This is a genomic window from Pseudomonas sp. H3_C08, from assembly GCF_054669455.1.
Genome location: NZ_CP162803.1, coordinates 3492310 through 3587500 on the forward strand (window position 1 = coordinate 3492310; position 95191 = coordinate 3587500).

The 95191-nt window shown below is 59.4% G+C and carries 79 protein-coding genes, 6 tRNA genes, 2 rRNA genes and 2 pseudogenes (1 of these 89 cut by a window edge); 35 read left to right on the forward strand and 54 right to left on the reverse strand.

The window, feature by feature from the left end; translation table 11 throughout:
• Positions 1 to 14 precede the first annotated feature (14 nt).
• Positions 15 to 638: a glutathione S-transferase family protein gene (locus AB4N74_RS15965; protein ID WP_093435475.1), complete on the reverse strand. Its 624-nt coding sequence runs from the start codon at positions 636 to 638 to the stop codon at positions 15 to 17.
• 43 nt (positions 639 to 681) lie between these two features.
• A complete protein-coding gene (locus tag AB4N74_RS15970; protein ID WP_460096611.1) occupies positions 682 to 1341 on the reverse strand; it encodes a transglutaminase-like domain-containing protein in 660 nt (219 codons plus the stop codon).
• 248 nt (positions 1342 to 1589) lie between these two features.
• On the opposite strand from AB4N74_RS15970, the gene AB4N74_RS15975 reads away from it, so the two are divergent.
• Both AB4N74_RS15975 and AB4N74_RS15980 read left to right on the forward strand, forming a co-directional pair.
• Complete coding sequence (locus tag AB4N74_RS15975; RefSeq protein WP_093435481.1) at positions 1590 to 4037, forward strand: acyl-CoA dehydrogenase; 2448 nt, start codon at positions 1590 to 1592, stop codon at positions 4035 to 4037.
• 74 nt (positions 4038 to 4111) lie between these two features.
• Positions 4112 to 4519, forward strand: a complete 408-nt coding sequence (locus tag AB4N74_RS15980) for a PA2817 family protein (RefSeq protein WP_093435483.1) — start codon at positions 4112 to 4114, stop codon at positions 4517 to 4519.
• Positions 4520 to 4627: 108 nt separating this feature from the next.
• Here the strand turns inward: AB4N74_RS15980 and AB4N74_RS15985 are convergent, their stop codons facing one another.
• Complete coding sequence (locus AB4N74_RS15985; protein WP_093435485.1) at positions 4628 to 5626, reverse strand: LysR family transcriptional regulator; 999 nt, start codon at positions 5624 to 5626, stop codon at positions 4628 to 4630.
• A gap of 90 nt (positions 5627 to 5716) precedes the next feature.
• On the opposite strand from AB4N74_RS15985, the gene AB4N74_RS15990 reads away from it, so the two are divergent.
• The 3 genes from AB4N74_RS15990 to AB4N74_RS16000 all read left to right on the forward strand — a co-directional run bounded on the left by AB4N74_RS15990 (position 5717) and on the right by AB4N74_RS16000 (position 7842).
• Entirely contained in the window at positions 5717 to 6343 is a 627-nt protein-coding gene (locus tag AB4N74_RS15990; RefSeq protein ID WP_093435488.1) for an alanyl-tRNA editing protein, read from the forward strand.
• Positions 6344 to 6431: 88 nt separating this feature from the next.
• Positions 6432 to 7202, forward strand: coding sequence for a 2OG-Fe(II) oxygenase (locus AB4N74_RS15995; protein WP_257355895.1), 771 nt, complete (start codon positions 6432 to 6434; stop codon positions 7200 to 7202).
• Between the two features lies 1 nt (position 7203).
• Positions 7204 to 7842, forward strand: a complete 639-nt coding sequence (locus tag AB4N74_RS16000; RefSeq protein ID WP_093435497.1) for a LysE family translocator — start codon at positions 7204 to 7206, stop codon at positions 7840 to 7842.
• Between the two features lie 125 nt (positions 7843 to 7967).
• Here AB4N74_RS16000 and AB4N74_RS16005 read toward each other — a convergent pair.
• From AB4N74_RS16005 to AB4N74_RS16030, 6 genes are all read right to left on the reverse strand, one after another.
• A tRNA-Gly gene (locus AB4N74_RS16005) sits at positions 7968 to 8043 on the reverse strand.
• A gap of 2 nt (positions 8044 to 8045) precedes the next feature.
• Positions 8046 to 8121 (reverse strand) — tRNA-Glu (locus AB4N74_RS16010).
• A 57-nt stretch (positions 8122 to 8178) separates the two neighbouring features.
• Positions 8179 to 8254: transfer RNA gene (locus tag AB4N74_RS16015), tRNA-Gly, on the reverse strand.
• Between the two features lie 3 nt (positions 8255 to 8257).
• A tRNA-Glu gene (locus AB4N74_RS16020) sits at positions 8258 to 8333 on the reverse strand.
• A 104-nt stretch (positions 8334 to 8437) separates the two neighbouring features.
• Positions 8438 to 8513 (reverse strand) — tRNA-Gly (locus AB4N74_RS16025).
• 2 nt (positions 8514 to 8515) lie between these two features.
• Positions 8516 to 8591: transfer RNA gene (locus AB4N74_RS16030), tRNA-Glu, on the reverse strand.
• A 383-nt stretch (positions 8592 to 8974) separates the two neighbouring features.
• Here AB4N74_RS16030 and AB4N74_RS16035 point away from each other — a divergent pair.
• Positions 8975 to 9733 (forward strand): hypothetical protein, encoded by a 759-nt coding sequence (locus AB4N74_RS16035; RefSeq protein ID WP_460096615.1) that lies wholly within the window; start codon positions 8975 to 8977, stop codon positions 9731 to 9733.
• Between the two features lie 1243 nt (positions 9734 to 10976).
• Here the strand turns inward: AB4N74_RS16035 and AB4N74_RS16040 are convergent.
• The 4 genes and pseudogenes from AB4N74_RS16040 to AB4N74_RS16055 all read right to left on the reverse strand — a co-directional run bounded on the left by AB4N74_RS16040 (position 10977) and on the right by AB4N74_RS16055 (position 15415).
• The gene (locus AB4N74_RS16040; RefSeq protein WP_460101155.1) at positions 10977 to 11867 is read right to left on the reverse strand and encodes a methyl-accepting chemotaxis protein; all 891 of its coding nucleotides are present in this window, start codon (positions 11865 to 11867) and stop codon (positions 10977 to 10979) included.
• Positions 11868 to 11894: 27 nt separating this feature from the next.
• A pseudogene (locus AB4N74_RS16045) lies at positions 11895 to 13169 on the reverse strand (methyl-accepting chemotaxis protein); the annotation flags it as partial.
• Positions 13063 to 14463, reverse strand: a complete 1401-nt coding sequence (locus tag AB4N74_RS16050; protein WP_460096616.1) for an aminotransferase-like domain-containing protein — start codon at positions 14461 to 14463, stop codon at positions 13063 to 13065. The gene AB4N74_RS16050 and the pseudogene AB4N74_RS16045, both read right to left, overlap by 107 nt.
• 190 nt (positions 14464 to 14653) lie before the next feature.
• The gene (locus AB4N74_RS16055) at positions 14654 to 15415 is read right to left on the reverse strand and encodes an SDR family oxidoreductase (protein WP_007917441.1); all 762 of its coding nucleotides are present in this window, start codon (positions 15413 to 15415) and stop codon (positions 14654 to 14656) included.
• Between the two features lie 85 nt (positions 15416 to 15500).
• Here AB4N74_RS16055 and AB4N74_RS16060 point away from each other — a divergent pair, with 85 nt between their 5' ends.
• Both AB4N74_RS16060 and AB4N74_RS16065 read left to right on the forward strand, forming a co-directional pair.
• The gene (locus AB4N74_RS16060) at positions 15501 to 15656 is read left to right on the forward strand and encodes a hypothetical protein (RefSeq protein WP_175559627.1); all 156 of its coding nucleotides are present in this window, start codon (positions 15501 to 15503) and stop codon (positions 15654 to 15656) included.
• Positions 15653 to 16657, forward strand: coding sequence for an NADP-dependent oxidoreductase (locus AB4N74_RS16065; protein WP_116256262.1), 1005 nt, complete (start codon positions 15653 to 15655; stop codon positions 16655 to 16657). The genes AB4N74_RS16060 and AB4N74_RS16065 overlap by 4 nt, the downstream gene beginning before the upstream one ends.
• Before the next feature lie 125 nt (positions 16658 to 16782).
• On the opposite strand, the gene pyrF is transcribed toward AB4N74_RS16065, so the two are convergent.
• Complete coding sequence (pyrF, locus tag AB4N74_RS16070) at positions 16783 to 17481, reverse strand: orotidine-5'-phosphate decarboxylase (protein ID WP_175559628.1); 699 nt, start codon at positions 17479 to 17481, stop codon at positions 16783 to 16785.
• 296 nt (positions 17482 to 17777) lie between these two features.
• Between pyrF and AB4N74_RS16075 the strand changes: the two genes are divergently transcribed.
• The 3 genes from AB4N74_RS16075 to xopAW all read left to right on the forward strand — a co-directional run bounded on the left by AB4N74_RS16075 (position 17778) and on the right by xopAW (position 20664).
• Positions 17778 to 18527, forward strand: a complete 750-nt coding sequence (locus AB4N74_RS16075) for a response regulator (protein WP_016983639.1) — start codon at positions 17778 to 17780, stop codon at positions 18525 to 18527.
• The gene (locus AB4N74_RS16080; RefSeq protein WP_320336517.1) at positions 18527 to 19576 is read left to right on the forward strand and encodes a sensor histidine kinase; all 1050 of its coding nucleotides are present in this window, start codon (positions 18527 to 18529) and stop codon (positions 19574 to 19576) included. The genes AB4N74_RS16075 and AB4N74_RS16080 overlap by 1 nt, the downstream gene beginning before the upstream one ends.
• A 233-nt stretch (positions 19577 to 19809) precedes the next feature.
• Positions 19810 to 20664 (forward strand): XopAW family type III secretion system calcium-binding effector, encoded by an 855-nt coding sequence (xopAW, locus tag AB4N74_RS16085; RefSeq protein ID WP_460096618.1) that lies wholly within the window; start codon positions 19810 to 19812, stop codon positions 20662 to 20664.
• A gap of 789 nt (positions 20665 to 21453) precedes the next feature.
• Here xopAW and AB4N74_RS16090 read toward each other — a convergent pair.
• From AB4N74_RS16090 to AB4N74_RS16130, 9 genes are all read right to left on the reverse strand, one after another.
• Positions 21454 to 22506 carry an AI-2E family transporter gene (locus AB4N74_RS16090; RefSeq protein WP_116256259.1) on the reverse strand — a complete coding sequence of 351 codons (1053 nt, stop codon included), beginning with the start codon at positions 22504 to 22506 and terminating at the stop codon, positions 21454 to 21456.
• A gap of 69 nt (positions 22507 to 22575) precedes the next feature.
• Positions 22576 to 23382, reverse strand: coding sequence for a DUF4892 domain-containing protein (locus tag AB4N74_RS16095; RefSeq protein WP_093442271.1), 807 nt, complete (start codon positions 23380 to 23382; stop codon positions 22576 to 22578).
• Between the two features lie 115 nt (positions 23383 to 23497).
• Positions 23498 to 24352 carry an alpha/beta hydrolase gene (locus AB4N74_RS16100; protein ID WP_093442267.1) on the reverse strand — a complete coding sequence of 285 codons (855 nt, stop codon included), beginning with the start codon at positions 24350 to 24352 and terminating at the stop codon, positions 23498 to 23500.
• A complete protein-coding gene (locus tag AB4N74_RS16105; protein ID WP_186624782.1) occupies positions 24349 to 25155 on the reverse strand; it encodes an alpha/beta fold hydrolase in 807 nt (268 codons plus the stop codon). The genes AB4N74_RS16100 and AB4N74_RS16105 overlap by 4 nt, the downstream gene beginning before the upstream one ends.
• Positions 25156 to 25447: 292 nt before the next feature.
• The gene (locus AB4N74_RS16110) at positions 25448 to 25891 is read right to left on the reverse strand and encodes a hotdog fold thioesterase (protein WP_093442258.1); all 444 of its coding nucleotides are present in this window, start codon (positions 25889 to 25891) and stop codon (positions 25448 to 25450) included.
• Positions 25892 to 25922: 31 nt separating this feature from the next.
• Positions 25923 to 27578: an AMP-binding protein gene (locus tag AB4N74_RS16115; protein ID WP_257355906.1), complete on the reverse strand. Its 1656-nt coding sequence runs from the start codon at positions 27576 to 27578 to the stop codon at positions 25923 to 25925.
• Between the two features lie 204 nt (positions 27579 to 27782).
• A complete protein-coding gene (sixA, locus tag AB4N74_RS16120) occupies positions 27783 to 28235 on the reverse strand; it encodes a phosphohistidine phosphatase SixA (RefSeq protein ID WP_093442248.1) in 453 nt (150 codons plus the stop codon).
• Positions 28232 to 28579 (reverse strand): DUF4389 domain-containing protein, encoded by a 348-nt coding sequence (locus tag AB4N74_RS16125; protein ID WP_093442243.1) that lies wholly within the window; start codon positions 28577 to 28579, stop codon positions 28232 to 28234. Before AB4N74_RS16125 ends, sixA begins: the two co-directional genes overlap by 4 nt.
• Before the next feature lie 18 nt (positions 28580 to 28597).
• A complete protein-coding gene (locus AB4N74_RS16130) occupies positions 28598 to 29623 on the reverse strand; it encodes an NAD(P)H-dependent glycerol-3-phosphate dehydrogenase (protein ID WP_460096621.1) in 1026 nt (341 codons plus the stop codon).
• Positions 29624 to 29819: 196 nt separating this feature from the next.
• Here AB4N74_RS16130 and AB4N74_RS16135 point away from each other — a divergent pair, with 196 nt between their 5' ends.
• The 6 genes from AB4N74_RS16135 (at position 29820) to AB4N74_RS16160 (ending at position 37352) form a co-directional block, all read left to right on the forward strand.
• Positions 29820 to 31943, forward strand: a complete 2124-nt coding sequence (locus AB4N74_RS16135) for a TonB-dependent receptor plug domain-containing protein (RefSeq protein ID WP_460096622.1) — start codon at positions 29820 to 29822, stop codon at positions 31941 to 31943.
• 1 nt (position 31944) lies between these two features.
• Positions 31945 to 32877 (forward strand): ABC transporter substrate-binding protein, encoded by a 933-nt coding sequence (locus AB4N74_RS16140; protein WP_320336513.1) that lies wholly within the window; start codon positions 31945 to 31947, stop codon positions 32875 to 32877.
• Positions 32874 to 34778, forward strand: coding sequence for an ATP-binding protein (locus AB4N74_RS16145; protein WP_460096625.1), 1905 nt, complete (start codon positions 32874 to 32876; stop codon positions 34776 to 34778). Before AB4N74_RS16140 ends, AB4N74_RS16145 begins: the two co-directional genes overlap by 4 nt.
• A 247-nt stretch (positions 34779 to 35025) precedes the next feature.
• On the forward strand, positions 35026 to 35541 hold the full coding sequence (fabA, locus tag AB4N74_RS16150) for a 3-hydroxyacyl-[acyl-carrier-protein] dehydratase FabA (RefSeq protein WP_003227150.1): 516 nt from the start codon (positions 35026 to 35028) through the stop codon (positions 35539 to 35541).
• 11 nt (positions 35542 to 35552) lie between these two features.
• A complete protein-coding gene (fabB, locus tag AB4N74_RS16155; RefSeq protein ID WP_007968959.1) occupies positions 35553 to 36773 on the forward strand; it encodes a beta-ketoacyl-ACP synthase I in 1221 nt (406 codons plus the stop codon).
• A 390-nt stretch (positions 36774 to 37163) separates the two neighbouring features.
• On the forward strand, positions 37164 to 37352 hold the full coding sequence (locus AB4N74_RS16160) for a hypothetical protein (protein ID WP_077574113.1): 189 nt from the start codon (positions 37164 to 37166) through the stop codon (positions 37350 to 37352).
• A gap of 70 nt (positions 37353 to 37422) precedes the next feature.
• On the opposite strand, the gene AB4N74_RS16165 is transcribed toward AB4N74_RS16160, so the two are convergent.
• From AB4N74_RS16165 to AB4N74_RS16195, 7 genes are all read right to left on the reverse strand, one after another.
• Entirely contained in the window at positions 37423 to 37965 is a 543-nt protein-coding gene (locus AB4N74_RS16165; RefSeq protein WP_064391592.1) for a DUF2058 domain-containing protein, read from the reverse strand.
• Positions 37966 to 37990: 25 nt separating this feature from the next.
• Positions 37991 to 38824, reverse strand: coding sequence for a nucleoside triphosphate pyrophosphohydrolase (gene mazG, locus AB4N74_RS16170; protein WP_116256332.1), 834 nt, complete (start codon positions 38822 to 38824; stop codon positions 37991 to 37993).
• Between the two features lie 132 nt (positions 38825 to 38956).
• The gene (relA, locus tag AB4N74_RS16175; protein WP_077574114.1) at positions 38957 to 41200 is read right to left on the reverse strand and encodes a GTP diphosphokinase; all 2244 of its coding nucleotides are present in this window, start codon (positions 41198 to 41200) and stop codon (positions 38957 to 38959) included.
• Positions 41201 to 41301: 101 nt separating this feature from the next.
• The gene (gene rlmD, locus AB4N74_RS16180) at positions 41302 to 42678 is read right to left on the reverse strand and encodes a 23S rRNA (uracil(1939)-C(5))-methyltransferase RlmD (protein ID WP_093442221.1); all 1377 of its coding nucleotides are present in this window, start codon (positions 42676 to 42678) and stop codon (positions 41302 to 41304) included.
• Positions 42678 to 43580 (reverse strand): cysteine synthase CysM, encoded by a 903-nt coding sequence (gene cysM, locus AB4N74_RS16185; RefSeq protein WP_175559687.1) that lies wholly within the window; start codon positions 43578 to 43580, stop codon positions 42678 to 42680. The genes rlmD and cysM overlap by 1 nt, the downstream gene beginning before the upstream one ends.
• A 236-nt stretch (positions 43581 to 43816) precedes the next feature.
• A complete protein-coding gene (locus AB4N74_RS16190; RefSeq protein ID WP_099756929.1) occupies positions 43817 to 45241 on the reverse strand; it encodes a sensor histidine kinase in 1425 nt (474 codons plus the stop codon).
• A complete protein-coding gene (locus AB4N74_RS16195; protein ID WP_460096630.1) occupies positions 45228 to 45950 on the reverse strand; it encodes a response regulator transcription factor in 723 nt (240 codons plus the stop codon). Before AB4N74_RS16195 ends, AB4N74_RS16190 begins: the two co-directional genes overlap by 14 nt.
• A 219-nt stretch (positions 45951 to 46169) precedes the next feature.
• Here AB4N74_RS16195 and AB4N74_RS16200 point away from each other — a divergent pair, with 219 nt between their 5' ends.
• Together AB4N74_RS16200 and AB4N74_RS16205 are read left to right on the forward strand one after the other, a co-directional pair.
• Positions 46170 to 48923: a response regulator gene (locus tag AB4N74_RS16200; RefSeq protein ID WP_093442290.1), complete on the forward strand. Its 2754-nt coding sequence runs from the start codon at positions 46170 to 46172 to the stop codon at positions 48921 to 48923.
• Positions 48924 to 49005: 82 nt separating this feature from the next.
• Positions 49006 to 49995, forward strand: a complete 990-nt coding sequence (locus AB4N74_RS16205; protein WP_257355917.1) for a 2-hydroxyacid dehydrogenase — start codon at positions 49006 to 49008, stop codon at positions 49993 to 49995.
• 12 nt (positions 49996 to 50007) lie between these two features.
• On the opposite strand, the gene AB4N74_RS16210 is transcribed toward AB4N74_RS16205, so the two are convergent.
• A complete protein-coding gene (locus AB4N74_RS16210; protein ID WP_460091939.1) occupies positions 50008 to 50466 on the reverse strand; it encodes a hypothetical protein in 459 nt (152 codons plus the stop codon).
• A gap of 133 nt (positions 50467 to 50599) precedes the next feature.
• On the opposite strand from AB4N74_RS16210, the gene AB4N74_RS16215 reads away from it, so the two are divergent.
• Both AB4N74_RS16215 and AB4N74_RS16220 read left to right on the forward strand, forming a co-directional pair.
• A complete protein-coding gene (locus AB4N74_RS16215; RefSeq protein ID WP_093442198.1) occupies positions 50600 to 51034 on the forward strand; it encodes a hypothetical protein in 435 nt (144 codons plus the stop codon).
• Positions 51034 to 51438, forward strand: coding sequence for an META domain-containing protein (locus AB4N74_RS16220; protein WP_093442194.1), 405 nt, complete (start codon positions 51034 to 51036; stop codon positions 51436 to 51438). Before AB4N74_RS16215 ends, AB4N74_RS16220 begins: the two co-directional genes overlap by 1 nt.
• A 260-nt stretch (positions 51439 to 51698) precedes the next feature.
• On the opposite strand, the gene AB4N74_RS16225 is transcribed toward AB4N74_RS16220, so the two are convergent.
• The gene (locus AB4N74_RS16225; RefSeq protein ID WP_007917494.1) at positions 51699 to 52166 is read right to left on the reverse strand and encodes a TlpA disulfide reductase family protein; all 468 of its coding nucleotides are present in this window, start codon (positions 52164 to 52166) and stop codon (positions 51699 to 51701) included.
• A gap of 113 nt (positions 52167 to 52279) precedes the next feature.
• Between AB4N74_RS16225 and arsC the strand changes: the two genes are divergently transcribed.
• Genes arsC through AB4N74_RS16240 form a run of 3 tightly spaced genes read left to right on the forward strand, consistent with a single transcriptional unit; the run spans position 52280 to position 53653 of the window.
• On the forward strand, positions 52280 to 52633 hold the full coding sequence (gene arsC, locus AB4N74_RS16230) for an arsenate reductase (glutaredoxin) (protein ID WP_093442189.1): 354 nt from the start codon (positions 52280 to 52282) through the stop codon (positions 52631 to 52633).
• Positions 52630 to 53226, forward strand: coding sequence for an NAD(P)H:quinone oxidoreductase (gene wrbA, locus AB4N74_RS16235; protein WP_093442184.1), 597 nt, complete (start codon positions 52630 to 52632; stop codon positions 53224 to 53226). The genes arsC and wrbA overlap by 4 nt, the downstream gene beginning before the upstream one ends.
• Before the next feature lies 1 nt (position 53227).
• Positions 53228 to 53653, forward strand: coding sequence for a DUF2069 domain-containing protein (locus AB4N74_RS16240; protein WP_093442178.1), 426 nt, complete (start codon positions 53228 to 53230; stop codon positions 53651 to 53653).
• A gap of 98 nt (positions 53654 to 53751) precedes the next feature.
• Here AB4N74_RS16240 and AB4N74_RS16245 read toward each other — a convergent pair whose 3' ends face one another.
• Positions 53752 to 54426: a DNA-3-methyladenine glycosylase I gene (locus tag AB4N74_RS16245; RefSeq protein ID WP_460096635.1), complete on the reverse strand. Its 675-nt coding sequence runs from the start codon at positions 54424 to 54426 to the stop codon at positions 53752 to 53754.
• Between the two features lie 150 nt (positions 54427 to 54576).
• On the reverse strand, positions 54577 to 55401 hold the full coding sequence (gene ttcA, locus AB4N74_RS16250) for a tRNA 2-thiocytidine(32) synthetase TtcA (RefSeq protein ID WP_093442168.1): 825 nt from the start codon (positions 55399 to 55401) through the stop codon (positions 54577 to 54579).
• 288 nt (positions 55402 to 55689) lie between these two features.
• Between ttcA and AB4N74_RS16255 the strand changes: the two genes are divergently transcribed.
• Positions 55690 to 56292 (forward strand): Yip1 family protein, encoded by a 603-nt coding sequence (locus AB4N74_RS16255; RefSeq protein ID WP_007917515.1) that lies wholly within the window; start codon positions 55690 to 55692, stop codon positions 56290 to 56292.
• A 127-nt stretch (positions 56293 to 56419) separates the two neighbouring features.
• A pseudogene (locus AB4N74_RS16260) lies at positions 56420 to 56913 on the forward strand (SprT family zinc-dependent metalloprotease).
• 109 nt (positions 56914 to 57022) lie between these two features.
• Here AB4N74_RS16260 and AB4N74_RS16265 read toward each other — a convergent pair.
• Complete coding sequence (locus AB4N74_RS16265; RefSeq protein ID WP_460096638.1) at positions 57023 to 58204, reverse strand: CaiB/BaiF CoA transferase family protein; 1182 nt, start codon at positions 58202 to 58204, stop codon at positions 57023 to 57025.
• A gap of 145 nt (positions 58205 to 58349) precedes the next feature.
• The gene (locus tag AB4N74_RS16270) at positions 58350 to 59684 is read right to left on the reverse strand and encodes a dicarboxylate/amino acid:cation symporter (protein ID WP_016987435.1); all 1335 of its coding nucleotides are present in this window, start codon (positions 59682 to 59684) and stop codon (positions 58350 to 58352) included.
• 352 nt (positions 59685 to 60036) lie between these two features.
• On the opposite strand from AB4N74_RS16270, the gene AB4N74_RS16275 reads away from it, so the two are divergent.
• Complete coding sequence (locus AB4N74_RS16275; RefSeq protein ID WP_320336506.1) at positions 60037 to 61035, forward strand: AraC family transcriptional regulator; 999 nt, start codon at positions 60037 to 60039, stop codon at positions 61033 to 61035.
• Between the two features lie 361 nt (positions 61036 to 61396).
• On the opposite strand, the gene AB4N74_RS16280 is transcribed toward AB4N74_RS16275, so the two are convergent.
• From AB4N74_RS16280 to AB4N74_RS16290, 3 genes are all read right to left on the reverse strand, one after another.
• Positions 61397 to 62743, reverse strand: a complete 1347-nt coding sequence (locus tag AB4N74_RS16280) for an ATP-binding protein (protein ID WP_095051103.1) — start codon at positions 62741 to 62743, stop codon at positions 61397 to 61399.
• Positions 62740 to 63417, reverse strand: coding sequence for a response regulator transcription factor (locus tag AB4N74_RS16285; RefSeq protein WP_093442145.1), 678 nt, complete (start codon positions 63415 to 63417; stop codon positions 62740 to 62742). Before AB4N74_RS16285 ends, AB4N74_RS16280 begins: the two co-directional genes overlap by 4 nt.
• Positions 63418 to 63567: 150 nt before the next feature.
• Positions 63568 to 64170, reverse strand: a complete 603-nt coding sequence (locus AB4N74_RS16290) for a hypothetical protein (RefSeq protein ID WP_460096642.1) — start codon at positions 64168 to 64170, stop codon at positions 63568 to 63570.
• Positions 64171 to 64313: 143 nt separating this feature from the next.
• Between AB4N74_RS16290 and AB4N74_RS16295 the strand changes: the two genes are divergently transcribed.
• Both AB4N74_RS16295 and AB4N74_RS16300 read left to right on the forward strand, forming a co-directional pair.
• On the forward strand, positions 64314 to 65105 hold the full coding sequence (locus AB4N74_RS16295) for a dienelactone hydrolase family protein (RefSeq protein WP_093442135.1): 792 nt from the start codon (positions 64314 to 64316) through the stop codon (positions 65103 to 65105).
• A 149-nt stretch (positions 65106 to 65254) separates the two neighbouring features.
• Positions 65255 to 65980, forward strand: a complete 726-nt coding sequence (locus AB4N74_RS16300) for a 4'-phosphopantetheinyl transferase family protein (protein WP_202894565.1) — start codon at positions 65255 to 65257, stop codon at positions 65978 to 65980.
• Between the two features lie 116 nt (positions 65981 to 66096).
• Here AB4N74_RS16300 and AB4N74_RS16305 read toward each other — a convergent pair whose 3' ends face one another.
• The gene (locus AB4N74_RS16305; protein ID WP_093442125.1) at positions 66097 to 67707 is read right to left on the reverse strand and encodes an ATP-binding protein; all 1611 of its coding nucleotides are present in this window, start codon (positions 67705 to 67707) and stop codon (positions 66097 to 66099) included.
• Positions 67704 to 68426 carry a response regulator gene (locus tag AB4N74_RS16310; protein ID WP_320336504.1) on the reverse strand — a complete coding sequence of 241 codons (723 nt, stop codon included), beginning with the start codon at positions 68424 to 68426 and terminating at the stop codon, positions 67704 to 67706. Before AB4N74_RS16310 ends, AB4N74_RS16305 begins: the two co-directional genes overlap by 4 nt.
• A gap of 856 nt (positions 68427 to 69282) precedes the next feature.
• Between AB4N74_RS16310 and AB4N74_RS16315 the strand changes: the two genes are divergently transcribed.
• Positions 69283 to 72177, forward strand: a complete 2895-nt coding sequence (locus tag AB4N74_RS16315; protein ID WP_093442118.1) for a ribonucleoside-diphosphate reductase subunit alpha — start codon at positions 69283 to 69285, stop codon at positions 72175 to 72177.
• A 169-nt stretch (positions 72178 to 72346) separates the two neighbouring features.
• On the opposite strand, the gene AB4N74_RS16320 is transcribed toward AB4N74_RS16315, so the two are convergent.
• From AB4N74_RS16320 to AB4N74_RS16350, 7 genes are all read right to left on the reverse strand, one after another.
• On the reverse strand, positions 72347 to 77491 hold the full coding sequence (locus AB4N74_RS16320; protein WP_460096644.1) for a beta strand repeat-containing protein: 5145 nt from the start codon (positions 77489 to 77491) through the stop codon (positions 72347 to 72349).
• A 604-nt stretch (positions 77492 to 78095) separates the two neighbouring features.
• Positions 78096 to 79427 carry a flagellar hook protein FlgE gene (flgE, locus tag AB4N74_RS16325; protein ID WP_093442114.1) on the reverse strand — a complete coding sequence of 444 codons (1332 nt, stop codon included), beginning with the start codon at positions 79425 to 79427 and terminating at the stop codon, positions 78096 to 78098.
• A 30-nt stretch (positions 79428 to 79457) separates the two neighbouring features.
• Entirely contained in the window at positions 79458 to 80183 is a 726-nt protein-coding gene (gene flgD / locus AB4N74_RS16330) for a flagellar hook assembly protein FlgD (RefSeq protein ID WP_093442110.1), read from the reverse strand.
• A gap of 15 nt (positions 80184 to 80198) precedes the next feature.
• The gene (gene flgC / locus AB4N74_RS16335) at positions 80199 to 80642 is read right to left on the reverse strand and encodes a flagellar basal body rod protein FlgC (RefSeq protein WP_003227217.1); all 444 of its coding nucleotides are present in this window, start codon (positions 80640 to 80642) and stop codon (positions 80199 to 80201) included.
• Positions 80643 to 80645: 3 nt separating this feature from the next.
• Positions 80646 to 81053 carry a flagellar basal body rod protein FlgB gene (gene flgB / locus AB4N74_RS16340; RefSeq protein ID WP_007917581.1) on the reverse strand — a complete coding sequence of 136 codons (408 nt, stop codon included), beginning with the start codon at positions 81051 to 81053 and terminating at the stop codon, positions 80646 to 80648.
• 372 nt (positions 81054 to 81425) lie between these two features.
• Positions 81426 to 82253: a protein-glutamate O-methyltransferase CheR gene (cheR, locus tag AB4N74_RS16345; RefSeq protein WP_016983976.1), complete on the reverse strand. Its 828-nt coding sequence runs from the start codon at positions 82251 to 82253 to the stop codon at positions 81426 to 81428.
• A 46-nt stretch (positions 82254 to 82299) separates the two neighbouring features.
• Positions 82300 to 83232 carry a chemotaxis protein CheV gene (locus AB4N74_RS16350; RefSeq protein ID WP_007917585.1) on the reverse strand — a complete coding sequence of 311 codons (933 nt, stop codon included), beginning with the start codon at positions 83230 to 83232 and terminating at the stop codon, positions 82300 to 82302.
• An 82-nt stretch (positions 83233 to 83314) separates the two neighbouring features.
• Between AB4N74_RS16350 and flgA the strand changes: the two genes are divergently transcribed.
• The 4 genes from flgA (at position 83315) to AB4N74_RS16370 (ending at position 85902) form a co-directional block, all read left to right on the forward strand.
• Positions 83315 to 84076 (forward strand): flagellar basal body P-ring formation chaperone FlgA, encoded by a 762-nt coding sequence (gene flgA, locus AB4N74_RS16355; protein ID WP_026000512.1) that lies wholly within the window; start codon positions 83315 to 83317, stop codon positions 84074 to 84076.
• 148 nt (positions 84077 to 84224) lie between these two features.
• Entirely contained in the window at positions 84225 to 84551 is a 327-nt protein-coding gene (gene flgM / locus AB4N74_RS16360; protein WP_077574151.1) for a flagellar biosynthesis anti-sigma factor FlgM, read from the forward strand.
• A 48-nt stretch (positions 84552 to 84599) separates the two neighbouring features.
• Positions 84600 to 85067: a flagella synthesis protein FlgN gene (locus tag AB4N74_RS16365; RefSeq protein WP_257355928.1), complete on the forward strand. Its 468-nt coding sequence runs from the start codon at positions 84600 to 84602 to the stop codon at positions 85065 to 85067.
• An 88-nt stretch (positions 85068 to 85155) separates the two neighbouring features.
• A complete protein-coding gene (locus AB4N74_RS16370; protein ID WP_093442101.1) occupies positions 85156 to 85902 on the forward strand; it encodes a flagellar brake protein in 747 nt (248 codons plus the stop codon).
• A gap of 73 nt (positions 85903 to 85975) precedes the next feature.
• Here AB4N74_RS16370 and AB4N74_RS16375 read toward each other — a convergent pair whose 3' ends face one another.
• The 4 genes from AB4N74_RS16375 to AB4N74_RS16390 all read right to left on the reverse strand — a co-directional run bounded on the left by AB4N74_RS16375 (position 85976) and on the right by AB4N74_RS16390 (position 91160).
• Positions 85976 to 87355 (reverse strand): MFS transporter, encoded by a 1380-nt coding sequence (locus tag AB4N74_RS16375; RefSeq protein WP_460091949.1) that lies wholly within the window; start codon positions 87353 to 87355, stop codon positions 85976 to 85978.
• Positions 87356 to 87424: 69 nt separating this feature from the next.
• On the reverse strand, positions 87425 to 88666 hold the full coding sequence (locus AB4N74_RS16380; protein WP_460101158.1) for a glutamine synthetase family protein: 1242 nt from the start codon (positions 88664 to 88666) through the stop codon (positions 87425 to 87427).
• Between the two features lie 200 nt (positions 88667 to 88866).
• Positions 88867 to 89559, reverse strand: a complete 693-nt coding sequence (locus AB4N74_RS16385) for a sensor histidine kinase (protein WP_093442086.1) — start codon at positions 89557 to 89559, stop codon at positions 88867 to 88869.
• Positions 89556 to 91160 carry a tetratricopeptide repeat-containing response regulator gene (locus AB4N74_RS16390; protein ID WP_093442081.1) on the reverse strand — a complete coding sequence of 535 codons (1605 nt, stop codon included), beginning with the start codon at positions 91158 to 91160 and terminating at the stop codon, positions 89556 to 89558. The genes AB4N74_RS16385 and AB4N74_RS16390 overlap by 4 nt, the downstream gene beginning before the upstream one ends.
• Before the next feature lie 210 nt (positions 91161 to 91370).
• On the opposite strand from AB4N74_RS16390, the gene AB4N74_RS16395 reads away from it, so the two are divergent.
• The gene (locus AB4N74_RS16395; protein WP_460091952.1) at positions 91371 to 92720 is read left to right on the forward strand and encodes a lysozyme inhibitor LprI family protein; all 1350 of its coding nucleotides are present in this window, start codon (positions 91371 to 91373) and stop codon (positions 92718 to 92720) included.
• Positions 92721 to 92940: 220 nt separating this feature from the next.
• Here AB4N74_RS16395 and rrf read toward each other — a convergent pair.
• Positions 92941 to 93056: ribosomal RNA gene (gene rrf / locus AB4N74_RS16400) — 5S ribosomal RNA — on the reverse strand.
• Between the two features lie 152 nt (positions 93057 to 93208).
• A 23S ribosomal RNA gene (locus AB4N74_RS16405) occupies positions 93209 to 95191 on the reverse strand; it runs 911 nt beyond the window's last position.

A 95191-nucleotide genomic window follows, 5' to 3' on the forward strand; every position in this document is an offset into this window, starting at 1 on the left:
GTCGATAGTAAGTATTAAGTCAACGCGGTCATAACCGCTTTCTGGTAAGCCGGACGCTGCTTCAAGCGCTCATACCAGGCTTGCAGATGCGCTTGTGGTGCGCGTTCGATGGGCATCTCGAACCAGGCATAAATGAAACTGCCGAGCGGGATATCGCCCATGCCGATGTCTTGTCCAGAGAGATATGGCTGACTGGCCAAGGCATGATCGGCCATGCTCAGCAACTCATTGCATTCCTTGATCGCGGCGTTGATCGCAGCCCAGTCCTGCTTGTCCGCCGGCGTGCGCAAGACGCCCCAGAACACCGTGCGGAAGGGACCGGCAAAACTTGAAGTGGTCCAGTCCATCCATTTGTCAGCGATGGCTCGCGCTTGCGGATCCGCCGGATACCAGTGACTGTCGGGCGCATGTCTGGCCAGCAGATAGCGGACGATGGCGTTGGATTCCCACAACACAAAACCGTCGTCCTCGATCACTGGCACCCGGCCATTCGGGTTCATCGCCCGGTACTCAGGTGTGTCGACTACGCCGAATGCGCCACCGGCATCGATCGCCTCGTAAGCCAGACCGAGTTCCTCGGCGGCCCACAATGGTTTCCTGACATTCGATGAGTTTTTCCGTCCCCAGATCTTCAGCATGACCGCCTCTTTTCAAATGAGTGGGCAGGCAGCATACGCCGGATCAGGTACGGCTCAAATCACTCTGCATATCGCCCAGCCGTTGCGGCTGCTGATCAGTGAACAGATGCGGATAGCACTTTTGCAAATGTTCGAAGAAGAACGTTTCCGGGACATCGGCGAATTGGCCGTGATCGACCAGATACTCCATGAGCTGCGCGCCGTCGCGATTGAACGGGTGGAAAACGCTGTCATTGATACCGTCGAACTCCAGCGGCGCTACGTTGAACAATTCGCAAAGCTTCTGATTGAACGCCGGTGTGGCTTTGACCCAGCGTCCATTGAGGAACAGTTCGGTGTACCCGTGCATGGCGAACATGTCGCTTTTCAGCAACTCAAGCAGACGTGGCGTCGATAAGTGATTTTTTACGTCGGCCAGACCGATACGCGCCGGGATCCCGCAATGCCGCGCACAACCGGCAAGCAGCGTGGCTTTGGGCACGCAATAACTCTCCCCCGTCGTCAGCGCATAGCTGCCACGCAAGGTCTGCGGATCGCGACTGAAGGTGTAGGAGTTGTAGCGCACCGCCTCACGCACCGCGTAATAAAGATTGATCGCCCGCTCGAGCGGATCGCGGCTGGCACCCCGATGTTGTTCGGCGAACTCCACCACTGCCGGGTGGTCACTATCGATGAAGCGGCCGGGACTCAGATACTCGCGCATGACGACAATCTCCTGGGTGAGCCCCGAGTCTAGCGACAGCGTCAGCACAGAGATAACGACGTTTCGGCCAAACTTGGACGCAAAGACGCGGGATCAGCGAACGATTTCCCACACGTGTTGCCCACCGAACCTACGAAAACCATCCGGGGTTTCCCACGATTTCAATCACCTTGGTCTGACCACCCGGTTTTACAGATGCCGTCTAAGCTCTGGAGGGTCGATTTGCCTTGGTTCACGGAGGACTGAATATGCTGTTGTTGTGGATACTGGTTTTGATCGTTGGTGTGGCGTATCTCGCCCACCGGCGTATTTCACCTCTGCCTGCGTTGGGCATCGTGGCAGTCTACCTGCTGGCGATGGGTATTTTCAGTCATGCGCCGGGCTGGTTGTTGCTGGTGTTCTGGGTGCTGCTGGCGGTGGTCGCTGCCCCGCTGCTGCTGCCCGACCTGCGTCGCAAGCATTTCACTGCGCCGTTGTTCAACTGGTTTCAGAAAACCCTGCCACCCATGTCGCAGACCGAACGCGACGCAATCGACGCCGGCACCGTGTGGTGGGACGGTGAGCTGTTCAGCGGCCGCCCGGACTGGGATAAATTGCTAGCCTACCCCAAGGCGCAATTGAGTGAGGAAGAACAGGCGTTCATTGACGGCCCGACCGAGGAACTCTGCGCGATGGTCACTGACTGGCAGATCGGCCAGTCGATGGACCTGCCACCCGAAGCCTGGGCGCATATCAAGGAACACGGTTTCTTCGCCCTGATCATCCCGAAAGAATTCGGTGGCAAAGGCTTCTCGGCTTACGCCCACTCACAGGTGGCGATGAAACTCGCTACCCGTAGCGGTGACCTCGCCTCCACCGTGATGGTGCCCAACTCCCTCGGCCCGGCCGAACTGCTGCTGCATTACGGCACCGACGAACAACGCAATCACTACCTGCCACGGCTGGCTCGGGGCGATGACATCCCGTGCTTCGCCCTCACCGGTCCGCTCGCCGGGTCCGATGCCGGTGCGATGCCCGACACCGGGATCATCTGTAAAGGCCAATGGGAAGGTCAGGAAGTCATCGGCCTGCGCCTGAACTGGGAAAAACGCTACATCACCCTCGGTCCTGTCGCGACCCTCCTCGGCCTGGCTTTCAAGGCCTACGACCCGGAGCATCTGCTGGGCGACAAGGAAGACCTTGGCATCAGCCTCGCGTTGATTCCGACCGATACCGCTGGGGTGGAAATCGGTCGTCGTCACCTGCCACTCGGCGCGGCGTTCATGAACGGCCCGAACTCGGGCAAAGACGTGTTTATTCCGCTGGACTTCCTCATCGGCGGTCAGGAGATGCTCGGCAAGGGCTGGATGATGCTGATGAACTGCCTGTCGGTCGGCCGTTCGATCTCGTTGCCGGCAGTCGGCACTGGCGCGGCCAAATTCACCAGCCTGGTCACCGGTCAGTACGCGCAGATTCGTGAGCAATTCAATGTACCGCTGTCGGCTTTCGAAGGTATTCAGGAAGCCATGGCGCGCATCGGCGGCAACGCGTGGATGATGGACGCGGCGCGGATGCTCACTGCCAACGCAGTGGATCTGGGCGAGAAACCGTCGGTGCTCTCGGCGATTCTCAAGTATCACCTCACCGAACGCGGCCGCGAGTGCATCAGCCACGCCATGGATGTGCATGGTGGCAAGGCGATCATCATGGGCCCGAACAACTACCTCGGGCGTAGCTGGAACGGCGCGCCGATCTTCATCACCGTGGAAGGTGCAAACATCCTGTCGCGCAACCTGATGATCTTCGGTCAGGGCGCGATTCGTTGCCATCCATTCGTGCTGAAGGAGATGGCCCTCGCCGGTCGTGAGGACAAGGATCAGGCGCTGAAAGAGTTCGATGGTTTGCTGCTCAAACACATCGGTTTCGCCGTAAGCAATGCGGCCAGTACGCTGGTGTTGAACCTCGGTTTCGGCCACTTCGAGCATGCGCCGGGCGACAAGATCAGCCAAGGCTACTTCCGCGCACTCAACCGCCAGGCAGCGGCGTTCGCCATGCTCGCCGACTTCAGCATGATGTTGCTGGGCGGCGAACTGAAACGTCGCGAGCGTCTGTCGGCACGTCTGGGTGATGTGTTGAGCAACCTGTATCTGGCCTCCGCCGCGCTCAAGCGTTATCACGATCTGGATTCGCCAGCGTACATGGAGCCACTGTTCCGTTGGGCGATGGAAGAAAGCCTCGGCCAATCGGAACGGGCGCTGGATGAATTGCTGCGCAACTTCCCGAACAAGGTATTCGGTTGCCTGCTGCGAGCCATCGTGTTCCCGTTCGGTCGTCGTCACAAAGGCCCGTCGGACAAACTCGGTGCCGAAGTGGCAGGCGTGATTGGTCGCGCCAAAGGTGATCCGGCGCTGGAAGAGTTGCTTGCCGGTTGCTATCGCCCGCAGTCGGCAGACGATGCCGTCGGCGCGCTGCAACACGCCAGTGATTTGCTGAATGCCGCGCAGCCATTGCACAAAAAACTGCACACGTCGCTGAAAAGCGGTCAGGTCAAACCGGTCGCAGGTGAGCACGCCATCGATGCGGCGCTGGAGGCCGGGGTGTTGCAACCGGGAGAAGCACAGAGCCTGCGCGATGCCGAAGCCGCACGACGCAAGGTGATCGACGTCGATGACTTCGACAAAGAGGAACTGAAACTGGCAGAGGGCAAAGTCCGCTGATCCTGACAACCATGTCCAAGAGGGCGCGGGAGCTTTATACTCCCGCGCCCGTTTTGCTCTTGAGGACTTATCTCGTGTCCAACGTCGTTGCCGATCATCTTGTTTTGCTCGACCACCTGCGCAGTATCCTGGTCGCCGTAGGTGAGGCCGATCAGGTTCCCGAAGAAAGCCATGCCTTGTTCCTGGAGCGCTTCGACGAACTGCTGGCATCGCTGCCGATCGATCCGATCGAAAGCCAGTACCTGGGCCAGGACATCCTGACTCAAGTGATTAGCCGTTATCCGCAAATCGCCCACCTGATCCCCCGCGATCTGTTGTGGTTCTTCGCCGGCGACTGCCTGCATTACTTGTCCGATGAAGAGATCGACCTGTATCAGGCACTGGAAGAACGTCGCTACGAAGCCGAACAGAACGATGAACCGTTCGACTGGAATCAGGAAAAACAGCTGCTGGCGATGTCCGCTCAGGACAGCAAGCACTGATTTAACAGTGGGTTGAAGATCAAAAGATCGCAGCCTTCGGCAGCTCCTACAGTGGACTCACGCAATCCCCTGTAGAAGCTGCCGAAGGCTGCGATCTTTTGCTTTGCGCTACAACAACCCTTCACTTTCGGGCAATTCATACGCCATCGCCGCATTGCTTTCCCCCACTGATTTGCCGGGCTTGCTCAAGGTCGGCTCTTTCTGCAGGCACTCCACCAAATAGTCGATGAACACCCGCAACTTGGGTGGCAGATAGCGCGTCGGCGAATGCAGCAGCCACAATCCGCCGTGATAGGACGCGAGGAACGTCCAGTCCGGCAACACCTGCACCACCAACTTTTGCTCAAGCGCGTAACGGGCGGTGAAATACGGCAGGCTGCCGATGCCGATGTGCTGCAACACCGCGCCCAGCCGCACACCGGTGTGATTGGCGGCATACCGACCGCGGACGCCTACCGTCACCGCCTTACTGCCCTTCTTGAATTTCCAGCGCGCATCACTCGGGGTTTCCCCCAGATAAATACAACTGTGATTGAGCAGATCATGCGGGTGAGTCGGTACGCCGTGCTCGGCCAGGTACTGCGGCGTGGCACAGAGCAAATGGTCGATGGTCAGTAACTGCCGGCCGACCAGCCCGGCCGGTGGTCGATCCGTAATACGAATGGCCAGATCGACATGGTCGTCGATCAAATCGACCTGGCGATCCTCCAGCAACAACTCGACATCGACCTTGGGATAACGCCGCAGGAACTCGGGCATGTGCGGATGAATCACGAAGCGCCCCACCGCTTTCGGCACGCTGACGCGCACCAGTCCTTCCGCTTCATGGGTGAACTGGCCGCTGATTTCCATCACCGACTTGGCCGCGCTGACCATCTCCTGGCAGCGTTTGAACACCTCTTCGCCACCGTCACTCAAGCGCAGTTTGCGTGTAGTGCGCTGCAGCAGGCGCGTGGCCAAGGCTTTTTCCAGACGCGAAATACTACGACTCACCGCTGACGGCGATGAACCCAACTGCCGAGCCGCTTCAGAGAAGCTACCGGTCTCGACGACCTTGACGAAAATCGCCATTTCACCAAGCAGCGGTAGCGGCAGATTGATGCTCACAGCGCACAAGTCCTTTGATGTTTGAACGGATTATCACGTTATTGCACGATTCATATAATAAAAAAAGAAACTTTAATAAGGGCATGGAATATGACGCTTCGCCTCTTTTTCCATAGTGATGACCTCAAGGCCAATGTGGAAGTCCTCGACTGCACGCCCCAAGAGAACGAATTCGCCGTGGTCTTGCGCGCCACGCTGTTTCATCCGCAAGGCGGCGGACAGCCGTGTGATACCGGTTGGATCGGTGAAAGCCAGGTATTGCGTGTGGTGCAGGAGCCGGACCGGATCATTCATTTTGTCGACCGGCCGGTGGAACTGGGCATGACCTGCATCCGCATCGACGAACAGCGCCGCCACTTCAATACGCGCATGCATTCGGCCGGGCACCTGATCGGGCATTTCGTCCAGGCGCTGGGCTGGATGCCGATCAAAGCCCATCACTGGCCGGATGAAGGCCGAGTGCAATTCAAACCCGGCGACACCGCGCAGGAAGTCGATGCAGAGACCGTTCAACACGGGATCGACCAGTGGATCGAACACGACCTGCCCCGCCTGACCTCGCTACGCGAAGGTGCGCGGGAAATCGGTTTTGGTGAACTGCCCGCCTATGGCTGCGGTGGCACCCACGTACGCAGCCTGAAGGATCTGGGCACAGTCACGATCGCGTCCCTTTCGCAGAAGAAAGGCACGTTATCCGTCCACTACAACGTGGATTGAGCATTTCGGGCGCTGCTTCAGGCAGCGTCCGACGCCGGGGAACCGCATTCGCAGGTTCCGTTGACTATCGATAGATGGACCTAAAAAAATGATGCTAGACGTCGAGCGTCTCGATGAGACGTGCATAAAAAAACTGGCCAACGAAGAAGTCCTCGCCATCCGCGTCAAAGGCTTTTTGCCTGAGTCGCTGGCCATTCAGATTGGCGACAAGATTCTCGCTCCAGGCTTCGAGGGTTACATCAACGCACCGAGCATCGGCCGCATCGGCATGGCATTTTACGAGGCGGAAAACCAACCGCTGCTGATTGAGGACTACTTCGAACGCGCCACCAGCAACATCGCTGAACTGCGCAATCGCTGCGCGCCCTACTCCTCACCGATCGACACCTTGCGCTGCATGCTCGACGAATCCTGGCCGGCCGGCGCACACCTGGAAAACCTCTACGGCCGAAAAATGTATGTCGGCCTTTCGCGCGTGGTGAAACCCGGGGTGTGCTTCCTCGCCCATCACGACATCTTCGCCAAGGACGCTCCGGACAGTTTCCAGGCCCGCAGCCTGGAGGCGCAGTTCGCCTGCAACGTCTATCTGAATATGCCGACCGAGGGCGGTGCGTTGCAGATATGGGACGACGACATCACCCCGGATCAATTCGACGAGATGCGTGGCGACAGTTATGGCATTGAACCAGCGCTGCTCGGTCCACCTGCGCTTGAAGTCCGACCGCAACCCGGTGATTTCATCATGTTCAACTCGCGGCGCATGCACTCGGTAACCCCGGGCGTGGCCGATCCGCGTTTGAGCCTTTCCTTTTTTGTCGGCTATCGCGGCAATGCTTCACCCCTGACCTATTGGAGCTGAGATGTATTCGAATTATCTGGGCGAGTTTCTGGCGCTGGCCACCATTCACTTTCTGGCCGTGGTTGCTCCCGGCCCGGACTTCGCAGTCACCATACGCCAAAGCGTACGGTTCGGCCGATTGGTAGGGATCTGCACGGCGCTGGGTATCGGCGCGGGGATTTCCGTGCACGTGCTCTACACGTTGCTGGGTGTCGGGGCATTGATGCACACCACCCCGTGGCTGCTGACTGTCGCCAAGGTGGTTGGTGGTGCTTACATCCTGTATCTGGGCGTCAGCCTGTTGCGCAGCAAACCCAAATCGGCCGTTGAAGGTGAAAAAATCGCGGACGAGCCCGTGGTCGAACAAACCCTGTTCAAAGCTTTCAGCACCGGTTTTCTGACCAATGCAACCAACCCCAAGGCCACACTGTTTTTCCTGGCCATCTTCACCACGATCATCAGCGCCAGCACACCCTTGCAAATCCAGGCCTTTTACGGGCTGTGGATGTGCTTTGTGAATGCGCTGTGGTTTGTCGTGGTCGCGCTGTTCTTCTCAAGCAATCGGGTTCGCCTGCTGTTCATGCGCATGGGCCATTGGTTTGAACGCACGATGGGCGTGGTGCTTATTCTGTTTGCTGGCCGACTGATGCTGTCCTGGTAAGCAAACGCACAACGCAAAAAGGCCCGCCGAATCGCTTCGGCGGGCCTTTTTCTTTATGGCTGATGACACAGCCACAAATCGCGCATACAAAAACGCCGCTCTGTTGAGCGGCGTTTTTGTGAATATGGAGCGGGAAACGAGACTCGAACTCGCGACCCCGACCTTGGCAAGGTCGTGCTCTACCAACTGAGCTATTCCCGCAATGGCGTCCCCTAGGGGACTCGAACCCCTGTTACCGCCGTGAAAGGGCGGTGTCCTAGGCCACTAGACGAAGGGGACACAGGCTACAACTTTCACTAATAAAAACGCCGCTCACTGAGCGGCGTTTTTAGAATTTGGAGCGGGAAACGAGACTCGAACTCGCGACCCCGACCTTGGCAAGGTCGTGCTCTACCAACTGAGCTATTCCCGCAAATGGCGTCCCCTAGGGGACTCGAACCCCTGTTACCGCCGTGAAAGGGCGGTGTCCTAGGCCACTAGACGAAGGGGACACGCTACCCGGAACACATGGTGTGTGTTTCGGTGTCCAGATCCGTATCCGAAGACTTGGTTCTGGTTTCACTCAGCACCGCCCGAAAGCGCTGCTGTTTAAAATTGGAGCGGGAAACGAGACTCGAACTCGCGACCCCGACCTTGGCAAGGTCGTGCTCTACCAACTGAGCTATTCCCGCAATGGCGTCCCCTAGGGGACTCGAACCCCTGTTACCGCCGTGAAAGGGCGGTGTCCTAGGCCACTAGACGAAGGGGACACACTACAACATTCACTCCCTGCCGCGCTTCGCTGTGTGCTTTACGCTGCAAGTGGCGCGCATTCTATGGATGGATTGAGAGGTCGTCAACCCCCTGATATAAATTTATTTAAATCAATGACTTCGACGACCTTTACGGCGGCAATCGGGCTTTTCCGTCGCCCGACGATTGACGCCTATATTCCGCCACTCGCCAAGACGCTATAGTCCACCCACAGTGATGGCAATCTGCACTCGCAGCGCCAGCATTCATATAAGCAGCGTGCGGCCGATACAGATTGAACCTGCCGATCCAACTCGTCGAGCGGCGCTAGGCGACTAAATGCCCAGCCACTACACTCGCATGCGAACCCTATAAAGAGGTCTTACCGGTGACACCACTCATGATCACCCTGCTTGTCATAGCCGGGATCGCAATTCTGATCGCCATTGGCTACATGAACCATGTGGTGGAAAACAACAAACTGGAGAAGGCCCGCACCAAGGTCGAACTCAACGACCGCCTGCGCCGTTGCGGCGAACTGACCGAAACCTTCCCCGGCCAGTTCATGACCCCGGCGCTCAAGCTGCTGCTGACCCGTCTGGAACTGAACGTCTGCCAGCGCCTGCTGAACCTGGAAAAAACCAGCGCCACCACCAAAGCACGCATCACCGAACTGAGCGCCCTGGTCGCCCAAGGCGAATCGATCCCGATCAACAACCCACCGGCACCGATCCTGACCGAAGCCAAAGCCAAAGACGTGCGCTTCCTGCTCGAAGCCCTCCACGGCCAAATCACCCGCGCCGCCCACGATGGTTTCCTGCCACCGAATGAAGCCAAACACTGGATCCGCGAAGTCCGCCACATTCTGGTGCTGCTGCACATCGAATTCTTCAACAACCTCGGCCAACAGTCCCTGCAACAAAACCAGCCCGGCCAGGCCCGCCTCGCCTTCGAACGCGGCGTGCAATACCTGCGCAAACAGCAGGATCCGCAGATGTACGCAGAACAACTGCAATACCTGGAAAAACTCCTGGCCCGCGCAAACGCCCAGGTCATGGACAAGATTGCACCGGTTGAAGGTGAAGAAAACCAACTGACCGCCGGCCTCAAAGATGTCGAGGCCGATGCGGACTGGAAGAAGAAAGTGATTTACGACTGATTGCAGATGCTGGAAGAGAAGCCACCGAAAGATGGCTTTTTTGTGGGCTCGCGGGAGTGAACCTGATAGAAAACCGGTGAATGTGAGGCCGCTTTCGCGAGCAGGCTCGCTCCTACAAGGGGGCTGAGTACATCTGACAGAGGTTGGTCGGCTATCCGGCCGCCATCGCGAGCAGGCTCACTCCCACATTGGGACTGAGTACATCCGATAGCGGATTGGTCGGCTATCCGGCCGCCTTCGCGAGCAAGCTCGCTCCCACAAGGGGCGCTGAGTACATCTGACAGAGGTTGGTCGGCTATCCGGCCGCCATCGCGAGCAGGCTCACTCCTACATTGGGACTGAGTACATCCGATAGAAAATTGGTCGGCTGTCAGGCCGCCTTCGCGAGCAGGCTCGCTCCCACAGGGGGCTGAGTACATCTGACAGAGGTTGGTCGGCTATCCGGCCGCCATCGCGAGCAGGCTCACTCCCACATTGGGACTGAGTACATCCGATAGCGGATTGGTCGGCTATCCGGCCGCCTTCGCGAGCAAGCTCGCTCCCACAAGGGGCGCTGAGTACATCTGACAGAGGTTGGTCGGCTATCCGCCGCCATCGCGAGCAGGCTCACTCCCACATTGGGACTGAGTACATCCGATAGCGGATTGGTCGGCTATCCGGCCGCCTTCGCGAGCAGGCTCACTCCTACATTGGGACTGAGTACATCCGATAGAAAATTGGTCGGCTATCCGGCCGCCATCGCGAGCAGGCTCACTCCTACATTGGGACTGAGTACATCCGATAGAAAATTGGTCGGCTGTCAGGCCGCCTTCGCGAGCAAGCTCGCTCCCACAGAAAAGCAAAAGCAACGCCCACCTCGCAACCGCATCAGCTTCTCACCACTCAACAGGATGAGCGTTAGCTCGGCTGCCGCTCTTGATCTTGATCCACCAGCGACGTCGGAAGGCTGAGTGGAGGGATTGATCCGGGCGTGGGAGCGCAGCGACCGTTTGGCGCAGCCAAACACAGCGAGAGGAGGTGCAGCGAAGCAAACCGTAGGCGCTGCGCCCGGATCGATCCCGGAGCGAAGGAACCCCGAGCCCCAGCGAGCGGGCCGCACGTAGGAGCAAGCGTTTTTGGTTACTTTTTAGGCGTTTGTAAAAAGTGACCCGCCGTAAGGGCGGAACCCTAATGAGCAACACCCGCAGCAACGGATATCCCCCCAAAACCCCAAGAGCCTGGTCGGCCCAAAGGCCGCCAAGCGTCAAAGCGTCAAAGCCGAAAATGCCCAACCATCCCGCGCAACTCCCCCCCCCAACTGCGCCAGCTCAACACTCGAAGCCGCATTCCCACGCATCGCGATCGACGACTGATCCGCACTCGCACGAATACTCGTCACACTGCGATTGATCTCCTCCGCCACCGAACTCTGCTCCTCCGCCGCCGCCGCAATCTGCTGATTCATCTGCTGAATCAACGACACCGCCGCCGCAATACTCCCCAGCGCACTCTCGGTCTGCAACGCATCACTCACCGCCAGCTTCACCAACTCGCCGCTGCTCTGAATCTGCTGCACCGACGAATGCGCCGCCAAGCGCAAAGCACTGACCAGCCGTTCAATCTCCTCAGTCGATTGCTGCGTGCGCCGAGCCAAAGCACGCACCTCATCAGCCACCACCGCAAAGCCCCTGCCCTGCTCCCCGGCCCGCGCAGCCTCGATCGCCGCATTCAGCGCCAATAGATTGGTCTGTTCGGCAACACTCTTGATCACCCCGAGCACCGTGCCGATATTCTGGATTTCCGCACTAAGGCTTTCGATGCTCGAACTGGCCGACGTCGCCGAGTCAGCCAATTGCTCGATGCGCGCCATGCTCTGGCGCACCACCTGCTGTCCACTCTCGACCTTGTCATCCGCCGTCTGCGCGGCCAGCGCCGCTTCTTCGGCGTTGCGTGCAACGTCGTGAACGGTGGCGGTCATCTGGTTCATCGCCGTGGCAACCTGCTCGGTTTCTTCCTTCTGACTGCTGACCTCAAGGTTGGTCTGCTCAGTGACTGCCGACAACGATTGCGCCGAACTGGCCAGTTGCTCGATCCCCGCCTGCAAACCACTGACGATGGTGCTCAGACCCGCGCCCATCTGTTGCATCGCCAGCATCAACTGACCGATCTCGTCGCGACGGGTCACTGCCACGGTCGCACTCAAGTCGCCGGCGGCAATCTGCTGCGCGACCTGAATCACACTGCGCAATGGCGCGACGATAAGTCGGGTGATCAGCCACGCGGCGAGTAATCCCACCAGCAATGCCAGCGCCGATGAGCCGATGATCAGCAGCGAGTTTTTCTTCAGTTCTGCCTGCATCGCGCCGTCTTCAGCGACATACGCCTGATTCACCCGCTCGACCACTTCGTTGGCACGCTGGTGCAATTGCTCGTAAACGGTTTTTTCCTGCGCGAGCAACCCGGTGTACTCGGCCAGTTTGTCGTTGAAACCGGCGATGTGCCCGGACACTTCATTGAGCACGGTGAGATAGCCCTCGTCCTTGACCGTGGTTTTCAATTCTTCGGCCTGCGCCTGCGCTTGTGCGGCCTGTTCGATATTGCCCTTGCCAGCACTGTCGGCATCGCCCTTGCGGCTTTGATCGAGACGAATCCGCGCTTCGTTCATCGCTTGCAGCATCAACCGCGAAACCTGGCTGACCTGACTGGCCTGCTCGATGAACTGTGCGCCGTCCTTGCCCTCGGTGTCCTTCAAGGTATAAGCACCGTCGTCGGCAAGTCCGGCCTGCAATACGTCAAGATTGTTGGCCACACTGGACACCGACCAACTGGCCATTTCCAGCGCCAGGTCCTTGGCCTGAGTCAACGACACAAACTCGTCGAACGCCTTACGATAAGCGCCCAGCGACTGCTGCACATCATTCATGACCGGCACATTCGCCGCCGACTGCGCTTTGAGCTGATCAGCCAGAGCAACCAGTCCGTCGACGCCCTTACGCAGGGCATCGGCCGTCTTCGGATCGCCCCGCAAGGCATATTCCTGCTCAAGCAGGCGCACCTTGAGCAAGCCGCTGTTGAGCGAAGACATCTGTTTCAGCCCGTCGAAACGCTGACTGATGGTTTGCAGGGACCAAACGCCGATGGCCGCCACCAGCGCGGTCAGAAGCAAAACCAGCACAAACCCGATACCCAGTTTTTTCGCCATACCGAGGTTGGCAAAACGTCCTTGCATGGCCGAAATCATTGCGCGTAGTCCCCTGCCATTGTCAGTAGAGCGAAGAGTCGCAACGGCCATGAAACAGCACAAGTCTCTGGCGTCGGAATAATGGCAAAAAGCTACGCCTACGTCGTTTTCAGAACACTTGAGGTCGATCCGAACCGGTGTAGCGAAAAAACTGCCGGGCGCGCGGATCACAGGCATAGGCGACGTTGATGCGCAGCCAATCACCCGACTCGCCATTGGGACAGAATGCATCAGGCGCTGACAGCAACACGCCGCAACGTTGAGCCTGCCGACGCAGCCGAATCTGATCGGTCATGCGCGAGCGCGCCCAGATGAACAAGCCACCTGCAGGCTTGCCGAAAACCTCCCAGTCGGCGTCCTCCAGCGCCTGCAACGCGGCCGCGCGATCGGCATTCAGGCGTTGACGCTGGCGCTGCACCAGTTTGCGGTAAGCGCCGCTGACCATCAGGCTGGCCAGCACCGCTTCGGTAAACCTTGACGCCCCCAGACCGCTGATCATCTTGACCTGCGCCAGCCGTCTGACCATGTCGCTGTCGGCAAAAACGAAACCGACCCGCAACGAGCTGCTCAGCGTCTTGGAAAAACTGCCCACGTAAATGACTCGCCCCTCATCATCCAGAGCCGCCAAGCGCGTGCCGTTGCCGGTGTGCAAGTCTGCGTAGACATCGTCTTCGATCACGCGCAAATCGTAGGTCTTGCTCAGTTGCAGGATGCGTTGCGCTACGCTCGGCGACAGGCAACTGCCGGTGGGGTTGTGATGATGGCTGTTGATGAATAACGCGCCGGGGCGAAACTGTTGCAGCAACGCTTCCAGTGCGTCGATATCCGGCCCGTTCGGGGTGCGACGCACCTCGAGCATGCGCACGCCGTGCATCCGCAGGAGATCGAACAACGGCGCGTAACCGGGCGTCTCGACCACCACGCAGTCTCCAGCCTTGAACAAGGTGCGCACGATCAGATCAAGCGCATGGCTGGCGCCGCAGGTACTCAGCAACTGCGCACTGCGGGCCTCGATACCGAACAGTTTCAGGCGCTTGGCGATTTGCTCGCGCAACGCTGGAAGCCCCAAGGGCGTGCTGTAGTTGAACAGGCTGGCCATGTCGGTGCGAGCCACCTCGCGCAGGGCATAACTGAGGTCGTCAGGTTCACGCCAGCTATGCGGCAGTCCGCCCGCGCCAAGTTTCAAGCCGCCCGCGGCCTCGCACACGGCATCGCACCAGGCGAACCGGCCCTCGAATGGCGCCAGCTCATCTTCTGCGCCTGTTGCCGAGGGCGAGGCGGCGACAATGAACCCGGTGCCCTGGCATGAACTCAGAACACCCTGCGATACCAGCCGCTCACACGCCTCGACCACACACGACTGGCTGAGCAGATTGCCCCGGGCGATTTGCCGCACGGACGGCAAACGGGTGGCCGGCGGTACGCCACTTTGCAGGATCCACTCGGTCAGTCCGTCAACAATCTGCTGCACGACCGGCACCATTGCCTGTCGATCAATTCTCAATTCCATGAGCAAGCAAACTCCTGTCCGTTTTGCTGGCGGCAGTAAATCACAGCCGCGCCGGACAGGCTGTGCGACAACGCCGCCAAAAGCGACCGTTCTAACCGTTTGATACACATTGTTTAAGAGGCTTCACGGAACTGACCGCTGCCCACAAAAAAGCCCGCAACGAATGCGGGCTGTTGTTCTTGGGCGTGATTCAGAAAGCGGTGACGCCACCATCCACTGCCAGCGAGTGGCCGGTGGTGAATGCCGCACCGTCGCTGCACAGGTACAACACGGCACTGGCGATTTCCTCGACTTTGCCGATGCGCCCGACCGGGTGCATGGCGTTGGCGAACTCACCCTTCTTCGGGTCGGCCTCGTAAGCACGGCGGAACATGTCGGTATCGATCACCGCCGGACACACAGCGTTGACGCGGATTTTCTTCTTCGCGTATTCGATGGCTGCCGATTTGGTCAGACCGATCACCGCGTGCTTCGACGCCGCGTAGATGCTCATCTTCGGCGCCGCGCCCAGTCCCGCCACCGAGGCGGTATTGACGATCGCCCCGCCACCCTGCGCCAGCAGCAGTGGCAGTTGATACTTCATACATAGCCAGACGCCTTTGACGTTGACGCCCATGATTGCGTCGAACTCATCCATCGAGCCTTCGGCCAGTTTGCCTTTTTCAATTTCGATGCCGGCATTGTTGAAGGCGTAGTCGAGACGGCCGTAGGTATTGATGACCTCGTCCATCAGATTCTTCACTTCGCTTTCGACGGTCACGTTGCAGCGCACGAAGGTCGCTTCGCCGCCGGCTGTACGAATCAGCGCCACCGTGCCCTCGCCCCCTGCCGCGTCCAGATCGGCGACCACCACTTTCAGGCCTTCGGCGGCGAACGCCTGGGCGGTCGCACGGCCGATGCCGTTGGCCGCGCCAGTGACTACAGCAACCTGACCGGAAAACGTCATGCTCATTGTTATGTCCTCGAAGGGATAGATGCAGGGGATGTATGGAATGGCAGCATAGCCATTGAGGTCTGCCGAGCGTCAGCACTATCCAATGGCTGTTTATGTACCCATGCGTCGCAGTGATAAAACCGGCCAGGTGATCATCACTGCACTGGATCGGCGTGCATTCGCCGCATCAGCCAACCTTGCGCCAATGCCGGCGAAGGTCTATCAACAAGGCTTCATTCCGTTCGAGTGCCTGCCATGACCAACCAGACCAATCGCCAGTTCCTGCTCGCCAAACGCCCGGTGGGAGCGGCCAACCGCGAGACCTTCACCTATCAGGAAGTACCGGTCGGCGAACCGGCGGCGGGCCAGATTCTGGTCAAGAACGAGTACCTGTCTCTCGATCCGGCGATGCGTGGCTGGATGAATGAAGGCAAGTCCTACATCCCGCCGGTCGGTATCGGTGAAGTCATGCGCGCGCTGGGCGTAGGCAAAGTCATTGCTTCGAACAACCCTGGCTTTGCGGTCGGGGACTACGTCAACGGCGCCATTGGCGTGCAGGATTATTTCCTCGGCGAGCCAAGAGGTTTCTACAAAGTCGATCCGAAACTGGCACCGCTGCCGGTGTACCTGTCAGCGCTGGGCATGACCGGCATGACCGCCTACTTCGCCCTGCTGGATGTCGGCGCACCGAAGGCCGGCGACACCGTGGTGTTGTCCGGTGCAGCGGGCGCAGTGGGCAGCATCGCCGGGCAGATTGCCAAGCTCAAAGGCTGCCGCGTGGTTGGCATTGCCGGCGGCGCCGACAAGTGCAAATTCCTTATTGATGAGTTGGGTTTTGACGGTGCCATCGACTACAAGTCCGAAGATGTCGTGGCCGGGCTTAAACGCGAATGCCCGAAAGGCGTCGATGTGTATTTCGATAACGTTGGCGGCGACATCCTCGATGCGGTGTTGAGCCGTTTGAACATGAAGGCGCGGGTGGTTATCTGCGGCGCGATCAGCCAGTACAACAACAAGGAAGCGGTCAAGGGGCCAGCCAACTACCTGTCGTTGCTGGTCAACCGTGCGCGGATGGAAGGTTTTGTGGTGATGGATTACGCGGCGCAATACGCCAGCGCCGCGCAGGAAATGGCCGGCTGGATGGCCAAGGGGCAGCTCAAGAGCAAGGAAGATATCGTCGAAGGGCTGGAGACCTTCCCGGAAACGCTGATGAAATTGTTCAGCGGTGAGAACTTCGGCAAGTTGGTGTTGAAAATCTAAAACCACCACAAAACAAATGTAGGAGTGAGCCTGCTCGCGATAGCGGTGTGTCAGTCAACATTACCGTTGTTTGACACACCGCTATCGCGAGCAGGCTCACTCCTACAGGGTTTTGCGGTGCCTGATCAGGCGATTTCGGCTACGACCGAAGCCAGCGCCTGCGCCGGATCCGCCGCCTGGCTGATCGGACGGCCAATCACCAGATAATCGGAACCGGCATCCAGCGCCTGACGCGGAGTCAGAATGCGGCGCTGATCGTCCTGCGCGCTGCCCGCCGGACGAATTCCCGGGGTCACCAGTTGCAGCGAAGGGTGCGCAGTTTTCAGTGCCGAGGCTTCCAGCGCCGAGCACACCAGACCGTCCATGCCAGCCTTTTCGGCCAGCGCGGCCAGACGCAGCACTTGCTCTTGTGGCTCGATATCCAGACCGATACCGGCCAGGTCTTCGCGCTCCATGCTGGTCAGCACGGTCACGCCGATTAGCAACGGCTGCGGGCCGCTGCGTTTATCCAGCTCTTCACGGCAAGCGGCCATCATGCGCATACCACCGGAGCAATGCACGTTGACCATCCACACGCCCATCTCGGCAGCCGCTTTCACGGCCATCGCGGTGGTGTTGGGAATGTCGTGGAATTTCAGGTCGAGGAATACTTCAAAACCCTTGTCACGCAGGGTGCCGACAATTTCGGCGGCGCAACTGGTGAACAGTTCCTTGCCCACTTTGACCCGGCACAGCTTCGGGTCCAACTGGTCGGCCAGCTTCAGTGCGGCGTCACGGGTAGGGAAATCCAGGGCGACGATGATAGGAGTCTGGCAGGCGGACATGAATGGGCTCTCAGGCAGGTCGAAATCGGCGCGCATTGTAGCGGAACCGGCGGCAGCGCGGCACCCGATGATCGGTAAATCGTCGCGCTGGCCGTGATCAGCATAGCGCTCGCTGCTATTGTGTCGACTCCGATACACAACCGACACGCCAGCAACAAGCACCCGCGCTAGCCTCGCCAGCCGCAATACGTCCTTACATCAGCACTTCCCGCCTCACGGCCGGACGCCTATGCTGAAACCACAACCTCGCAGCCCATCTTTTGTGGTTGGCGGCCTACTGGCAGATGAACAGCCTCATGCACAACACCCAAATGACCGCGACGGATGAGCCTAAAGACGACAAGCGCTGGAGCATTCGCGCGCTGATCGTCGATGATGACGTGCCGATCCGCGAGCTGATGATTGACTACCTCGCGCGCTTCAATATCCACGCCAGCGGCGTCACCGACGGCGCGGCGATGCGTCAGGCGCTGCTCGCCGAGCATTTCGACGTTGTCGTGCTGGACCTGATGCTGCCCGGCGAAGACGGCTTGTCGCTGTGCCGCTGGCTGCGCGCCGAATCGGACATCCCGATCCTGATGCTCACCGCCCGTTGCGAACCGACCGACCGCATCATCGGCCTGGAACTGGGCGCCGATGACTATATGGCCAAACCGTTCGAGCCACGCGAACTGGTCGCGCGCATTCAAACCATTCTGCGCCGGGTGCGCGACGATCGAACCGAACAGCGGGCGAACATTCGTTTCGACAACTGGCGTCTGAACAGCGTCCTGCGCCAGCTGATCGCCGACGATGGTCTGGTGGTGCCGCTGTCCAACGCCGAATTCCGCCTGCTGTGGGTGTTTATCGAACGTCCGCGTCGGGTACTCAGCCGCGAGCAACTGCTCGATGCTGCCCGTGGCCGCTCGATCGAAGCCTTCGACCGCAGCATCGATTTGCTGGTCTCGCGTCTGCGGCAGAAACTCGGCGACGACCCGAAAGCCCCGCAGTTGATCAAAACCGTGCGCGGTGAGGGTTACCTGTTCGACGCGCGGGACATCGGCTGATGCGGGCGCGCTTCGACACGCTGTTCGGGCGTCTGTTTGGCGTGCTGTTCGTGGCGATTGTCCTGGCGCACCTGCTGGCGTTCGCCTGGTTCCACCACTACGGGCCACCGCCGCCCCCGCCGCCACCGGAGTTCTCTCAAGGCGCCGAAGGGCAACCGATGGCACATGATCCGCGCTACCCGCCACGGCCACCGCGTCCGTGGTTCGGTGGCCCGGTGGTGCCGCTGACCTTTCAATTCATCACGCTGATGATCGCGGCCTGGTACGGCGCCAAACTGCTCAGTCGCCCGATCCAGCGCCTGAGCGACGCCGCCGAACGCCTCAGCGAAGACCTCGACAGCCCGCCACTCGACGAGTCCGGCCCGCGGGAATCGCGACAAGCCGCCTACACCTTCAACCTGATGCAGCAACGCATTCGCGAACAGGTGCAGCAGCGCGCACGGATGCTGGGCGCGGTTTCCCATGATCTGCGCACACCGTTGTCACGCCTGAAACTGCGCCTGGAAAACATCAGCGATGAAAAGCTGCAAGGCCAGATGCGCCAGGACCTCGACGACATGATCGGCATGCTCGACGCCACCCTCACCTACCTGCACGAACAGCGCACCAGCGAAGCCTTGCAATTGATGGATGTGCAGGCGCTGGTCGAATCACTGTGCGAAAACGCGCAGGATCAAGGCGCCGACGTACAGGTCAGCGGCCATTGCGCACCGTTGCCGGTACAGCCGATGGCGCTGCGTTCGTGCCTCAACAACCTCATGGACAATGCCCTGCGTTATGCCGGCCAGGCACGCATCGAATTGCAGGATCAGCGCGAGCAACTGCTGATCCGCGTAATCGATCACGGCCCGGGGATCACCGAGGACAAGCGTGAAGCGGTGTTTGAACCATTTTATCGGCTGGAAGGCTCGCGCAATCGCAACTCAGGCGGCGTCGGGCTGGGTATGACGATTGCCCGCGAAGCGGCCCAGCGTTTGGGTGGGCAGCTCAACCTAGAAGAAACCCCCGGCGGCGGCCTTACCGCCATCATTCGCCTGCCGCGCACCTGAGAAACACACAATCCACCTGTAGGAGTGAGCCTGCTCGCGATAGCGGAGTGTCAGTCACAGTAAATGTCACTGATAAACCGCTATCGCGAGCAGGCTCACTCCTACAAGGTATTTGGTGTTCATTCCATCGTGTGTACCCACCGGTACAAATCCCACATACCCCCGACAACTTGCGCCCCGACGCTGCATAAGCCGGTACACCCACCGGTTTTCCATTCCAGGGAGTGAGTCCGATGATTGGTAGCGTCAGCAACTACACGAGCTATACCAGCACCAGCAGTACCTCCACGCAAAACGCCCGCAGCCAGCAACTGCAAAAAGAACTGTTCGCCAAACTCGACAGCAACGGCGACGGCGCGGTGGATCAGGACGAACTGAAAAGCGCCCTGTCGCAGAAATCCGACGACGGCCTGCTGGTCAACCTGAGTAAACAGTTCGGCGATCTGGACAGCGATGCCAGCGGCAGCCTCAGCGCCGAAGAATTGACCGCCATGGCGCCCCCGCCACCGCCACACGATCAAGCACCGGACACTGACCTCGCCGACGCCCTGATCAGCGCCCTCGACAGCGACGGTGACGGCGCCATCAGCAGCGACGAACTGAGCAGCGGCCTGACCAGCGCCGGCAGCACTGCCGACAGCAACGAAATCTTCTCCGCCCTCGACAAGAACAAGGACGGCACCGTCAGCCAGGACGAACTCACCGCCAGCCTGACCCCGCCACCTCCACCGCCGCCACACATCAACAGCGACGAACTGTTCAGCCAACTTGATGCGGATGGCGACGGCAGCGTGACCGCGACAGAACTCAGCAGCGCACTGCAAGCCAGCGACAGCGCGACTTCAACCACCAGCACTGACACCAGTGCCGCGCTGCTCAAGGTGCTCGATAGCGACAGCAGCGGCGGTGTAAGCAGCGACGAGCTGAAAGCGGCTTTACAGGCAGGGCGAGAACGGCCGGATGAAGAACAGACCGCTTCTACCCAGAGCACCACCGAAGCCCTGAACCGCATGATTGCCAATCTGAGCAAACAGTACTCGCTGGAGAAAACGGCGTCGGTGGGCAAGTATTTGAATGTGGCGACTTGAGTCGAAGACACTATTTGCCGCAGACAATCAAAAGCCCCTCACCCTAGCCCTCTCCCAGAGGGAGAGGGGACTGACCGAGGTGTTTGGGAGAGCTACGCCGACGTGAAATACCGAGTCGAACTCAGATTCTGAAACAGATCAAAAGCCCCTCACCCTAGCCCTCTCCCAGAGGGAGAGGGGACTGACCGAGGTGTTTGGGAGAGCTACGCCGACTTGAAATACCGAGTCGAACTCAGATTCTGGAACAGATCAAAAGCCCCTCACCCTAACCCTCTCCCAGAGGGAGAGGGGACTGATCGAGGTGTTTGGGAGAGGTACGCCGACGTGCGATACCGCGTCGAACTGAGGCTTTGAAAAGCACACATTTCAGCCCCCTCTCCCTCGGGAGAGGGCTGGGGTGAGGGGCAGCAACAACGCAAATCAAAAGCCGAACACCCGCGCTCTTCACCACTCAATAGGCCGAGTGTCAGCTCGCCTGCTCTTGATCTTGATCCACAGGCGACGTCGGAAGGCTGAGTGGAGGGATTGATCCGGGCGTGGGAGCGCAGCGACCGTTTGGCGCAGCCAAACACAGCGAGAGGAGGTGCAGCGAAGCAAACCGTAGGCGCTGCGCCCGGATCGATCCCGCAGCGAAGGAACCCCGAGCCCCAGCGAGCGGGCCGCACGCAGGAGCAAGCCTTTTGGGTTACCTTTTCGGCGTTTGGAAAAGGTGACCCGCCGTAAGGGCGGAACCCTAAGCAGCCGTTACCGCAGCAATGGATATACACCCAAACCCAAAACCCAAAACAGCTACCGCCGATCCTCAACCCGCCCCTGACTCTTGCTCCAATCCGTCAACAAACTATAAGCCACCGCCAACAACGTAGGCCCGATAAACAACCCGATAAACCCAAACGCAATCAACCCGCCAAACACCCCAAGTAACACAATCACCAACGGCAAATTCCCCCCGCGGCTGATCAAATACGGCTTGAGCACGTTATCCACCCCACTGATGACAAACGTCCCCCAGATCCCGAGAAACACCGCCATCCCGTACTCACCCTTCCACGCCAGCCAGGCAGTGGCCGGCACCCACACCAACGGCGGCCCCATCGGAATCAGACTCAACAGGAAGGTGACAATCCCGAGCACCAGCGCCCCCGGCACCCCGGCAATCAAAAACCCGATCAACGCCAGAACCGCCTGCGCCGCCGCCGTGCCGATCACCCCGTTGACCACCCGCTGCACAGTCCCGGCGACCAGCTCGATGTAATAGCCCGCGCGATCCCCGATCAAGCGCTCCAGCAAACTGTGCACAAAAGCCGCCAACCGTGGCCCGTCACGATAGAAAAAGAACACAAAGACAATGCTCAACGTCAGCTCGAGAATCCCGCCACCAATCTGCGCACTGCGCGCCAGCAGCCAGTTACCGACCTGCCCCAGATAAGGTTTGATCGACACCATCAGCGCGGCGCCCTGCTGATCGATGCTGTTCCACAGCCCGACCAGGCGCTCGCCCACAAACGGCAAAGTCCCCAGCCACACCGGCGCTTCCGGCAGACCGTCGACCTGCACATCCTTGATGAACGCCGTGGCATCACGCACATGATCCCCCACGTTGAACCCTAGCCAGACCAGCGGCGCGGCCACCAGCAGCATCCAGCCCAGCGTCAGAATCCCCGCAGCCAGCGACTCACGGCCATTGAGCCAGCGGGTCAACAGACGCATCAGCGGCCAACTGGCGAATGCCAGCACCGCGCCCCAGAACAGGGCCGACCAGAACGGCGCCATCACCCACAGGCTGGCACCAAACAACACCAGCAGCAGGATCTGCACCAGCAGGCGATCGTTATTGAGCATGTAAGGTCTCGAAAAAGTCAGTCAGGCAAAGAGTAGGCGAACACGCAGTTCGTGCTCGCCCGAAACAGCTTAACGCAACAGATCGATGCGCAGGCCAGAGCCTTCAACACTGCCGGTCTCCATGCGTGCCGCCCGCACGCCCTGATTGATCAGGGCCTGTCGCCATGCCTCGGCTTTCGGCCCGGACACCGTCACGCGCAACGTCGTATCGAGATTAAGGCCACGGGAAATCAGGCGTAGCCATGTATCGTCCGGATCATTCACGCGATCAGGAAAATCCAGTTCACCGGTGCTTTTCAACTGACGCAACAGGGTCGCCGAGGTCGGCAGCAGCTCACCCAACGGTGCAGCCGCCTCGAACTGTTCGACATGCAGATAGGCTTTGCGATTGCCGCGCGTGATGCTGTAAAGCGCCACCAGCGTGTTGTCACGCGGTGCGGCCAGTCTCAACAACAGATACGCCTGTTGTTCGTCAGCACCGTACAACTTGGCGTTGCCGAACACCTCGTTGGCCCACAGGCTGCTTTCACCGCAATCACGCGCCTGACACCAGAACAGCAATTCGGCGTCCTGCTTTTGCAGGGCTTCACGAGCGGCAGTAAAGGCTTCGGTGGCGGAGTGTTCGGGGGGCAACTCGTAGGTCACCGAAGTGGTCTGGCCACGGGCGGTGACCTGGCCGTCGAAACGCAGCTGCCCGCTGATCTTGCGGATCGAGCCCAGCGGATAGATCCGCTCAAGCTCCACAGGCGGGCGGTAGTCGACGATCTGTGCATCGGCCAGACGCGGCACGATCTGCAGATCCTGACTGCCCGGCACATCGGCGGCGAACGAAACGGTACTGAAACAGCACAGTGCCAACAGACTGAGTGACCGCATAGTCAGGCTCATCGGATCGGCAATGCTGGATGATTCGAGGTCGCAGCGGTATAGAAATCCATCGTAGTTGTCTCCCATTTCAACCCGCCCAGCCTCGACAGTTGCCCGCAGCAAGTCAAGGAATGGCGAAGAACCGATTGAAACAGTCTGCTACAAGGCCGGCACCCGCCTCGTCGTTCAGGTGCAAATGGTGCCCGCCCGCCAACTGTTCCCGGCTAAAGGGTAGACGCTCCAGCAGCTCCGGATGTTTGGCGAGCATGCCGTCAGCCGCGACCACCAGCTGCGCCGGACAACTGACCCGCAGCGCGAAAGCCATTGCCTGTTCCTGGGTCAGACGCAGCGGCGATGGCAGGGTCAGGCGATTGTCGGTGCGCCAGGTGTAACCGCCGGGCACCGGCATCAGACCGCGCTGGGCCAACAATTCAGCCGCCTCACGGCTGACCGCCACCAGACCTTTCATGCGCGCTTCGATGGCACGGTCGAGGGTGTTGTAAACCGGTTTGCGCTTCTCGCGCAGATCCAGTTGCGCTTGCAGGGCCATGCCCATGCGCTCGGCGGCGTTTTCGCCTTTGTCTGTAGGAGGAATGACGCCGTCGATCAGCGCCAGATGGCTGATGCGTTCCGGCAGCGAACCCGCCAGCACCATGGAAACGATGGCACCCATCGAATGCCCGAGCAGGCCGAAACGCTTCCAGCCCAGTTGTTCGGCGACTTGCAGCACGTCATGGGCGTAATCCCACAGCGCATAGCCGGCGCCGTTCGGCCGATGCCCGGAGTGCCCGTGCCCGGCCATGTCCAACGCAATGATGCGCAAGCCTTTGAGTTTGGGCGCCAATCGGGCAAAGCTGTTGGCATTGTCGAGCCAACCATGCAGTGCAATCACCGGCAGCCCGTCCTCGGGCCCGAATAAATGCGCGGCCAGTTCGATATGCGGCAGGCTCAGGCGCACTTCTTCGAAGGTCGGACTCATGCGCAATCCTTGTTCTGACGGTGCTCCCAACGGGTAAACAGATTCTTCAACAACCGCGCGGTGTCCTGCGGACGCTCAAGCGGGAACATGTGGCCGCCAGGCATGCTCAGCGCCTCGCCCTGGGCCAGACGCGAAACGAAACGGGTGTGATGGCGCATGACCACACGGCTCTTGTGCCCGCGCACCACCGCCAGCGGCACTTGCAATTGACCGGTACGGCCAGGGCTGGTGTGCGGCACACCGCGATAGATACTGATCTCGGTGGCCGGGTCGAAACGCAGGCGCAGTTTGTCGCCAACCTTGTGCAAACCGTGCTGCAGGTAGGCGTCGAAACATTCCGGATCGAAGCCGCGAAACAGCGTCTTGCCAGCAAAATAGCTGCGCGCACTGTCGAGGTCGGCGAACTCTTCGCGCCGGCCCAACGTGCGGCCGGCCGGGGTCAGTCTGTCGATGAAGCCAAAGCGCTTGGCCGCGCGGATTACCCACTGATCAGTGCGGGTCAGCACCGGCGAATCGAGCATCACTACGCCGCGATACAGCTCAGGGCAACGCAGCGCCGCGTGCAAGTGCAGTACGCCGCCGAACGAATGGCCGACGCCCCACACCGGCTGATCCTGCTGCTGCAAATGGTGGATCAACTCGTCGACGAGGTTGTACCAGTTGTCATCCGCCGGAAAACGCGGGTCATGGGCATGCTGCTCCAGATGCGCAACCCGGTACTCGGGCGCCAGCGCCGCGAACAATTTGCCATAGGTGCCCGAAGGGAAACCGTTGGCGTGGGCGAAAAAGATCGGTTGCGACATGCTGGCAAATCCATGAGCGGGAAACGTGGCGTTGATTGTCCGTAAGACCGCGGCTTACAGCAATGACCGTAACTGCCAGGAATGATGACAGTCCGGTCAGCGTGATGGTGTGTCAGAGAGATCGCGTCCCCCTCACCCCAGCCCTCCCGAAACGTCGGACCGCCCCCCAGGGGAACGAGGGGAAAAGGGAGCCGATCTGCATGCTTTTCCGAATCTTGATTCGACTCGGTATCTCAGGTCGATGTACTTCGAATAAACCACTCGGTCAGTCCCCTCTCCCTCTGGGAGAGGGTTAGGGTGAGGGTGGCTGCTCACCCAACGGCACCACCGCCATGGTCAACCGCGACACACAACTGGCCTTGCCTTCATCACTGGTCAAGCGAATGTCCCACACATGCGTGGTGCGACCAATGTGAATCGGCTTAGCCACCGCCGTCACCCGCCCACTGCGCAAGCCGCGCAGATGGTTGGCGTTGATCTCAAGTCCCACGCAGTAAAACTTGCTGGCATCGATGCACAGATAGCTGGCCATCGAACCGACGGTTTCTGCCAGTACCACCGAGGCGCCGCCGTGCAGCAAACCGTAGGGCTGATGGGTGCGATGGTCGATGGCCATGCTTGCAGTCAGCGATTCTTCGTCGAACGCTTCGAAGCGGATGTCCAGCACTTCGCCAATGGTGTTCTTCTGGATTGCGTTCAACTGCTCGATGTTCGGAGTGGTACGCCACAAGCTCATCGCAGACTTCCTTTGTTGTTTTAGTGGTCGCTCAATCCTGCCACAGCACCGCCTCGCTGCGCTCGCTCCATTCTTCGAAACGCGCGCCATAGGTGTCTTCGATGACGTTGCGCTTGATCTTCAGGGTTGGCGTGAGGAAGCCGTTTTCCACCGCCCAACTGTCCTTGACCACCACCAGTCGACGCAGGCGTTCGTGCTTGTCGAGCACGGCGTTGACCTCTTCGAGGAGTTTTTCCAGGCTCGAATGCAGGCTCGCCCGGCCCTCCTCCTGATTGACCGTCGACAAGACGCACAAGCCGAGTGGCGCGCTTAGGCCGTCCCCTACCACACACACCTGTTCAATCCGCGAATGCACGGCCAAGCGATTTTCGATCGGTGCCGGGGCAACATATTTGCCCTTGCTGGTCTTGAAGATCTCCTTGAGTCGGCCAGTCAGGCGCAGGCGCCCTTCAGCATCCTGTTCGCCCTTGTCACCGGTGCGCAGAAAGCCGTCCTCGGTCAACGTTTCGGCGGTCTTCTGCGGTTCCTTGAAATAGCCGAGCATGTTCGCCTGACTGCGCACCTGCACCTCGCCCGACTCATCGATGCGTACTTCGACATCCGGGCACGGCTTGCCGATCCAACCCTGCTTGTATTGCCCCGGCAGGCAGATGTGCGAGTAGCCGCAACTCTCGGTCATGCCGTAGACCTCCAGCACATCCAGGCCAAGTTTCTGATACCAGGCGAGCAAGGTCTGCGGCACCGGCGCGGCACCGGATAACGCCACGCGCAAAGCATCCAGCCCCAGGCCTGCCAGTACCTTGTGACCAACGCGCTTGCCAATGAATGGCAGACCGAGAAGAAAATCCAGACGTTTTGCCGGGATCTTGCTGTACACGCCCATCTGGAATTTGGTCCAGATGCGCGGCACACCGAACATCGCGGTCGGCCGCGCTCGCTGCAGGTCAGTGATGAAGGTCTCAAGGCTCTCGGCGAAGAAAACCGTCTGCCCTGTGTAGATCGACGCCAGTTCTACGAACATGCGCTCGGCGACGTGGCACAGCGGCAAGTACGAGAGCAATCGATCGTTCTCGTTAAGCCCGAACAGTTGCGTGCCGCGCGTCGTGGCGAAACCGAGATTGGCAAAACTGTGCATCACGCCTTTGGGCAGGCCGGTGGTGCCGGAGGTGTAAATGATCGTCGCCAATTGCTCGGCCGCCGGACGGGGATCATCCTGAATCGGCGAACTGCGCTGCAAGTCGGCCCAAGTAAAATCGAAATCCCCGGGCGGGTGCAGTGGCAGACTAATGGTCGGCAGATCCGCCGGCACGCCTTTGGACATGCCCGGCCAGTCGTCGAGCTTGCCGATGAATGCCAGGACGCTTTCCGAGTGATTGAGCACTTGCGCGACAGAGTCGGCGGTGAGGTTGGGATACAGCGGAACGGAGACGTGCCCGGCCATCCAGATCGCCAGGTCGGCGATGATCCAGTGCGCGCAGTTTTTAGAGATCAGGGCGATATGGCTGCCCTGCGGCAACTCCCGCGCACGCAACCAATGTGCGGCGCAGCGGGCCTGATGGCCGACGTCGGCCCAGCTCAGCGTCTCGACCTGGCCGCCGCCAATGGGCTGCACGAGGAAGCGCTGGCGCGGGTGCCGGGCTTCACGTTCGTAGAACACGTCCAGCGGCAAACGGAAGGCGGCAGACATGCGACTCGCTCCTGTTTTTTGGGTCTGGAGCAAGCGTAGTCAACCAAGCAAGTGCTTGGTTGGAAAATTCACACAAATAATTTCATGGTTTACGCAGAAACCAATGTGGGAGCGAGCCTGCTCGCGAATGCAGGCTGTCAGACACATAAATGATGAATGACACGCCGCTTTCGCGAGCAGGCTCGCTCCCACAAGGAACCAGCGTTATGGATGTTTGAGGCTGTTAAGGGTCATCGAGCCGATCAGCAGCTCTGCGCTTTCAAGCTCAGCCAACCCGGCAGTACTGACCTTCTCCGGCGGATACCCGGCGCCATGTTGCAGATAACTCAGCAGATTGCCCACCAGCGGGTTGTGACTGACCAGCAGGACGTTGCTCACCGACACCAGTTGATCGGTGACCTTGTCCGGGTCGGTCTCCGGCGTCAGCCACTCGACCGTGCGAATCTCCGGCTCGAAACCCAGCGCCTCACGAACAATCTGCGCAGTCTGTTGCGCGCGCAGATAAGGACTGGCGTAGATCGCCGTCAGCGGCTGGCCGATCAAATGGGCCGCGCTGTTCAAGACTTCTCTACGGCCGTGATCGGTCAGTTCCCGTTCGGAGTCGGGACACGAGCCGTAAGGCACGGCCTCACCGTGACGCAATACCCAGAGTTTCATAGCTTGGGTTCCTCATCTCGAACCGGATGCGGTGCCGGTGCGACGGCGTGCGGCGCTTCACCTTCCGGAGTACGCGGGGTTGGCCAGTCGGCGAACGGCCACGGTTTCTGGTCGCTGTGGAAACTGCCGAAACGGCCGATCTGCGCCAGAAACTGGCTCAGGCTGTCGCCGAAATTCATCAGGCTGGCGTTCGGGGCGCCATAGATCAAACGATAGATCAGTTGCACCAGCACCACCGCGCCGAGGATGAACTGCGCCACTTGCCAGACCAGCACGTAGACGATCATCCACAACACACGCAGAAGGATGGATTCGTACTTGGCTTCGGTTTTCGGATCGTTCATGACTTGCTCCGTGCTGAATCAGTTGAAACCACTGGTGGAAATAAAATCGACGTCGGTTTTCGGCTCGGCCCGCATCAGTAGACCGATCACCTGCTCCAGCGTGCGTCCTTCAAAGAGGATCGCATGCAGCCCGGCGACCAGTGGCATGTACACACCGACTTCATGAGACTTGGCCTTGAGCACCTTCAAGGTGTTGACCCCTTCAGCGACTTCACCAAGTCGCGACACCGCTTCGTCGAGACTCAAGCCCTGACCCAGCGCAAAACCGACTTGATAGTTGCGACTCTTCGGCGACGAACAAGTCACGATCAGATCGCCGACACCGGCCAGACCGAGGAAGGTCATGGGATTAGCGCCCTGATTCACGGCAAAACGGGTCATTTCCGCCAGTGCCCGGGTGATCAGCATGCTCTTGGTGTTCTCGCCCATCTCCAGCGCCACCGCCATGCCGGCGATGATCGCGTAAACGTTTTTCAACGCTCCGCCCAACTCGACACCGAAACGGTCAGCACTGGCGTAAACACGGAAGGTACGACCGTGCAGCGCGGCTTGCACGGCTTTACACAGTTCTTCGTCTTCGCTGGCGACCACGGTGGCGGTCAGTGCGTGTTCGGCAATCTCGCGCGCCAGGTTCGGCCCGGACAACACGCCGATGCGCGCCTGCGGGGCGATTTCTTCGAGAATCTGGCTCATCAGTTTGAAGGTCTGGGCTTCGATGCCTTTGGTCAGGCTGACCAGCATCTTGCCGCTCAACCGCTCGGCGTGAGCGGCAAGCACCGTGCGCAACGCGCTGGACGGCAGCGCGACAAAGCACAGATCGCAGGCGTCGAGGGTTTCCTGCAGGTCGGTGACGGCAGTCACCCCCGGCAGAATCTTGATGCCTTTGAGGTAACGCGGGTTTTCGCGATTGACCCGGATGGCCTCGGCCTGCTCGGGGTCACGCATCCACTGCCGGACTTGATGGCCGTTCTCGGCCAAAAGATTGGCCACGGCGGTACCAAAACTTCCGCCTCCCAGGACCGCAATCGGGCGCTGTTCAGTCATATGCAATCCGTTAATCCATACCAGTGGCGATGCCGGCATTATACGGGGCGGCCAACGCGCGGCCAGCCCCAGCAACAATTACCGACACTTGTAGGAAGAAGACCAATAAAACCTAGGAAAATGCCTGCAACGTGACTGGAAATGTCGCTGCCCTCGGTTAACATGCGCGCCAATTCTTCGCTATCAAGGTTGTGTCGTGTCTTTTGGCTCTGCATCCCCGCGTTCGTCCGTCTTACTGGCGCTGCTGTTCAGCCCGGTATTAATGGCGGACGACCTGTTCATGGACAACGAAGCACTGCCCCAGGTGCTGACCGCCACGCGCCTGAAGCAGACACCGGCGGAAGTGCCGGGAAGCATGACCGTAATTGACAACGAACTGATCCACGCCAGCGGTGCCCGCGATATCAGCGAACTGCTGCGACTGGTGCCGGGGATGATGGTCGGCAACATCAGCGGCAATCAGGCGGCGGTCAATTATCACGGCACCAACGCCAGCGAAGCGCGGCGCATGCAGGTGCTGATCGACGGTCGCTCGGTGTACCGCGCCGGTTTGTCCACGGTGGACTGGAGCGATATTCCGGTGGCCATGGAAGACATCGAGCGCATCGAAGTTTTTCGCGGCCCCAACACTGTCAGCTACGGCGCCAACGCGCTGATGGCGGTGGTCAACATCATCACGCGAAACCCGATGGACAGCCACGGTACGCGGCTGAAGTACACCCGTGGTCAGCGCGGCATCAACGATTTCTACGCCAGCCAGGGCACCGGCTGGAATGGCGGCGACTTGCGTCTGTCGTTGTCCGGGCAAGAAGACGACGGCTTCGACAGCGATCGCAGCGGCGCCGATTATCGCGACAGCCGGCGCTTGAACCGTTTCAGTCTCGCGGTCAGCCACACCCTCAGCGATAACCAGAGCCTCGACTGGCAGGTCAACGCCAAGGACGGCAGCAACCAGCGGCCGTACACCTATCGTCCGGTGTTTTCCGGGATTACTGCCGCCGGGAACAACTCCGACGTGGTCGCCAAGGATTACGCCGGCTCGGTGCGCTGGAACCTCGACATCAACCCCGAACACAGCCTTTATATACAAGGCTCGGCGCAACACTGGGATCGTCAGCAAACCTGGCGCGCCTGCGATGCCGAGGTGTCGTTCAGCCCCGAACTGACGCAACTGTGGCAACTCAACCCGAATTACACCGAACGCCTGGCGCGCAACATCACCCGTTTCACCGGCCCCGGCGCTGCGCCCGGCACCCCGCAGGAAATGGCCCTGGCCAATCAGGTGCTCGAGCAATGGCGTAACGGCGCCAGTCGCACCCTGTGCGGCGACATCGACCAGAGCGCACGGGAATCGCGTTACGACCTCGAAGTGCAGGACACCCTCAGCCTGTCCGACAGCCTGCGTCTGGTCAGCGGTATGAACTATCGTTACGACCGCGCCGACTCCGAAACCTACTTCAACGGCACACTGGACGACACCACGTGGCGCGCGTTCGGCCAACTGGAATGGCGTGCCACTGAACACTGGTTGTTGCAGGGCGGTGCGATGTTTGAAGACACGCAACTGATCGGCAGTTCGCTGACCCCGCGATTTGCCGTCAATTACCTGATCAACCCGCGCCACGGCCTGCGCGCGGTTTACTCGGAAGCGATCCGCTCGCCGGACATGTTCGAGAACAACGTCAACTGGAGCTATCAGGTCAGCAACCTGCGGCCTTCAGCTTACGGCCAGTCGTCGGCGCGGTACTTCGTCAAGACGCGCGGCCCGGGCGATCTCGATCAGGAGCACATGCGCTCGCGGGAGCTGGGCTACAACGGCTACTTCGCCGAGCTGGGCCTGGCCCTGGATGTGAAGCTGTTCTACGACGAGATCACCGGAATGATCAGTGAGCCGCTGCGTAACAACCAATACATCGCCAGCAACGCCAACAGCTCGCGGTTTCGTGGCACCGAAACCCAGCTCGACTGGCGCGTGAGCCTGGCCGACCGCTTACGGTTCACCTACGCCTTCGTCGATGCCGAAGCGAGCAATCCGCTGGATCAACAATTCACCTCACGCAATAGCGGTTCGGCCGGTTGGCTGCGCGATTGGGGCCATGGCTGGAACAGCGCCCTCTTCTATTACGGCGACAACGCGCTCAATGGCTACCGTTTCGAGCGGGTCGACACGCGCATCGCCAAACGCATCCCGCTGGGCAAAGCCCAGCTGCAACTGGCCGGCGTGCTGCAACAGCGCCTCGACCATGAGCCGACCACCTTCGTCGACAATAATTACGACGAGCGTCGGGTGATGTATTTCAGCGCTGAGCTGGAGTTCTAGGATGCGCTACCGGCCGTCACGGAAGCTGCCAACCCTTGGCCACTGGCTGGCCGGGGTTTGCCTGTTTCTGACCGCATGGCTGCATGGCATGGCGGTGCAAGCCGCCGATATTCTGTTGACCGGTGCCGAGGAAAGTCCCGGCGTGCAAGCATTCGTCCAGGCACTCAGCGAATTGCGTCCGACTGACAACGTGCGTTTCCAGCCGCTGGCCAGTCTGCCGGCACCGGGAAAACTGCCTGCCAGTCTGCGCCTGATTCTGCTCGACCTGCCGAGCCTCGACTGGCGCCTGCAAGACCCCCAAGGCCCGGCAACGCTGGTGCTGCGCATCAGTCGTCTGCAAGCGCGCCAGCGCCTCGGCAGCGCGCAACCGGCGCACCTGAGTTTGCTGTGGAGTGACCCACCGCTGAGCCGCCAGTTGCAGTTGATTCGACGCATTCTGCCCCAGGCCCAGCGCATCGGCGTGCTCTTCGATCAACACAGCGAATTCCTCCTCAATGAACTCAATCTCGCCGCTAAACCACTGAACCTGCAAATCGTCAGCCAGCGCTGGGACAACATCCACGACAGCCGCCCGCTGCAAACCGTGCTGAAGAACAGCGACGTGTTACTCGGCCTCGACGACCCCGACCTGTACAACCCGAAAACCGCGAAAAACCTGCTGCTCAGCAGCTATTCACGGCAAGTCGCGCTGGTCGGTCCCAACGTGGCGTTCGTCCGCGCCGGCAGCCTGGCGAGTACCTACAGCGATCAGAACGACTGGCTGGCCGTGCTCGATCATTTGCTCGACCAATCGCCGGCCAGTTGGCCGCGAACGCTCTACCCCGCACGTTTTAAAGTCTCAAGTAATGCGCAGGTCGCTCGTTCCCTAGGGATCGAGCCGCTAAATGAAGCGTCTGTCGCCCAAGCGCTGGCTGAAGGAGAACGCCGTCCATGAGTTTTCGTCGCAGTTGGGACATCAACACCCGCACCCAGTTGATCAGTCTGGGCCCGGCGCTGTTGTTGACCTTGTTGCTGATCAGCTTCTTTACCTTTGTGCGCATTCAGGATCTGCGCCAGGAGCTGAACCACACCGGCCAACTGATCGCCAACCAACTGGCACCCGCCACTGAATACGGGGTGATTTCCGGCAATAACGAAGTGCTGGAAAGCCTGCTCAAAGCGACACTGGCCACGCCCAACGTGCGCTTTCTCGAAATACAGGACAGCGCCAACCGGATTCTGGTGTACGTCGAACAGCCCGCCGCCGCGCACAGTCGCCCGCATCAGGTTGAAGTGTTTCAGGCACCGGTGCGCCTGCAACGCATCGCCCTGCACAATGATTTCTTCCAGGACGGCAAGGTCAGCAACGGCGGGGCCAGCGAGGACTATCTGGGCCGAGTGATCGTTGGCTTATCCAACGATGCCTTCAGCCAGCGCCAGCAGGAGATTCTGTTCAAGGCCGGGATTCTCGCGCTGTTCGCCCTGCTCTTCACCTTCGTATTGGCACGACGCCTGGCCGGCAGCCTGTCGCAGCCGATCCGCGACATCGGCGATGCGGTCAAGGCGATTCAGGACGGCGATTACAAAACCCCGCTGCCGATTGTCGATGACACCGAACTAGGCGCGCTGTCGCAGCACATCAATAACCTCGCCCAGGCTCTGGAACAGGCCAGCCGTGAGCAGCACCAGGCCATGGCGCAACTGATTCAGACCCGCGAAGAGGCGGAAAAGGCCAACAACGCCAAGTCGGACTTTCTGGCGATGATGAGCCACGAACTGCGCACGCCCATGAACGGCGTGCTGGGCATGCTGCAACTGCTGGAAACCACCGAGATGACCGAGGAGCAGGTCGAATACGCCGCCCTTGCCTCGGAGTCCACCGAACACCTGCTGAAAGTCATCAACGATATTCTCGACTTCTCGCGCATCGAACGTTCCGAGCTGGAACTGGAGCACATCCCGTTCAACCTCGCCGAACTGATCGGCGCCTGCGCCCAGTCGTTCCAGCACAGCGCGGTGCAGCGGGGTCTGGCGCTGAACTTGCGCATCCCGGACGACATGCGCGGTTTGCAGGTGCAGGGCGATCCGACGCGGATCCGGCAGATTCTGGTCAACCTCGTCGGCAATGCACTGAAGTTCACCGAACAGGGCCGGGTCAGCATCGAGGCGCAGTGGCAGTCGCTGGATCACGAATTGCTGTGGTTCACCTGTTCGGTGCGTGACAGCGGCATCGGCATCTCTTCTGAAAGTCTGGAGTTGATGTTCAATGCCTTCCAGCAGGCCGACAGTTCGATTTCACGGCGCTATGGCGGCACCGGTCTCGGTCTGCCGATCGCCCGCACGCTGGCCGAACGCATGGGCGGCACCTTGCGCGCGCAGAGCGAGGAAGGTCGCGGTTCGGTATTCACTCTGGAAATTCCCCTGGCACTCTATAAGCAGGCGCTGCCGCCCCTGGCTGCGCCGCGTGCACTGAACGGCAAAGAGCATGGTGAAGGGCGCAATGTCTTGCTGGTCGAAGACAATCCAGTGAACCAGACCGTTATTGAAGCGATGCTGCGCAGTCTGGGCTTTACTGTCAGTGTTGCTACCGATGGCGCACAAGCCGTGCGCAGCGCCGAGGGCAGCGACTTCGAAGTGATTCTGATGGATTGCCGTTTGCCGATCATCGATGGCTATGAGGCCACCCGACAGATCCGTTGCCTACCCGGACGCAGCGAAGTGCCGATCATCGCGCTGACCGCCAACGCCTTGCAGGGCGACCGGGAAACCTGCCTGTCGGCGGGGATGAACGATTATCTGGCGAAGCCGTTCAAACGTAATGATCTGCAGCAGATTCTGCAGCGCTGGGTGTCGTAGTGTGGGCCTTTCGACCATCTGCGACTGGCGTGAAAAGCGAAAGTGCGGCAGTCTTAGGCACCCGAACGAGCCTCAAAAGAGGCTTGAATAAAAATTTCAGTGCACAAGTGTACATTCATGTCCTTGGTGCTGTGACTTTCACCACAACGCAATAGTCTATGAGTAGGCTGCCGGTTCGAGGCATGAACGCTTCGAACGGTCGGGAAGATTTGCCCCACCTGCCGCATGGGATTATTGAGGAGCTCGCATGACCAAACAAAACGCCTTTACTCGGGAAGATCTGCTGCGCTGCAGTCGCGGTGAGCTGTTCGGCCCAGGTAACGCGCAACTGCCCGCCCCGAACATGCTGATGGTCGATCGCATCACCCTGATCAGCGAAGAAGGCGGCAAGTACGGCAAAGGTGAATTGGTCGCCGAGCTGGATATCAACCCTGACCTGTGGTTCTTCGCGTGCCACTTCGAAGGCGATCCGGTGATGCCGGGCTGCCTGGGTCTGGATGCCATGTGGCAACTGGTCGGTTTCTTCCTGGGCTGGCAAGGCCTGCCGGGCCGTGGCCGTGCGCTGGGTTCAGGCGAAGTGAAGTTCTTCGGTCAGGTGCTGCCGACCGCCAAGAAAGTCACCTACAACATTCATATCAAACGCGTCCTCAAGGGCAAGCTGAACCTGGCCATCGCCGATGGTTCGGTGACTGTCGACGGTCGCGAAATCTACACCGCCGAAGGCCTTCGCGTCGGCGTGTTCACCTCCACTGACAACTTCTAAGGGTTATTCGCATGCGCCGCGTCGTTATCACTGGTCTGGGCATCGTTTCGTGCCTGGGCAATGACAAAGAGACCGTCTCCGCTAACCTGCGTGCAAGCCGCCCTGGCATCCGGTTCAACCCGGAATATGCTGAAATGGGTCTGCGTAGCCAGGTTTCCGGCTCCATCGACCTCAACCTTGAAGAACTGATCGATCGCAAGATCTATCGCTTCGTCGGCCACGCAGCCGCGTACGCCTACCTGGCCATGAAAGACGCCATCACTGACTCCGGCCTGACCGAAGAGCAAGTGTCCAACCCGCGTACCGGCCTGATCGCTGGTTCCGGTGGTGCTTCCACGCTGAACCAGATGGAAGCGCTGGACATCCTGCGCGAGAAAGGCGTCAAGCGCGTTGGCCCGTACCGTGTAACGCGGACCATGAGCAGCACCGTTTCCGCTTGCCTGGCCACGCCATTCAAGATCAAAGGCCTGAACTACTCCATCGCATCTGCCTGCGCCACCAGTGCTCACTGCATCGGTACCGCCATGGAACAGATCCAGATGGGCAAGCAGGACATCGTTTTCGCCGGTGGCGGTGAAGAAGAGCACTGGAGCCAGTCGTTCCTGTTCGACGCAATGGGCGCTCTGTCCAGCAAGCGTAACGACACCCCGGAACAAGCTTCCCGTGCCTACGACGCTGACCGTGACGGTTTCGTCATTGCCGGCGGTGGCGGTATGGTCGTGGTTGAAGAACTGGAACACGCTCTGGCCCGTGGCGCGAAGATCTACGCCGAAATCGTTGGCTACGGCGCAACGTCCGACGGCTACGACATGGTTGCCCCAAGTGGCGAAGGCGCGATCCGCTGCATGCAGATGGCGATGTCCACCGTTGATACGCCGATCGACTACCTGAACACCCACGGCACCTCGACTCCGGTCGGCGACGTCGCGGAAATGAAAGGTGTGCGTGAAGTGTTCGGCGACAAGGCACCAGCGATCAGCTCGACCAAGAGCCTGTCCGGTCACTCCCTGGGCGCCGCCGGCGTTCACGAAGCGATCTACTGCATGCTGATGATGGAAGGCAACTTCATTGCCGGTTCCGCCAACATCGACGAGCTGGACCCTGAAGTGGCCGACCTGCCGGTGCTGACCAAGACCCGCGAAAACGCCACCATCAACACTGTGATGAGCAACAGCTTCGGCTTCGGCGGCACCAACGCCACGCTGGTACTGAAGCGCTGGGAAGGCAAGTAATTCCCCCCGCTTGAGCCACACATGAAAACGCCCCGACTGGTTCGGGGCGTTTTTTTTGCCCGAAGAAAATAGCAGGTACACCGCAAAACCCTGTGGGAGCGAGCCTGCTCGCGAATGCGATATTCCAGTCATCCTATCGTCGTCTGCCCCACTGAATTTGCGAGCAGGCTCGCTCCCACAATGGATTTCGGCGCTTCTGAAAATGAAACTTCTGTCATGAAACTTTGCCCCCTGCGACCGAATGTCGCGGATTACGCGGGCTGCAGCACTGTTGCAAAAAACGCAATAACACCTTGCGCAAATCAAGCGTTTACTTAGCAAGCTAACAAATCATATAAAAGAGTCCTGCACACGCCTTGCTGCAGATAACTTGAGATTTGGAGCTAGCAGATGACTGTAAAAGTAACTGAACGCGACGATTCACACATGTCCCACGAAGGCGTAGCCGCCGGTATCCGCATCTGGGACGTGCATCAACAAGACTTGCTGGTCGGCATGTTCCACAACGAGATCGATGCCCACAACTACAAGGCCGAACTCGAAGTGCAAGAGCAACAACGCGAAACCCGCTCCTCCTGATTCAACCACAGCATTGAAAACGACAAACCCCGCCATGAGCGGGGTTTGTCGTTGTTACAGCTTTATCGATTTACCACATCAGGTCATCAGGGATCTGATACGCCGCGTACGGATCGTCCTCGGTGCTGACCTCTTCGGTCTGCACGTTGAGCTGGACGATGCGCTGTGGATCGCGCTCCTGGATCTTCAGGGCCGCTTCACGCGGGATCACTTCGTAGCCGCCGGCATGGTGCACGATCGCCAGCGAACCGCTGCTGAGCTTGTTGCGCATCAGCGTGTTTACCGAGAGGCGCTTGACCTTCTTGTCGTCGACGAAGTTGTAGTAATCCTCGGTGGTCAGCTTCGGCAGACGCGAGACTTCGATCAGTTGCTTGACCTGTGCTGCACGCGCCTTGGCTTCGGCTTTCTCTTTCTGCTGGCGGTTCAGCTCCTGGTCACGCTTGACCTTCTCGGCCATGGCTTCCTGGGCGGCACGCTGCTGCGAGTCATCCAGTTCGATCTGACCTTTGTGCGCCAGACGTTGCTGCTTTTGCTTGTCCTTGCTGACCTGCTTGGCCTGCTTTTGGTTGACCAGGCCTGCTTTGAGCAACTGGTCGCGAAGGGAAATACTCATGGTGCTTACTCACTTGGGCAGTGGCTCAGCCGCAGCCGGGCAAATTCTTTTCCTGACGTTTGGCTTCACCCCACAGGGCGTCCAACTCTTCGAGGGTGCAATCTTCTATGGGACGGTGGGTGTCGCGCAATGCCTGTTCGATAAATCGGAAACGTCTTTCGAACTTGCCGTTGGCGCCACGCAGCGCAGTTTCCGGGTCGACCTTCAGATGCCGGGCCAGGTTGACCACGGAAAACAGCAGATCGCCGATCTCGTCAGCCACGGCGACGGCATCGTTTTCGGACATGGCTTCGAGGACTTCATCAAGTTCTTCGCGCACCTTGTCGAGCACCGGCAAGGCGTCCGGCCAGTCGAAACCGACCTGGCCTGCGCGCTTCTGCAACTTGGCCGAACGCGACAATGCCGGCAACGTTGCCGGCACGTCATCGAGCAGTGACAGTTGCTCGGGCGCGGCAGATTTCTCCGCGCGCTCTTCAGCCTTGATCTCTTCCCAGCGCTGCTTGACCTGTTCTTCGCTCAAGCGCGGCACATCCAGCGGCGCGTAGAGATCACCGGTGGGAAACACGTGCGGGTGACGACGGATCAGCTTGCGGGTGATGCTGTCGATCACCCCGGCAAATTCAAAGCGCCCTTCTTCCTTGGCCAACTGGCTGTAATACACCACCTGGAACAGCAGATCGCCCAGCTCGCCCTGCAAGTGATCGAAGTCGCCGCGCTCGATGGCGTCGGCCACTTCGTAGGCTTCTTCGAGGGTGTGCGGAACGATGGTCGCGTAGGTTTGCTTGATGTCCCACGGGCAACCGTATTGCGGATCGCGCAGACGGTTCATCAGGTGGAGCAGGTCTTCAAGGCTGTACATCATTTATCTCTCACCACAAAACCCATGTGGGAGCGAGCCTGCTCGCGAAAGCGGTGTGTCTGCAACAATGATGTCGACTGACACACCCTCTTCGCGAGCAGGCTCGCTCCCACAGTTGATCGGCGTCGGTGTTCAAGGGGTACGGTTACGCCGCGTTTCGATGATGTTCGGCAACTGCGAAATCCGCCCGAGCAACCGCCCCAGCGCATCCAGCCCCGGGATCTCGATCGTCAGGGACATCAGCGCGGTGTTGTCTTCCTTGTTCGAGCGGGTGTTGACCGCCAGCACGTTGATGCGCTCGTTGAGCAATACCTGCGAGACGTCACGCAGCAGACCGGAACGGTCGTAGGCGCGGATGACGATGTCCACCGGATAGGTGAGCACCGGCACCGGGCCCCAACTGACCTGGATGATCCGCTCCGGCTCGCGCCCACCCAGTTGCAGCACCGAGGCGCAGTCCTGACGGTGAATGCTCACGCCACGGCCCTGAGTGATGTAGCCGACAATCGCGTCGCCCGGCAGTGGCTGGCAGCAGCCGGCCATCTGCGTCATCAGGTTGCCGACGCCCTGGATCTGAATGTCGCCGCGCTTGCCCGGTTTGTAACCGGTGGCTTTGCGTGGAATCAGTTCCAGCTGCTCGTTGCCGCGTTCCGGTTCGACCAGTTGCTGCGCGAGGTTGACCAGTTGCGCCAGACGCAGGTCGCCGGCACCGAGGGCGGCAAACATGTCTTCGGCGGTTTTCATGTTGGCCTTGTCGGCCAGCTTGTCGAAGTCCACCGCAGGCAGACCGAGGCGCGTCAGTTCACGCTCGATCAGGGTTTTACCGGCGGCAACGTTCTGGTCGCGCGCCTGCAATTTGAACCAGTGAACGATCTTCGCCCGCGCCCGCGAGGTGGTGACGTAACCGAGGTTCGAGTTCAGCCAGTCGCGGCTCGGCGTACCGTGCTTGCTGGTGATGATCTCGACCTGCTCACCGGTCTGCAGGCTGTAGTTGAGCGGCACGATGCGCCCATTGATCTTCGCGCCACGGCAGTTGTGGCCGATCTCGGTGTGCACGCGATAAGCGAAGTCCAGCGGTGTCGCGCCCTTCGGCAAGTCGATGGCGTGGCCATCGGGGGTGAAGATGTAGACCCGATCCGGCTCGATATCGACGCGCAGCTGTTCGGCCAGACCACCGATATCGCCCAGCTCTTCATGCCACTCGAGGACCTGTCGCAGCCAGGAGATTTTCTCTTCGTAGTGGTTGGAGCCTGATTTGACGTCGGTGCCCTTGTAGCGCCAGTGCGCGCAGACACCGAGCTCAGCCTCTTCATGCATCGAGTGCGTACGGATCTGCACCTCGAGCACTTTACCCTCAGGGCCGATCACCGCCGTGTGCAGCGAGCGGTAGCCATTCTCTTTCGGGTTGGCGATATAGTCGTCGAATTCTTTCGGGATGTGCCGCCACAAGGTGTGGACGATGCCGAGCGCGGTGTAGCAGTCACGCATTTCCGGGACCAGCACGCGCACCGCACGCACGTCGTAGATCTGGCTGAATTCCAGACCCTTGCGCTGCATTTTGCGCCAGATCGAATAGATGTGTTTGGCCCGGCCGCTGATGTCGGCATCGACGCCGGTGGCCTGCAATTCATCCTTGAGCTGGGTCATCACATCGGCGATGAAACGCTCACGGTCCAGCCGTCGCTCGTGGAGCAACTTGGCAATCTGCTTGTATTGATCCGGCTCGAGATAACGGAAGGACAAGTCCTCCAGTTCCCATTTGATATGACCGATGCCGAGGCGGTGCGCGAGCGGCGCATAAATATCGAAGACTTCGCGGGCGACGCGGTTACGCTTTTCGTCGTCGGCGGTTTTCACCGCACGAATGGCGCAGGTGCGTTCGGCGAGTTTGATCAGGGCAACGCGAACGTCATCGACCATCGCCACCAGCATCTTGCGCAGGTTTTCCACCTGCCCTTGCGTGCCCATGACCATCGACTGACGCGGGCTGAGGCTGGCACTGATGGCGGCCATGCGCTGCACGCCGTCGATCAGTTTGGCCACCACCGGGCCGAAGCGCTGGCCGACGGCCGCGAGTTCGATCTGGCCTTCACGCACGCCGCGATACAGGACCGCTGCGACCAGCGAATCCTGATCGAGCTTGAGGTCGGCGAGAATCTCGGCGATTTCCAGGCCAGTACTGAAGCTGCCGGAGCCTTCGGCCCACAGATTCTTCCTGGCATTGGACTGTTGTTCGGCCTCGCGAGCGAACTCGCAGGCTTCTTTCAAGGCTTCGCGATCCAGTGCCAGATCGACACTGACCGCGTGATCGAGCCAAGCCTCGAGATTGATACTGCCGTCAGTGTTGATCGGCTGGTGTGCTCTCACCTGTACCATCTTGCTTTACCTTCCCTACGACGCAGATTCAATGCGTCAAATCGCTGATCCTTGTTGCCCGTTTGCGCTCGCGGGGCTAAAGCGAGCGCTGCGCGGACAGATCAGGCGGATTCAGACGAGCCATCCTGGCTCGCTTCAAATAACGCCATGGCCTCGACATGTGCCGTCTGAGGAAACATATCGAGAATCCCGGCACGTTTTAACCGGTAGCCCTGCTTGATCAATTCGACCGTATCGCGCGCCAGAGTTGCAGGGTTGCACGACACATACACCAACCGTTTGGCACCCAGGGTCGCCAGCTTGCGAACCACCTCGAAAGCACCGTCACGCGGTGGGTCCAAGAGTACCGCAGAAAAGCCGTTTCCGATCCACTGGGCATCGGTCAAAGGCTGGGATAAATCGGCTTGAAAAAACTTTGTGTTATGCAAATTGTTACTAGCCGCATTGGCTTCGGCGCGATCGACCATCGTCTGCACGCCTTCGACCGCAACGACTTCGCGAACGGTTTTGGCCAGCGGCAAGGCAAAGTTGCCCAGGCCGCAGAACAGATCCAGCACGCGCTCGTCGCTACCGGGTTTCAGCCAGTCCAGCGCTTGCGCAACCATGGCTTCGTTGACGCCGGCGTTGACCTGGATGAAGTCACCCGGGCGGTACGCCAGATCCAGATCCCACTGTTCCAGGCGATAGCCCAGCGCCTGGGTCGCATCGACCGGTTGCGGCTCGCCTTCGCCATGCAGCCATAATTGCGCTTCATGGAACTGGCAAAATTCCTTGAGAATGGTCAGATCCGCTTCCGACAACGGCGCCATGTGCCGCAGCAGCACCGCCAGTGACGAGCCACTGAACAACTCGACATGGCCCAATGCTTGCGGTTTGCTCAAACGACGGAGCATCTCCGGCAAACGGGTCATGATCGGTTGCAAGGGCTGTACCAGCACCGGGCATTCGTTGATCGCGACGATGTCCTGGCTGCCGGCGGCACGGAAACCGACTTCGAGTTTCTTCGCCTTCATGTCCCAACGCACCGCGATGCGGGCACGACGGCGATAGCCAAATTCGGGACCGGTCAGCGGCGCTGCCCACGCGTCAGGTTCGACACCGGCGACACGCGACAATTGCTCGGCGAGCATGCGCTGTTTCAGGGCAAGCTGTTCGCTGTGGGGCAAGTGCTGGACGCTGCAACCGCCGCAACGACCGGCGTGCTGACACGGTGCCGGGCGACGCAGTTCGCTGGCCTTGAACACGCGCTCGGTGCGCGCCTCGACCACTTTGCCGTGGGCGCCGAGCACCCGCGCTTCGACCTCTTCGCCGGCGAGGGCGCCGAGGACGAACCAGGTTTTACCTTCGAAAAACGCAATACCGCGACCATCATTGGCCAGGCGCTCAATGGTCAAGCGCTGCTTTTTGCCGGTCGGAATTTGCGCGGCCTTGCTCCCGCCCGTGGGCTGGAAGCGCAGGCCTCTCTCGTGCTTGGCCATCAGTTAGGCGCGTCGAAAATGCCGGTCGACAGGTAACGGTCGCCACGGTCGCAGATGATCGCGACGATCACCGCGTTTTCAACTTCTTGGGACAGGCGCAGCATCGCTGCCACCGCACCGCCCGAGGACACGCCGCAGAAGATACCTTCTTCGCGGGCCAGACGACGGGTGACGTCCTCGGCCTCGCTTTGCGCCATGTCGACGATACGGTCGACGCGGTCGGCCTGGTAAATCTTCGGCAGGTATTCCTGCGGCCAGCGGCGGATGCCGGGAATGGCCGAGCCTTCCATCGGTTGCAGACCGACGATCTGCACGCTGTCGCTCTGCTCTTTCAAGTAGCGCGACACGCCCATGATGGTGCCGGTGGTGCCCATCGAACTGACGAAATGGGTAATGGTGCCCTGGGTCTGACGCCAGATTTCCGGACCTGTGGTGGTGTAGTGCGCCTCAGGATTGTCGCCATTGGCGAACTGATCGAGCACCTTGCCACGGCCTTCGGCTTCCATCCGCTGGGCGAGGTCGCGGGCGCCTTCCATGCCTTCTTCCTGGCTGACCAGAATCAGCTCGGCACCGTACGCGGTCATCGCCGCTTTACGCTCGGCGCTGGAGTTGTCCGGCATGATCAGGATCATCTTGTAACCCTTGATCGCAGCGGCCATGGCCAGCGCGATCCCGGTGTTACCCGAGGTCGCTTCGATCAGCGTATCGCCGGCGTGGATCTGCCCGCGCAATTCGGCGCGAGTGATCATCGACAACGCCGGACGGTCCTTGACCGAACCTGCCGGGTTATTCCCTTCGAGCTTGAGCAATAGGGTGTTGCTGGTAGCACCGGGCAGGCGCTGCAAACGCACCAGCGGCGTGTTGCCGACGCAATCGGCGATGGTTGGGTACTGCAAGGTCATGGCGTATTCGCAATCCAGACGTGCGGGGGCGCCTATCATACCGGCAAACCCGCGCAGGCCATATCACGCAAAGTGCGGTGCTTATGGTTTATGGGAATAAGGGATTGAAAGTCGCACCAGTGGTGCGACTTTTGCGGTGGGTCATCTTAATTGGCGGTGATGCGTATGGCCTCTTCGCGAGCAGGCTCGCTCCCACAGGGAGTAGTGTCAGCAGTGATGACACTATTAACTGTTGATCACACAATCTGCGGCGAACCGAGATCCAATGTGGGAGCGAGCCTGCTCGCGAATGCGTCAGGCGGCGCGAAATCACCCTCAGCGACCAAGCGCAAATTCAACCGCAACCCCGCCCCGCTATTCTCCGCCCAAATCCTTCCGCCCTGACGCTGCACGGCATTGCGCGCGATGCTCAGCCCCAAGCCAAACCCACCATCACCGGGCCGCGAGCCGTCGAGCCGGGTGAACGGCGAAAAGATCCGTTCCAGATCCCCTTCCGCTACGCCGCCGCCCTGATCTTCCAGCCACAGGTGCCAGAAATCGCCATCGCGCCGTCCATCCAGTCGCACGATCCCACCCGGCGGTGAATGCCGAATGGCGTTGCGCAAAATGTTCTCCAAAGCCTGCGCCAGCGTATTCAGGTTGCCACGCACCCAGCACGACGCTTCGACCGAACACTGCAGCTGCAGACTCGGCCAGCCGCTTTCATAACAGGCGTTGTCCGTGAGCATTTCCCACAGGGCCTGAATTTGAATGGCTTCATCCGGCAGCGGCGTGCGGTCGGTATCGAGCCAGGCCAGTTGCAAGGTGTCTTCGACCAGTCTTTGCATACCGTCGACTTCACGACCGATGCGCTCGCGTAGCTGCACCAAATCTTGCTCACTCTCGCTGGCCACGCGCAGACGGCTCAGCGGCGTGCGCAATTCATGGGACAGATCGCGGAGCAATTGCTGTTGCAGAGCGACGGTCGATTGCAGGCGTTCGGACATGGAGTCGAACGCCCGCGCCAGTTCACCGAGTTCATCCGGGCGCTGGGTGATGCCGCTCGACAACCGCACATTCAACTGGTCGGCGCGCCAGGCGTTGGCCTGTTCGCGCAGGTTGTTCAGGGGCACGACCAGCAAGCGGTACAAACCGACACACAGCAATAACGTGAACAACCCGGGAATCACGCCGTTGGTGATGACGCGCCAGAACACCCGGTACTTGCCCGGAACAAATCGTTCGGGCAATTCGATCACCAGGCTGCCGGCAGACGGCTCTTTGGGGAAAGGAATGCGCAACCACGGCCGGCCTTTCTTGTGGATCGGCCAGTCGAGCCCGCGCAAGAAGGTCAGGTGCTGAATTTCCTGATCATTCAGCGGATCATTGCTCAGCGACTGTAAGTTGCCACCGATCACACCGACCCAACTGGCTTCGCGCAACTCCATGCTCTGCAACCAGTCATCGACCCCGCTGCGGCCGCCGTGCTGCCAGGCCTGTTCCGCTTGCGCGGCGTAACGCGTCAGAGTGCCGCGCGCGTCGTCGGAGAGGAACTGGTTGCGCTCCTCCATATAACGTCCCCACGACCAGCTCAGCCAGATCATCAGCAGACAAAATGCGACCAGCAGAAACGCCAGTTTCCAGAACAGTGAATGCCGCCCCGGCAGTTCAGAGCGTTTCATCGGCGGCGCTCAGAACGTAACCCTTGCCCCAGACCGTACGCACTTCCCGCTCGGTGTAACCGATGGCTTTCAGTTTGCGGCGGATCTGGCTGATGTGCATGTCGAGGCTGCGATCGTGGGCCGCGTAGCCGCGCTGCAAAACGTGCTGATAAAGGAAGGCTTTGCTCAGCACTTCCTCTTCGTTGCGATTGAGGGTTTCGAGCAAACGGAATTCGCTGCGCGTCAGCCCGGCGGGTTGTTCGCGGAAAAACACATCGCACTGTTGGTCATCGAAGCGCAGCGTACCGACCGCCACTGGCGTCGCCAGCGGTGCCGGGCGCCGATCCAGCGCAACCCGGCGCAGAATCGCTTCGATGCGCACATGCAACTCGGCCATGCTGAACGGCTTGGGCAAATAATCGTCAGCACCGAGACGGAAACCGCTGATGCGATCCGCCTCGGCGCCGAGGGCCGACATCAGCAGCACTGGCGTCGTGTGGCTCTGGCGCAATTGCGTTAACACCTGCAAACCGTCCAGGCCCGGCAAGAGGATATCCATCAGCACCACGTCGAACGGCTGGCGCGTGGCGATGCTCAGGCCCTCCTGGCCGTTCTGGCACCACGTCACCTGAAAGCCGCTGCGGCCCAGATGTTCGTGAACATAGGCGCCGAGTACCGGATCGTCTTCGATGGAGAGAATGCGTGGCTGGCCAGCGGAAACAGGAGTCATGAGTATCTGCAAGTAATTCTCAGTTGAAACTGATTATTCAAGATTGCCGGGCATCGGGCAACTCAAGGTTGACCGAGCTGACCAACGAGCAGCGACGCCCTGCCCCGACGCGAGCGCATTTTTCCGGAGATTGCCCGCGAGCAAATCGCTACACTGCGCCAATGTCGCGTGCCGGATGCACGCATGAGTCAACAGATCAGCGGGATGCAGGAGATAGGCGTGCTCAAGAAACTGGGAATCAAAGGTCGCGTGTTATTGCTGACCTTGTTGCCGACCAGCCTGATGGCGCTGGTGCTGGGTGGTTATTTCACCTGGACGCAGCAGGCCGACTTGCAGACCCAATTGATGCAGCGCGGCGAAATGATTGCCGAGCAACTGGCGCCGCTGGTGGCACCCGCCATGGGCCATGGCAACAGCGAATTGCTGGAGCGCATCGCCACGCAATCCCTTGAACAGCCGGACGTACGCGCGGTGACCTTCCTCGCCCCGGACCGCTCACCGCTGGCGCATGCCGGCCCGACCATGCTCAATCAGGCACCCAGCGGCGACAGCGCGCATTTGCAACGGCGCAGCGGCAATGACGCGACGCGTTACCTGATGCCGGTGTTCGGCAAACATCGCAACCTCGCCGGCGAACTGATCCCGGAAGAATCCGAGCGACTGCTTGGCTGGGTCGAATTGGAGCTGTCGCACAACGGTATGTTGCTGCGCGGTTATCGCAGCCTGTTTGCCAGCCTGCTGCTGATTGCCGCGGGTCTGGCGGGCGCCGCCCTGCTGGCGTTGCGCATGGGCCGCACCATCAACCGGCCGCTGAGCCAGATCAAACAAGCCGTCGCGCAACTCAAGGACGGCCATCTGGAAACGCGTTTGCCACCGCTCGGCAGTCAGGAGCTGGATGAACTGGCCTCCGGGATCAACCGCATGGCCGGCACCCTGCAGAACGCCCGCGAAGAACTGCAACACAGTGTCGATCAGGCCACCGAAGACGTGCGCCAGAACCTTGAAACCATCGAGATCCAGAACATCGAACTGGACCTGGCGCGCAAAGAAGCGCTGGAGGCGAGCCGGATCAAATCCGAATTCCTCGCCAACATGAGCCACGAAATCCGCACGCCGCTCAACGGCATTCTCGGCTTCACGCATCTGTTGCAGAAAAGCGAACTGACCCCGCGCCAGCTCGATTATCTGGGCACCATCGAAAAGTCTGCCGACAGCCTGCTGGGGATCATCAACGAGATCCTCGACTTCTCGAAAATCGAGGCGGGCAAACTGGTGCTCGACCATATTCCGTTCAACCTGCGCGACCTGTTGCAGGACACCCTGACCATCCTCGCCCCCGCCGCACACGCCAAGCAATTGGAGCTGGTCAGTCTGGTCTACCGCGACACGCCGCTGTCGCTGGTCGGTGACCCGTTACGCCTGAAGCAGATCCTCACCAACCTGGTCAGCAACGCGATCAAGTTCACCCGCGAAGGCACCATCGTTGCCCGCGCGATGCTTGAAGATGAACACGAAGACAGCGTGCAGTTGCGCATCAGCATTCAGGACACCGGCATCGGCCTGTCGAATCAGGACGTGCGCGCGTTGTTCCAGGCCTTCAGTCAGGCCGACAACTCGCTGTCGCGGCAACCGGGCGGCACCGGCCTCGGGCTGGTGATTTCCAAGCGTCTGATCGAGCAGATGGGTGGCGAAATCGGCGTCGACAGCACACCGGGCGAAGGCTCGGAATTCTGGATCAGCCTGAGCCTGCCAAAAACCCGTGACGACGCCGAAGACTTGCCGGCCGCGCCGCTACTCGGGCGCCGCGTGGCGGTACTGGAAAGTCATGAACTGGCGCGTCAGGCCTTGCAACATCAACTGGAAGATTGCGGCCTCGATGTCACGCCGTTCAATACATTGGAAACCTTGACCAATGGCGTCACCGGCGCGCACCAGACCGATCAGGCGATTGATCTGGCGGTCATTGGCATCACCAGCAACGACATGCTGCCCGAGCGTTTGAATCAGCACATCTGGGACCTCGAACATCTGGGCTGCAAAGTGCTGGTGCTGTGCCCGACCACCGAACAGACGCTGTTCCATCTGTCGGTGCCGAACCCGCACAGTCAGTTGCAAGCCAAGCCGGCCTGCACGCGCAAACTGCGTCGCGCGCTGGCCGATCTGGTCAACCCGCGCCAGCCGCGCAATGAGCCGGGGGAACCGCTGTCGAGCCGCGCGCCGAAAGTGCTCTGTGTCGACGACAACCCGGCCAACCTGCTGCTGGTGCAAACCCTGCTCGAAGACATGGGCGCCAAGGTGCTCGCGGTGGAAAGCGGCTACGCGGCGGTCAAAGCCGTACAAAGCGAGTCCTTCGATCTGGTGTTGATGGACGTGCAGATGCCGGGCATGGACGGCCGCCAGAGCACCGAAACCATTCGCCAGTGGGAAAGCGAGCGGCATTGCACACCGCTGCCGATCGTCGCCCTCACCGCCCACGCCATGGCCAACGAAAAACGCGCGTTGCTGCAAAGCGGCATGGACGATTACCTGACCAAACCGATCAGCGAACGGCAACTGGCGCAGGTGGTGCTGAAATGGACCGGCCTGGCCTTGCGCAATCAAGGGCCGGAGCGGATCAGCGACAGCGCGGCGGGCAATAATGAACTGCCGGTGCTCGATCATGAGGAAGGTTTGCGCCTGGCCGCCGGCAAGGCTGATCTGGCGGCAGACATGCTGGCCATGTTGCTCGCCTCACTGGAAGCCGACCGCGAGGCCATCCGCGCGGCGTGCGAAAACCGCGACCAGAATGCATTGATCGAACGCGTCCATCGCCTGCACGGTGCCACCCGTTATTGCGGCGTACCGCAATTGCGCGCGGCCTGCCAGCGCAGCGAAACCCTGCTCAAGCAGGACGACCCCAAGGCCGTGGCAGCGCTGGAAGAACTGGAGCGCGCGATCAACCGGCTCGCGGCACAAGCGAAGATCAGCGCCTGATCCACGGCAATGCCGGCCAACACCGGCAGCGCTAAAGTGGGTTCGGGTGATTCAATCCGTGTCGATGTTCCAGGAGGATTTCATGCGCACGCTCGTTTTCAGTAGCCAGACCTATGACCGCGACAGCTTTCTCGCCACCGCTTGCCCGACAGGTATCGAGCTGCATTTTCAAGCGGCCCGGCTCAGCCTCGATACGGCAGCGCTGGCCGATAAGCATGAAGTGGTCTGTGCGTTCATCAATGATGATCTCAGCGCTCCCGTGCTGGAGCGCCTGGCTGCGGGCGGCACGCGTCTGATTGCCCTGCGCTCGGCGGGCTACAACCATGTCGATCTGGCCGCAGCGAAACGTCTCGGACTGGCCGTGGTGCGCGTGCCGGCCTACTCGCCGCATGCGGTGGCCGAACACGCCGTGGCGCTGATCCTGGCCCTCAACCGTCGCCTGCACCGTGCCTATAACCGCACCCGTGAAGGCGATTTCAGCCTGCATGGCCTGACCGGTTTCGACCTGGTCGGCAAAACCGTGGGGATTGTCGGCACCGGACAGATCGGCGCCACATTCGCGAAAATCATGCACGGCTTCGGCTGTGAGTTGCTGGCCTACGATCCATTCCCGAATCCGGATGTGCTGGCGTTGGGCGCACGCTATCTGAGCCTGCCGGAACTGCTCGCGCAGTCGCGGATCATCAGCCTGCACTGCCCGCTCAACGAGCAAAGCAAACACCTGATCAACCGCGACTCACTGGCGCACATGCAGGCGGGCGCCATGCTGATCAATACCGGCCGTGGTGGGCTGGTCGACACACCGGCACTGATCGATGCCTTGAAGGACGGCCAACTCGGCTATCTGGGGCTGGATGTCTATGAGGAAGAGGCACAACTGTTTTTCGAGGATCGCTCCGACCTGCCTTTGCAGGACGATGTGCTGGCGCGATTGCTGACCTTTCCCAACGTGATCATCACCGCGCATCAGGCCTTTCTGACCCGCGAAGCACTGGGCGCCATTGCCGCAACCACCCTGCACAACATCGCGACCTGGGCGGCGGGAACGCCACAGAACCAGGTCGAGGGCTGAGATTTTTTGCGCTTATTTCGGTGAAAGCGAAGACGCCAGAATCAGCAGCGCCAGCCAGCCGAAACCAAAAAAGCGCTGTTTCATCGAGTGGCCGTAGCGCAGCAGGAACCAGACGAAAACCATCGGCAGCAGGAAGATCATGATCTTCAGCCAGCCTTCCACCGGACGACTGCCATCGGCATTGGCCTGCTCAGTGGCCGGTTGCTCGGTTGGCTGCTGGCGCCGACGCCGCGCGGCGGCCGGCATGACTTTCGGTAAAGGTTGCGGTTCAGGCGCTGGTGCAGTGACTTCGGGCACAGCCTTGTTACGCGGCAGACTGCCAAAAGAAATCGTCGAAGGCTGAGCCGGGGCCTCAGCTGCCTGCGCCTGGGCGTGAGCGGTTTGCTCCGCCATCGGAGCTCCACAATGAATGCAGGCCGAGGCTTCGGAGCTGATGCTCTTTTTGCATTCATAACATTCGATCAGCGCCATGTTCCGTTCCTTCAGATTCGAGGCCGGCAGTTTGCCATGAGTGTCGCGGTATTTGAACCGGATCGAAGGTCGTACGCGCGCATCATTCTGCAATCAACCCCGTGCTAGCATGTCGCGCATATTTGGAGGACCCATGGTCGAACACGATTTCCGCTACACCCTGATGAACCCGCAACACACCCTCACCGAATGCCGCGCCCTCGTTCCGGGCCGCTATCAGGTCACCGGCAATGGTGGCTCGATTCGCATCGGTGACGCGCTGTTGGTCACCCTCAAAGGCAGCAAGGACTTGTCCATGCGCCTGACCGTTGAAACCGTCCGCCATCTGATCAACCCGCCGGGCCAATGGACCGCGATGACCACTGGCCCGGTGTTCGGCGAACTGGCGATCCACACCTGGCAGGTCAATTGCGACAGCTGCGCCAAAGAGCTGAGCTTCGAATTTGCCGTGGACGCCAAACTCGGTAAGGCCGCCGAGAAACCGGCGGCCACCGCGCGCATCGCCGAGCTGGGCTGGAAAGCCGTGGGCGACAAGCACCTGTGCCCGAAATGCCAGGAGCCTGCGTGATGAAACGGCTTGCCCTGACCGCTATGGTCGGTGTGGGTCTGGTGGGTTGCGCGGCAGAGCCTGTGCAACTGCAACAGAACCGCAGCTACATTCTGGAGTGGATCGGCGAGCGCCCGCTGATGGATTACAGCCATCTGACCGTGACCCTGGGCGATGATGGCCGCGCCTACGGCAACGGCGGCTGCAACCATTGGTTTGCGCCGTATACGCTGGACGGCGACAAGCTGACCTTCGGCAAGATCGGCAAGACCCGCAAACTCTGTGCACCGGCGTTGATGGAGCAGGAACAACGCTTCCTGCAGGCGCTGGAACACGTCGAGCGCTGGGACATCTCGCCGATTGAGCAGATGCGCTTCTGGCCGGCTGAAGGCAAGCCGTTGCGTTGGTGGCTGGAAGAAGGCTAAAAAGCCCTCACCCTAGCCCTCTCCCAGGGGGAGAGGGAACTGATTGGGGGATATTGGAGAGCTACGCCGACCTGAAAGGCCTATGCCGAATCCATAATCGACCGGATTTTGCTTTGGCGACCCCATAATCGACCTGATCTTGCCTTGGCGAATCTACAATCGACTCGATCTCTCAGGTCGATGTACCTGGCCAGACACCTCGGTCGGCTCCCTCTCCCTCTGGGAGAGGGCTGGGGTGAGGGTCGCTCTTTAGCGGCAACTCACTTGGTTGCCTGCAACGCCTCCAGCTTCGCCATCACCCCCGCCGCCGTCTGCTCGCCCATCAACTGCTCACGCACCTTGCCTTTATTGTCGATGATGTACGTCACCGGCAGCGCCTCACTGCGCGGCAACTCAAACAACTCCGCCGGATCCTGCGCCAGCACGGTGAACTTGATGCCCAGTTTTTCACTGGCGTCTTTCAGCTCCACACCTTGCACATTGTCAAAGTTGACCCCGAACACGCCGACGTTCTTGCTCTTCAGCTCGTCAGCCAGATGGTTGAGCTCCGGGATCTCGGTGCGGCACGGGCCGCACCATTCGGCCCAGTAGTTGAGCACCACCCATTGCTTGTCGAGACGTTCGGACGCGACCTTCTGACCGTTCTGGTCGATCCCGTAATCATTGCCGCAGCCCCCCAGCATCAACGCCCCGATTATCGTCAATGCCGCTGCCAATCGCCGTGTCATGTCGTGTTCCTTGTGAAAATTTGAAGGCGCCTGCGACCCATTGCCTCCGAAGGTTCTGGATTGCGCGCTGCACAGTTAGAATAGCCGCCACTTTACGCCAGAAGCGACCCGCCATGACCGATCTGACGCTTTATCACAATCCGCGCTGCTCGAAATCCCGCGGCGCGCTGGAACTTCTTGAAGCCCGCGGCCTGACCCCGAACGTCGTGCGGTACCTCGAAACCCCGCTGAATGCAGCGCAAATCAAGGCCCTGCTCGGCAAGCTCGGGATCAGCGCTCGGCAGTTGCTGCGCACCGGGGAAGATGAATACAAAATGCTTCAACTGGCTGACGAAAGCCTCAGCGAAGCGCAATTGATCGACGCTATTGCCCAGCATCCAAAACTGATGGAGCGACCGATTCTCGAGGTTGGCGACAAAGCGGTGATCGGTCGCCCACCCGAGAATATCCTGGAGTTGCTGCCGTGAGCGCGCCGTACATTCTGGTGCTGTATTACAGCCGCAACGGCTCGACCAACGAGATGGCCCGGCAGATTGCCCGCGGCGTCGAGCAGGCTGGCCTCGAAGCGCGCCTGCGCACCGTGCCGGCAATCTCCACCGAGTGCGAAGCCGTGGCCCCGGCCATCCCGGACGAAGGCGCGCTGTACGCAACGCTGGATGATTTGAAGAACTGCGCCGGTCTCGCCCTCGGTAGCCCGACGCGTTTCGGCAACATGGCTGCGCCACTGAAGTACTTCCTCGACGGCACCAGCAACCTGTGGCTGACCGGCGCCCTCGTCGGCAAACCGGCTGGCGTGTTCACCTCCACCGCCAGCCTGCACGGCGGTCAGGAAACCACCCTGCTGTCGATGATGTTGCCGCTGCTGCACCACGGCATGCTCATCACCGGCTTGCCGTACAGCGAGTCGGCGCTGCTGGAAACCCAGGGTGGCGGCACGCCTTACGGTGCCAGTCATCACGCCGGAGCGGACGGCAAAAAAGGCCTTGATCAACACGAAGTGGCGCTGTGCCGTGCGTTGGGTCTGCGGCTGGCCAAAACCGCTCAGAAACTGGTGGGCTGAGATGGCGAAGAAGCCGAAGATTCTGCCGAGTGTCGAGTGGCTTGAGCCACGGGTGAAGGCAATGCGGGTGCTCAGCCTGCTGAGCTTTTTCGCCCTCGCCGGTCTGCTCGCGGCCTACTATCTGCTGTTCGCCGACCTGCACGGCGCGCGGCCATGGGTGATTCTGCTGGTCGAGCTGATCCCGTGGATCGTCCTCGCCCCGGCGATGATCATGGGCAGCGCCCGTGGGCATTCGTGGATGTGCTTCGTGGTGAATCTGTATTTCATCAAAGGCGCACTGGCGGCGTATGACCCGAGCCGACATTGGTTTGGGGTGCTGGAGATGATCGCGAGCCTGGCGGTGTTCTGCTCGGCGCTGTTGTATGTGCGGTGGCGGTATCAGTTGAATCGTAAACTGGCTGGCGAGGGCGAGATCAGCGTCGCCTGACGAATAGCTATCGCGAGCAGGCTCACTCCTACAGGGGATCTGTGGCGTTCACAAATCCCTGTAGGAGTGAGCCTGTTCGCGAATGGGGCGACGCGGTCTTAATGGTTGACGGTGTACGCGAGCATCATCGAAATCTGGCTCATGGCCCGCCCGCCACTCTGTTCGTGCCACTGGTTGAACACATCCTGCACGATCGCCAGATCGCGCAGACTGGTCGGCACCTTGTCGACGATCTTCTGTGCATTCAGCGCCGCAACCACGTCGTAGCTCGGCACGAACGTATCCTTGCCGACCATGCGCAAAAAGCGTGGCGCCGACAGCCCGCCCAATTGATGGCCGTGCTTTTTCAGGTACGTCCACAGGCCGACGATATCGGTCACCGGCCAGTCGGCAATCAACGCGCCAAAACTGCCCTTGTCTTTCTCGACATCGAGGATGAACTGCGCATTGCGCGGCACGCTCTTGAGCTTGCCCAGGTGACGGATAATCCGCGCATCCTGCATCAGGCGTTCAAGATGTTCGGCGCTCATCAGCACGACTTTTTCCGGGTCGAACTTGAAGAACACTTCTTCGAAGGCCGGCCACTTGGCGTCGACCAGACTGTGCCTGAGGCCGGCACGGAACACGCGCAGGGCCATGGTCGAGAGGTAACGGTCGTCGCTGATCTTGCGCAATTGCGCAGGGGTCTTGGGAACGGGCAGATGGGCTTCCAGTTCAGCCGCCGAACCGAAGCGGTTCAGACAGTATTCGTGCAGCCACTTGTAATCGCGCATGCCCTCTCCTGGGAATTGAAAATGAAATTCTACCTTTGAACACAAAACACTGTGGGAGCGAGCTTGCTCGCGAAAGCGGCATGTCATTCAACATTGATGCCGGCTGACACGACGCCTTCGCGAGCAAGCTCGCTCCCACAGGGAATGGGTTTACAGGTTGACGACGTTGACGAAGCGCGAAGCCGCGGTCTCGTCGATCTTCAGGCTGGTGAAGTCGAACAGGTTGCGGTCGGCCAGTTGCGACGGAATCACGTTCTGCAGGCTGCGGAAGATGCTTTCGGTACGGCCCGGGGTCTTGCGTTCCCAGTCCTGAAGCATTTCCTTGACTACCTGACGCTGCAGGTTTTCCTGCGAACCGCAGAGGTTGCACGGGATGATCGGGAATTCCTTGAAGTCCGAGTACGCCTGAATGTCTTTCTCGTTGCAGTAGGCCAGCGGACGAATCACCACGTTGCGGCCGTCATCGGCGCGCAGCTTCGGCGGCATGGCCTTGAGGCTGCCGTTGAAGAACATGTTGAGGAAGAACGTCTCGACGATGTCGTCACGGTGGTGACCGAGAGCCATTTTCGTCGCGCCGATCTCATCGGCAAAGGTGTACAGCGTGCCGCGACGCAGGCGCGAGCACAGCGAGCAAGTGGTCTTGCCTTCCGGGATCAGTTCCTTGACCACCGAGTAGGTGTCTTTCTCGACGATGTGGTACTCGACGCCCAGCTCTTTCAGATAGGCCGGCAGCACATGCTCGGGGAAGCCCGGCTGCTTCTGGTCCATGTTCACCGCAACGATCTCGAACTTGATCGGGGCAACCTTTTGCAGGTGCAGCAGCACGTCGAGCATGGTGTAGCTGTCTTTGCCGCCGGACAGGCAGACCATGACCTTGTCGCCATCTTCAATCATGTTGAAATCGGCGACCGCTTCGCCGGCCAGACGGCGCAGGCGCTTTTGCAGTTTGTTCTGGTTGACCGTAAGAGTGCCCATGACGCGAAATCCGTGAGGTGTGACGAAAGGCCGGCATTTTACGCAAAAACCCCGGGGTTGTGGGCACAGGTTGTCGCGGCCAGCCGACGGCGCGTTAACAGACCCCGAGGCGATTACCCGCCCTGTTTACAGCGCGATTTGCTCTAAGCCCCTAATACCTGTGCGGGTAAGACCTTTCTATACTGCGACATAAGGTCGCACACATCTGAAGACCTGAATTTGCTCGGCCACCTTGGCCCGTAGGCGCTCCGTTGGGGGGCGATGGCAATAACAAGAGGAGTGACTGGCATGATCCATCACGTAGTGGGACTTTTTACCCACCCCGATCAGGAATGGAAGGAAATCCGTGGCGACCAAGAGGAAAGCATCAGCCACATGTACCTCACTCACACGCTGATTCTGGCGGCGATCCCCGCTGTCTCGGCGTTTATCGGTACTACACAAGTCGGCTGGGTGATCGGCAACCGCGCGCCGGTGATGCTCACCGTCGAAAGCGCGATCTGGATGACGGTCATGTCGTATCTGGCCATGCTCGGTGGGGTCGCGGTCATGGGTGCTTTTGTGCACTGGATGGCCCGCACCTATGACGCCAATCCGAGCCTGGCCCGTTGCGTGGCGTTTGCCACTTACACCGCAACACCGTTGTTTGTCGGCGGCCTGGCGGCGCTGTATCCGCATATGTGGCTGGGGATGATCGTCGGCACGGCGGCCATCTGCTACACGGTGTATCTGTTGTATGTGGGGCTGCCGACGTTCATGAACATTCCGTCGGACGAAGGTTTTCTGTTCTCGAGCTCGGTGCTGGCGGTGGGTCTGGTGGTGCTGGTCGCCATCATGGCGTTTACCGTGATCGTCTGGGGGCTGGGCGTGGGGCCCGTCTATACCAACTGACTCGATAAGCCAATCAGAGGCCGCCGCAAGGCGGCCTTGTCGTTTGCGCGATGACCATTCGGCAGCTTGGCGATTCGCAAGTGCACAGGGTTGCGGCATACTCGACGCCTCTGGAGATCCATCAAGCATGCCCGAGCAACTCAATACCCGCGTCGAAGACTGTTACCAACTCGCTGAATCCTTTTTCAAACGCTCTTTCCCACGCCCTGTCGTCAGCCTCAAGCTGCGCGGGCAAAAAGCCGGTGTCGCGCATCTGCACGAGAACCTGCTGCGCTTCAATCCTCAGCTGTACCGGGAAAACACCGAACATTTCCTCAAGCAGACCGTGGCCCACGAAGTCGCGCACCTGATCGCCCATCAGTTGTTTGGCGAGCGTATCCAGCCGCATGGCGAGGAATGGCAACTGATCATGCGCGGCGTTTACGAACTGCCGCCGGATCGCTGCCACACCTATGAATCAAGCGCCGCAGCGTGACCCGCTATATCTACAAATGCCCGTGCGCAGAAAGCGATTTTCCGTTTTCGGCACAGCGCCATAGTCTGGTGCGGCAGGGGCGGCGATATTTGTGTCGCCGATGCCGCAACACGTTGGTGTTCAGTGGTGAGATGCGCGTCGAATAGTCAGTGTTGTGTTGCCCTGAATGGCCCCATCGCGAGCAGGCTCACTCCTACATTTGGAATGCATTCCCCTGTAGGAGTGAGCCTGCTCGCGATGGGGCCCAAACGGGCACTAGATAATGACTTTGGCAGAACGCAATTCGGCAATCCGCTCAGCACTAAACCCCAACTCGCCCAACACCTGATCCGTATGCTGCCCCAACGCCGCGCCAACATGCCGCGGCGCCGGCAACGCCTCGGAAAATTTCAACGGGCAGGCCATCTGCGCCTGCGTCGAGCCATCCCCACGCGGCACCTGCGTCACCAGTTTCCGCGCCTGCAATTGTGGGTGGCGCACCGCCTCACCCAGACTCAACACCGGCTCGACACACGCATCGATCCCGGCAAACATCTCGCACAACTCGGCAAAGTCATGTTTTTCAAACTCGACCGTCAGCGCGTATTTCAACGCCCGCTGTTGTTCAGGCTTGGGCGACAGGCCCTGCGCGGCCAACTCCGGCCGCCCCAGCGCCGCACACAATTGCTGCATGAACCCCGGTTCCAGACTGCCCACCGACATCCAGCGTCCATCGCGAGAACGGTAATAATCGTAGAAGCTGCCGCCGTTGAGCATCTGCTCTTCCCACTCTGGCTCTTCGCCGCAAGCCAGATAGCCGGCACCGGCCATGGCATTCAGGCTGAACGCGCAGTCAGTCATGCTCACATCCAGGTGCGTGCCCTGCCCCGATTGCTGACGGGCAATCACTGCCGCGAGCAAGCCGATCACCCCGTGCAGCGAACCACCCGCCACGTCCGCCACTTGCATGCCCAGCGGCAACGGCCCGCTATCGGCACGGCCGGTGTAACTGGCAAGGCCGGCCAGCGCCAGGTAGTTAATGTCATGCCCGGCGCGATCCTTGTACGGCCCGGTCTGGCCGTAACCGGTGATCGACACGTAAATCAGCTTCGGGTTGATCGCCTTCAGCGCCTCATAACCCAGGCCCAGGCGCTCCATCACACCGGGGCGAAACTGCTCAAGGACGATGTCGTAATCGCTCAGCAGCTGCTTGATCACTTCCAGCGCCTCGGGTTGTTTCAGATCCAGGGCCAGGCTGCGCTTGTTGCGATTGAGGTAGGCGTGACTGGCCGATACTCCGCCATCATGCGGCGGCAATACCCGCAGCAGATCCAGGCGCGTCGGCGACTCGATGCGCAGCACTTCAGCGCCCATGTCCGCCAGCAACAGCGAGGCGAACGGCCCCGGCAGCAATGTCGAGAAATCGAGGATCTTCAGTGAGGCCAGCGGTGCGGACATGGGCGAACTCCTTGAGCGATGCACTCAGCCTAGGCAGCGATGCCGTGTACGGCAATCACCGGAAATGTCAGCGGGTGTGACCGTTACGCTCAAACAGCAGGCAAGAAAAAACCCGCCGAAGCGGGTTTTTCCAGGCAAGCAGTGCTTATTTCACATTGCTTGGGGTTGGGCCTTCAGCCACACCCAGGTCATCTTCAGGACGGGTATCAGCGATACCACGACCGCCCGAGGCCAACTCGGTTTGCAGCGTGTCGGTGTCCAGCTCTTTCACCCACTTGGCAACCACGATGGTCGCAACAGCGTTACCCACCAGGTTGGTCAATGCGCGAGCTTCGGACATGAAGCGGTCGATACCGAGGATCAGCGCCAGACCGGCTACCGGCAGGTGACCGACCGCCGACAGGGTGGCAGCCAGCACGATGAAGCCCGAACCGGTCACGCCAGCCGCACCTTTGGAGGACAGCAGCAACACCACCAGCAGGGTGATCTGATGGGTGATGTCCATGTGCGTGTCGGTGGCCTGGGCAATGAACACGGCAGCCATGGTCAGGTAGATCGCGGTGCCGTCGAGGTTGAACGAGTAACCGGTCGGGATCACCAGACCCACTACCGATTTCTTCGCGCCCAGACGCTCCATCTTGATCAGCATGCGTGGCAGTACCGATTCCGACGAGGAAGTGCCGAGGACGATCAGCAGCTCTTCACGGATGTAACGAATCATCTTCAGCACGCTGAAACCGTGCATGCGGGCGATACCGCCGAGGACGATGAGGATGAACGCCAGGCAGGTGATGTAGAAGCAGATCATCAGTTGACCCAGCTGCACCAGCGAGCCGACACCGTAGGCACCGATGGTGAAGGCCATCGCACCGAAGGCACCAATCGGCGCAAGCTTCATGATCATGTTGATGATGTTGAACATCACGTGGGCGAAGCGATCGATGAAGTCGAGGATCGGCTTGCCGTAGGCACCCAGGCGATGCAGGGCGAAACCGAAGATCACCGAGAACATCAGCACTTGCAGGATGTCACCGGTGGCGAACGCGCCGACGATGGTGGTCGGGATCACGTTGAGCAGGAAGCCGACAACGCTTTGGTCAGCACCTTGGGCTACGTAGGTGGCGACTTTCGAAGCGTCGAGGGTGGCGACGTCAATGTGCATGCCGGCGCCCGGTTGCACGACGTTGACCACGACCAGACCAACCAGCAAAGCGATGGTCGAAACGATTTCGAAGTACAGGAGTGCGTAACCGCCGGTCTTGCCGACCGATTTCATGTTCTGCATGCCAGCGATACCGCTGACCACGGTGCAGAAGATGATCGGGGCGATGATCATTTTGATCAGCTTGATGAACCCGTCACCCAGCGGCTTTACCGCGACACCGAACTGCGGGTAGTAGTGACCGAGCGCAATACCGATGATGATTGCGATGATCACCTGGAAATACAGGGATTTGTACAGTGGCTGACGAGTCGTCATTGCAAGTGTCCTCAAGCGTCCCGCGTGGCAACATCCATCTGTTGGCCGCGAAACCTGAATTGCGAACCCTCCTGCACTGGAGGGATTTGTTGTTCGAGCGGCGCCTCTCCGGGCGGGATAGATGCACGCTTCTGTCGCTGTTATCGCAAACCTCGTGCCACTTTGGTGCAATTGCCTGCAAGCCTTTTGATATCAGGTATTACAGGTGCATGGATGTCACCGTCCCGTTACTCAAGTGTGGCGGATTTCCGCCAACTCGCCGCTTCTCGTCCTACAATTTGGCGGAAATCCGCCTTGTAGGCGCGCCCAGCCGCCGGCTACCATCCGGCGCCTGAGAAAGGATCTGCCGCTTATGCGCGAACGCACCATCGCCAGCCATTTCGCCCGTGCCGCCCTCGGTGGCGCGCGTCGCCAGGGGTTCGATTACTCGGGCCTGCTGCTGCAACTGGGCATCAGCCCGGAACTGCTCGACGAGCCGCGCGCGCGCATCGCTCCGGAACAATTCACCCGGTTGATTCAGGGCCTGTGGCTGGCGCTGGACGACGAATACCTGGGTTTCGGCAATGCGCCGAGCAAACCCGGCAGTTTCGCCATGATGTGCCACGCCTCGATCCACTGCCGCAATCTGGAGAAAGCGCTGCAACGGGGTTTATTGTTTTATAGCCTATTCCCCGAAGCCCCGCGCCTGAGCCTGACGCGCGAAGACGAATGGGTACGTTTGAGCCTCGATGATTCGCAAATGTGGGACCCGGATCACTTTCTCACCGAGAGTTTGCTGGTGATCTGGCATCGTCTGGGCAGTTGGCTGATTGGCCAGCGGATTCGCCTCGAACAGGCGACTTTCAGCTATCCCCGGCCCGAACACGGCGCTGAATATGACTTGTTGTTCCCCTGCCCGCTGACTTTCGGCACCGAGCAAAGCAGCCTTTTATTCCACAGCCGTTATCTGTCTATGCCGCTGTTGCAGGACGAACGCACGCTCAAACATTTTCTCGAACGCTCCCCCGCCGACCTGCTCTCACGCCCGGACGACGGCGACAGCCTGAGTAGCCGTCTGCGCCGTTTGCTCAGTCGCGACACGGCACGCTGGCCGGATCTTGAGGCAGTGGCGGCGCATCTGCACATCAGCCCGCAGACGCTACGCCGGCACTTGCGCGAGGAAGGCAGCAGTTTTCAGGAGTTGAAGGATCAGTTGCGGCGGGATATCGCCATTTATCATTTGGGCCGTGCGGATCTGTCGTTGCAGCAGATTGCCGAGCAGTTGGGGTTTTCCGAACCGTCGGCGTTTCATCGGGCGTTCAAGAAGTGGACCGGGCTGACGCCGGGGGCTTATCGGGCGCAGGAGCAGTGAGGCACAAAAATCAAAAGCCCCTCACCCTAACCCTCCCGAAACGTCGGACCGCCCGGAGGGAGAGGGGACTGATTGGGGGATGCTCAAGATGTACGCCGACCTGAACGCTCTCTACTGAATCCATATTCGACGCAGATCGCTCAGGTCGATCATTTTCCAATGACACTTTGGTCAGTCCCTCCCCCCCAAGGAGAGGGGACTTGGGGGATGCTCAAGAAGTACGCCTGCCTGAAACTTCGCGTTTGAATCCATAATCGACTGGCTATTTCAGGTCGATGTATAACGCCAGACACCTCGGTCGGCCCCTCTCCCTCTGGGCGGTCCGACGTTTCGGGAGGGCTGGGGTGAGGGCAACTCCCGATCACACCGCCGGAAAATGAATCCTGAACGCCGCCCCCCCCATCGGTGAATCCCCCAGCGCGAGTTTGGCGTTGTAGCTTTCAATAATGTCCTTGACCACCGCCAACCCGATCCCCTGCCCCGGATGCTGGGCATCCAGCCGCTCGCCACGCTCGAGAATCCGCGCACGCTGATCCGGCGGCACGCCCGGGCCGTCATCTTCGACGCACAGTTCGATCCCGGCGAGGGTCTCGCGCACGCTGATGCGCACCTCGCCCAGACACAGGCGATAAGCGTTTTCCAGCAAGTTGCCCATCATCTCCAGCAAGGCACCCTGCTCGATCGGCACATAGCAATGCTCGGGTAAATCAAACGCCACCCGCACATGTTTATCGCGATAAACCTTGTCCAGCGTATCGCAGAGGCTTTTAAGCACCGGTTGCAGGCGCACCTGGTGCCGCACCAGTCCGCTTTTGCGCAAACTCGCCCGTTGCAGTTGGTAGCTGATCTGCTGGCTCATGCGTTCGATCTGGCTTTGTAGCACCCAGGCCTGATCGCGCTCTTCGGGACGTTGAGCCATGTCCTCGCTAACCCCTTGCAACACCGCCAATGGCGTTTTCAGGCTGTGCGCCAAATCATCGAGGGAATCGCGATAACGACTACGTTGCTGCCGTTCGCTGTGCAGCAAACGGTTGAGCGAGCCGGTCAGGCGCAGCAGTTCGCGTGGATGTTGTTCGGTGAGGCTTTCACGGGTGCCGCCTTCGATTTCGTCGAGTTCCTGACTGAGCCGGCGCAAGGCTTTGAGGCCCCAGGTCAGGCCGATCCACAACAGCGCCAGCAACACGAGTAACGCAGCGCCGAAGCCTAGATAAAGATTTTCACGCAGGCCTTCAAGGGTGGTTTCGTACTCGCGCACCGGTTGCAGGGCGACGATGCTGAACGCCGCGCTTTTGCCGCCGAGCAATTTCACTTCAACGTCGTAGACGAAGAATTCCTGGCCGTTGGTTTCACGAATCCGCGCGAACTCGTTACCGAGACCGTCGTAACGCGGTTTGTAGTTGATCTGCTCTTCCTGGGTGGCTTTCGAGCGCCACACCAGATGCCCTTCGCGGTCGTAGATGTAGCCGAGCAAACGGAAGTCGGTGAGATTGAAGCGCTCATCCGGCAGTTGCGTCGGCATCACCAGCCGACCGTTTTCAATGCGCGCGGCCGAGATCAGCGTGGTCACGTCCGAAGCCAGCCGCTGCTCAATGGAATCCTGCAAGGCGAGGCTGAACGCGCCTTGCATCGCCGGCAGCAAGGCAAGCATGAACAACACCGCCAACGTGGTGGCGGCGAGCATCAAGCGAACGCGAAGGGAACGAATCAAGTGCAGCGCTCATTGAACAGGTAGCCGAGGCCGCGCACGGTGTCGATCGGCTTGAACCCGGCCGGGCCTTCGAGTTTGCGCCGCAGACGACCGACCAGCACTTCGATGACATTCGGATCGCGCTCGTCGTCGTCCGGGTAGAGCTGCTCCATCAAGCGATCCTTGGGCACCACTTGCTGGTGATGGCGCATGAGGTATTCGAGGATGCGGTACTCGTAGGCGGTCAGCGCCAGCGGTTGCTCGTCGAGGCTCGCCTGTTTGCGATTGAGGTCGAGCAGCAGCGGCCCGGCGACGATGGTCGACTGGGTGAAACCGCTGGAGCGGCGCAGCAAGGCGTTCAGGCGCGCGTCGAGTTCTTCGAACTGGAACGGCTTGACCACGTAATCGTCGGCGCCGGCGGCGAGGCCTTCGACCTTGTCCTGCCAGTTGCCGCGCGCGGTGAGGATCAGAATCGGGAAGGTCTTGCCAGCCGCGCGCAATTGGCGAATCAGGTCGAGACCGCCCATACCCGGCAAGCCGAGATCAATCACCGCCAGGTCAAAGTTGAACTGTCCGGTCTGGTACAGCGCCTCTTCGGCATTGGCCACGGACTCGACCACGTGACCACTTTCTGTCAGGCGGGTTTGCAGGTGATGGCGCAACAGCGCTTCATCTTCGACGACCAACAGTTTCATAAAACTCTCCCGGATAAATCAGAATCTCCAGTCACACACCTGTGGGAGCGAGCCTGCTCGCGAAGGCTGTGTGTCAGTCGATAAATTGATCGACTGATTCACCGCTTTCGCGAGCAGGCTCGCTCCCACATTGAACCTGCTGGCAACTCCTTAGAAATTGTAGTTAGCCGACAGGTAAGTCTGCGCGCTGCTGGTCAAATCCAGCGAACCTTGCTTGCTGCCACCGCGTTCGCTCATCTCGGTGCTGGCATTGCTGCGCAGGTAACGGTAACCGAGTTCGACCGAAGTGTTTTGCGATACTTGTTGCAACACACCGAGCTGACCGCCGACGGCGTAACCGATATCACTGTCGCGGCTAAAGCCTGGCGATTCCTGAGTCAGCTTGGTCAAACCCGCCGTCGCGCCACCGAACAACTTGGTGCTGCCGCCTACCGGGTAGAACAGATCGTAGCTGCCCAGCAGGTTTTCCTGACGCAGTTTAATGCCATTGTGCGAGCCCGACACGTTGTCGTAGGTGGCGTAGTAGCGACCCTGGCTGTTTTGCTGACCGAGGCGTACGCCGTAGGTGTTGTTACCGTCGATGGCGCCGGTGGCGTTCGGGTGGTCGAGGCTGTTGTTCAGTGCGTGGGACTTGTTGATCTTGTCGCTGGTCTGGCCGAAGGACAGGCCGGCGAAGTTCGAAGTGGTGTCAGCCTGGGCCGCGATACTGGCGCTCATTACGGTCAATGCCAGCAACAGTTTGTTAAAAGTCATGGGTATTTCCTCTTTCACAGTGCTGTTTGGGTATGGCGCAAGGTTACTGACCGCCCCCTGTACCGCCCCTGAACCGTCTCTGAACCTGACCTGAACCAAATGAACTAGGCTGTTTTGACCCTTTATTGTCAGGAGACCCGACCATGCGCCTGTTCCTCGCCCTTACTTTGCTGGCTGTCAGCAGCCTCACTCACGCTGCGATCAAGACTGAAGAAATTCCCTATCAGAGCGCCGACGGCACGAAACTGATCGGCTACTACGCCTACGACGACGCCATCAAAGGCAAACGCCCGGGTGTCGTCGTGGTGCACGAATGGTGGGGCCTGAACGATTACGCCAAACGCCGCGCACGCGATCTCGCCGCACTTGGCTACAGCGCGTTGGCGATCGACATGTACGGCGAAGGCAAGAACACCGAGCACCCGAAAGACGCGATGGCGTTCATGCAGGCGGCGACTCAGGATGCGGCGGCTTCCAGCAAGCGCTTTGAGGCCGGGCTGAATTTGCTGAAGAAGCAGCCGCAGACCGACGTCAACAAAATCGCCGCCATCGGTTACTGCTTCGGCGGCGGCGTGGTGCTCAACGCCGCGCGACAAGGAGAGCCGCTGGCAGGGGTGGTGAGTTTCCACGGTGCGCTGGCGACCAAGACCCCGGCGACACCCGGCAGTGTGAAGGCGAAGATTCTGGTCGAACACGGTGCGCTGGATAGCATGGTCACTGCCGACAACGTCACTGCCTTCAAGTCAGAAATGGACAATGCCGGGGCTGACTACAAGTTTGTCAGCCTGAAGGGTGCCAAGCATGGTTTCACCAATCCGGATGCCGATCGCCTGAGCCATGGCGAGCACGGTGGCCCGGACATCGGGTACAACAAAGCAGCAGACGAAATATCCTGGGCGGACATGAAAGCGTTCTTGCAGAAAATCTTCAGCTGATCAAAGACACCGCGCCGCGGCCTTCGCGAGCAGGCTCGCTCCCACACCGGATCTATGCCGCCCGGAAGATCCCCTGTGGGAGCGAGCCTGCTCGCGATAGCTTCACCGCTATCTCGACCTCGGCCCGACTAACCGGCAAAATGCCCGCCATGAATCTCACCCCCGCCCTCCCCGCCTGCTGCACCGCGCTCAACAGCCACTGGCCGTTGCCGACGGTGTTGCCTGATACCGTGCTGCTCAGCACCCATTTCGATCCGGCACAACTGCTCGGCGATGATTTCCAGCGCAGCGCCGTCGTTGCACCGCCAAGCATTCAGCGCTCGGTGGCCAAGCGTCAGGCAGAATTCCTCGCCGGGCGGATTTGCGCCCGTGCGGCGTTGCGGCAATTGGAAGGCAGCAGCGTTGTGCCTGCGATTGGCGAGGATCGCGCACCGGTGTGGCCGGCACATATCTGCGGCTCGATCACCCACAGCACCGGTCGTGCCGCGGCGATAGTCGCCAACAAACAGCACTGGCGCGGTTTGGGCATGGATCTGGAAAATCTGCTCGACACCGAACGGGCCGAGCGCTTGGCTGGGGAGATTCTGACGCCACCTGAAATGCAGCGCATGACGGCCGCCTCGCGGGATCAGTTGGCGTTGTGGGTGACGCTGACGTTTTCGGTGAAAGAAAGTCTGTTCAAAGCGCTGTACCCGATTGTGCAGAAGCGCTTTTATTTCGAGCATGCAGAAGTGCTGGAATGGACGGAGGCGGGTCAGGTGCATTTGCGCTTGTTGACAGACTTGTCTGCTGAATGGCGCAACGGTACTGAACTGGAGGCGCAGTTCGGGGTGCAGGATGGGCAGTTGCTGAGTCTGGTCAGCATCAAGGCCTGAAATCTTTCGGTGCCTGCAAGGGCCTCTTCGCGAGCAAGCTCGCTCCCACAGGAAACCGCATTTCAAATGTGGGAGCGAGCTTGCTCGCGAAGGCGGCATCGCGGCCACCACAAGAATTACCGGCGTTCCTGATTGCGCGGCCAACTCAGGCTAAAGCAAGCCCCACCCAGACTCTTGCTCTTGCCAATGATCGCCCGGCCGTCATGCCAGTGAATGATCCGTCGCACAATCGACAAGCCCAGGCCATGCCCGCCCGACGCCCGCGTACGGCTGTCATCCAGGCGTAGAAACGGCGTGAAAATCCGCTCCCACGCTACTTCCGGCACGCCCGGGCCGTCATCTTCGACATCCACGCGACAGCGCAATTGCCCGACCTGATAACTCACCGTCACCTTCGAGCGTGCATGGCGCATCGCGTTGCTCACCAGGTTCTGTAGCGCCCGATGCAGATAACGCGGCTCGGCTTCGACCCAGGCATCATCGTTATCCGCCGCAGACAGGCACAAACCGCGTTGCACCGTGACCTCGGCACGCAGCGGCGCCAACTCTTCAATCACCTGATTGACCAGCGCATCCAGATCGATGCGCTGGAACGTCAGCGCCGGCGAACCCTGCTCCAGTCGCGCATAGGTGAGCATTTCATCGACCAGTTTATCGAGGTCCTCGATGTCGTGATCCATGCCTTCGCGGTACTTCTCCAGCGCTTGCGGGGTGGTCGCCGAGCCGATCATTTCCAGACCGAAACGCAGACGCGCCACCGGCGTGCGAAGTTCATGAGAGACCGCACGCACCAGTTCGCGCTGGATTGCCAGTAGCTGCTGCAAGTGCTCGGCCATGCCGTTGAACGCCGCCGCCAGACGCCCGACCGAGTCGGCACCGCGCGCCGGCACACGGGTTTCCAGGCTGCCCTTGGCAATCCGCGTGGCCGCTGCTTCGAGGCCGCGTAAACGGCGTTCGAGCTGGCGCACCAACAGATAAACGATGAGGCCGATCAGGCTCAGGCCGAGTGCCGCAATCAGCACCAGCCATTCCGGCGGGTACGGGTTCATCTGATACAGCGGTCCGATTTCCAGCACCCACGGCGTGCCGACCATGCCGGCAAACACGCGGATCGAATCGCCGCCCTTGCCCAGCGCCATCACCGTGTCGCCTTCGGCCACGCGGCGGCTCTGGTCTTCGTCCATGTCGGCGTCATTCACCGTGACCAGGCGCAGATCGAAACCGAAGCCCTTCTCGTCCTTTATCTGTGCGAGGCGCTTGGGTTGCTCGGCGACCGGCACGCGCACCAGTTCATCGGCCAGCAGGTAAATGGTTGCGCGGGCCAGTTGCTCGCTGATCTGCTGAACTTCACCCACCAGTACGAGCTGTTCTTTGTCGCTGACCATCCGGTAAACCTTCGCCGCGTGCGGACCGGTCTGCTCGACCAACGCCTGCCCCCGTTGCACGCGGGTGCGCTGGGTCAGATCGAGATCGGTCTCGGCGAACTTCTTGAGCGCCAGCGGGATCCCCAGCAAACGCTCCCACACCAGCAACGCGCGATGGCGCTCGGTTTCATTCATCGGTTGCAGGTTGTCGGCCATCAGCGAGAACGTACCGTGGGCCAGCCGCTCGCGATACTGCTCGCTGCGCACCTGATTGAGCAGATTCAGCGCCAGCACGCCGAGCACCGCCACCAGAATCAGCGCTGCGCACATGCCGCCGTAGATGCGCAGGAAAATCGAGTTCACAGCGGCAGGTCTACGCAGGCTTCAGGAACGAACAGATAACCTTTGCTGCGAATGGTCTTGATCAGGCGTGGATGGTCGGGGTCGTCGCCGATTTTCGGGCGGATGCGCGAGATGCGCACATCAATCGAACGGTCCTGACCGTCATAGCCGATGCCGCGCAGTGCAGTGAAGATTTCTTCGCGGGACAGAATCCGTCCGGCGTTGGACACCAACAGCCAGAGCAGATCGAACTCGGCGCTGGTCAGCTCGATGCCGCTGTCGCTCAGCCACGCTTCACGCAAGGCGTTATCGACCACCAGCGGGCCGAATTGCAGACGGCGGGATTTTTCGGCGAGCGGTTCAGGTGTGTCGCTACGGCGCAGCAACGCCTGGATTCGTGCCAGCAACAGACGTGGGCGCACCGGTTTGCACACGTAATCGTCGGCACCGAGATCGAGCCCGTGGATCTGATCGGCATCGTCGGTGCGCGCGGTGAGCATCAGAATCGGCCCGTCATACTGATTGCGCACCTTGCGACAGATGCTCAGGCCATCCTCGCCCGGCAGCATCAGATCAAGGATCACCAGATCCGGCTGTTCCTTGATGATCCGCGCCGCCGCCAGCGCCCCGTTGCCTTCGATATCCACGCGCAGTCCATTGGCTTGCAGGTAGTCGCGCGTCAATTCGGCCAGCCGCTGGTCATCCTCGACGATCAATACCTCAAAGGCTTGTTGCTCCACCGCTGACCTCTGCTTTCTATTGTTATTAATAAAGGAGGAACGTCTGCCTCAACACAATTCCCTGTGGGAGCGAGCCTGCTCGCGAAGGCGTCGTATCAGCCAACATCTGAGTCAGCTGACATAGCGCATTCGCGAGCAGGCTCGCTCCCACAGCTTCAGATCCTCCCGACCTTTTGTCATGTTTAAGGAGGATAAGAATGCCTGCGCATGGGCCGATTGTATAAACGGCGTACAGCCAGAACACAAGTCGGTAAATGCGTTCGGACAAGGCCGTTTTTTGTGATAGGGTTCGCGCCCTTAAAAATCCGCTGAAGCGTTTTTCCCGGTGAAAAAACAGTGACAGACGGTCTAGCTCAGCAGGTTCGCGGCCTACACGCGAATTCCGGATTTCTTACACAATTTACGCACAGGTTTATCCACAGCTAGTACGTTGCAAGCACCCGTAAAACGCATTATCTTGTAGCACGGCGCAGGGAGAGACCCTACATATAGGGTTTTCCGCTTAAACGCCCAACCACATTTCAGACCTGAAACTCAAGCGATTTATTGCCTGTTTCCGGTTGAACCAAGCAAGTTTTTCAAAGCCCAAACCGCACTTGCGGATGGCACCGTTTTTTAGCTCGCAGCGGCGAGAACGGTACGGGTGTTGCAGTCATTACTGTCACCCGGGAAGGAATCCGGCTCGAGCCCTGGCTCGTAGCCAAAAACTTCGGCAAGGATGCGGCTTCATCAGCCTTTTTTCCTACTGTCCCGAAGTTGTTATACCCGACGCCCGTCGGCTGTAGTGCTTCTGGACAGAACGGTGGGCACCATGATGGTGCCCAAACAAACATAGAGAATGTGGAGACCACCCCCCATGCAAACCGACACAACTCGCGAGAACCCGCAGGGCACCTTGCCGCAGGCCGCTGATTCGAATTCGGATCTGGCAGCCACCGCGCCTGGTCAACTGCGCGTGATCAAGCGCAATGGCACTGTCGTTCCTTACACCGATGACAAGATCACCGTCGCTATCACCAAAGCGTTCCTCGCAGTTGAAGGCGGCACCGCTGCCGCTTCGTCGCGAATCCATGACACCGTTGCCCGTCTGACCGAACAGGTCACCGCGACCTTCAAGCGTCGCATGCCGTCGGGTGGCACCATCCACATCGAAGAAATCCAGGACCAGGTCGAACTGGCCCTGATGCGTGCCGGTGAGCAGAAAGTCGCTCGCGACTACGTGATCTACCGTGACGGTCGTTCGAAAGAACGCGCTGCCCACGCGCCGGCCGAAGAAGCGGTCAACGCTCACCCGTCGATCCGCATCACCCGTACCGACGGCAGCCTGGCGCCGCTCGACATGGGCCGCCTGAACACCATCGTCACCGAGGCCTGCGAAGGTCTGGAAGAAGTCGACGGCGACCTGATCCAGCGCGAAACCCTGAAAAACCTGTACGACGGCGTGGCCCTGACCGACGTCAACACCGCCCTGGTGATGACCGCCCGTACCCTGGTCGAGCGTGAGCCGAACTACTCGTTCGTGACCGCCCGCCTGCTGATGGACACCCTGCGTGCCGAAGGTCTGGGTTTCCTCGGTGTGGCCGAAAGCGCCACTCACCACGAAATGGCCGACCTGTACGCCAAGGCACTGCCGGCTTACATCGCCAAAGGTATCGAGTTCGAACTGCTGAACCCTGTGCTGGCTTCCTTCGACCTGGAAAAACTGGGCAAGGCGATCAACCACGAGCGTGATCAGCAATTCACCTACCTGGGCCTGCAGACCCTGTACGACCGTTACTTCATCCACAAGGATGGCGTGCGTTTCGAACTGCCGCAGATCTTCTTCATGCGCGTGGCCATGGGCTTGGCGATCGAAGAGAAGCAGAAAGAAGACCGTGCGATCGAGTTCTACAACCTGCTGTCGTCCTTCGACTACATGTCGTCGACCCCGACCCTGTTCAACGCCGGTACCCTGCGTCCACAGCTGTCGAGCTGCTACCTGACCACCGTGCCGGATGACCTGTCGGGCATCTACCACGCGATCCACGACAACGCCATGTTGTCGAAATTCGCCGGCGGCCTGGGCAACGACTGGACGCCTGTTCGCGCTCTGGGTTCGTACATCAAGGGCACCAACGGCAAGTCGCAAGGCGTTGTGCCGTTCCTCAAAGTGGTGAACGACACCGCTGTAGCCGTTAACCAGGGTGGCAAGCGCAAAGGCGCTGTCTGTGCCTACCTGGAAACCTGGCACATGGACATCGAAGAGTTCATCGAACTGCGCAAGAACACCGGTGATGATCGTCGTCGTACCCACGACATGAACACCGCCAACTGGATCCCTGACCTGTTCATGAAGCGTGTCTTCGATGACGGCAAGTGGACCCTGTTCTCGCCATCCGAAGTACCGGACCTGCACGACCTGACCGGCAAAGCCTTCGAAGAGCGCTACGAGTACTACGAAGCCCTGACCGAATACCCAGGCAAGGTCAAACTGTTCAAGACCATCCAGGCCAAAGACCTGTGGCGCAAAATGCTCTCCATGCTGTTTGAAACCGGCCACCCATGGCTGACCTTCAAAGACCCGTGCAACCTGCGCAGCCCGCAGCAGCACGTCGGCGTGGTTCACAGCTCGAACCTGTGCACCGAGATCACCTTGAACACCAACAAGGACGAGATCGCTGTTTGCAACCTGGGCTCGATCAACCTGCCGAACCACATTGTGGATGGCAAGCTGGACACCGCCAAGCTGGAACGCACCGTGAACACCGCTGTACGCATGCTCGATAACGTTATCGACATCAACTACTACTCGGTGCCACAAGCGAAGAACTCCAACTTCAAGCACCGTCCGGTCGGTCTGGGCATCATGGGCTTCCAGGACGCGCTGTACCTGCAGCACATCCCTTACGGTTCCGACGCTGCCGTCGAGTTCGCCGACAAGTCGATGGAAGCGGTCAGCTACTACGCGATCCAGGCGTCCTGCGACCTGGCTGACGAGCGTGGCGCGTACGAGACGTTCCAGGGTTCGCTGTGGTCCAAAGGCATCCTGCCGCTGGATTCGCAACAGATCCTGATCGAAGCCCGTGGTCAGAAGTACATCGATGTCGACCTGAACGAAACCCTCGACTGGGCACCGGTTCGCGCCCGTGTACAGAAAGGCATTCGTAACTCCAACATCATGGCCATCGCACCGACCGCGACCATCGCCAACATCACCGGCGTATCGCAGTCGATCGAACCGACCTACCAGAACCTGTATGTGAAATCGAACCTGTCGGGCGAATTCACCGTGATCAACCCGTACCTGGTTCGCGACCTCAAGGCTCGCGGTCTGTGGGACTCGGTCATGATCAACGACCTGAAGTACTACGACGGTTCGGTTCAGCAGATCGAGCGCATCCCGCAAGAACTCAAAGAGCTTTATGCGACCGCGTTCGAAGTGGACACCAAGTGGATCGTTGACGCCGCCAGCCGTCGTCAGAAGTGGATCGACCAGGCCCAGTCGCTGAACCTGTACATCGCTGGCGCATCGGGCAAGAAGCTCGACGTGACCTACCGCATGGCCTGGTACCGTGGTCTGAAAACCACTTACTACCTCCGTGCCCTGGCCGCGACCAGCACCGAGAAGTCGACCATCAACACCGGCAAGCTGAACGCTGTTTCCAGCGGCGGCAACCACGGCGACGATTCGGTTCTGGCAGCTCCTGCCGGTCCTGCGCCAGTGCCAAAGGCTTGCGCGATTGACGAGCCGGATTGCGAAGCTTGCCAATAAGCTGAGCTGAGTCAGGCGTTGCGAGACGTCTGATTCTTCCAGGCAAAAGAAACCCCCGACAGACTTCTGGTGTGTCGGGGGTTTTCTTTTGGCTGGAGTAAATATTGAAGCAAAAAAACGGCGAAACCCGGTTACAGGTTTCGCCGCTCATTGTGCTTTCAGTACCTCATCAGACCATAAAGGACTCGGCCATCGCCTGCCCCACTACTGGAATGGTGAACGTATCACCATTGGCAGTAGCGAAGGTTTCGATGGTGTTCGAGCCTGCATACCAGTCCGCAAGAATCACCGCGTTGCTCTGCTTACCGGCATTCCACTCCACAGCATTGAAGATGTAGGCATTGGTGCCGTCGGTCTTGATGATCACATCGGCATACGACTTGATATTCTGCAGCTCGACTCTATCGCCGCCTTGAAGACCATCGTCCTTGATCATCACATTGGTCGACGAATACACCTTGTAGGTATCGCTGCCCTCACCGCCGTAGGCATACCCACCGCCGAACATGATCAAGGTGTCGGAACCCGCGCCGCCAAACAGCTGATATTCAGGCCCATTGCCCACCAGCGAGTCACTGCCGTCATCACCATAGGCAATACCGGCGTAAACGTTAATATCGTCGTTACCGGCATCACCGTGCAGGATGCTGCCGACATCGTTGTTGGCGCTGAACATGCTGTCGTTGCCATTGCCGCCAAACAGCTGATCCGCCTCGGCCGGACCGCTGCGATCCGGACCGTTGATCGCGTAAGGCTCGTAGTTGCCGCCATAAATCGAGTCGTTGCCGTCCCCGCCGTAGATCAGGTCATTCCCTGCTCCACCATAGAGGGTGTTCCAGGCAGCGTTCCCGGTCAGGGTGTCGTTGAATGACGAGCCGTGCAGCCCCTCAATATTGACCAGTACATCGCCGCTCGCATCACCGCCGGTGACTGTATTGGCCAGCAAGTCGATTTGCACCGCAGCCGAGCTGCCGATGTACCAGGCTTCATCGGAAACACCTGCACCGCCATCGATAAAGTCAGCGCCCTTGCCACCAATAAACGTCTCGGCGCCGGCACCACCGATCAACGTGTCATTGAATGCAGTGCCTTCCCAGTTTTCGATGTTGGTGTAGGTGTCGCCTGCTGCGGCACCGGTCAATGGCTGAGTGAGGTCAAGCGTGATGGCTGAGCTTTCAAAGGCGAAGCTCACCGTGTCGCGCCCGAAAGCACCGTCAAAATTGTTGATTTGATCATTACCGATGAAGGTGTCGTCGCGTCCCGAGCCGACGAACTTCTCGATGCTCTGGAAGGTATCGCCCTTGGCTATAGCGGTGTGCTCGCCAGTTTTGAGATTGATGACCACGCCTACCGGCCCGACGTCGTTATAGCTGACCGTATCGAAACCATCGCCACCGATAAACGTGTCGCCGCCATCGCCCCCCATCAAAATGTCGTCCCCGGCCCCGCCCGTGATGACGTTATCGAGCGCATTGCCTCGCGCCTGGAACATCCCGGTACCGGTATAGGTCAAGCGCTCGATCCCGGCATTCATGAGGTAGTAAGACTGATTGGTGCGCACTTCATCATTACCGCCGCCAGCCAGTTCGATGATAGCGCCATAGTTTGCGTTGTTGAGGACGTAAACATCGTCGCCCAAACCACCTTGCACAGTGAAACCGGTCGAGTTGGCATTGGCGATAAAGACGTCGTTGTAAGCCGAGCCGATGATGGATTCGATACCGTAAAAACTGTCTCCCTCGGCATCGCCACCCGTGCCCGTGCCAGAGCCGACACCGGCAGCACCCAATGTCAGCGTCACGCCCTGAGTGGATTGCGAGTAATCCGCCACATCAATGCCCGTAGCACCGTCGAACTTGTCGGCACCCGCGCCGGCGATAAATGTATCGGCGTACTGCGTGCCGCGAATCAGTTCGATATCGGTGAAGGTGTCACCTGCGGCGATGCCGCTGTATACGCCCGTCTTGAAATTGAGCGTCACCGCCACCGTGCTGTCGTCATAACTGACGGTGTCCGTACCGGCACCACCGATAAAGCTGTCGGCACCCGCACCGCCCAGCAAGGTATCGTTGCCAGCGCCACCGGTGATGATGTTGTCGCTGGCATTACCGCGACCGGTGAAGTTGCCCGTGCCGGTGTAAGTCAGGCGCTCGACGTTATTGTGCAGCCCCATGCTGAGCTGGTTGGTACGCACTTCGTCGTCGCCGCCGCCCTGCGCTTCGACGATCACCGCCGAGGCACCGGCGTTGACGATGTAGACGTCGTTGCCCGCACCACCCTGTAGGGTGAAGGAGCCGGACGTGGAAGTGGTGAACACATCGTCATACCCCGAACCGATCACCTTTTCGATTCCAGAGAACGAATCGCCCTCGGCATCACCACCGGTCCCGGTGCCAGTTCCGGAAACCAACGTCAGGTTGATGGCCGCGCCAGACTGCGAATAGTCGATGACGTCCATGTTGTCCGGGCCGGCCGTACCGCCGTCGAACTTGTCGGCAGCGGCGCCGGCCATGAACGTGTCACTGTATTTGGAGCCGCGAATGACTTCGATACCCTCAAAGGTATCGCCAGCAGCAATGCCCGTGTGAATACCGGTTTTCTGGTTGATCGTCACGCCTACGGTGGAGTCGTCGTAGGAGACGGTATCGAGGCCCGCGCCACCGATGAAGAGGTCCGCACCCGCACCCCCCATTAGTACGTCGTTGCCAACGCCACCGGTGATGATGTTGTTGCCCGCATTGCCTGTACCGGTGAAGTTACCGGTGCCGGTATAGGTCAGGCGTTCGACTTCAGGACTCAAGGTCATGCTGCTCAGCGAGGTGCGTATTTCGTCGTCACCTCCACCCGCCAATTCAATGACCGACTGATTGGGCGAGCCGTTGATGATGTACAGATCGTTACCCGCCCCGCCCTGGAACAGGGAGGCTGCGGAGCCGCTGACAAACACATCGTCGAAGTCCGAACCGACGACTTTCTCGATATTGGTAAAGGTATCGCCCTGCGCGTCGCCGCCCTGACCACTGCCGGCGCCGAGCGTGGTAAGCGTGATGTTCACGGCCTGCGCCGACAACGAGTAATCGACGGTATCGACGCCACCCGCGGTGCCGCCATCAAAAATGTTGGCCTGCGCGTCACCGAAGAACGTGTCACCGTTCTTGCTGCCACGAATGATTTCGATACCGGAGAAAGTATCGCCTGCAGCGAAGCCTGTGTGTACACCGGTTTTCAGGTTGACCGTGACACCCGCAGCAAGGCTGTCCTCATAGCTGGCAACGTCGATACCGGCGCCGCCAATCAATTTGTCGGCACCTGCACCGCCGAGGAGCACATCGTTGCCAGCGCCGCCGGTGATGATGTTGTCGCCAGCGTTGCCAGTACCGGTGAAGTTACCCGTCCCGGTATAGGTCAAGCGCTCGACTTCGCCGCTCATGCCCATACTGGTCTGGTTGGTACGGATTTCATCATCACCACCACCGGCGGCTTCACCGATGCCACCTGTCCAAGGACCATTGATGATGTAGACATCGTTGCCGGCGCCACCACCGACGCTCGCGCTGCCGGAGTTCAGGGTAAAGACGTCATCGAACGCCGTGCCGATAACCGCTTCCATGTTGCTGAAGGTATCACCCTGCGCATCGCCGCCCAGACCGGTGCCGTTGACGCCGGTCAACGTCAGGTTGATCGCCTGCTCGGAGCTGGCGTAGCTCAAGGTGTCATAACCGCCCGCACCATCAAACGAGGTGGCCGTGGCGTCGGCGACAAAATTGTCGGTGTAACTGGTACCACGAAATGCCTCGATACCGTTGAACGTATCACCCGCCGCCAGACTGGTGTGAATCCCGGTTTTCAGGTTGATCGTCACGCCGACACCCTGGTTGGCGTCTTCGTAGCTGGCCGTGTCAAAACCCGCGCCGCCAATCAACTGGTCGGCACCCGCACCACCGATCAACACGTCGTTGCCAACGCCGCCGGTGATGATGTTGTTGCCTGTACTGCCGATGCCAGTGAAGTTACCGGTGCCGGTATACGTCAGGCGCTCGATGTCGCCACTCATGCCCATTTTGAGCTGGTTGGTACGAATCTCATCATCGCCGCCACCGGCGCCTTCACCTATCCCGCCCGCCCAGGGACCATTGATGATATAGACGTCGTTACCGGCGCCACCACTGACGCTTGTGCTACCAGAGTTAAGGGTAAAAACATCATCGAATGCAGTGCCGACAACTGCTTCCAGGTTGCTGAAACTATCACCCTGCGCATCACCGCCCAGACCGGTGCCATTGACGCCGGTCAGCGTCAGGTTGATCGCCTGCTCGGAGCTGGTGTAGCTCAAGGTGTCGTAGCCGCCCGCACCATCAAAAGAGGTGGCCGTGGCGTCGGCGACAAAATTGTCGGTGTAACTGGTGCCGCGAAACGCCTCGATACCGTTGAACGTATCACCCGCAGCCAGACTGGTGTGAACCCCGGTTTTCAGGTTGATCGTCACACCGATACCCTGGTTGGCGTCTTCGTAGCTGGCCGTGTCGAAACCTGCGCCGCCAATCAACTGGTCGGCACCCGCACCACCGATCAGCACATCGTTGCCGACACCGCCGGTGATGACGTTGTTGCCTGCACTGCCTATACCGGTGAAGTTGCCGGTGCCGGTATACGTCAGGCGCTCGATTTCGCCACTCATGCTTATTTTGATCTGATTGGTACGAATCTCATCATCGCCGCCACCGGCGCCTTCACCGATGCCACCAGTCCAGGGACCATTGATGATGTAGACGTCGTTACCGGCGCCACCATAGACGCTCGTGCTGCCAGAGTTCAGGGTAAAGACGTCATCGAACGCGGTACCGATAACCACGTCCATGTTACTGAAGGCATCACCCTGCGCATCGCCGCCCAGACCGGTACCATTGACGCCGGTCAACGTCAGGTTGATCGCCTGCTCGGAGGTGGCGTAGCTCAAGGTGTCGTAGCCGATCACACCATCAAACGTGTTGGCCGAAGCGTCGGCGACAAAGTTGTCGGTGTAACTGGTACCGCGAAACGCCTCAATACCGTTGAACGTATCGCCCGCCGCAAGACCGGAGTTAACGCCGGTTTTCAGGTTGATCGTCACGCCGACTCCCTGATTGGCGTCTTCGTAGCTGGCGGTGTCGAAACCTGCGCCACCAATGAGCTGATCAGCCCCTTCGCCACCAATGAGAAGGTCGTTGCCATCCCCACCATTCAAAACGTCATCGCCCGCCAAACCACGTATTTGATCATCGCCGATGGTACCTACCAGCGAATCTGCACCATTGGACCCATAAATTACCGCCATTACATCTTCCTTGTGTGAGTGTGCTTGTGTTGGAAACTGCGTCAAATCGCCTGGCGCTGAGGACTCACCCTCTCTGATGCACGTAAGGCTTGATTGCAAAAAGGCTTGAGCATTTTGAAAAATCCGACCGCTTTGGGCTGGGGGCGGTGATGCTCGACACGATCAGAAAAATCACCGCGCACGACATCGGCCGCGCAGACGTTGCTGTGTGAACCCGACAACAGGAGAATTGATTTCAATCGGTTTGGATGAGGGGGCACTGACAGGGCAACCGGCAATGCCCGGGCAGTGCGGGCATATACGGCCCGGCCGAAGGCCGTCGAGCGCTGGCACCGCAATCGGCGCACTGACGTAATCATGACTGTTCAAAGTGTCGCATCCCTGGTGACTACTGATGGCTTCCAAGCCACCGGACCTTAGGCCCGGCTTGCAAACAGGCGGAGTGAATGAAAGTTTGACGCGCACCGCCACCGCTTCCCGAGAGTGCAAGTTCCACACCACAGCGACCGACAAACGGTAGATAGCTGAACACACGTCCCAAATACTACGCCAAAAAAAACCGACGCATTGGCGCGTCGGTTTTCAGTGCAGCTCTCAGATCACATCAGGTCATCTGAATGATGGTCTGCATGATGGTGCTCTGAGTGGAAATGGTCTTGGCGTTCGCCTGATAGTTGCTCTGGCCCTTGATCAGGTCTACCAGTTCGTTGGTCAGGTTAACGTTCGACTCTTCCAGCGAGTTGGAAGCGATCGAACCCAAGGTACCGGTTTCCGGTGCATCGTAGCCCGGGATACCCGAAGCAAACGTCTCTTTCCAGCTGGTGCCACCGATAGCCTGCAGGCCTTGTTCGTTGGTGAAGCTGGCCAGCGCAACCTGGCCGATGGCCTTGCTCTGGTTGTTGCTGAAGTTGGCGAACAAAGTACCGGTGCCGTCGATGGTCAGGTTGGTGATCTGGCCAGTGGCGTAACCGTCCTGAGTCGGAATCGAACGCGCGGTGTCAGCGTTGTACTGAGTGGTCTTGGACATGGAGATGGTCACGCCAGCCGTGTTAGCTGCTGCGCCGTTAGGTACAAAGTTACCGTTGACCACGTTGCCCGGCTTCCAATTGGCCAGCTTCAAGTCGCTGCTGATGATCGGATTGGCCGGATCCGCCGGATTAGGTGTGCTGACCTGAGTCAGATTGCCCGAACTGTCAAACGTCAGTGTCGAAGCAGTTGGAGGCGTCGTGAGTGGATTGCTACCGGTTGCATCCGGATTACGCCCGTCCACCAGGGTGTAAACCTTCCAAGTGTTTTGGCCGGTTTTCACCATGTACTGATCCATGACGTGCGAGTTGCCCTGCGAGTCGTAGATCGGAGTGCTGAAGCTCTTCGTGTACGTCTCAAGCTTGCTCGGATCAAACTTGCCGGCCGCCACTGTGTCGTTGATCACCGGCGCAGTCGAGTTCAAGTTGATGCTCGACGTCACCAGGGAAGTCGATTTCGGCGCCAGGTTCGAGGTATCGATCTTCAGGTCGGTCAACACACCGTTGATGATCTTGCCATTGGCGTCCACGCCGTAACCCTGCAGGCGCGAGGTGTAGTCGGTGTTGGTGATGTAACCGGCGTTGTCGACCTTGAACGTACCGGCACGGGTGTAGGACACCGAGCCGTTGTTGCTCATGGTGAAGAAGCCCGAACCGTTGATGCCCATGTCCAGCACGTTACCGGTGTTGTTGATGTCACCCTGGGTGAACTGCTGGGAAACATTGGCCAGGCGCACGCCGTTGCCGATCACTTTGCTGCCGCTACCCAGGCGAGTGGCCGAGTAGACGTCTTCGAATTCTGCACGGGACGATTTGAAACCGGCGGTCGCGACGTTGGCGATGTTGTTGCCGGTCACGTCCAGTTGCTTGTTGGCTGCATAGAGACCGCTAAGGCCGATATTGAAAGACATATTCCACTCCTTTGTGCCGGTTAGTCGGCTCTATATACCAATGGTTTGTACTTTGGACAGGGCAACAGTGCCCTTGCCGGACAGGTTGAGCATCAGCTCGCCGCCGGTCTGGCTGATCGTCACGCTGGTGACGGTGGCCGGCAGGTAGGTCGCCATATCGGTCGAGGTGCCATTGATCGATGCGTTGGCCTTGACGGTATAGGTACCGGTCTTGACCACGTTGCCGTCCTTGTCCTTGCCGTCCCAGGTGAAGCTCGCACTGCCTGCCGCGCGACTGCCCAGATCGATGGTGCGAACGACCGTGCCGCTGCTGTCGGTGATGCTGACGGTGCCGCCGGCAATCGACGACGGAACGCTGACCGAGCCGGTCATGCCTTTGCTCGGATCGTCGAGCTGAACCGAGTTGGTCTGCACGATCACATTGCGGCCCACCAGCGACGAAGCCTGCAACGCCTGCGAGGAGTTGTAGTTGCCAGCCAGCGAGCTGACAGTGCTGTTGAGGGTGGTGATCCCCTCAAGGCTGCTGAACTGTGCCAACTGCGCAACGAAGGCACTGTTGTCCTGCGGATCAAGCGGGTTCTGGTTTTTCAGCTGGGTGACCAGCAATTGCAGGAACGCATCCTTGCCCAGTGCCTGGCCGCCGGTGGCGCTGTTGGTCGCCGAAGCAATGCCACCGGTGGTCGAACTGGTCTTTTTCGACGAGTTCGCCAGGATGTCATTCATGCTCAGGCTGCTGGTGGTATCGGAAACACTCATGGCAGTCGCCCCTTATTACTGACCGAGGGTCAGTACCTTCTGCATCATGGTTTTGGCGGTGTTCATCATTTCGGCGTTGGTCTGGAACGAGCGGCTCGCGGAAATCATGTCAGCCATTTCTTCCACCACGTTGACGTTCGGGTAGTAGACGTAGCCTTTGGCGTCGGCCGCCGGATGGTTCGGCTCGTAACGCGCTTCGAGGTTGCTCTGGTCTTCGACCACACCGAGCACCTGTACGCCCTGACCGGCCGCGTCCTGGCTCTGGAACAGCGAGTTGCTGCCGCTGTTCTGGCCGCCCTGGAACATGGTGGCGAATACCGGGTGACGGGCGCGATAGGTCTGGTCGATGCTAGACGAGACGGTTTCAGCGTTGGCGATGTTCGACGCCACGGTGTTCAGACGCGTGGTTTGTGCGCTCATGCCGCTGCCGGCAATGTTGAAAACGCTGGACAGGGACATGGATTACTCTCCGCGCAGGGCTGACACCAGCCCTTTGAATTTGCTGTTGAGCAGGGTGAAGCTGGCCTGGAAGCCGACGGCGTTTTCCGCGTAGTTCGACTGTTCCAGTTGAGCGTCCACGGTGTTCTGGTCGATCGACGGTTGCATCGGCGTGCGATACATCAGCGATTCGTCGCCGTTGCCCAGGCCTTCAGCTTCGATGTGACGGCTGTTGGTCATGTTCAGGGCGATGGTGCCGTTCGCATTTTTCTGGGTCTGTGCTTCAAGCACTTTGGAGAAGTCCAGATCCCGCGCCTTGTAGTTCGGGGTGTCGGCGTTGGCGATGTTGTTGGCCAGCACTTCGGCACGCTGGGCGCGGAAGCCCAATGCCTTTTCGTGAATGCCGAGCGCTTTATCGAAGCTGATGCTCATGTCGGGAACCTTCAGGTGACCGGTTTTTCGTAACTGAGCTTTAGCAAGCGCCGTGCCAAACCACAAAAGCCGCATAAACCGGGGCTTTGCAGGGAGTCGGCAAAGCGGCAATGCCAGAAAAGCGGCAACCGGTTTCCGCCGGATGCCGCTTTTCTGCCGCTTGCCGTCCATCTCATACACACCACGATCCCCTGTAGGAGTGAGCCTGCTCGCGATAGCGGTGTGTCAGGTACCGATGCTGCTGAATGTGCTACCGCTATCGCGAGCAGGCTCACTCCTACAGGGGGTTTATGGTGTCAGGGAGAATTTCTTTGGGCATAAAAAACGGCAGGTCTTTTTGGGACCTGCCGTTTTTTGGTGTTGCCGATACGGTTATTTCGCCTGGTAAATAATCCCCGGGCTGCACTGCACCATCTGGTAATGGTCCGGCAAACCGTTCAGCGCTTCGGAAGCGCCAAGGAACAGATAACCGCCCGGCTTCAACGTGCTGTGAATGCGCAACAGGATGTCTTTCTTCACTTCGGCAGAGAAGTAGATCAACACGTTGCGGCAGAACACGATGTCGAATTTGCCCAGCGCAGCATAGCTGTCGAGCAGGTTGAACGAGCGGAACTCCACGCGGTTCTTGATCGGCGCCTTGATCACCCAGCGGCCCGGCCCTTTCGGGTCGAAGTAACGCTGCAGTCGTTCCGGCGACAAACCGCGACCGATCGCCAGACTGTCGTATTCGCCGGTCTTGCAGTTGGTCAGCATAAGACCGGACAAATCAGTGGCGACAATCTGCACGCCCATCTTCAACTGGCCGAGGTTGGTTCGCTCGAACTCGTCGATCGACATCGACAGCGAGTACGGTTCCTGGCCCGACGAGCACGCCGCTGACCAGATCCGCAAGCGCTGGTTGGGGCTGGCCTTGATCGCTTCAGGCAGCACCTTGTTCTTCAAGACTTCAAACGGATAGGTGTCACGAAACCACAGGGTTTCGTTGGTCGTCATGGCATCAACTACCTGCTCGCGCAAACCGCTGCGCGGCTGGGTCTGGATGCGCTGAACCAGCTCACCCAGGGATTTGATGCCTTGCTGCTCCATCAGTTTGTTGAGACGGCTCGAGACCAGGTACTGCTTGTTTTCACCGAGCAGAATGCCACAGGCTTTTTCCAGGAAGACCCGGAACTGTTCGAAATCCAAATTACCCGTAGACAATGATGCCGCCTCTTAAATCGTGTTGACCGCCAGGAGCAAAACGCCCCTAGCTGATATCTGCTGCTTTGATCCGGTCGACTACCCGGGATGCCAGGTCATCAGGACGGAACTTGGCCAAAAAGTCATCGGCACCGACTTTCTTGACCATCGCCTGATTGAATACCCCCGACAACGAAGTATGCAGGATGATATGAAGCTTTTGCATGCGTGCGTCGCCGCGGATTTCCGCCGTCAGGGTGTACCCGTCCATCTCCGGCATCTCGATGTCGGAAATCATCATCAGGAACTCTTCTTCCGGCTTCTTGCCCTCATCGACCAGCTTGCGCAGGTAATCCAGCGCCTGTTTGCCGTCGTTCAGCGCCACCACTTCGACCCCGATTGTCTGCAGACAACGCGTGACCTGCTTGCGCGCCACCGACGAGTCATCGACCGTCAAGACACGCAATGACAGTGCCTTGGTCTGGGTCTCGACATCGACCACGCCCACCGAAATCGCTTCCGGTGTCGGCGCAACTTCCGCCAGCACTTTCTCGACGTCGATGATTTCGACTAACTGATTGTCCACCCGAGTCACAGCCGTCAGGTAGTGATCGCGCCCCGTGCCCTTGGGCGGCGGATGAATCTCTTCCCAGTTCATGTTGACGATGCGCTCCACCGAGCGGACCAGGAAACCCTGGGTCTTGGTGTTGTACTCCGTGATGATCACGAACGGATTGTTCTTGTCCTTCAACGCTCCGGAACCGGTGGCCATTGCCAGATCAAGGATCGGAATGGTCGCCCCCCGGATATTTGCCACCCCGCACACGACAGGACTGGACTTGGGCATCAACGTCAGCGACGGGCACTGCAACACTTCCCGCACCTTGAACACGTTGATTCCGTAGAGCTGCTGACCGTCGAGACGGAACAACAACAGCTCCAGGCGATTCTGCCCCACCAGTTGCGTGCGCTGGTTCACCGAATCCATTACACCAGCCATGCCCAGACTCCTACACCAACGCCAAGTGTTGTTGCGACGCACATTCATTGCTAAACGGCACGGCGCTTGCTTTTTAACTCGTATGAACGCTCAAACGACATTTTTCCGACACCTGACCTCCCGCGCTCGCAAAAGCCTTTGCGCGATGTCCGCCGTCTGCTGCTTTTTCGCTGGCAGCCCTGCCATTGCTGATGCGGTTACCTTGCCTGACATGCTTATCGGCGTCACTCAGGGCTTTCTTGAGTTCACCGTAGAAGACTATCTGGCCACCAGTCAAACGGAAGGCCGCTACGAGATCGAAGTAAACCAGCTCGACCCCCGTATGCGCATGCCTATGTGCGACAAGGAATTGACAGCGACTTTGGAGAGTCCGGCACGTCCGCTGGGCCGGGTTACCGTGAAGGTCCGCTGTGAGGGCGCCTCGCCCTGGACTGTGTTCGTGCCCGCTCAAGTCCGCCTGTTTCGCGAGATTGTGACAACCACCCGACCGCTGAAACGTGCAGGGATCATCGAACCCCAGGACGTGACCCTGCGTGAACGCGACGTGAGCACGATCAACCAAGGCTTTCTGACCTCGGTAGACGAAGCGATCGGGCAGAAATTAACCCGACCAACGGTAGCCGATCAGGTCATTACTCTGGTCCATCTGGAACAGGCGGAAGTCATTCGCAAGGGTGATCAAGTGGTCATCACTGCCCGCAGCGGCACGCTCGCCGTGCGCATGCCCGGTGAAGCGCTGGCCAATGGCGGTTTGAAAGAACAGATCCGGGTGAAAAACCTCAACTCGCAACGGGTCATCAAGGCGCAAGTCACCGCGCCCGGCCAAGTGGAAGTGGCGATGTAGAAAACTGGCGCTGACCCCGGCTGTTCCCTAAACTGTGCCGCAGCAGGACACGCGCCGGCGCATGCAAGGCTCATTGTAAATGTGCCTAAAGTTTTCCAGGGGATGGCCGAAAACATGGCAAGCGTCCAAATTCCCAGAGGTTTTTATCATGGTCATCGATTTCAGCCGTTTGAACAGCTCCTCGTCACTTACGGGCAGTACACGTACCAGCAACGCCAAGGAAACCGCCGAAACCGGCACCTCCGCGCCGCTGAATACCCAGGCCGAACCGGCCAGTACCGCAAAAAGCGGGGAATCGGTACACCTCAGCAATGAGGCTCAACAGTTGCAGAAGGTCACTGACAAGCTGCGCGATCAGCCTGCTGTCGACAAAGCCCGTGTGGCCGAGTTGAAAGCCGCGATTGCCGATGGCAGCTATAAAGTCGACAGCAACCGTGTAGCCAGCAAACTGCTCAACTTCGAAGCCCAGCGCTAGGCTTTTGCCGGCGCCAGGCTTTTGGACGCTTAAAACCCAAGGCCAGCCATGCACGACACTAATTTATTGCAATTGATCAACGACGACTTTGCTCCAGCTCAACAATTGCTGGAGCTGCTGCAAACCGAATCCCTCGCGTTGCACGGTCGCGACATGCCCTTGCTGGAAAACATTCTGGCGCATAAACAGGCATTGATCATTCTGCTTGAACAGCATGGCCGCAAGCGCAGTGAAATCCTCGCCAGCCTCAACCTGCCGACTGATCGTGCGGGTCTTGAGCAACTGGCTGGCCAGTCGAGCATTGGCGACCAGTTGCTGAGCCAGGGCGATGCCCTGACCGATCTGATCGCTCAATGCCAGGCGGCCAACCTCAAGAATGGCCAGTCGATCCAGATCCAGCAGGCCGCCACGGCCAATCAGCTGAAGATCCTCACCGGCGGTGAAGCGCCAGCGCTTTATAACGCCAGCGGTACATTTGCCAAACCCGCCACACCGCGTCCGCTCAGCCAGGCATGAGCCGTTGATGCGCCAGCTCTATCAACCCGCGAAACATGCTGGCAAAATGCTGGCTAGTCGTCATATTTTGTCTGGAGATTGATAAACCGTGTCCAACGCCCTCAGCGCGGATGATGCTCCGCAGCCCCCTAAGGTGCTTACCACGCCACTGGAAATCTCCAGCAACCTGCGCCAGCTGCAAGAAAGCCACGATCCGCTGATCATCACCTTTCATGAGCGCAGCCAGCGCTTCCAGAGCTATCTGATCAAAGTCGACCGCGACAGCGCTACGATCGCACTGGACGAGATGATCCCGCGTGATGGCGAACGCTTCCTGCAGGCCGGTGAGCCATTCAAGGTTGAAGGTTTTCATGAAGGCGTGCGCATCGCCTGGGAATGCACCGGCACGCTGAATATCGAAGAATCCGAGGGTGATCGTTTCTACACCGGCGCACTGCCGACTGAAGTGGTTTACCACCAGCGCCGCAATGCCTTCCGCGCGGCACTGAAACTGACCGATCTGGTCAGCGTTGAACTGGGCGGCGAAAAACTCAAGGCGCCAATCAACGGCAAACTGCTGGATATCTCCGCGACCGGCTGCAAGCTGCGTTTCGAAGGTGATATCACCGACCGCCTGCAATTGGGCCAGGTTTATGACCGCTTGATCGCCCCGCCGCTGTTCGGCAACCAGCCGATCTCCGTCGAATTGCGCTATCTGCATTTCGAAGAAAAACTCAACATCACCTTTGCCGGTCTGCGTTTCCACAACATCAGTGGCCAGGCTGCGCGCAACGTTGAGCGTTTCGTGTATCAGTTGCAACGTGAAGCACGCCGTTTCGACAAAGACGATCTCTGATTCGTTGCGGCCAATAAAAAGGGCAGTCCTTGGCGGGACTGCCCTTTTTTTATGCGCGGTGTTTTTGTTCAGCTCAGGGTCTGCCGCCACTGAGATCAGGCGCGGGTTTATCGGTATCCGGTTCGACTTCTGCCGCAGGCTCTGACTGAGTATCAGCTTCAGGCTCGGGACTTGCCGGCGCCTGCACAGGGTCTTGCACCATCTGCTCCTGCACCACCTGCTCGTCTACCCGAGGATCAAGGGCCGCCACCAGCGGTGAGCTGGACATGCTGTCCGGCATGGCCACGTGATGCAGCGGCGCGTCGTCGACCTGATGCAGATTGGTCACCGCTTTCGGCCGGATCCGCCACACCAGCACCAACGCGAAGAAGCTGAAGAACGCATACAGGCTCTGGCTGCCAAACAGCTTCATCAACACGCCCGCAAGCAACGGCCCGATGCTCGCGCCGACACCATAAGTCACCAGGAGCATCGCCGTCAGCGACACGCGGCGATCACCTTCCACATGGTCATTGGAGAATGCCACCGCCAGTGGGTACAGACAGAACTGCACCAGTGAACACAGGAAACCAACCCCGAACAACACCTCCAGCGGAACCTGCGGCAGCACGGCCAACGGCAACGCCGCCACCGCCAGAAACCCGGCAAAGCAGCGAATCAACAGCGCCCGGTCATAACGATCGGACAACCAGCCCAACGGCCACTGCACCAGTAAACCGGCAAAGATGCAGCTACCCATGAACAGACCAACCTGCTCGGTCGATAGCCCTTGTTGCGAGGCGTACAGCGGTGCCAGACCGTAAAACGAGCCGATGATCAAACCGGCACCCAGCACCGTACTCAACGACTGCGGTACGCGCTTGATAAAGAAGCGTGGCTCCATCGGCGCCGGATGCAGTGGCGCCGGGTGAATCCGCCGCGTCAATGCCACGGGCACCAGACACAGGGCGAAACACAGCGCGACCAGCATCAGCAGTTCCAGCCCCAGGCCCGGGTGCATGACCAGAATCAGTTGGCCGAGGACCAGGCCCAGGTACGAAGCGATCATGTAGCCGCTGAACACTAGGCCACGCTGATTGGCGTCCGCCTGTTCGTTGAGCCAGCTCTCGATCACCATGTACTGGCACATCATGCCCAGACCGACGATGGTCCGCAGCACCAGCCACGCCGGCAGCCAATCGACCAGACCGTGGCCAAGCACCGCCGCCCCAACGATCCCGGCACAGGCCGAATAAGCACGGATGTGCCCGACCCGGGCAATCAGTCGGTGACCGATCTTGCCGCCCAGCACCAGACCAAAATAGTTGGCCGCCATCAGCGCGCCGACCCAGAGGCCGTCGACATTGTCAGCGGCCAGACGCAATGCCAGATAAGTGGATAGAAGGCCCGAGCCGATCAACATCATCAGCGAGGCGAAATACAGTGCTCGAAAGGATTTCCAGATTTGGCGCATCGGCGTTCCGAGCGGCTCCTTGCAGTAAATATCGGGCTACCAGAACGATAGCCCGATGGCGGCGGTACGTCAGGCCTGGGCTGCTAGAACACGTCGTTCCCAGGGAGTGATTTCATCAAAGAAGCTGGTCAACTCCATGGTCTTCGAAGCGATGTAGCCTTCGATGAACTCCGGTCCGAACAGTTCCCTTGCCAATTGGCTACGTTTCAGACGTTCGAGCGCGGCGTGCAAGGTACACGGCAGCGCAAGATTGTCCGGCACCGCGAACTCGCCCTGAATCGCTTCGCTCGGTTCCAGCTCATTCTCGATCCCGTGCAAACCGGCAGCCAGACTGGCGGCGATCGCCAGATACGGATTCGCATCGGCGCCCGGCAAACGGTTTTCCACCCGACGGGCAACCGGCGAGCTGGCCGGAATTCGCAGGCCGGCCGCCCGGTTGTCGTGCGACCAGCAGGCGTTGTTCGGTGATGCGTACGGATGGCACAGGCGCTGATAGGAATTCACATTAGGTGCAAACAGTGCGGTGAAATCAGCCATGCCCGCCTGCTGGCCACCGATGAAGTGACGGAACATCGCGGTCGGCTCACCGTGCGCATCACTGAAGACATTCTTGCCGCTAGCGGTCTCGACGATGCTCTGATGAATGTGCATCGAACTGCCTGGCGTGTGTGCCAGCGGCTTGGCCATGCACACCACAGTCAAGCCGTGCTTGAGCGCGACTTCCTTGAGCAGGTGCTTGAACAGGAACGTCTGATCGGCCAGCAGCAGTGGATCACCGTGCAGCAGATTGATCTCGAACTGGCTGACGCCCATCTCGTGCATGAAAGTATCGCGCGGCAGACCGAGTGCCGCCATGCACTTATAGACTTCGTTGAAGAACGGCCGCAGACCGTTATTGGAACTGACGCTGAACGCCGATTGGCCATCCTCGCGACGCCCGTCAAGGCCTACTGGCGGACGGAACGGCTGGGTCGGATCGGTATTCGGCGCGAAGACAAAGAATTCCAGCTCGGTCGCCACCACCGGCGCCAGGCCGCGCGCGGCATAACGGGCAATGACTTTCTTGAGCTGACCGCGAGTCGACAGGTTGGAGCTTTCGCCGCTCAACTCATCGGCATCGCAAATCGCCAGGGCACGCGGGTCGTCACTCCATGGCAATCGATGGATCTGGGTCGGGTCGGTAATCAGGGCGAGATCGCCGTCGTCGCTGCCGTAAAACCGTGCTGCCGGGTAACCGCCCATGATGCATTGCAACAGCACGCCACGGGCCAGTTGCAGACGCCGCCCTTCGAGGAAACCCTCAGCGGTCATCACTTTGCCGCGCGGCACGCCATTCAGATCCGGCGTAACACATTCAATCTCATCAATGCCGGTCAATCGCTGCGCGAGTGAACCCTGGCCATCGGTTGTCATGACGCAATCCTTGTTATTGTGCGAGCCGCGAACGGCGACCCGTACAAAATAGGCTCCGGCTGTTCGGAATATCAAGCAGCGTCAAACAAAAACCTGTGTCACGGCAGATAAAGGCTGAACACCCCGCCGCCAAGCGGTCCGCCGTTGCGGATTTCGGTGCGCCCTTCGACACCATTGCGCTGATGCAGCGCCGCGATACGATTGGCGAAATACAAACCGAGCCCGGTGCTGCCACTGCTGTGATTGATGCCCTGTACATAATCGGCCTGGCGCTCGAGCATCTCGGCCGGATAACCGTCGCCGTCGTCGTTGATACTCAGCACCAGTTGCCCAGCCTCGTCACTGACGGTGATCAGCAGCGATTCGCGGGCGTAACGAATGGCGTTATTGATGCAGTTGCCCAGCACCGAGGCAATCAGCTCACGGTCGAAGAAACCCAACGGACTCAGCGGATCGACTTCATAGGTGGCGATGATCCCGCGACTGGCAAACACTTCCTGATGCGCCGCCAGTTGCGCCTCGATAAAGTCATCGAGTTCGTGATACGCCGGTTGCAGCGGCATCTGGTTGACGCCGAGCTTGTACAGCCCGAGCAGTTGCACCAGCATGCCGTTGAGATGGGCAAACTCGAAGTCGATCACACCCTGCTCCGCGCCTAGCCGTTGCGCCTCAGGCAACCGCGCCAGCCATTGGCTGTGGGCCTGCATGAGCATGGCCAGCGAGTTCTTCATGTCGTGGACGGTGGAGGCGATCACCGTAGAAAAATCCAGAGCTTGCTCGTCGTGGTTCATTCGCCAAACGCCTTGCTTTTCAGCTTCTGATAACGCGCAAAACGCGCGTCGGTGTCGGGCATCAGGCCAACCATTTTCAGGCAGGCCCGACATTCTTCCAGTTCCGCCGACGGCACACTGGTGTCGGTGCCGTGGAGCAGCGACTGGGCCATGTTCAGCGCGATACTGATGTTCTTCGGTTGCATCTTCAGCGCCTTGCGGAACACCTCACGGGCCTCCACCAGATTGCCGGTCTTGTACACGCGCACGCCCTGACGGTTGAGGTCAGCAGCGGCGTTGCTGGAACTGAGGATAGTCGGGTCATCAGTGAGCTTGGCGATGTCTTTCATTACTGCCGGATCGTCACCGTAGATCTCTGCGCAGCTCTTGAGCATCGAGGTGCCCGCCTCGGCCTGTCCGAGCATCTGCAATTGCTTGGCGACCAACAGCGCAGCTTCCGGACTCATGAACTGTTCCATGCCGTCGAGGCGCATCAGCGCTTGCTCGGTGAGCTTGTCAGCGGTCTCGGCATCGTTGAGCAGCAGGCTGGTGGCTTTCATCAGACGCGCGCGAATCTGCAGGCCGGGGTCGCTCGGGTTTTCTTTGGCCACCGCACTGAGCGTGGTGTTGATCTCCAGGCGTGTGCGCGTGTCGAGCCCGCGCTCACTGCCTTTGCTGATCAGCGCGTGAGCCAGGCCGAGATTACTTTCCGGATCCTTGAAGCGCGACTGCGCGCCTTGCGCTACGGCCTGACGATAGGCGCGGGACGCGGTGTCGAAGTCTTCGTTGGCCATCGCCAGTTTGCCCAGCAACGCCTGCCGACGCACCGCCAAGGGAGACAGGCGAATCGCCTCCTCCAGCACCCGTTGCGCACCTTTGCTATCGCCTTCGGCGACCAGTACATCGGCCATGCCGTCGTACAGCGCCGGCATCATCGGGAACACCTTCAGGGCCTTTTCATAAACGCCCTTGGCTTGCGCCACTTGGCCACGCTTGAACAGCAATTTGCCAAGTCCGGCAAATGCCCATGGCAACGGCCGGTCAGCAATGATGCTGTCATAGAGTCGTTCCAGCGCTTCGTTCTGATTCATCTCGCGCAGCGCATCGGCGCGATAACGCAGGCACAGCGGTGAATAGCGAATGTCCTGCTTGCACAGGGCGATGCAGGCGTTAAGCACCTCGACCGGTTTGCCGCGATCGAGGGCTTGTAGAATCGGTTTGAGCAACGTCTTGCGCTGTTCCAGACGCTCCAGGCGTTGGGCCAGGCCGGAGCGGTTGAACGGCTTGGTCAGGTACGCATCCGGTTCGTGCTCCAGAGCACTGAGCACCATCGCCTGACTGGTCTCGGCCGTCACCATGACAAACACCGCTTCATGGCTGATAAGCTTTTCCGACATCAGATCTTCGAGCACCTGCTGGCCGTTCTTCTTGCCATCGCCGAGATGGAAATCCTGCAGGATGAAATCGTAGGACTTCTGCGCGCACATCTTCAGCGCCTGCTCACCGGTGTCGGCCGTGTCGACGTCCTTGACCCCGAGCTCACGCAGCATCGAACGCACGGAACTGCGGAAATCCGAGAAATCATCGACGATCAGAAAACTTTTTTGGTGATACGACAGCATCGAAGATTTCCAGGCAATTGAAGTTAGGACAATTTCAGGCGCGCAGATGATAGCTGGCGGCAAAATGCTATCAAGCGATTTCGCGCCACTTTTAAGTCACCGAATGGGTTATCGGCCAGAAGTGCGGTTCCCTGAAGCCAGTGCTTCAAGATTCCTCTGCGAGCATTTACCCTGCGCGCCAGGACAACTTCCCACTACAAGGCTTACATCGTGGACATCAAAGGACGCTACATCGTGTCCGCCTGCGCTCTGCTGTTTGTTCAGCAGGCAATGGCGGCTGGAATGGATTGCACAAAAGCGGCGAATGCCGTCGAAAACACTGTTTGCGCGAACAAGTCGCTGTATGAACTGGATGCGCAAATGGGGGTGGTTTATCGGGATTTATTCAAGGTTTCTGCTCCCGCACAACCTGAGCTCAGGCGCACTCAACGACTGTGGCTGAAAGCCCGCAACGAATGCGCCGAAGACATTTCGTGCCTGGATCAGCACTATCGCGAGCGCCTGCAAGTGCTGCTGGCACAGTGGCAGGCAGCCGTTGCCTATCAACCGGATGACCTCGATGAACAGGCGCTGGACGACCTGCAAAAGAGCATTCAAGCCGCCAGTAAAGATGATCCCGAATTTGCGCTGGACCGAGCACTCGCCGCGCTCGCCGTGAAAACAACTGCCGGCGGTTTTCACGGCGATGCCAGTGAAGAGGATTCGTCGATAACGCACTTTCCGACTGCACAACCCAAAGGCGTTACTGCAAATGAATGGCGAGCCTTGACCGCTTCGCGGATCACTGACGCTGCCGAAACCGGCCTGACCTCTTACACTTTGCAGGATCTGGATGGCGACGGGCAGCGCGATCTGATTGTGAATACCTACGCCGGGGGCACAGGTCTGTTCACCTATGTGGAAACCTGGCGTCGCGACGGAGAACGGTTCGTCAAACGCTCTGTTGAGCCCGAAAGTTCGCTGTTCTACACCAACGATCGCGGTGCCAATCAGTCGGTAGACTGGATAAACCTGCGTGGCAAAACTTACGCGGCTTATCGAAACAGCGAGTACGGCGTTGATCGGATCTACTTGCTCAACCCGCTGCAAATCAACGTCCAGGTGCCTACGGTGACGATCCGTTATCACTACGACCTCAACGTGCCCGTTCTTCAACACAAAGATGACGGCAACAGCACGTTTGAACTCGAACCCGATCTGCACCGAGCGCTCAATCTGGCAGTGGCGAAAGTAAATGAAACCGCTGCTATCCCTTCAAAAGAACCGCTCTGCCCTATTCCGGCTACAGGCGCTGGTGAAAACGATTACTACAGCTTTGGCCCGGCGCATTACAGCATTGAAAAAGTAGCCGACCTGCCAGTCTTCATTGGCAATGATTGTTACATCGGCGCCTTGATCGACTGGTTCGGCAGTTACAGCGAAAAGAATGGTTTGTTCGCGCAACTGGCATTGCGTAAACCGGACAGCGATGACGGCAGCCGCACATACGAAGTCTACGGTCGCCGACACATAACCGAAGTCAGTACCTCAATGGGTAAAATTGAGCTGAACGAGGGTTAACCGCGTATCCAGTCTGATGTTGAAGATCAATGATGCAGTCGCGGCACGTTGTGGCAATTCGTCGGCTGACGGTAAAACAAAAGCCCCGTCGCAATTTCGATTGCGACGGGGCTTTTGTATTTGAACTTGATAGTCTTCCCGAACTTTTTATCCCTGATAAACTTTCCTGCGGGCAAAACAAAACCCCAACTGCTTTCGCAATTGGGGTTTCGGAATTTAATCTTGACGATGACCTACTCTCACATGGGGAAACCCCACACTACCATCGGCGATGCATCGTTTCACTGCTGAGTTCGGGATGGGATCAGGTGGTTCCAACGCTCTATGGTCGTCAAGAAATTCGGGTACTGACTCGTGACCTTGTGGTCTCGCTTCAGCAAATTGGGTATGTGACAGCTTTCGGCGTTTTGTGAACATCGAACTTTCGGTTCGTTTCGTCTTCACACACCGCAATCTGGTCTCTTCGACGCAAATTGCTTGGGTGTTATATGGTCAAGCCTCACGGGCAATTAGTATTGGTTAGCTCAACGCCTCACAGCGCTTACACACCCAACCTATCAACGTCGTAGTCTTCGACGGCCCTTCAGGGAACTCAAGGTTCCAGTGAGATCTCATCTTGAGGCAAGTTTCCCGCTTAGATGCTTTCAGCGGTTATCTTTCCCGAACATAGCTACCCGGCAATGCCACTGGCGTGACAACCGGAACACCAGAGGTTCGTCCACTCCGGTCCTCTCGTACTAGGAGCAGCCCCTCTCAAATCTCAAACGTCCACGGCAGATAGGGACCGAACTGTCTCACGACGTTCTAAACCCAGCTCGCGTACCACTTTAAATGGCGAACAGCCATACCCTTGGGACCGGCTTCAGCCCCAGGATGTGATGAGCCGACATCGAGGTGCCAAACACCGCCGTCGATATGAACTCTTGGGCGGTATCAGCCTGTTATCCCCGGAGTACCTTTTATCCGTTGAGCGATGGCCCTTCCATACAGAACCACCGGATCACTAAGACCTACTTTCGTACCTGCTCGACGTGTCTGTCTCGCAGTCAAGCGCGCTTTTGCCTTTATACTCTACGACCGATTTCCGACCGGTCTGAGCGCACCTTCGTACTCCTCCGTTACTCTTTAGGAGGAGACCGCCCCAGTCAAACTACCCACCATACACTGTCCTCGATCCGGATAACGGACCTGAGTTAGAACCTCAAAGTTGCCAGGGTGGTATTTCAAGGATGGCTCCACGCGAACTGGCGTCCACGCTTCAAAGCCTCCCACCTATCCTACACAAGCAAATTCAAAGTCCAGTGCAAAGCTATAGTAAAGGTTCACGGGGTCTTTCCGTCTAGCCGCGGATACACTGCATCTTCACAGCGATTTCAATTTCACTGAGTCTCGGGTGGAGACAGCGCCGCCATCGTTACGCCATTCGTGCAGGTCGGAACTTACCCGACAAGGAATTTCGCTACCTTAGGACCGTTATAGTTACGGCCGCCGTTTACCGGGGCTTCGATCAAGAGCTTCGCGTTAGCTAACCCCATCAATTAACCTTCCGGCACCGGGCAGGCGTCACACCCTATACGTCCACTTTCGTGTTTGCAGAGTGCTGTGTTTTTAATAAACAGTCGCAGCGGCCTGGTATCTTCGACCGGCATGAGCTTACGGAGCAAGTCCTTCACCCTCACCGGCGCACCTTCTCCCGAAGTTACGGTGCCATTTTGCCTAGTTCCTTCACCCGAGTTCTCTCAAGCGCCTTGGTATTCTCTACCCAACCACCTGTGTCGGTTTGGGGTACGGTTCCTGGTTACCTGAAGCTTAGAAGCTTTTCTTGGAAGCATGGCATCAACCACTTCGTGTTCTAAAAGAACACTCGTCATCAGCTCTCGGCCTTAAGATCCCGGATTTACCTAAGATCTCAGCCTACCACCTTAAACTTGGACAACCAACGCCAAGCTGGCCTAGCCTTCTCCGTCCCTCCATCGCAATAACCAGAAGTACAGGAATATTAACCTGTTTTCCATCGACTACGCTTTTCAGCCTCGCCTTAGGGACCGACTAACCCTGCGTCGATTAACGTTGCGCAGGAAACCTTGGTCTTTCGGCGTGGGTGTTTTTCACACCCATTGTCGTTACTCATGTCAGCATTCGCACTTCTGATACCTCCAGCAAGCTTCTCAACTCACCTTCACAGGCTTACAGAACGCTCCTCTACCGCATCACCCGAAGGTGATACCCGTAGCTTCGGTGTATGGTTTGAGCCCCGTTACATCTTCCGCGCAGGCCGACTCGACTAGTGAGCTATTACGCTTTCTTTAAAGGGTGGCTGCTTCTAAGCCAACCTCCTAGCTGTCTAAGCCTTCCCACATCGTTTCCCACTTAACCATAACTTTGGGACCTTAGCTGACGGTCTGGGTTGTTTCCCTTTTCACGACGGACGTTAGCACCCGCCGTGTGTCTCCCATGCTCGGCACTTGTAG

Coding starts and splice junctions, on each gene's coding strand:
- AB4N74_RS16350 (WP_007917585.1), bottom strand. CDS start 83,232: ATGGCTGGTGTAATGGATTCGGTGAACCAGCGCACGCAACTGGTGGGG.
- cysM (WP_175559687.1), bottom strand. CDS start 43,580: ATGACCTTGCAGTACCCAACCATCGCCGATTGCGTCGGCAACACGCCG.
- AB4N74_RS16040 (WP_460101155.1), bottom strand. CDS start 11,867: ATGCTGGCGATGCAACAGATGGGCGCGGGTCTGAGCACCATCGTCAGT.
- AB4N74_RS16385 (WP_093442086.1), bottom strand. CDS start 89,559: ATGAACCACGACGAGCAAGCTCTGGATTTTTCTACGGTGATCGCCTCC.
- AB4N74_RS16265 (WP_460096638.1), bottom strand. CDS start 58,204: ATGTCCGCACCGCTGGCCTCACTGAAGATCCTCGATTTCTCGACATTG.
- AB4N74_RS16195 (WP_460096630.1), bottom strand. CDS start 45,950: ATGACTCCTGTTTCCGCTGGCCAGCCACGCATTCTCTCCATCGAAGAC.
- AB4N74_RS16105 (WP_186624782.1), bottom strand. CDS start 25,155: ATGTCGCAACCGATCTTTTTCGCCCACGCCAACGGTTTCCCTTCGGGC.
- AB4N74_RS16365 (WP_257355928.1), top strand. CDS start 84,600: ATGCACGACACTAATTTATTGCAATTGATCAACGACGACTTTGCTCCA.
- AB4N74_RS16275 (WP_320336506.1), top strand. CDS start 60,037: ATGCGCGAACGCACCATCGCCAGCCATTTCGCCCGTGCCGCCCTCGGT.
- AB4N74_RS16390 (WP_093442081.1), bottom strand. CDS start 91,160: ATGCTGTCGTATCACCAAAAAAGTTTTCTGATCGTCGATGATTTCTCG.
- AB4N74_RS16075 (WP_016983639.1), top strand. CDS start 17,778: ATGCACAACACCCAAATGACCGCGACGGATGAGCCTAAAGACGACAAG.
- AB4N74_RS16035 (WP_460096615.1), top strand. CDS start 8,975: ATGATCACCCTGCTTGTCATAGCCGGGATCGCAATTCTGATCGCCATT.
- AB4N74_RS16190 (WP_099756929.1), bottom strand. CDS start 45,241: ATGAAACGCTCTGAACTGCCGGGGCGGCATTCACTGTTCTGGAAACTG.
- AB4N74_RS16140 (WP_320336513.1), top strand. CDS start 31,945: ATGCGCTACCGGCCGTCACGGAAGCTGCCAACCCTTGGCCACTGGCTG.
- AB4N74_RS16220 (WP_093442194.1), top strand. CDS start 51,034: ATGAAACGGCTTGCCCTGACCGCTATGGTCGGTGTGGGTCTGGTGGGT.
- AB4N74_RS16090 (WP_116256259.1), bottom strand. CDS start 22,506: ATGCTCAATAACGATCGCCTGCTGGTGCAGATCCTGCTGCTGGTGTTG.
- AB4N74_RS16380 (WP_460101158.1), bottom strand. CDS start 88,666: ATGACCGCTGAGGGTTTCCTCGAAGGGCGGCGTCTGCAACTGGCCCGT.
- AB4N74_RS16060 (WP_175559627.1), top strand. CDS start 15,501: ATGGCTGTTTATGTACCCATGCGTCGCAGTGATAAAACCGGCCAGGTG.
- relA (WP_077574114.1), bottom strand. CDS start 41,200: ATGGTACAGGTGAGAGCACACCAGCCGATCAACACTGACGGCAGTATC.
- AB4N74_RS16295 (WP_093442135.1), top strand. CDS start 64,314: ATGCGCCTGTTCCTCGCCCTTACTTTGCTGGCTGTCAGCAGCCTCACT.
- AB4N74_RS16130 (WP_460096621.1), bottom strand. CDS start 29,623: ATGACTGAACAGCGCCCGATTGCGGTCCTGGGAGGCGGAAGTTTTGGT.
- mazG (WP_116256332.1), bottom strand. CDS start 38,824: ATGTACAGCCTTGAAGACCTGCTCCACCTGATGAACCGTCTGCGCGAT.
- AB4N74_RS15975 (WP_093435481.1), top strand. CDS start 1,590: ATGCTGTTGTTGTGGATACTGGTTTTGATCGTTGGTGTGGCGTATCTC.
- AB4N74_RS16320 (WP_460096644.1), bottom strand. CDS start 77,491: ATGGCGGTAATTTATGGGTCCAATGGTGCAGATTCGCTGGTAGGTACC.
- AB4N74_RS16205 (WP_257355917.1), top strand. CDS start 49,006: ATGCGCACGCTCGTTTTCAGTAGCCAGACCTATGACCGCGACAGCTTT.
- AB4N74_RS16270 (WP_016987435.1), bottom strand. CDS start 59,684: ATGACGACTCGTCAGCCACTGTACAAATCCCTGTATTTCCAGGTGATC.
- AB4N74_RS16160 (WP_077574113.1), top strand. CDS start 37,164: ATGACTGTAAAAGTAACTGAACGCGACGATTCACACATGTCCCACGAA.
- rlmD (WP_093442221.1), bottom strand. CDS start 42,678: ATGGCCAAGCACGAGAGAGGCCTGCGCTTCCAGCCCACGGGCGGGAGC.
- AB4N74_RS16290 (WP_460096642.1), bottom strand. CDS start 64,170: ATGACTTTTAACAAACTGTTGCTGGCATTGACCGTAATGAGCGCCAGT.
- AB4N74_RS16000 (WP_093435497.1), top strand. CDS start 7,204: ATGTATTCGAATTATCTGGGCGAGTTTCTGGCGCTGGCCACCATTCAC.
- AB4N74_RS16145 (WP_460096625.1), top strand. CDS start 32,874: ATGAGTTTTCGTCGCAGTTGGGACATCAACACCCGCACCCAGTTGATC.
- AB4N74_RS16255 (WP_007917515.1), top strand. CDS start 55,690: ATGATCCATCACGTAGTGGGACTTTTTACCCACCCCGATCAGGAATGG.
- AB4N74_RS16055 (WP_007917441.1), bottom strand. CDS start 15,415: ATGAGCATGACGTTTTCCGGTCAGGTTGCTGTAGTCACTGGCGCGGCC.
- AB4N74_RS16165 (WP_064391592.1), bottom strand. CDS start 37,965: ATGAGTATTTCCCTTCGCGACCAGTTGCTCAAAGCAGGCCTGGTCAAC.
- AB4N74_RS16245 (WP_460096635.1), bottom strand. CDS start 54,426: ATGCGCGATTACAAGTGGCTGCACGAATACTGTCTGAACCGCTTCGGT.
- AB4N74_RS15990 (WP_093435488.1), top strand. CDS start 5,717: ATGACGCTTCGCCTCTTTTTCCATAGTGATGACCTCAAGGCCAATGTG.
- AB4N74_RS15995 (WP_257355895.1), top strand. CDS start 6,432: ATGATGCTAGACGTCGAGCGTCTCGATGAGACGTGCATAAAAAAACTG.
- flgD (WP_093442110.1), bottom strand. CDS start 80,183: ATGAGTGTTTCCGATACCACCAGCAGCCTGAGCATGAATGACATCCTG.
- AB4N74_RS16240 (WP_093442178.1), top strand. CDS start 53,228: ATGGCGAAGAAGCCGAAGATTCTGCCGAGTGTCGAGTGGCTTGAGCCA.
- AB4N74_RS16110 (WP_093442258.1), bottom strand. CDS start 25,891: ATGAGCTTGTGGCGTACCACTCCGAACATCGAGCAGTTGAACGCAATC.
- AB4N74_RS15965 (WP_093435475.1), bottom strand. CDS start 638: ATGCTGAAGATCTGGGGACGGAAAAACTCATCGAATGTCAGGAAACCA.
- AB4N74_RS16210 (WP_460091939.1), bottom strand. CDS start 50,466: ATGGCGCTGATCGAATGTTATGAATGCAAAAAGAGCATCAGCTCCGAA.
- flgB (WP_007917581.1), bottom strand. CDS start 81,053: ATGAGCATCAGCTTCGATAAAGCGCTCGGCATTCACGAAAAGGCATTG.
- flgM (WP_077574151.1), top strand. CDS start 84,225: ATGGTCATCGATTTCAGCCGTTTGAACAGCTCCTCGTCACTTACGGGC.
- AB4N74_RS16065 (WP_116256262.1), top strand. CDS start 15,653: ATGACCAACCAGACCAATCGCCAGTTCCTGCTCGCCAAACGCCCGGTG.
- arsC (WP_093442189.1), top strand. CDS start 52,280: ATGACCGATCTGACGCTTTATCACAATCCGCGCTGCTCGAAATCCCGC.
- xopAW (WP_460096618.1), top strand. CDS start 19,810: ATGATTGGTAGCGTCAGCAACTACACGAGCTATACCAGCACCAGCAGT.
- flgC (WP_003227217.1), bottom strand. CDS start 80,642: ATGTCCCTGTCCAGCGTTTTCAACATTGCCGGCAGCGGCATGAGCGCA.
- AB4N74_RS16300 (WP_202894565.1), top strand. CDS start 65,255: ATGAATCTCACCCCCGCCCTCCCCGCCTGCTGCACCGCGCTCAACAGC.
- AB4N74_RS16285 (WP_093442145.1), bottom strand. CDS start 63,417: ATGAAACTGTTGGTCGTCGAAGATGAAGCGCTGTTGCGCCATCACCTG.
- sixA (WP_093442248.1), bottom strand. CDS start 28,235: ATGAAACTCTGGGTATTGCGTCACGGTGAGGCCGTGCCTTACGGCTCG.
- flgE (WP_093442114.1), bottom strand. CDS start 79,427: ATGTCTTTCAATATCGGCCTTAGCGGTCTCTATGCAGCCAACAAGCAA.
- AB4N74_RS16080 (WP_320336517.1), top strand. CDS start 18,527: ATGCGGGCGCGCTTCGACACGCTGTTCGGGCGTCTGTTTGGCGTGCTG.
- AB4N74_RS16225 (WP_007917494.1), bottom strand. CDS start 52,166: ATGACACGGCGATTGGCAGCGGCATTGACGATAATCGGGGCGTTGATG.
- pyrF (WP_175559628.1), bottom strand. CDS start 17,481: ATGTCCGCCTGCCAGACTCCTATCATCGTCGCCCTGGATTTCCCTACC.
- AB4N74_RS16100 (WP_093442267.1), bottom strand. CDS start 24,352: ATGAGTCCGACCTTCGAAGAAGTGCGCCTGAGCCTGCCGCATATCGAA.
- AB4N74_RS16315 (WP_093442118.1), top strand. CDS start 69,283: ATGCAAACCGACACAACTCGCGAGAACCCGCAGGGCACCTTGCCGCAG.
- AB4N74_RS16095 (WP_093442271.1), bottom strand. CDS start 23,382: ATGCGGTCACTCAGTCTGTTGGCACTGTGCTGTTTCAGTACCGTTTCG.
- AB4N74_RS16375 (WP_460091949.1), bottom strand. CDS start 87,355: ATGCGCCAAATCTGGAAATCCTTTCGAGCACTGTATTTCGCCTCGCTG.
- AB4N74_RS16215 (WP_093442198.1), top strand. CDS start 50,600: ATGGTCGAACACGATTTCCGCTACACCCTGATGAACCCGCAACACACC.
- flgA (WP_026000512.1), top strand. CDS start 83,315: ATGAACGCTCAAACGACATTTTTCCGACACCTGACCTCCCGCGCTCGC.
- fabB (WP_007968959.1), top strand. CDS start 35,553: ATGCGCCGCGTCGTTATCACTGGTCTGGGCATCGTTTCGTGCCTGGGC.
- ttcA (WP_093442168.1), bottom strand. CDS start 55,401: ATGGGCACTCTTACGGTCAACCAGAACAAACTGCAAAAGCGCCTGCGC.
- AB4N74_RS16115 (WP_257355906.1), bottom strand. CDS start 27,578: ATGTCTGCCGCCTTCCGTTTGCCGCTGGACGTGTTCTACGAACGTGAA.
- AB4N74_RS16125 (WP_093442243.1), bottom strand. CDS start 28,579: ATGAACGATCCGAAAACCGAAGCCAAGTACGAATCCATCCTTCTGCGT.
- AB4N74_RS16050 (WP_460096616.1), bottom strand. CDS start 14,463: ATGGAATTGAGAATTGATCGACAGGCAATGGTGCCGGTCGTGCAGCAG.
- AB4N74_RS15970 (WP_460096611.1), bottom strand. CDS start 1,341: ATGCGCGAGTATCTGAGTCCCGGCCGCTTCATCGATAGTGACCACCCG.
- fabA (WP_003227150.1), top strand. CDS start 35,026: ATGACCAAACAAAACGCCTTTACTCGGGAAGATCTGCTGCGCTGCAGT.